This window comes from Roseburia sp. TF10-5, assembly GCF_003462365.1.
GTDB classification, from domain to species: Bacteria; Bacillota; Clostridia; order Lachnospirales; family Lachnospiraceae; genus Roseburia; species Roseburia faecis.
This window is the reverse complement of the sequence record NZ_QTYW01000006.1, coordinates 1-115,343: the sequence shown is the minus strand read 5'-3', so window position 1 is coordinate 115,343 and position 115,343 is coordinate 1. Positions and strand designations below refer to the sequence as shown.

Annotated in this window: 101 protein-coding genes, 3 tRNA genes, 3 pseudogenes and 1 riboswitch (1 of these 108 running past the window's edge); of the genes and pseudogenes, 12 read left to right on the top strand and 95 right to left on the bottom strand. The window is 45.0% G+C overall.

The window, feature by feature from the left end; genetic code table 11:
- A protein-coding gene (locus DXD06_RS08035) for a 6-phosphofructokinase (protein WP_022046494.1) crosses the window boundary here: on the top strand, positions 1-515 show its end. Its footprint begins 730 nt before the window's first position; only the last 515 of its 1,245 coding nucleotides appear in the window; the start codon falls outside the window, past its left edge; it ends in the stop codon at positions 513-515.
- Between the two features lie 13 nt (positions 516-528).
- A complete protein-coding gene (locus DXD06_RS08030) occupies positions 529-1,986 on the top strand; it encodes a L,D-transpeptidase family protein (RefSeq protein ID WP_117831286.1) in 1,458 nt (485 codons plus the stop codon).
- Here DXD06_RS08030 and DXD06_RS08025 read toward each other — a convergent pair.
- From DXD06_RS08025 to DXD06_RS08015, 3 genes are all read right to left on the bottom strand, one after another.
- The gene (locus DXD06_RS08025) at positions 1,983-3,749 is read right to left on the bottom strand and encodes an ABC transporter ATP-binding protein (RefSeq protein ID WP_055262880.1); all 1,767 of its coding nucleotides are present in this window, start codon (positions 3,747-3,749) and stop codon (positions 1,983-1,985) included. The two genes, DXD06_RS08030 and DXD06_RS08025, sit on opposite strands and share 4 nt — an antisense overlap.
- Positions 3,742-5,496, bottom strand: coding sequence for an ABC transporter ATP-binding protein (locus DXD06_RS08020; RefSeq protein ID WP_117831338.1), 1,755 nt, complete (start codon positions 5,494-5,496; stop codon positions 3,742-3,744). The genes DXD06_RS08025 and DXD06_RS08020 overlap by 8 nt, the downstream gene beginning before the upstream one ends.
- 153 nt (positions 5,497-5,649) lie before the next feature.
- Complete coding sequence (locus DXD06_RS08015) at positions 5,650-5,784, bottom strand: FeoB-associated Cys-rich membrane protein (protein ID WP_055068216.1); 135 nt, start codon at positions 5,782-5,784, stop codon at positions 5,650-5,652.
- Positions 5,785-5,966: 182 nt separating this feature from the next.
- Here DXD06_RS08015 and DXD06_RS08010 point away from each other — a divergent pair, with 182 nt between their 5' ends.
- Positions 5,967-6,344, top strand: a complete 378-nt coding sequence (locus DXD06_RS08010; protein ID WP_022046498.1) for a metal-dependent transcriptional regulator — start codon at positions 5,967-5,969, stop codon at positions 6,342-6,344.
- A gap of 81 nt (positions 6,345-6,425) precedes the next feature.
- Here the strand turns inward: DXD06_RS08010 and DXD06_RS08005 are convergent, their stop codons facing one another.
- Together DXD06_RS08005 and DXD06_RS08000 are read right to left on the bottom strand one after the other, a co-directional pair.
- On the bottom strand, positions 6,426-7,604 hold the full coding sequence (locus DXD06_RS08005) for an ATP-binding protein (protein ID WP_117831285.1): 1,179 nt from the start codon (positions 7,602-7,604) through the stop codon (positions 6,426-6,428).
- A gap of 92 nt (positions 7,605-7,696) precedes the next feature.
- Entirely contained in the window at positions 7,697-8,455 is a 759-nt protein-coding gene (locus DXD06_RS08000; protein ID WP_055068214.1) for a response regulator transcription factor, read from the bottom strand.
- Positions 8,456-8,689: 234 nt separating this feature from the next.
- Here DXD06_RS08000 and DXD06_RS07995 point away from each other — a divergent pair.
- A tRNA-Gly gene (locus DXD06_RS07995) sits at positions 8,690-8,760 on the top strand.
- Between the two features lie 53 nt (positions 8,761-8,813).
- Here the strand turns inward: DXD06_RS07995 and DXD06_RS07990 are convergent.
- The 10 genes and pseudogenes from DXD06_RS07990 to thiC form a co-directional block, all read right to left on the bottom strand.
- Positions 8,814-9,827 carry an Ig-like domain-containing protein gene (locus DXD06_RS07990; RefSeq protein WP_055068213.1) on the bottom strand — a complete coding sequence of 338 codons (1,014 nt, stop codon included), beginning with the start codon at positions 9,825-9,827 and terminating at the stop codon, positions 8,814-8,816.
- Between the two features lie 87 nt (positions 9,828-9,914).
- Positions 9,915-10,673, bottom strand: coding sequence for a tRNA threonylcarbamoyladenosine dehydratase (locus DXD06_RS07985; RefSeq protein ID WP_117831284.1), 759 nt, complete (start codon positions 10,671-10,673; stop codon positions 9,915-9,917).
- 177 nt (positions 10,674-10,850) lie between these two features.
- Positions 10,851-11,054 (bottom strand): annotated as a pseudogene (locus DXD06_RS07980) (transcriptional repressor); the annotation flags it as partial.
- Positions 11,055-11,075: 21 nt separating this feature from the next.
- Positions 11,076-13,271 (bottom strand): ferrous iron transport protein B, encoded by a 2,196-nt coding sequence (feoB, locus tag DXD06_RS07975; RefSeq protein WP_117831283.1) that lies wholly within the window; start codon positions 13,269-13,271, stop codon positions 11,076-11,078.
- Between the two features lie 125 nt (positions 13,272-13,396).
- Positions 13,397-13,618 carry a FeoA family protein gene (locus tag DXD06_RS07970; protein WP_022046949.1) on the bottom strand — a complete coding sequence of 74 codons (222 nt, stop codon included), beginning with the start codon at positions 13,616-13,618 and terminating at the stop codon, positions 13,397-13,399.
- A 13-nt stretch (positions 13,619-13,631) separates the two neighbouring features.
- On the bottom strand, positions 13,632-13,844 hold the full coding sequence (locus DXD06_RS07965; RefSeq protein ID WP_022046950.1) for a FeoA family protein: 213 nt from the start codon (positions 13,842-13,844) through the stop codon (positions 13,632-13,634).
- Between the two features lie 183 nt (positions 13,845-14,027).
- Positions 14,028-14,459 (bottom strand): flavodoxin, encoded by a 432-nt coding sequence (locus DXD06_RS07960; RefSeq protein WP_022046951.1) that lies wholly within the window; start codon positions 14,457-14,459, stop codon positions 14,028-14,030.
- Positions 14,460-14,487: 28 nt separating this feature from the next.
- Positions 14,488-15,126 (bottom strand): DUF3793 family protein, encoded by a 639-nt coding sequence (locus tag DXD06_RS07955; RefSeq protein ID WP_117831282.1) that lies wholly within the window; start codon positions 15,124-15,126, stop codon positions 14,488-14,490.
- A 100-nt stretch (positions 15,127-15,226) separates the two neighbouring features.
- Positions 15,227-16,135, bottom strand: coding sequence for a LysR family transcriptional regulator (locus tag DXD06_RS07950; RefSeq protein WP_117831281.1), 909 nt, complete (start codon positions 16,133-16,135; stop codon positions 15,227-15,229).
- Positions 16,136-16,146: 11 nt separating this feature from the next.
- Entirely contained in the window at positions 16,147-17,451 is a 1,305-nt protein-coding gene (gene thiC / locus DXD06_RS07945) for a phosphomethylpyrimidine synthase ThiC (RefSeq protein ID WP_117831280.1), read from the bottom strand.
- A gap of 57 nt (positions 17,452-17,508) precedes the next feature.
- Positions 17,509-17,617: riboswitch (TPP riboswitch) on the bottom strand.
- A 172-nt stretch (positions 17,618-17,789) separates the two neighbouring features.
- On the opposite strand from thiC, the gene DXD06_RS07940 reads away from it, so the two are divergent.
- A complete protein-coding gene (locus tag DXD06_RS07940) occupies positions 17,790-19,406 on the top strand; it encodes a sensor domain-containing diguanylate cyclase (protein ID WP_117831279.1) in 1,617 nt (538 codons plus the stop codon).
- 3 nt (positions 19,407-19,409) lie between these two features.
- On the opposite strand, the gene DXD06_RS07935 is transcribed toward DXD06_RS07940, so the two are convergent.
- The 5 genes from DXD06_RS07935 to nudC all read right to left on the bottom strand — a co-directional run bounded on the left by DXD06_RS07935 (position 19,410) and on the right by nudC (position 26,225).
- Positions 19,410-21,401 carry a diguanylate cyclase domain-containing protein gene (locus DXD06_RS07935; protein ID WP_117831278.1) on the bottom strand — a complete coding sequence of 664 codons (1,992 nt, stop codon included), beginning with the start codon at positions 21,399-21,401 and terminating at the stop codon, positions 19,410-19,412.
- 137 nt (positions 21,402-21,538) lie between these two features.
- Entirely contained in the window at positions 21,539-22,237 is a 699-nt protein-coding gene (locus tag DXD06_RS07930; protein ID WP_117831277.1) for a P-II family nitrogen regulator, read from the bottom strand.
- A gap of 25 nt (positions 22,238-22,262) precedes the next feature.
- The gene (locus DXD06_RS07925) at positions 22,263-23,792 is read right to left on the bottom strand and encodes a DUF1538 domain-containing protein (RefSeq protein ID WP_117831276.1); all 1,530 of its coding nucleotides are present in this window, start codon (positions 23,790-23,792) and stop codon (positions 22,263-22,265) included.
- A 91-nt stretch (positions 23,793-23,883) separates the two neighbouring features.
- Positions 23,884-25,227 (bottom strand): MATE family efflux transporter, encoded by a 1,344-nt coding sequence (locus DXD06_RS07920; protein ID WP_022046959.1) that lies wholly within the window; start codon positions 25,225-25,227, stop codon positions 23,884-23,886.
- 140 nt (positions 25,228-25,367) lie between these two features.
- The gene (gene nudC, locus DXD06_RS07915; RefSeq protein WP_022046960.1) at positions 25,368-26,225 is read right to left on the bottom strand and encodes an NAD(+) diphosphatase; all 858 of its coding nucleotides are present in this window, start codon (positions 26,223-26,225) and stop codon (positions 25,368-25,370) included.
- Between the two features lie 179 nt (positions 26,226-26,404).
- On the opposite strand from nudC, the gene DXD06_RS07910 reads away from it, so the two are divergent.
- Positions 26,405-27,736 carry an MATE family efflux transporter gene (locus tag DXD06_RS07910; protein ID WP_117831275.1) on the top strand — a complete coding sequence of 444 codons (1,332 nt, stop codon included), beginning with the start codon at positions 26,405-26,407 and terminating at the stop codon, positions 27,734-27,736.
- Here DXD06_RS07910 and DXD06_RS07905 read toward each other — a convergent pair.
- The 11 genes and pseudogenes from DXD06_RS07905 to DXD06_RS07855 all read right to left on the bottom strand — a co-directional run bounded on the left by DXD06_RS07905 (position 27,727) and on the right by DXD06_RS07855 (position 40,451).
- Positions 27,727-29,623: pseudogene (locus tag DXD06_RS07905) on the bottom strand (SulP family inorganic anion transporter). The gene DXD06_RS07910 and the pseudogene DXD06_RS07905 overlap by 10 nt on opposite strands.
- A complete protein-coding gene (locus tag DXD06_RS07900) occupies positions 29,620-30,201 on the bottom strand; it encodes a GNAT family N-acetyltransferase (RefSeq protein WP_117831336.1) in 582 nt (193 codons plus the stop codon). Before DXD06_RS07900 ends, DXD06_RS07905 begins: the two are co-directional and overlap by 4 nt.
- 7 nt (positions 30,202-30,208) lie before the next feature.
- Positions 30,209-30,919 carry an SDR family oxidoreductase gene (locus DXD06_RS07895; protein WP_117831274.1) on the bottom strand — a complete coding sequence of 237 codons (711 nt, stop codon included), beginning with the start codon at positions 30,917-30,919 and terminating at the stop codon, positions 30,209-30,211.
- Entirely contained in the window at positions 30,912-31,943 is a 1,032-nt protein-coding gene (locus tag DXD06_RS07890) for an SPL family radical SAM protein (RefSeq protein ID WP_243000939.1), read from the bottom strand. Before DXD06_RS07890 ends, DXD06_RS07895 begins: the two co-directional genes overlap by 8 nt.
- Entirely contained in the window at positions 31,915-32,838 is a 924-nt protein-coding gene (locus DXD06_RS07885; protein ID WP_117831272.1) for a hypothetical protein, read from the bottom strand. Before DXD06_RS07885 ends, DXD06_RS07890 begins: the two co-directional genes overlap by 29 nt.
- On the bottom strand, positions 32,835-34,214 hold the full coding sequence (locus DXD06_RS07880; RefSeq protein WP_117831271.1) for an NAD(P)/FAD-dependent oxidoreductase: 1,380 nt from the start codon (positions 34,212-34,214) through the stop codon (positions 32,835-32,837). The genes DXD06_RS07885 and DXD06_RS07880 overlap by 4 nt, the downstream gene beginning before the upstream one ends.
- A gap of 20 nt (positions 34,215-34,234) precedes the next feature.
- Positions 34,235-36,235 (bottom strand): 2-isopropylmalate synthase, encoded by a 2,001-nt coding sequence (locus tag DXD06_RS07875; RefSeq protein WP_117831270.1) that lies wholly within the window; start codon positions 36,233-36,235, stop codon positions 34,235-34,237.
- Between the two features lie 108 nt (positions 36,236-36,343).
- Positions 36,344-37,537: a DUF4422 domain-containing protein gene (locus DXD06_RS07870; protein WP_243000936.1), complete on the bottom strand. Its 1,194-nt coding sequence runs from the start codon at positions 37,535-37,537 to the stop codon at positions 36,344-36,346.
- Entirely contained in the window at positions 37,485-39,308 is a 1,824-nt protein-coding gene (locus DXD06_RS07865; protein WP_117831269.1) for a substrate-binding and GGDEF domain-containing protein, read from the bottom strand. Before DXD06_RS07865 ends, DXD06_RS07870 begins: the two co-directional genes overlap by 53 nt.
- A gap of 118 nt (positions 39,309-39,426) precedes the next feature.
- Positions 39,427-40,062, bottom strand: a complete 636-nt coding sequence (locus DXD06_RS07860) for a sce7726 family protein (protein ID WP_022046971.1) — start codon at positions 40,060-40,062, stop codon at positions 39,427-39,429.
- Entirely contained in the window at positions 40,062-40,451 is a 390-nt protein-coding gene (locus DXD06_RS07855; protein WP_022046972.1) for a thioesterase family protein, read from the bottom strand. The genes DXD06_RS07860 and DXD06_RS07855 overlap by 1 nt, the downstream gene beginning before the upstream one ends.
- A gap of 277 nt (positions 40,452-40,728) precedes the next feature.
- On the opposite strand from DXD06_RS07855, the gene htpG reads away from it, so the two are divergent.
- Entirely contained in the window at positions 40,729-42,810 is a 2,082-nt protein-coding gene (gene htpG / locus DXD06_RS07850; protein WP_022046973.1) for a molecular chaperone HtpG, read from the top strand.
- Positions 42,811-42,874: 64 nt separating this feature from the next.
- On the opposite strand, the gene DXD06_RS07845 is transcribed toward htpG, so the two are convergent.
- The 13 genes from DXD06_RS07845 to DXD06_RS07785 form a co-directional block, all read right to left on the bottom strand.
- The gene (locus tag DXD06_RS07845; RefSeq protein WP_055068194.1) at positions 42,875-43,399 is read right to left on the bottom strand and encodes a phosphatase PAP2 family protein; all 525 of its coding nucleotides are present in this window, start codon (positions 43,397-43,399) and stop codon (positions 42,875-42,877) included.
- Positions 43,396-44,412 carry a peptidylprolyl isomerase gene (locus DXD06_RS07840; RefSeq protein WP_117831268.1) on the bottom strand — a complete coding sequence of 339 codons (1,017 nt, stop codon included), beginning with the start codon at positions 44,410-44,412 and terminating at the stop codon, positions 43,396-43,398. The genes DXD06_RS07845 and DXD06_RS07840 overlap by 4 nt, the downstream gene beginning before the upstream one ends.
- A 6-nt stretch (positions 44,413-44,418) precedes the next feature.
- Positions 44,419-44,682, bottom strand: a complete 264-nt coding sequence (locus DXD06_RS07835) for a hypothetical protein (protein WP_022046976.1) — start codon at positions 44,680-44,682, stop codon at positions 44,419-44,421.
- Between the two features lie 65 nt (positions 44,683-44,747).
- Positions 44,748-45,371 carry a Maf family protein gene (locus tag DXD06_RS07830; RefSeq protein ID WP_117831267.1) on the bottom strand — a complete coding sequence of 208 codons (624 nt, stop codon included), beginning with the start codon at positions 45,369-45,371 and terminating at the stop codon, positions 44,748-44,750.
- Positions 45,368-48,985, bottom strand: a complete 3,618-nt coding sequence (gene addA, locus DXD06_RS07825; RefSeq protein WP_117831266.1) for a helicase-exonuclease AddAB subunit AddA — start codon at positions 48,983-48,985, stop codon at positions 45,368-45,370. Before addA ends, DXD06_RS07830 begins: the two co-directional genes overlap by 4 nt.
- The gene (locus DXD06_RS07820; protein ID WP_117831265.1) at positions 48,951-52,400 is read right to left on the bottom strand and encodes a PD-(D/E)XK nuclease family protein; all 3,450 of its coding nucleotides are present in this window, start codon (positions 52,398-52,400) and stop codon (positions 48,951-48,953) included. Before DXD06_RS07820 ends, addA begins: the two co-directional genes overlap by 35 nt.
- Positions 52,401-52,419: 19 nt before the next feature.
- Complete coding sequence (locus DXD06_RS07815) at positions 52,420-53,112, bottom strand: LrgB family protein (RefSeq protein WP_022046980.1); 693 nt, start codon at positions 53,110-53,112, stop codon at positions 52,420-52,422.
- Complete coding sequence (locus DXD06_RS07810; RefSeq protein WP_022046981.1) at positions 53,105-53,470, bottom strand: CidA/LrgA family protein; 366 nt, start codon at positions 53,468-53,470, stop codon at positions 53,105-53,107. The genes DXD06_RS07815 and DXD06_RS07810 overlap by 8 nt, the downstream gene beginning before the upstream one ends.
- Before the next feature lie 109 nt (positions 53,471-53,579).
- The gene (locus DXD06_RS07805) at positions 53,580-54,161 is read right to left on the bottom strand and encodes a cytidylate kinase-like family protein (RefSeq protein ID WP_055068190.1); all 582 of its coding nucleotides are present in this window, start codon (positions 54,159-54,161) and stop codon (positions 53,580-53,582) included.
- Between the two features lie 22 nt (positions 54,162-54,183).
- On the bottom strand, positions 54,184-55,401 hold the full coding sequence (gene hydF, locus DXD06_RS07800) for a [FeFe] hydrogenase H-cluster maturation GTPase HydF (RefSeq protein WP_117831264.1): 1,218 nt from the start codon (positions 55,399-55,401) through the stop codon (positions 54,184-54,186).
- A 31-nt stretch (positions 55,402-55,432) separates the two neighbouring features.
- Positions 55,433-56,470, bottom strand: a complete 1,038-nt coding sequence (gene hydE, locus DXD06_RS07795; RefSeq protein WP_330378216.1) for a [FeFe] hydrogenase H-cluster radical SAM maturase HydE — start codon at positions 56,468-56,470, stop codon at positions 55,433-55,435.
- A gap of 45 nt (positions 56,471-56,515) precedes the next feature.
- The gene (locus tag DXD06_RS07790) at positions 56,516-57,517 is read right to left on the bottom strand and encodes a LacI family DNA-binding transcriptional regulator (RefSeq protein WP_117831263.1); all 1,002 of its coding nucleotides are present in this window, start codon (positions 57,515-57,517) and stop codon (positions 56,516-56,518) included.
- A gap of 95 nt (positions 57,518-57,612) precedes the next feature.
- On the bottom strand, positions 57,613-59,232 hold the full coding sequence (locus DXD06_RS07785; RefSeq protein ID WP_243000933.1) for a L,D-transpeptidase family protein: 1,620 nt from the start codon (positions 59,230-59,232) through the stop codon (positions 57,613-57,615).
- Between the two features lie 178 nt (positions 59,233-59,410).
- Here DXD06_RS07785 and DXD06_RS07780 point away from each other — a divergent pair, with 178 nt between their 5' ends.
- Positions 59,411-60,121, top strand: a complete 711-nt coding sequence (locus DXD06_RS07780; RefSeq protein ID WP_117831262.1) for a phosphatase PAP2 family protein — start codon at positions 59,411-59,413, stop codon at positions 60,119-60,121.
- Positions 60,122-60,164: 43 nt separating this feature from the next.
- Here DXD06_RS07780 and DXD06_RS07775 read toward each other — a convergent pair whose 3' ends face one another.
- Genes DXD06_RS07775 through DXD06_RS07760 form a run of 4 tightly spaced genes read right to left on the bottom strand, consistent with a single transcriptional unit; the run spans position 60,165 to position 64,939 of the window.
- Complete coding sequence (locus DXD06_RS07775) at positions 60,165-61,115, bottom strand: hypothetical protein (RefSeq protein WP_117831261.1); 951 nt, start codon at positions 61,113-61,115, stop codon at positions 60,165-60,167.
- Positions 61,116-61,170: 55 nt separating this feature from the next.
- Entirely contained in the window at positions 61,171-62,931 is a 1,761-nt protein-coding gene (gene recJ / locus DXD06_RS07770; protein ID WP_117831260.1) for a single-stranded-DNA-specific exonuclease RecJ, read from the bottom strand.
- Positions 62,906-63,664 (bottom strand): tRNA pseudouridine(38-40) synthase TruA, encoded by a 759-nt coding sequence (gene truA, locus DXD06_RS07765; RefSeq protein WP_022046990.1) that lies wholly within the window; start codon positions 63,662-63,664, stop codon positions 62,906-62,908. Before truA ends, recJ begins: the two co-directional genes overlap by 26 nt.
- An 18-nt stretch (positions 63,665-63,682) precedes the next feature.
- A complete protein-coding gene (locus tag DXD06_RS07760) occupies positions 63,683-64,939 on the bottom strand; it encodes a peptidoglycan-binding protein (protein WP_117831259.1) in 1,257 nt (418 codons plus the stop codon).
- 206 nt (positions 64,940-65,145) lie between these two features.
- Here DXD06_RS07760 and DXD06_RS07755 point away from each other — a divergent pair, with 206 nt between their 5' ends.
- Positions 65,146-65,655 carry a flavin reductase family protein gene (locus DXD06_RS07755; protein ID WP_117831258.1) on the top strand — a complete coding sequence of 170 codons (510 nt, stop codon included), beginning with the start codon at positions 65,146-65,148 and terminating at the stop codon, positions 65,653-65,655.
- Positions 65,656-65,720: 65 nt separating this feature from the next.
- On the opposite strand, the gene ilvN is transcribed toward DXD06_RS07755, so the two are convergent.
- From ilvN to DXD06_RS07725, 6 genes are all read right to left on the bottom strand, one after another.
- Positions 65,721-66,218, bottom strand: a complete 498-nt coding sequence (gene ilvN, locus DXD06_RS07750; RefSeq protein ID WP_055068270.1) for an acetolactate synthase small subunit — start codon at positions 66,216-66,218, stop codon at positions 65,721-65,723.
- Positions 66,219-66,237: 19 nt separating this feature from the next.
- The gene (ilvB, locus tag DXD06_RS07745) at positions 66,238-67,959 is read right to left on the bottom strand and encodes a biosynthetic-type acetolactate synthase large subunit (RefSeq protein WP_117831257.1); all 1,722 of its coding nucleotides are present in this window, start codon (positions 67,957-67,959) and stop codon (positions 66,238-66,240) included.
- A 15-nt stretch (positions 67,960-67,974) separates the two neighbouring features.
- Entirely contained in the window at positions 67,975-68,925 is a 951-nt protein-coding gene (locus DXD06_RS07740) for an AEC family transporter (RefSeq protein WP_055263001.1), read from the bottom strand.
- The gene (locus tag DXD06_RS07735) at positions 68,925-69,419 is read right to left on the bottom strand and encodes a dihydrofolate reductase (RefSeq protein ID WP_022047103.1); all 495 of its coding nucleotides are present in this window, start codon (positions 69,417-69,419) and stop codon (positions 68,925-68,927) included. Before DXD06_RS07735 ends, DXD06_RS07740 begins: the two co-directional genes overlap by 1 nt.
- Before the next feature lie 20 nt (positions 69,420-69,439).
- Positions 69,440-70,288 (bottom strand): thymidylate synthase, encoded by an 849-nt coding sequence (thyA, locus tag DXD06_RS07730; RefSeq protein ID WP_117831256.1) that lies wholly within the window; start codon positions 70,286-70,288, stop codon positions 69,440-69,442.
- A 64-nt stretch (positions 70,289-70,352) separates the two neighbouring features.
- On the bottom strand, positions 70,353-71,267 hold the full coding sequence (locus DXD06_RS07725; protein ID WP_117831255.1) for a tRNA dihydrouridine synthase: 915 nt from the start codon (positions 71,265-71,267) through the stop codon (positions 70,353-70,355).
- 132 nt (positions 71,268-71,399) lie between these two features.
- Between DXD06_RS07725 and DXD06_RS07720 the strand changes: the two genes are divergently transcribed.
- A complete protein-coding gene (locus tag DXD06_RS07720; RefSeq protein WP_055263005.1) occupies positions 71,400-72,104 on the top strand; it encodes a TVP38/TMEM64 family protein in 705 nt (234 codons plus the stop codon).
- A gap of 2 nt (positions 72,105-72,106) precedes the next feature.
- Here the strand turns inward: DXD06_RS07720 and DXD06_RS07715 are convergent, their stop codons facing one another.
- The 3 genes from DXD06_RS07715 to DXD06_RS07705 all read right to left on the bottom strand — a co-directional run bounded on the left by DXD06_RS07715 (position 72,107) and on the right by DXD06_RS07705 (position 72,919).
- On the bottom strand, positions 72,107-72,586 hold the full coding sequence (locus DXD06_RS07715) for a hypothetical protein (RefSeq protein ID WP_117831254.1): 480 nt from the start codon (positions 72,584-72,586) through the stop codon (positions 72,107-72,109).
- A gap of 164 nt (positions 72,587-72,750) precedes the next feature.
- Positions 72,751-72,823: transfer RNA gene (locus tag DXD06_RS07710), tRNA-Gly, on the bottom strand.
- A 23-nt stretch (positions 72,824-72,846) separates the two neighbouring features.
- A tRNA-Gly gene (locus DXD06_RS07705) sits at positions 72,847-72,919 on the bottom strand.
- Between the two features lie 179 nt (positions 72,920-73,098).
- On the opposite strand from DXD06_RS07705, the gene DXD06_RS07700 reads away from it, so the two are divergent.
- Complete coding sequence (locus DXD06_RS07700; protein WP_055263009.1) at positions 73,099-73,542, top strand: FMN-binding protein; 444 nt, start codon at positions 73,099-73,101, stop codon at positions 73,540-73,542.
- Between the two features lie 32 nt (positions 73,543-73,574).
- Here the strand turns inward: DXD06_RS07700 and DXD06_RS07695 are convergent, their stop codons facing one another.
- The 23 genes from DXD06_RS07695 to DXD06_RS07590 form a co-directional block, all read right to left on the bottom strand.
- Positions 73,575-73,820, bottom strand: a complete 246-nt coding sequence (locus DXD06_RS07695) for a hypothetical protein (protein ID WP_117831253.1) — start codon at positions 73,818-73,820, stop codon at positions 73,575-73,577.
- A 72-nt stretch (positions 73,821-73,892) separates the two neighbouring features.
- Positions 73,893-74,693, bottom strand: a complete 801-nt coding sequence (gene proC, locus DXD06_RS07690) for a pyrroline-5-carboxylate reductase (protein WP_055263012.1) — start codon at positions 74,691-74,693, stop codon at positions 73,893-73,895.
- A gap of 7 nt (positions 74,694-74,700) precedes the next feature.
- On the bottom strand, positions 74,701-75,933 hold the full coding sequence (argJ, locus tag DXD06_RS07685; RefSeq protein ID WP_195275329.1) for a bifunctional glutamate N-acetyltransferase/amino-acid acetyltransferase ArgJ: 1,233 nt from the start codon (positions 75,931-75,933) through the stop codon (positions 74,701-74,703).
- 85 nt (positions 75,934-76,018) lie between these two features.
- Complete coding sequence (locus DXD06_RS07680; RefSeq protein WP_117831252.1) at positions 76,019-77,524, bottom strand: methyl-accepting chemotaxis protein; 1,506 nt, start codon at positions 77,522-77,524, stop codon at positions 76,019-76,021.
- Positions 77,525-77,624: 100 nt separating this feature from the next.
- Entirely contained in the window at positions 77,625-78,959 is a 1,335-nt protein-coding gene (locus DXD06_RS07675) for a citrate/2-methylcitrate synthase (RefSeq protein ID WP_055068176.1), read from the bottom strand.
- Between the two features lie 103 nt (positions 78,960-79,062).
- Positions 79,063-80,757 carry a S8 family peptidase gene (locus DXD06_RS07670; protein ID WP_117831251.1) on the bottom strand — a complete coding sequence of 565 codons (1,695 nt, stop codon included), beginning with the start codon at positions 80,755-80,757 and terminating at the stop codon, positions 79,063-79,065.
- Between the two features lie 57 nt (positions 80,758-80,814).
- The gene (locus DXD06_RS07665; protein ID WP_117831250.1) at positions 80,815-82,845 is read right to left on the bottom strand and encodes a beta-galactosidase; all 2,031 of its coding nucleotides are present in this window, start codon (positions 82,843-82,845) and stop codon (positions 80,815-80,817) included.
- A 13-nt stretch (positions 82,846-82,858) separates the two neighbouring features.
- On the bottom strand, positions 82,859-85,261 hold the full coding sequence (locus tag DXD06_RS07660) for an ATP-binding protein (RefSeq protein WP_117831249.1): 2,403 nt from the start codon (positions 85,259-85,261) through the stop codon (positions 82,859-82,861).
- Between the two features lies 1 nt (position 85,262).
- Entirely contained in the window at positions 85,263-86,351 is a 1,089-nt protein-coding gene (locus DXD06_RS07655) for a metallophosphoesterase family protein (protein ID WP_055263024.1), read from the bottom strand.
- 119 nt (positions 86,352-86,470) lie between these two features.
- Positions 86,471-87,898 carry an ATP-dependent Clp protease ATP-binding subunit ClpX gene (gene clpX / locus DXD06_RS07650; protein ID WP_117831248.1) on the bottom strand — a complete coding sequence of 476 codons (1,428 nt, stop codon included), beginning with the start codon at positions 87,896-87,898 and terminating at the stop codon, positions 86,471-86,473.
- Between the two features lie 119 nt (positions 87,899-88,017).
- The gene (gene gatB, locus DXD06_RS07645) at positions 88,018-89,451 is read right to left on the bottom strand and encodes an Asp-tRNA(Asn)/Glu-tRNA(Gln) amidotransferase subunit GatB (protein ID WP_117831247.1); all 1,434 of its coding nucleotides are present in this window, start codon (positions 89,449-89,451) and stop codon (positions 88,018-88,020) included.
- 14 nt (positions 89,452-89,465) lie between these two features.
- Complete coding sequence (gene gatA / locus DXD06_RS07640; protein ID WP_022047120.1) at positions 89,466-90,929, bottom strand: Asp-tRNA(Asn)/Glu-tRNA(Gln) amidotransferase subunit GatA; 1,464 nt, start codon at positions 90,927-90,929, stop codon at positions 89,466-89,468.
- Positions 90,930-90,941: 12 nt separating this feature from the next.
- Positions 90,942-91,235, bottom strand: coding sequence for an Asp-tRNA(Asn)/Glu-tRNA(Gln) amidotransferase subunit GatC (gene gatC / locus DXD06_RS07635; protein ID WP_055263034.1), 294 nt, complete (start codon positions 91,233-91,235; stop codon positions 90,942-90,944).
- Between the two features lie 17 nt (positions 91,236-91,252).
- A complete protein-coding gene (gene aspS, locus DXD06_RS07630) occupies positions 91,253-93,001 on the bottom strand; it encodes an aspartate--tRNA ligase (RefSeq protein WP_117831246.1) in 1,749 nt (582 codons plus the stop codon).
- A gap of 146 nt (positions 93,002-93,147) precedes the next feature.
- On the bottom strand, positions 93,148-93,345 hold the full coding sequence (locus DXD06_RS16950; RefSeq protein ID WP_147343615.1) for a hypothetical protein: 198 nt from the start codon (positions 93,343-93,345) through the stop codon (positions 93,148-93,150).
- A gap of 64 nt (positions 93,346-93,409) precedes the next feature.
- Positions 93,410-94,051, bottom strand: coding sequence for an HAD family hydrolase (locus DXD06_RS07625; RefSeq protein ID WP_022047123.1), 642 nt, complete (start codon positions 94,049-94,051; stop codon positions 93,410-93,412).
- Between the two features lie 60 nt (positions 94,052-94,111).
- Positions 94,112-94,567, bottom strand: a complete 456-nt coding sequence (locus DXD06_RS07620; protein ID WP_022047124.1) for a hypothetical protein — start codon at positions 94,565-94,567, stop codon at positions 94,112-94,114.
- 63 nt (positions 94,568-94,630) lie between these two features.
- Positions 94,631-95,584: a ketopantoate reductase family protein gene (locus DXD06_RS07615; protein WP_117831245.1), complete on the bottom strand. Its 954-nt coding sequence runs from the start codon at positions 95,582-95,584 to the stop codon at positions 94,631-94,633.
- Between the two features lie 17 nt (positions 95,585-95,601).
- Positions 95,602-96,117 (bottom strand): low molecular weight protein-tyrosine-phosphatase, encoded by a 516-nt coding sequence (locus DXD06_RS07610; RefSeq protein WP_117831333.1) that lies wholly within the window; start codon positions 96,115-96,117, stop codon positions 95,602-95,604.
- A gap of 179 nt (positions 96,118-96,296) precedes the next feature.
- Positions 96,297-97,496: a site-specific integrase gene (locus DXD06_RS07605; RefSeq protein WP_117603803.1), complete on the bottom strand. Its 1,200-nt coding sequence runs from the start codon at positions 97,494-97,496 to the stop codon at positions 96,297-96,299.
- A gap of 134 nt (positions 97,497-97,630) precedes the next feature.
- On the bottom strand, positions 97,631-97,840 hold the full coding sequence (locus DXD06_RS07600; protein WP_004844954.1) for a MerR family transcriptional regulator: 210 nt from the start codon (positions 97,838-97,840) through the stop codon (positions 97,631-97,633).
- The gene (locus DXD06_RS07595) at positions 97,837-98,652 is read right to left on the bottom strand and encodes an ATP-binding protein (protein WP_117831244.1); all 816 of its coding nucleotides are present in this window, start codon (positions 98,650-98,652) and stop codon (positions 97,837-97,839) included. The genes DXD06_RS07600 and DXD06_RS07595 overlap by 4 nt, the downstream gene beginning before the upstream one ends.
- The gene (locus tag DXD06_RS07590; protein WP_117603801.1) at positions 98,652-99,179 is read right to left on the bottom strand and encodes a replication initiator protein A; all 528 of its coding nucleotides are present in this window, start codon (positions 99,177-99,179) and stop codon (positions 98,652-98,654) included. Before DXD06_RS07590 ends, DXD06_RS07595 begins: the two co-directional genes overlap by 1 nt.
- Before the next feature lie 646 nt (positions 99,180-99,825).
- On the opposite strand from DXD06_RS07590, the gene DXD06_RS07580 reads away from it, so the two are divergent.
- Positions 99,826-100,077, top strand: a complete 252-nt coding sequence (locus DXD06_RS07580) for a hypothetical protein (RefSeq protein ID WP_055218790.1) — start codon at positions 99,826-99,828, stop codon at positions 100,075-100,077.
- Between the two features lie 80 nt (positions 100,078-100,157).
- On the opposite strand, the gene DXD06_RS07575 is transcribed toward DXD06_RS07580, so the two are convergent.
- From DXD06_RS07575 to DXD06_RS17710, 15 genes and pseudogenes are all read right to left on the bottom strand, one after another.
- A complete protein-coding gene (locus tag DXD06_RS07575; protein WP_117603800.1) occupies positions 100,158-101,183 on the bottom strand; it encodes a sensor histidine kinase in 1,026 nt (341 codons plus the stop codon).
- Entirely contained in the window at positions 101,180-101,857 is a 678-nt protein-coding gene (locus DXD06_RS07570) for a response regulator transcription factor (RefSeq protein WP_055218786.1), read from the bottom strand. Before DXD06_RS07570 ends, DXD06_RS07575 begins: the two co-directional genes overlap by 4 nt.
- A 19-nt stretch (positions 101,858-101,876) precedes the next feature.
- Positions 101,877-103,949, bottom strand: coding sequence for an ABC transporter permease (locus DXD06_RS07565; RefSeq protein WP_062304189.1), 2,073 nt, complete (start codon positions 103,947-103,949; stop codon positions 101,877-101,879).
- Positions 103,939-104,706 carry an ABC transporter ATP-binding protein gene (locus tag DXD06_RS07560; protein WP_117831243.1) on the bottom strand — a complete coding sequence of 256 codons (768 nt, stop codon included), beginning with the start codon at positions 104,704-104,706 and terminating at the stop codon, positions 103,939-103,941. The genes DXD06_RS07565 and DXD06_RS07560 overlap by 11 nt, the downstream gene beginning before the upstream one ends.
- A 784-nt stretch (positions 104,707-105,490) precedes the next feature.
- Positions 105,491-106,459, bottom strand: coding sequence for an Abi family protein (locus DXD06_RS07555; protein ID WP_022047127.1), 969 nt, complete (start codon positions 106,457-106,459; stop codon positions 105,491-105,493).
- 107 nt (positions 106,460-106,566) lie between these two features.
- A pseudogene (locus DXD06_RS17965) lies at positions 106,567-107,709 on the bottom strand (site-specific integrase); the annotation flags it as partial.
- A 34-nt stretch (positions 107,710-107,743) separates the two neighbouring features.
- Positions 107,744-108,271, bottom strand: coding sequence for an O-acetyl-ADP-ribose deacetylase (locus DXD06_RS07545; RefSeq protein WP_055067675.1), 528 nt, complete (start codon positions 108,269-108,271; stop codon positions 107,744-107,746).
- A complete protein-coding gene (locus DXD06_RS07540; RefSeq protein WP_117831242.1) occupies positions 108,272-108,613 on the bottom strand; it encodes an arsenate reductase family protein in 342 nt (113 codons plus the stop codon).
- A 1-nt stretch (position 108,614) separates the two neighbouring features.
- A complete protein-coding gene (locus DXD06_RS07535; protein WP_117831241.1) occupies positions 108,615-108,989 on the bottom strand; it encodes a DUF4186 domain-containing protein in 375 nt (124 codons plus the stop codon).
- A gap of 4 nt (positions 108,990-108,993) precedes the next feature.
- Positions 108,994-109,680 (bottom strand): PAS domain-containing protein, encoded by a 687-nt coding sequence (locus DXD06_RS07530; protein ID WP_117831240.1) that lies wholly within the window; start codon positions 109,678-109,680, stop codon positions 108,994-108,996.
- A 323-nt stretch (positions 109,681-110,003) separates the two neighbouring features.
- A complete protein-coding gene (locus tag DXD06_RS07525; RefSeq protein WP_117831239.1) occupies positions 110,004-110,816 on the bottom strand; it encodes an alpha/beta fold hydrolase in 813 nt (270 codons plus the stop codon).
- Positions 110,817-110,865: 49 nt separating this feature from the next.
- The gene (locus tag DXD06_RS07520) at positions 110,866-112,209 is read right to left on the bottom strand and encodes an MATE family efflux transporter (protein ID WP_117831238.1); all 1,344 of its coding nucleotides are present in this window, start codon (positions 112,207-112,209) and stop codon (positions 110,866-110,868) included.
- A gap of 245 nt (positions 112,210-112,454) precedes the next feature.
- Positions 112,455-113,372, bottom strand: a complete 918-nt coding sequence (locus DXD06_RS07515) for a serine hydrolase domain-containing protein (RefSeq protein WP_117831237.1) — start codon at positions 113,370-113,372, stop codon at positions 112,455-112,457.
- A gap of 106 nt (positions 113,373-113,478) precedes the next feature.
- Positions 113,479-114,507: a glycoside hydrolase family 172 protein gene (locus DXD06_RS07510; protein ID WP_243000930.1), complete on the bottom strand. Its 1,029-nt coding sequence runs from the start codon at positions 114,505-114,507 to the stop codon at positions 113,479-113,481.
- A gap of 113 nt (positions 114,508-114,620) precedes the next feature.
- Positions 114,621-114,749 (bottom strand): hypothetical protein, encoded by a 129-nt coding sequence (locus DXD06_RS17710; protein WP_278308201.1) that lies wholly within the window; start codon positions 114,747-114,749, stop codon positions 114,621-114,623.
- Positions 114,750-115,343 lie beyond the last annotated feature (594 nt).

The following is a 115,343-nucleotide window of genomic DNA, read 5'->3' as shown; positions in this document are numbered from 1 at the left end:
TATCCGAGGGAATCCGTGACAAAAACGGAGACTACATCACAGCTTCCAAAGCAGTGGCTGACCAGTTCGGACACCAGCAGCTCTCCGGAGCCGGAAAAGCACTTGAATTTCTGGTCAAGGAAAACATCGGCGTCAAAGTCCGTTCCATAGAAATCAATGTATTGCAGCGCTGTGCCTCCCATCTGGCATCTGCTACCGATCAGTCAGAGGCATTTGCACTCGGAGAACATGCTGTTTTGCTCGCTGAGGAAGGTGTAACCGCCTCCATGGTAACCCTGACGCGCACCTCGAATACCCCATATGCGGTAGCCTATGACCATGCCCCGATCCGCGGCATTGCCAATGAGGCAAAATCCATCCCGCGTGAATGGATCAATGCACACGGAAACGATATCCGTCAGGAGCTTTACAACTATCTTTACCCGTTAATCCAGGGAGAGGTTTCTCTCACCTATCAAAACGGTGTACCGGTGTATATGCCGGTTCCTCATTTAAAACCAGATCACGTCTCATAAAAAGGAGAGTTTTATGGCAAAACGAACAACCTCTTTGAGGGTACTCCGCGGCATTCTCTGCGGTACAGGTGCAGCTGTCATCGGCGTCTATGCAGGTTTTTGTGTTTATTACCACGGGCATTATTTCCCCCATACAACCATCGGTGGGATTTCCTGTGGCAACCAGACTGCGGATGATCTGGAAGCAAAAAACATTGCTTCCGCGCAAAATTACCAGCTGCACATAACGGATCGCAAAGGGAACAAATACACACTTTCCGGAAGTGACTTTTCCTATACTTACAAACGTTCCGGTGAAGAACAATCGCTTGTAAAACAGCAGAAAATCCTGTTGTGGCCGGTTGCCCTGTTTCAAAAACACCAAATAGATCTGAACCGTTCTTTTCACTACGATGAAACTGCATTAAACCAGCTGACCGATGCGCTGGCTATCTTTGATCCTTCCTATATCGAAGCACCGGAGAATGCACATCTGCGTATTACGGATGATGATTATACCATCGTAAATGAGACACCAGGAAATACCCCCATCCGCGATGAGATCATAAAAGAAATCCAAAAAGCCATAGACGATCAGGAAACTACACTCACGCTTTCCGATGCCTGCTACGAAAAACCGTCCGTAACAGCAGATGACCAGCAGATTGCAGATACGGTTTCACAGCTTGACCGGTATATGGCCGCAACCGTCACCTACGAAATCAAAGGAGCTGACGAAGGGCTGGATAAAGCCGGTATCCTGTCTTTACTTGACCTCAAAAAAGACGGCTCGGTTTCCATCAATGATACCCGGCTGACTTCCTATGTCCAGCATCTGGCAAGTACTTACAACACCTATGGGGATGTACGGAAATTCAAGACAAGCAAAGGGGACACCGTAAAAATCGGCGGTGGCGATTACGGCTGGGTAATTGACAAATCCAAAGAAAAAAAAGAGCTCTTAAAAGACTTAAAAGGTGGAAAACCTGTAAAACGGGAACCTGTCTATGAACAGCGCGCCATGCAGAGCGGACTGGATGATATCGGCAATACTTATGTGGAAATTGACTATACCAGCCAGCATCTCTGGTATTACAAGGACGGATCACTTGTCACAGACACCGGCATTGTTTCGGGAAACATCAGCCGCGGAAACGGCTCACCGGATGGCATCTTTAAGATTGCATACAAACAGAAAGATGCCACACTTGTCGGCGAAAATTATGCGTCCAATGTCAGATATTTCATGCCGTTTGCCTACAATGTCGGCATCCACGATGCAAGCTGGCGCAGCACATTTGGCAAAGAGATCTACAAAACTTCCGGTTCTCACGGCTGTATCAATGTGCCTCCGAAAAAGGCAAAAAAACTGTTTCAGACTCTACAGGTCGGCACTCCGGTAATTGCCTATTACCGGGAACCGGTTACGCTGACGGCAGAAAACACACGCATCTCCAATGCATACTCTTATAAAGCCGATACCGGGCTTTAACCCTGATCAAACTGACTGTTATACAGCGTTGCATAAAAGCCGTTCTGTGCCAGCAGGGTATCATGATTTCCCTGTTCGATAATCTTTCCGTCTTTCATGACCAGAATACTGTCTGCCTCCCGGATCGTGGAAAGACGATGCGCCACAATGAAACTTGTACGTCCCTTCATCATCGTCAGAAATGCCTTCTGTATACGGATTTCCGTTCTTGTATCAATAGAGGAAGTAGCCTCGTCAAGAATCAGCATCGGCGGAAGGCATAACATGACACGGGTAATACAAAGAAGCTGCTTTTGTCCCTGTGACAGATTGCCCCCATCTTCTGTAATCTCAGTATCATACCCTTTCGACAGTCTGCGGATAAAGCTGTGTGCATGGCTTGCTTTTGCCGCTGCAATCATTTCTTCCTCGGTTGCATCCGGTTTTCCCATACAGATATTCTCCCGGATGGTTCCCTTTTTCAGCCACGTTTCCTGTAATACCATTCCATAATTTTTCCGCAGGCTGTGTCTGGTCATGTGCATCACATCATGTCCGCTCACCTGGATATGCCCGGAATCAGCATCATAAAAACGCATCAAAAGATTAATCAGTGTCGTTTTTCCACATCCGGTTGGGCCGACAATGGCAATCCTCTGTCCCGGCTGTACATGCAGATTAAAATCCTCGATCAGCTTCTGCTCCGGCACATAGGAAAAATACACATGGTCAATGTCTACCGTTCCGTCTGCCTGTTCTAACTGATACGCATCTGCTGCATCCGGCTCTTCTTCTTTTGCCTCAATCAGTTCAAAGAAACGCGCCGCACATGCCAGAGCATTCTGCAGTTCTGTCACAACCCCCGAAATCTCATTAAACGGCTTGGTATACTGATTTGCATAAGACAAAAAACAGGAAAGATTTCCGACAGAAAATGCTCCGCCTGTCAGAATAACGGCAAGTGCTCCCGTAATTCCCACAGCTGCATATACCAGACTGTTAACAAAACGTGTACTCGGGTTCACCAGACTCGAAAAAAAGGTTGCCCGCAGCGAATATTTCTGCAGACGGTCATTTACATCCGCAAACTGTCCGAGTGCTTCCTTTTCATGGCAAAATGCCTGTACGACCTTCTGATTTCCGACCATCTCTTCAATCAGCGCTGTCTGTTCTCCTCTCGTCTGCGTCTGCAGCTGAAACATGGAATACGTCTTTTTTGCAATAAAGCCAGCCACAAACAAAGAAATCGGTGTCAGAAGCACAACCACTACCGTAATCTTAACATTGACAAAGAGCATAAACAGCAAAGTACCGATGATCGTTGCCAGACCGGTAAACAGCTGTGTGAATCCCATCAGCAGACCATCCGCAAACGTGTCCACATCCGCAATGATACGGCTGACCATGTCCCCATGGGAATGACTGTCAATATAAGACAACGGCAGATGCTCGATCCTCTCAAACGCATCCCTTCGGATATCACGGACAATATTGTATGTCATACGGTTATTGCACATATTCATAATCCACTGTGCCGCAGCCGTGATGCCAATTACAATTGCGCCTTCTTTTGCAATTGCAAGAATCCCCGGAAAATCCACATTTCCTTTGTCCAGAATCAGGTCAATCGCCCGTCCGGTCAGAATCGGGAAATACAGAGTCAGTGCCACTGTCACCGTTGCCAGCACAACAGACAGAATCAGTATGGGAATATAGTGTTTCAGATAATGCATCACTTTTTTCAGGGTTGCAATCTGTCCGGTCATGTTCTTCTGCTTAGACATTTCCTGCACCTCCGTTCTTTCTCAGATCTTCTTTCTTAAACTGAGATTCATAAATCTCACGATAAATTTCACAGTTTTCAAGCAACTCCTCATGCGTTCCCAGTCCCACTGCCTGTCCGTCATCCATCACCAGTATCTGGTCTGCAAACTGGATGGAGGAAGTTCTCTGGGAAACAATAAATATGGTTTTATTTCCCTGCAGATTACGCAGTGCGGCCCTCAGGCGCGCATCGGTGGCAAAATCCAGTGCCGATGCACTATCATCGAGAATCAGAATCTCCGGATCTTTTACAACGGCACGGGCAATCGTCAGACGCTGCTTTTGTCCGCCGGAGAGATTTCGTCCGCCCTGTTCAATCACATAATCCAGACCGCCTTCTTTTCCCTTTACCACATCCGCTGCCTGAGCCACTTCAATCGCATGCCACAACTGTTCCTCTGTCGCATCCGGATTTCCCCAGCGCAGATTCTGTGCAATCGTTCCTTGAAACAATACGGCTTTCTGCATGACAACACCAATGCGCTGCCGCAGATCCGCAAGCGGATACTCACGCACATCGGTTCCCGCAACTTTTATACTTCCCTGGGATACATCGTAAAAACGCGGGATCAGGTTGACCACCGAACTTTTACCGGAACCGGTTCCACCGATAATTCCGATTGTCTGTCCTTTTTTCACTTTCAGATTAATATCTGTAAGAGAATCCTGCGCATTTCCCGCATATTTCATGGAAACATGGGAAAATTCCACCTCCAGTTCACCGGATGCGCTTTTCTTTGTCTCTGTGACAGAATCCGTAATCGTCGGTACTACCTCAAGCACCTCCTGAATACGGTTTCCACAGGCAATCGCCTTATTGATGGTAATGATCAGATTTGCAAGTTTTACCAGCTCCACCAGTATCTGTGACATATAGTTTACCAGTGCAATCACCTCACCCTGACTGATCCGTCCGATGTCAACCTGCCGGCCTCCGACCCAGATCACCGCAATAATTGCGAAATTAATAATCACATAAGTCAGAGGGTTCATCAATGTGGAAATTCTTCCTACCAGCATCTGAATCTTTGTCAGATAAGCGTTGCTCTCATTAAAATCCTTCGTTTCCTCTTCCTGCTTGTTAAAGGCACGGATGACACGGGCACCGTCTAAATTTTCCCGCGTGTGTCCGAGAACTTCATCAAGCCCGCGCTGTACTTTCTTAAACAGCGGAATACTGACAAGCATCACGGAAAAAACAACAACCGACAAAAGTGGAATTGTAACGACGAAAATCAGCGCTGCCTTTACATCCACGGTAAATGCCATGATCATGGCACCAAATACAATAAACGGAGACCTTAAAAACAGCCGGAGTACCATATTGACGCCCGACTGCGTCTGGTTGATATCGCTGGTCATACGTGTGATCAGCGTAGAAGTCCCAATGGTATCCATTTCCGAAAAAGACAGTTTCTGAATATGGGAAAACAGTGCATAGCGGACTTTGGTAGAAAACCCTACCGCCGCTTTCGCCGCAAAGTACTGTGCCGTAATCGAACATGCCAGTCCAATCAGTGCAAGCAGCACCATAACGCCTCCCATCTTAAAAATATAAGACTTGTTTGATGCCGCAATTCCATGATCGATAATCGCTGCCACAACAAGCGGAACAATCAGCTCAAAAGATGCTTCTAACAGCTTAAACAGCGGCGCCAGAATACATTCTTTGCGGTATTCGTTCAGATAAATCAGTAATTTTCTCATAATCCCTTTTCCTTTATATTTATTTGCCTGAATCATTATAACACTCACACCCAGGGGATTCAACAGCTTTGCACGTCCTCTCCCGGAACCAGGCAACGACAAAAAGACCGGCACAAGCCAGTCTCTTTGCAATAAAGTATGTTGAACATTTAATTAATGGCACCCATGACAGTTCTTGCAGTCACCACCACAGGTTATGGATTTTCCATTTTTTTTGTCTTTGATGATGCTTCTAATCACAAGAGAAACCACTACTAACAAGATGATTAATACAATTGCGGTACCCATTACTACCACTCCTTCCATCAAACAAAGAGGACTATCCATACGTTTTTCTGATTCAATGTTAGTATATCCTAACTCCCATTAGTTGTCAACAACTTTTGTTAATTTTTTTGCTAGACCATTTACGCAGATTATGTTATAATCCTACTTAATGAAACAAAAGGTAACATTGGGAGGAATCAATCATGCATAGTACGGAATCATCCGAGAATTATTTAGAGACTATTTTAATATTAAGTAAAAAACTTCCGGTGGTGCGTTCCGTTGACATTGCCAATGAACTTGGCTTTAAAAAATCAAGTGTCAGTATCGCCATGAAAAATCTCCGTGAAAAAAATCAGATCACGGTCACAGACGCCGGATTTATATATCTGACAGACGAAGGACGTGCCATCGCAGAAATGATCTACGAGCGGCATGAGCTGCTTTCCAAAGGACTGGTCGCGCTGGGTGTCGATCCGAAAGTAGCTACAGAAGATGCATGCCGTATTGAGCATGTGATCAGTGCCGAAAGTTTTGCGGCTATCAAGAAACATCTTCATCTGCCAAAAGACGCAGAATAATCTTTCCTGCCGGAATATACGAATACATAAATAGAACCGGATACCGCTTTTTGTTTATCGCAAATTACGGTATCCGGTTTTTTATTCTTTGTTTGGGTTTGCAGCATCGTCATAGGTATCCAGAAAATGATGTCTTACCCCATCTTTTTTATATCCAATCACGGTATTTAAATTTACATTCTCCACACTGCGGAAAATATTTTTAGCTACATAAGGATTCTCCTGTTCAAGACTATGGATCAGACGCTTCACATCTGCTCTCTTTGACCCTTTTTCTGTTCCTCCACAGGATGCACACCCTTCGGTAAAACGACAGGCACACTGAATGAAATGCAGGTCATTGTACTGTGCCCAGTGAATGATATCCGCTTCCCTCACAAGATACAGCGGGCGGATCAGTTCCATTCCCTCAAAATTTGTACTGTGCAGCTTCGGCATCATCGTCTGAATCTGCGCACCGTACAACATTCCCATCACAATGGTCTCGATGACATCGTCAAAGTGGTGTCCAAGCGCGATCTTATTGCATCCTAATTCCCGTGCTTTACTGTACAGATACCCTCTGCGCATCCGTGCGCAAAGATAGCACGGGGAATCCGTAATATCCACAACCGTATCAAAAATTTCTGTCCGGAACACCGTAATCGGAATATTGAGCATTTTCGCATTATTTAATATTGTCTGGTAATTCACCTCATTATATCCCGGATTCATAACCAGAAAAACAACTTCAAAATTTTTCTTTCCGTGCCGTTCCAGCTCCTGAAATAACTTTGCCATGAGCATGGAATCCTTTCCTCCGGATATGCACACTGCAATCTTATCTCCATCCTGTATCATTTCATACGCATTGATCGCTTTTGTAAAAGGTCTCCATACGGTCTTTTTAAATTTTTTAATAATGCTTCGTTCCGCATCAGCAGCCTTGTCTGCTAATCGTTCTGCAGTCCCGTCATCTTCCTTCATAAAATCGGCCAGTTTCTTGCGCAGATAGGAACGGTATCCTCCCTCAATGCTGTAAATCTCATACCCTTGTTCTGACAAATCTTCCGCAATTTCATCGCTTCTTTGCCCGGTATAGCAAAACAGATACACTGGCAGCTCCTTCGGGATCTCCCCAATGTGCTCCATAAATTCTTCCCAGAAAATATGTTTTGCGCCGGGATAAGTTTCCTTTATATAATCCTGCTCACTTCTTATATCGATGACCAGCTTTTCTCTCTGGTCCTTTTGCAATTCCTCTACAGTTTTTCGGTACATGCCATTTCTCCAATTCTTGAATTGTTGCGTAAAATCCATTCCTCATTATAGCATTGTACTCTGCCCTGAACAAGTCTCAATTCCTATAACTTCTATCCGGCTTCATCATGCTCCCGGATCATTTTAAACAGTTGTACACGATTGCGTATTCCCAGTTTCCGGTATATGTTTAAAATATGTTTTTTGAGCGTATTGGTGCTGATGGTCAGTTCCTCGCAGATCACCGGATTTTCCTTTCCCTGCATCAGATTTCGAAGGATCGTATCCTCCCGCCGCGTCAGTCCATATTGTTCCACGGCCTGCGTTACCGTAAGCTTTTCTCCTTCCTCCCCTGCCCGTCTTTGATGCTTTTCCATCCGATAGGCCAGATGGTCTTTGAGCATATCGAGAACAAAAATGTCATCGTATTTAAAATTTTCCTTTCCAATGGTACGATAAAACGTAATTGTACCGAGGAAATGATGATCTTTTGCGATCACAACCTGCAGCGAATAATGCCAGTTATTGGGCTTATATACCTTCTTATAATATTCCATTTCCACACGCGACTCATCACTGATAATATCCGTCTCCCGATAAATCAGCGATTTCCCGCTGAGCATAATCCCTCTGCTGTAATCCAGTTCCTCATATTCTTCCGATAGATTACTGTCGCAATTATACATCACCGGCCGGTCCAGTTTCTTTTCATCCTCCACGGATGCCAGATAAAAATCAGCACTGTCAAAATCCACCAGCAGTTTTAACTGTTCTAACAGTTCTTTTCGCATTTCATCAAAATCTTCCATCGTATAGACTTTATAAATGATTGTGTTTAAAATAATCCAATCGTTGGTTTCTAATGTTTTCATTTGTGTTTCTCCTATAATTTTTTATTTCATAGGAATTTAACACCAAACGACATTTCCTATGAAATAAAAAACGACGCACCTCACTGAGGTACGCCGTCTTTGGCTTTTATGCTTTCAGTTTAACACTATTTAATTACAAAAGCAAACCAATTTTACCTATTTTTGATTTTTTTTGATTTTTTCCTTTTCCCCTGATGACTTTTTTCAAAAATGTGCTATAATAAAATACGAAACGCAGATGTAGTTCATCGGTAGAATACCAGCTTCCCAAGCTGGGGAGGCGGGTTCGATTCCCGTCATCTGCTTTTTCTATGAGAAAGGCGTCCTTTTTTTCCGGACGCCTTTTCTTTTTCAATGATTAACGATAGTAATACGCGCCGCCCTTTCTGGTGATCGTAGCATTACGCAAATCAAATTTCTTTTTCTTCAAAGAAGACTTTTTCAATGTGAACTTAACATCTTTTGTCGAATAAGAAGAAACGGTAACATTGTATCTGCTCGTTTTATACGTACCAATCGTTTTTCCACTAGCATCTTTCACAACAATGTTGACATCCTTCAATGCGGTAATATAGTCTGTCGTATTATTGACAATTCTAGCTGTCATAACAAGATTTCCAGACTTATCAAAAGAAGCTTTATAAACTTCCATCACACATTTATTGTAATCCACATCGCTACTGCTTAACTTTACGGATGAAAATTTATTTTCCTTTACGGTTACCTTACAGGTCAGATTCTCTCCATCTTCTGTCACAGCATAAACCGTTGTTTTTCCAGCTTTGACGCCGGTTACTTTACCATTCTTATCTACTTTGGCAATTTTGGAATCTTTAGACTTCCATGCTTTTACCTTTGCTCCGGTAACAGAAAGCTTCTTGGTGTATCCTTTGGTAACAACCGCATTGGCATTGCTGATCTTTGCACCACCATTGTACTGATACATGTATAAAAGATATTTTGTACTCTGTGAAAATGTAATTCCGTAATAGTAATCCCCGGCATCCACATTTGGAACAGGATCTACAAAATAATACACACCTTCTTCATACTCCCAGCTGGTAGAAGATGATGATATCTGATAAGGGTTATCTGCCCGCTGTACTTTATTTCCCACACTGTCGTATACCGTAATTGTCATATCGACAGGTGCTTCTGTCACGATCTGTGCAACAAATCCATAACTTTTGGTCAGAGAAAACGGTGTCTTTACTTCTGTTCCTGCTGTCGCCTGTTCTGTCTGTGTAGGTGCAATAATTGTAGTAAACTTCTCTGCTGCCTCAACTTCTGTTGTGCCAACACATACCGTTGTGAACACCAGCACCAGTGCCAGCATAAAAGTTACAATTCTTCTGGTTCCATTTGTTTTCATAATTTTTCCCTTTCTATCTGTATGTTGTTCTACCTTTATAGTATCACATATCAAAAAGGAAACCGCAAGTCGTTCTTTCTTCCTATTTTAACAGTCTTTGACGAGATCTTTAACCACTTCCCCGGCAATGATCAGTCCGACTACCGATGGCACAAAGGCCACACTTCCCGGAATCGCCCGACGCTCCGTACACTTGTGCTTTGCTCCCGGCGGACAGATACAGTTTGAGCGGCAGCTAATCGCCATATCCTCTACCGGTTTGATCGGTTCTTCCTTAGAATACACAACCTTTAATTTCTTTACGCCCCGTTTCTTTAACTCTCTGCGCATAACTTTTGCTAACGGACATACACTGGTCTTGTAAATATCTGCCACTTCAAATTTACTGGCATCTAACTTGTTTCCAGCCCCCATACTGCTGATGATGGGAATGTCCATCTCTTTTGCTTTCATTACAAGTGCAATTTTTGCAGTGACCGTATCTACCGCGTCCACAATATAATCATATTCTTCAAAAGGAAAGTCCTTTGCATTTTCCGGCAGAAAAAAACAGTCATGGATCTCCACCTTCACATCGGGATTGATTTCGAGCATGCGCTCTTTCATAACTTCTGTTTTATATTTCCCAACCGTCTTTCTTGTTGCGATAATCTGACGGTTCAGATTTGTCAGACATACTTTATCATCGTCAATCAGATCGAATGCGCCTACGCCTGTCCGGACCAATGCTTCGCAGACATATCCGCCCACACCGCCGATTCCAAACACTGCCACACGAGCATTTTTCAACCGCTCCATAGCCTCTTTACCTAACAGTAATTCTGTTCTGGAAAACTGTGTTAACATATATCAAGCTCCTTTTATCCTATTTTTCCTATCGCAATACATTATATTATAGGAAGCTTTAAACTGCAAGCCTGTATACTTTTTATTTCTTATGAACGAAAAAAAGCGGCCTATCTTTCGACAAACCGCCTTTTTCAACTATTCAGAACCCGCCAATTGAAATCCGCGCATACACTTAATGGCTCCGATATCCTCCATTGCGTTTACCATGCGGTAAACGGTTGCAACGCCGATTTTTGGATCTACCTTTGATGCCTTGAAATAGATTTCCTTACAGCAGGAACAATCTTCCTCAAGGATAATATCCAGCAGCATCAGCCGCTGCTTGGTAATCCTACAGCCTGATTCCTTCAGTTTTTGAATAATCATTTCTCTCTGCATCATTTGGCATCTCTTCTTTTTCTATTTTGCTGACACAGTTTTCTTTGCGTCAAAGTTTAATGTGTTACTCTCCTTATAAGGACGGAACAGCAGATAAATAAATCCGATGATCAGTAAGAATGCTACAACGGTACCAACACCGAATGTACCAACTGTGATCAGTGTACCGATCTGGTAGATACACAGGGAAACAATGTAAGCTAAGATACACTGATATCCGATCGCAAACCAGAACCACTTCACGTTGTTCATCTCACGCTTGATCGCACCCATAGCTGCGAAACATGGTGCACATAACAGGTTGAATACCAAGAAACCATAAGCGGCAACCGGAGTCATAACCAAAGACAGTGACTTCCAGATTTCGGAACCATCTTCTGCAACTTCTGCAAAACCGAATAACTGTCCGAACGTAGCTACAACGTTCTCTTTTGCGATCAGACCGGATACAGCAGCAACTGCCATCTTCCAGCCGTTACCAGCCTTGGTCCAGCCAAGTGGTGCGAAGATCCATGCGATTGCAGAACCAACTTTTGCAAGAACACATTCTGCCTGGGCAGCCTCAAGAGCAGCACCCTCTAATCCGTCGAAATCAAGCATTCCAAAGGTTCCGTTGCTCCATCCGAAGTTCATTAAGAACCATAAAACAATTGTTGATAACAGGATAATTGTACCTGCTTTCTTGATGAAAGACCATCCACGCTCCCACATGCTGCGGAGTACGTTTCCAACGGTTGGCCAGTGATATGCAGGAAGCTCCATAACGAATGGTGCAGGTTCTCCTGCGAACATCTTTGTTTTCTTTAAGATAATACCGGAACAGATAATTGCTGCAACACCTACAAAGTAAGCACTCCATGCAACCCATCCGGAATTATGGAAGAATGCACCTGCGATCAAAGCAATGATTGGAAGTTTTGCTCCACAAGGTACGAATGTTGTTGTCATGATTGTCATCTTGCGGTCACGGTCGTTCTCGATCGTACGGGAAGCCATAACACCAGGAACACCGCATCCACTACCAATCAGCATTGGGATGAATGATTTTCCGGATAATCCGAATTTACGGAAAATACGGTCCATGATAAATGCGATACGTGACATATATCCACAGGACTCAAGGAATGCCAGGAAAATGAACAGTACCAGCATCTGCGGTACGAATCCAAGTACAGCACCCACACCGGAGATGATACCATCTACGACAAGTCCTGTCAGCCAGCCGGCACAGTGAATGTTCTCAAGTAAGGTTCTTGCTCCCGGAACAATCCACTCGGCAAACAATGTATCATTTGTCCAATCGGTAAGGAATCCACCAACTGTTGTGATAGATACATAATATACGATAAACATAACCAATGCAAAAATCGGAAGTGCAAAAAAACGGTTCGTAACAATACGGTCAATCTTATCCGAAGTGGAAAGTTTCTCACCCTTCTTTGCTTTTGTAAGACACTCTCCAATGATGGAAGAAATGTATACATAACGCTCATTGGTAATGATTGACTCGGTATCATCATCAAAATGATCCTCAAGTTCCTTGATCTCTGCAGATACATCTGGCATCAGACTTAAGAGTTCAGAAATCTTATCGTCTTTTTCCAGAAGTTTGATTGCGAAAAACCGCTTCTGTTCCTGTGGAATATCCGAGCTGATCTTATCCTCTACCTTTGCAATGATATCCTCAACCTCTGATGAGAACGCATGTGCAGGTGTGACTTTCTTCTTCTGCTGTGCGAGAGCAACGGCCTTTTCTGCTGCCTTTGTAATTCCTGTTCCTTTCAGAGCGGAAATCTCAACAACTTCGCAGCCCAGTTTCTGGCTCAGCTTATCGATATGTATCACATCACCATTCTTGGCAACGATATCCATCATGTTTACTGCCATGATTACCGGAATACCAAGTTCCATGATCTGTGTAGAAAGATATAAGTTACGCTCAATATTTGTACCGTCCACAATATTGATGATTGCATCCGGTCTGTCTGCAACAAGATAATTTCTTGCCACCACTTCCTCCAGGGTGTATGGGGAAAGAGAATAAATTCCCGGAAGATCCATGATGGTAACATCTTTATGACCCTTCAGACGTCCTTCCTTTTTTTCTACTGTTACACCCGGCCAGTTACCAACAAACTGATTGGAACCGGTCAATGCATTGAACAATGTCGTTTTTCCGCAGTTTGGATTTCCTGCCAATGCAATTTTCACTGCCATAATTCTCCTCTTTTCTGTGCTGGCGCACCTTTGTTTTATCAACCTTGCTAAAATTTGAAATCGCTAGTTTCTGTAAGCACCTGCTAGTTTTTGTAAGCCGTTACTAACCTTATGGTAAAAAAAAATTACTCTACCTGGATCATTTCAGCATCTGCTTTACGCAGGGACAGTTCATAACCTCTGACCGTAACTTCCACCGGATCTCCGAGCGGGGCTACTTTACGGACATAAATCTCTACGCCCTTGGTAATTCCCATGTCCATGATACGACGTTTTACAGGTCCTTCGCCTGTCAGTTTTGTAGCTTTGACAGTCTCGCCAACTTTTGCATCTTTTAATGTCTTCATCGCTGCTCCCTTTCTAAATCATTATTTTATTTGCCATATCCTTACCGATAGCAACACGCGCTTCTTTCACATTCACGATCATGTTTCCATCCGTTTCAGATATCACAGCCACTTTTCCCCCGACAACAAAACCAAGATTCTCAAGATGGCGTCTTGTTTCTTCTTTTCCACCGATCTTTTTGATCTCATTCTCTTCTCCTGCTTTGCACATTGTTAAAGGCATCATAAAAACATCCTCCTGCTTTCCGCCGCGTGCAAGCGACTTTATTGAGAATCATTTCCATCTCTTACGTCAGTTAGTATATGCTAACGAGCATAAGTTGTCAATAACAAAATAATATTTTTTCAGCTTATCCGACATTTTTCTCCCTAAAATACTCAGGTGCCAGCACACAAAATTTTTCTGTTATTAAGCGTTTGCAAGCGCTTTTCCAAGTGCCTTGCACTGTTCAATCGCATCTGCATCCGGAGCTTCCTGACAGATGACACCTTCTCCTCCTACGATCGTTGCGCCGGCTCCGCTCATACGTGCTTCCCAGTCACGCATCCACTGGCCGTCACCCCATCCGTAAGAACCAAACAGTCCAATCTTCTTTCCGGAAGCAAATCCTTCCACGTCTGCAACAAACGGCTCCATCTCACTCTCTTCGAGTACTTCTGCTCCCATGGCAGGACATCCTAATGCAAATACACCCTCTCCCTTTAACTCATCAATGTTCATATCACTGACAAATACAGCTTCCGCCTCTTTGCCTGCCTCTTTGATTCCTTCCACGACGGCATTTGCCATGCTTTCTGTGTTTCCACCCTGTGTCCAAAATACAACTGAAATCTTACTCATTTTAAATTCTCCTTTTCTTTTTATAATGTTATGATGCATATTGACAGTCACAATCAACCAGCTGCCAGATTTCCGTATTGCTGCAAATCGCAATAATCTCTTCAATGCGCATTCCATATGACAAAAGCTGGATCAGTTTTTCTCTGGAATGTTCATATTTTTTAAACAGCCGGATTTTTTCATGTGGTCTGTCGTATACTTTCCAGTACCCCGAATACAAATAGTTTTTCCCCTGATTGCGGATGAATCCTTTTACATCCTCCGGCGGATATCCAAGCAACAGTCCCATCTCATGCGGAAAAACTTTCTTTTCCCTCAGATACTGCTGGTAATGTGCACGAAACACCGGTAATACCTGTTTTAAGTTTGTGTCAGTATAGCCAATCTCATGCAACAATGCCTGCACGCTTTCTTTGGAAAAAAATGCTTCCAGACGATCCGGATGATACAAAAACACTGTAATCTTCCCCGCATGAATTCCCAGCGGATAAATCGTCAGTTCACTTTCTTTAAAAATATCTTTCATCCGCTGGTAATCCTGTTTTTCGATATTCAACAGATTCGATTCTTTCAGTCCGGTGATCAGCGGTGCACACTGAAATGCTATCTGAAGTTCGATTTCATCGCCACGCAGTTTCCGTATGATCTCCCATGTTTCGCTGCTCAAGTCCGTCACCCCTCCCTAAAGTTAGTTATATCTAACTTAAGAAAAGAATACACGAAAAAACAGGCTCTCGTCAAGAGCCTGTTGTGATATTTTTTATCAATTATATTTTCTGTTGCGTATACCGTACCAATGCCTCCCGATAAATCGCCCCCAGACGGCTTGGCAGAACTTTTTTATGGGTCACCATGCCAATATGCATATCTCCCTGCGCCTGCAGCGGAACCGAGACAATATTCTCTCCGTTTAATTCCTCGTCAATCACCCCGCTGCAGACTGTATAACCATTCAGACCAATCAGCAGATTAAACAGGGTTGCCCGGTCTCTGACACGGATGTTTTTCGGCCGGTCCACGGTACTGAATATCTCCTCGGAGAAGTAAAAAGAATTGTGTTCTCCCTGTTCAAAAGAAAGATACGGATACGGCTCCAGTTCTTCGATTGTCACAGACTTTTTGCCCGCAAGCGGATTTTTCGTGCTCACAAAAATATGCGGTTTTGCCACAAAAAGCTCGGTAAACACAAGGTCATGTTCCTTGAGCAGTTTCTCAAGTACGGTACGGTTAAAATCGTTCAGATAAAGAATTCCGATCTCGCTTTTCATCTGCGCGACATCCTCTATGATTTCATACGTCTGGGTTTCCCGCAGACAGAAATCATACTTTTCGCTTCCATACCGCTCGATCAGTTCCACAAATGCATTGACTGCAAACGAATAATGCTGGGTGGAAACACTAAATTCCTGTTTCCGCCCAGCTTTTTTCTTGTATGTTTCCTCCAGCAGTGCCGCCTGTTCCAGAACCTGTCTGGCATACCCTAAAAAAGTCTCCCCCTCTTTGGATATGACAATTCCGCGGTTTGTCCGTTCAAAAATGGTAATCCCCATCTCTTTTTCCAGTTCCCTGACTGCCTTTGTCAGACTCGGCTGGGAAATAAATAATTTCTTTGCCGCATCACTGATCGTCCCGGTCTGTGCAACGGTCGTAACATATTTCAACTGCTGTAAGGTCATAAAGCATCCTCCTATAAGATGTCAATATACTCTCCGTTTAATGCTTTATTCATGCTGCGGACAGCGCAGAATTTACCGCACATGGAACAGGTATCCTCCTGTTCCGGTGCCCGGTCCGCACGAATGGCTTTGGCGGTCTCCGGGTCCATGGCACATGCCCACTGTGCTTCCCAGTCCAGTACTCTTCTGGCATCCGCCATCTTATTGTCCATCTCCATGGCTCCCGGTACATGCTTTGCGATATCTGCCGCGTGCGCTGCAATCTTTGATGCCATAATTCCCTGCTTTACATCGTCCACATTCGGAAGTGCCAGATGCTCAGCTGGTGTCACATAGCAGAGGAATGCCGCACCGTTGGCAGCAGCGATCGCACCACCGATGGCAGAAGTGATATGATCATATCCCGGCGCAATATCGGTCACCAGAGGCCCCAGTACATAAAACGGTGCACCCATGCAGATGGTCTGCTGGATCTTCATATTTGCAGCAATCTGATCCATCGGCATATGTCCCGGCCCTTCCACCATAACCTGGACATCCTTTTCCCAGGCACGTTTTGTCAGTTCTCCCAGACGGACAAGTTCCTCAATCTGACAGACATCCGAAGCATCTGCAAGACATCCCGGACGACAGGCATCTCCCAGTGAGATTGTCACATCATATTCCCGGCAGATGTCAAGAATTTCATCATAATATTCATAAAACGGATTTTCTTCCCCGGTCATTGTCATCCACGCAAATACTAAAGAACCGCCACGGGATACAATGTTCATCTTCCGCTTGTGGTTTTTGATCTGATCGATGGTTTTTCTGGTAATGCCGCAGTGCAGAGTAACAAAATCCACACCATCCTCTGCATGCAGACGTACAACATCAATAAAATCTTTTGCCGTGAGTGTTGCCAGGTCTCTCTGATAGTGTATCACAGAATCGTATACCGGTACAGTTCCAATCATCGCCGGACATTCCGAAGTCAGTTTTCTCCGGAATCCTGTAGTATCTCCATGGGAAGACAGATCCATGATTGCGTCCGCTCCCATATCCACCGCTGCCATAACTTTCTGCATTTCAATATCATAATCTTTCCAGTCCCTGGATACTCCGAGATTGACATTGATTTTGGTCCGGAGCATGGAGCCCACCCCCTGCGGGTCCAGACATTTATGGTTTTTATTTGCGCAGATGGCAACCTTTCCGGCTGCCACCAGAGGCATCAGTTCCTCTACACGCATATGTTCCTTCTGTGCAACTTTTTTTAATTCTTCTGTTACGATTCCTTTTCTTGCAGCTTCCATCTGCGTTTTGTATTCTCTCATTGGTTTCTCCCTTCCTTGTATAAAATAAAAAAACACACGTATAATGCTTATACGTGTGTGGTAACTTTCATTTTTCCCTACGTTGGCATTATCCAAATCAGGTTACAGGTCAAAGCAATACAGCTTACTCTCAGCCTTCTTTTTGAAAGCTCCCTTTTTCTTATTTTAAATATAGTTCATTATTATACAATCCATGGATGCTGTCAAGATTTTCCCTGTAAGTTCCGATAAAAATACATAAATTTGCCAGGAAGTAGATTGTCATTTTCTGTGTTTTACGCTATGATGAAACTATTAGGCAAATTTACAGGAACCTCTTATTACGGAGAATACATGTTATGAAAAAACCTGATTTAACCAAATACAAAACTACAAGCACGCTTTATCTGCTTATTCTTATCATTGCAGCTGTTGCACTGGTTTTCGGCTGGCAGTGTACCTCATACAGTCTCAGCAACCACAGCGCGGATCTGCACATCCAGATGCTCCCGTCCCGGCGTGTTAAGGTATCCAAAGCAACTACTGTTTACCGGATTTCCGATGTCCGATGGACCAAAAAGGCTTCTACCCTGATGTTTTACAGCCAGCATCAGACCGTGGTTGTGGAAGTAGACGGAAAGCTGCTTTATACGCGCAGCCTCAAAACGGACAGTATTCTGCATACAACCGGACGTAATTGTGAAATGGTCTCTGTCCCGGAAAATACACGTAGCATCCTCGTCACACTCACCAACTGCAACCTGGACAAACAGGTGTCTGATCCGGTTTTCTATCAGGGCGATGGTGTCCATATGTTTCGCCATGAACTTTTAAAAGCAGGGATCCCCATGCTCCTCGGCATTATGAACGTTGTACTTGGCATTCTGATGCTCATCTACTGGCTGTTTGTGCATCATTGGGCATATGTGAGCAAATCCATGCTGTATCTGGGAATTCTTACAACGGATCTTGGTGCATGGTTCTGCCTGGAAACAAGCTCTTCCATTCTTCTGTCACAGAACCCGGTGTTCCATTCCTATGTGACCCGCATGCTTCTTCTGCTGCTGCCCATTCCTTTTATGATGTTCGTCCGGCATTATTTAAAAGCAAGGGACCGGTATCTTTGCCGGATTTTTGTCTGGCTGGATGTGGCAGAGATTGCAGTTGTTTTATTCCTGCAGCTTATGGATATCCGTGACCTGACGCAGACACTCTGGATGACCCATGTCATGATCGGCCTTGCAGTTTTATATTTTATCTATACCATCTGCAACAAATTTTATCACCACACGACGACACATGCCCTGTGGATCTGTACCATAGGGATCATTATTCTGATCGGTGCTCTTTTTTCCGACATGTACAATTATTATCAGGGGTCGCAGGACATCGAAATTGTCGGCCGCATCGCCATGCTGCTTTTTATCGTAACCCTTGCCTGCGACACCGCATTCGTATCCCTAAAGGAAATCGATACCGGCCGTCGCGCGGCTCTCTACCGTGAACTTGCGGAAAAGGATCTCCTGACCGGCTGCTACAACCGGAATGCTTACCACGAAGATACCAGCCGGTGCAAAAAACTGACAAATCTTCTGTTGTTTGTATTTGACCTGAACAACCTGAAATACTACAATGATAAATTCGGACATGACTGTGGGGATCAGTATATTACGGATGCCGCACATATTCTCCGGAAAATTTTCTCCCGTCACGGAAAACTGTACCGCATCGGCGGGGATGAATTCTGTGTTTTGATTGACGACCATAATACCTGTGATATCAGCCATCTGATCTGCTGTCTGCGAAAAGAGGAGGCCGTTTACAACGCCTCCTCCCGAAACATCCATCTGCAGATTGCCTGTGGATATGCTGTCTTTGATCCACGGACAGATGCGGATCTGGATGCCCTTCAAAAGCGGGCAGATCAGAATATGTACGAAAACAAAAAACAGTTAAAAACATTTTCTTACCGCTGAGGCTTAAGCCTGCAGCGGTATTTTTGCGACATCCTTTTTTCGGAGCTTCTTTACCTCATACAACTGCTCGTCCGCAAGCGAAAGTGCATCCGCAAGACTGTGCTCATCGCCCGGCTCTAACGCACAGGCACCGATGGAAACCGTTACGTTATACGGTTTGTCACTCTGTTCATTCCGAACGGTGAATGCATCGTATAACTCCTGTAATAACAGTTCTTTTTTCTTTTCCGTCATCAGTGCACATGCATACTCATCCCCGCCGATTCTCGCAACAACCCCATCCCCTGTCTGCTCCTTTTGGACAATCTCTGCAAGAATTTCCGCGATGGTGTGCAGGGAATAATCCCCTTCCTCATGTCCGTACCGGTCATTGATGATTTTAAGATTGTTCATATCCGCATAAAGCACCAGAAATGTTTTTTCCGCTGCTCTTGCTTTTTTCAGCATAGGCTCCGCATATTCGAAAAATCCCCTCCGGTTACAGATCCCGGTCAGTGGATCTTTCTTTGAAAGTGTTTCCAGTTCCAGATTGTTTTCCTTTAAGACATACAGAGATTCCTCTAACTGTTTCTGAATATCCTCATTGTTTTTCAGAAGATTCAGCATCTTGACTGCTGCCGAAATCTGATTACTTAAAAATTCTCCATATTCCAGCACTTCATCGGTCAGATCACACACTAAAATTCCATACAGCATTTCATTGGCATACAGAGGAAGCGTTACCATCCATGCCCGGTCAGACATTCCCAGCCTGGAAAACCGGAAAATATTTTTTGCCTTTTTTTTCTGATGAATGGCGGGTATATTTTCTACATTTCCATGAAGTTCCCTGGCTTTCAGCAGCAGCTGCTCCGGCATCTGAAATAATTCATGATTCAGATGAATGACCGGCTCCTCATAGATGTACAAAAATGCATTATGTATCTTTAACCATTCCATTGTTGCAAGAATTTCCCCAAAACTCTGATCGGTTCCTTTTTCAAAACAAAGCAGTTTCAAAATAAAGTTTTTCATTTCGAAATTTACCCGTTTCTGCTTTCCGAACAGTTCATCGGCCCAGTGATTCATGGACTCGTACTTTTCCAGCACATCATTGCGCGCATCCACTTCTTCCTGATTTCCCCGGCAAAACGAATTCCGGATCACCAGATCGGTCGGAAGGCGCACAGAAGAGACTTTTTCTCCCTGCATCATCCGGCATAACAGTTCACATGCTTTGCTGCCAAGTTTTGACACATCCGCACGTACCGAAGAAAGTGTCGGATAAATCTGGGAACACCACTCCGTATCATCATACCCGAAAACCGAGATATCCCTTCCCGGCATAAGCCCCCGCGCCTTCAGTTCTTCATAAAATCCGGCTGCAGTTTCATCATTGACACAAAAAACGGCTTCCAGATCCGGATTGTCATCCAGAAGTCTGGCATAGGTGCTATGCGCATTTCCCGTCAGATCCCCTTCCACATACCGTTTTTCCTGCGGTAAGATACCGTTCTTCCAGAGTGCACTCTCAAACGTAGCTTTGCGCTCCATTGCATCGGAATTTTCCTTCGGTCCGCCTACCATTCCGATTTTTGTGTAATGCAGATCCTGCACGAGATAATCGATTCCCTGCCGGATTCCACGGTCATTGTCATAACTGACATTTACATATCCTTCCAGATCAGAGGAAACCAGAACGCATGGAATTCCATCATAGTGATGCATAAATTCAACCATACGTTCTTTCGTCGTGTAACAGCCAATACAGTTTGCCGCTACGATAATCCCGTCCAGACGGCCTTTTTGTACACTCGAAAACAGGGTATCATACTGATATTCATACATAATATCCGTGTTCTGCGCGTAATCACGGTCTAAAAATTTTCCCGGAAGCACTACCATGTTGACATCCTGCTCTTTTGCTGCCTCCCTCAGACCTTTACACAAAAAACGTGTAAAATCGTCTGTGATGCCTCCGACCATCACGCCTATGGTTTTCCTTGTTTTTGTCATATCTATCCGCCCCTTAGCTCATTTCAATTAAAGTTAGCTCATTTTCTATTCTTAATAAAATTATTTTAATATAATTTTATGTTTATATCAATTATATTTTTAGCTAATTTTAGTCGGATAAATTTGTGGAATGTGATCTAAATCTCTTCACATTCTCCGGAATCCTCGATAATCCGAAGTCCGGCTGTGCTGGTAACCGGAAGAGAAAACGCAATGGTTCCCGCTTTTGTCCCGATTCCGGCTTTTTCCATGATGGATTTCATAATCGCATTTTTCTGTTCCGTTTTCGTAACAATAAATACAATTTCTTTTTCGGAAACCAGCGATACGCCGAGAAACTGTTCTGCCCGTTTCATTCCGACACCTTTCCCGTGAAAAACCGTTCCCCCGGTGGCTCCGCCTTCTTCTGCCGCACGCATCACCTGCGTATTGTATCCGTAATTGGCAATTGCAATGATCAGCTCATGTTTTGTCTCCTTCAACGTTGTCTCCTCCCCTTTCTCGAATTCCTGTTCTCCCAGCATAAATTTCAGCTGCTGTTTTCCGCCAATACTGCTAAGCGGTATCAGAAAGACAATTCCCGTCCCGGGCACATCAATTTTCAGTTCCGTCTGCAATCCCTTTTTCACGGTTTTCCAGGTGGGACGTGTGACCAGACAAAAATGAATGCCTTTCTCATCCTCCTCGAGTCCGAAGTAATCCAGTACATCGCTGGCCGCTGTTCCCATGGCAAGAGAAATATTTCCAGTATCCACGTGATTTTGCTTATAAAACTTCACAAATTTCTGCATCTGTTTTCGATTGCAGATCGTAACCATCATATAGATCTCACTCATTTGTCCGCTCCTCTTTCCTGTTTTTCTATAATTCTATAATTGCATCATCCGCATACCCGGCAAACACATCCTCTGCCTGCAGGAATGGCTGTTCTGCCATTTCTTCCTTTTTATTACTCTTAATCTTATAGATCAGCCCGAGGACCTGCAGCGTAATCAGCGGAGTCATGGCAACCATCGCTACCACGCCGAAGGCATCCTTTACCACATCGCCGCCTACTGCCGTACAAGCGCCCTGTGCCAGTGGCAGCAGAAAAGTTGCCGTCATCGGACCGGATGCCACGCCTCCAGAGTCAAACGCAATCGCGGTAAAGATTTTCGGAACAAATAACGTCAGAAACAGTGCAATGGCATAGCCCGGAATTAAAAAATACATAATCGGAATTCCGGTAAGCACCCGCAGCATGGAAAGCCCGACCGAAGCAGCCACACCAACTGAAAGGCTGATCTGCATCGCTTTTCCGGAAATATCCCCATCGGTCAGTTCTTCTACCTGTTTCATCAGGACATAGACGGCCGGCTCTGCCTTGACAATGAAATATCCGATCACCATTCCGACCGGGACTAAAATCCACGGACACGGCAGTGATGCCATAACGGTTCCAAGATAGTTTCCTGCGGGAATAAATCCGACATTGGCACCGGTCAGGAAAAGTACCAGTCCGACATACGTGTAAAGCAGTCCCACACAGATTTTAATCAATGTCTTTTTATGTAGTTGAATGGAAACAAGCTGGAAAATTCCAAAAAAGAAAACGATTGGAAGCAGGGAACCTGCAATTTCTTTGAGATAATAGGGAATTTCGGATAAAAACAGCCGGCCAAGTTCCACAGAATTGAAAGTTTCCGGCACGCCCGCTGCCACATAACTTCCCTGGGCAGGATATACCAGTCCCAGGAGCAATACCGCAAGAACAGGACCGATCGAACACAGTGCAACCAGTCCGAAACTGTCGTTTTCCGCATGCTTATCATTTCGGATTGCAGAAATACCAACACCAAGTGCCATAATAAACGGAACCGTCATCGGTCCGGTCGTCACACCTCCGGAATCAAACGCCACCGCCAGAAAATTATCCGGAACAAACCTTGCGATCACAAATATCACACCATAGAACACAACTAATAACGGGGCTAACGCTATTCCAAATAAAATACGAAGCAGTGCTACAACAAGAAATGCGCCAACCCCGGCTGCCACCGAAAGAATCAGCACCATATTCGGCACCGACGGCACCTGAGCGGCAAGCACCTGCAGATCCGGTTCTGAAATGGTAATGATGACCCCGAGAAAAAAGCCCAGAAGGAGGATCACCCATAGTTTTTTGGTTTTAAGCATGCTGCCTCCTACACGTTCCCCCATAGGAGACATTGACATTTCGGCACCCATGGAAAAAAACAGCATGCCTATAATTACAAACACCGCACCGATCATAAATTCCAGCAGAATACTGGCGGACACCGGTGCCACTGTAAAACTCAGTAACAATACAATGAACAGAATCGGCAATACTGCCTGTATGGATTCTTTTGCTTTTTCTTTTCTCTTTTCCAAACAATCCCTCCTTCTTCCGGTATATTTTCATACAATTTATATATGTATGCCATATTATCATACACTAGAAGGAAAAACCAGCAAATTTTTCCTAAGATTTGGTTAAAATATTATTTTTTAAAACCGGCATGCGGAAAATCTGTATCAGCAGAGGAATGACCATAATAAACCATACGAGTGGTTCCGCCACGATTACACCTGTGTAGCCAAACCACGGAACGAGTGTTGCTGCAATCACGATTTTGCCGATCATTTCCAGTGAACTTGATACCAGCGGTGTAATATGGTCTCCCAGCCCCTGCATGGCATTACGGACGACACATATCACTGCCGTGACAAAATAAAACAGCGTATCAAACTTCAGATAATTGGTTGCATTCTTCAGTACTTCGGCATTTTTGCTTCCAGTTACCATGTAAACCAGCCAGTCTCCGATTGTATAACTTGCAACAATGGTAAAGCTGCACCAGATACAGGTATATAAAATTGCAAGCCCGATTCCCTTTTTTATCCGGTCAATCCGTCCTGCTCCAAGATTCTGTCCGCAGTATGTTGCCATCGTCTGTCCGAATACCGTAAACATAATCATAAACATTTCCGATATTTTGCGGGCTGCGGTATGTGCAACGATAATGTTCTGTCCCAGTTTATTGATTGCCGTCTGCAGCGTCAGGGAACCGATATTGATCAGGGAACTCATAAACCCCATGGACAGACCCGCGCTCAGCATGCTTTGGATCATCTGCGGCTGTGGCTCTTTGAAATCGTCCCCGGACAACCGGAGCAGTTCATACCGTTTTATCATATAGATCCAGCAGATCACAAACGCCAACGCCTGTGCCGAAACCGTGGCAACCGCGGCTCCCCTTACCCCCGTTTTTAAAACGACCACAAAAAAGAGATCCCCCGCAATGTTCAATATGACAGAGATTGCAAGAATCACCAAAGGCGTAATGGTATCTCCGAGTGCACGCAGTGCAGCAGCGCAGGCATCATAAAGAAATGTTGCAATCAATCCCGCAATAATAATTACAATATAAGACCCCGCCATTGTCCTTAAATTTTCCGGTACATTTAAAAAGCGTAAAATCGGCTGCAGAAAAAGCAGACCGAGAACCGTCAGTCCCGCAGCAACAGCAATTCCGAGTGTCAGTGACATGGCAAACGATTTTTTCACCCCGCGCAGATCCTTTGCTCCGAACCGCTGTGCAGTGATGATGGCAAACCCGTTGGAAAGCCCCATCAGAAAGCCGATGATCAGATTGCTCAGTGAACTTGTGGCACCGACAGCCGCAAGTGCATCTTCCCCCAGAAACGATCCGACAATCCGGGTATCCACCAGGCTGTATGTAAGCTGCAGCAGATTGGCCAGAAAAATCGGAAGCGCAAAAGCGAGTATTAATCGGGAAGGTTTTCCTTTTGTAAGATCTTTCATTTTATTACCTCGTAAAAAAATTTCTCTTTTTTCATAAAATAAACATATTTTTTGTCGAAAATAATAATATCACAATTTGTAAAGGATAGATACTATAAAAACAACGGGAATCGTTTCTGGAAAAAGCCCAGAAAATCCGGTCAGGGATTTAACCCCTGTTCGCGCTGCTTCCGGAAATAGGTCATCATCTCCCTAGTGAGACTTAATCCCTCCGGATCATCCGGCACATCCCGGTAATCTACCCATTCGGCAAGTGACAGTTCCTCCTCTTCGAGCCGGATCTCACCTTCTTCTGCCAGATCGCAGAAAAATCCCATCAGAAGGTTACTGTCAAAGCCCCATGGCTGGCTTTTATAATAACGGATATTTTTCACTTTCAGCCCGACTTCTTCCATCACCTCCCGGTGGACAGTTTCTTCCACGGTTTCCCCGATTTCCGTAAACCCGGCAATGAGCGCATACCGTTTGTATTCCCTACCTGCATACTTTGTCATCATGATCTGATCGTTATTTGTCAGTCCGATGATGACTGCCGGCGCAATCTTCGGAAAAACCATATTGTTACAGACCGGACACTGCAACATGCGCTCCGTGCGGCTGTGTACAAGCGGATGTGCGCATCTGCCGCAGAATTGATTATCCCGGTACCACACATACAGATGCCATGCCGTTGTTGCGGCAAATACACGCTCCTTCGGTTTCATGGACCGGACCGCAAACAGTTTATGATACATAAATCCCGGAATTTCCACATCTTCATAAAGCTCTGTCAGATAAAAAGATATGTCATCCACGGAAAACAGATATACCAGTCCGGGCACTTTTTTGTGATGTGTCTTACAGTATTCCACCCACACGTGATACTTAAGAAATGTGATCTCCCCCTCGTTTTTCAGATAAACCGTCCGATCACGAAATGCCAGTATCCTGCTGTCGGCATCCGGTTCTTTCATTTCAAATGCATTGTCTAATTTCATTGGATAAATATCCTGTATCATGATTGATTCTCTCTTTTCCTGATCTTGTCATTGTTTTGTCCGCGTCTGACTCCGGTAATGTCAGATCAACCGCATAAATTATCGCATAAAGCCTCCAAAATATCAAATTTTCTTGACGAAAATCCGGGATACGGCTATACTGTATATTTATCTATCTACACACAACAGGGGGATTTTATATGAAGATACAATTATCCGAACATTTCACTTACAAAAAATTGCTGCGCTTCGTCCTTCCTTCCATCGTCATGATGATCTTTACTTCCATCTACGGTGTAGTGGACGGGCTCTTTGTTTCCAATTACGTCGGAAAGACTGCATTTGCCGCCGTCAATCTGATCATGCCGTTTCTCATGGCAATCTCCGCTTTAGGCTTCATGATCGGTACCGGAGGAAGCGCGATCGTTGCAAAGACATTGGGCGAAGGCAAAAAAGAGCAGGCAAACGAATACTTTTCCATGCTGGTATACCTCACGCTGATCGGAGGCATTGTCCTCTCCGCGCTCGGCATCCTCTTTTCCCCGCTGATTGCCCGCGGGCTTGGTGCCGACGGTGCGCTGTTGACAAACTGTGTGCTTTATGCCCGCATTACGCTGCTCTCCATGCCGGCCTTTATGCTCCAGAACGTATTCCAGAGTTTCTTTGTCACCGCAGAAAAACCAAAACTTGGTCTTGGTGTCATCGTCATCGCGGGTGTCACCAATATGGTTCTGGACTTTTTACTGGTAGGAGTGTTCCAGATCGGTCTGGCCGGTGCGGCATTTGCAACGGTCACCAGCGAATGTATCGGTGGTCTGTTTCCGATCCTTTATTTTGCACGCAGAAATTCCAGCCTTCTTAAACTCGGGCGCACACACTTTAACGGGAAAATTTTTCTGTGCGCCTGCGGAAACGGTTCGTCCGAACTGATGACCAACCTTTCCAGTTCCATTGTAAACTCTCTGTACAATATTCAGCTTATGAATCTTGCCGGAGAAAACGGTGTGGCTGCGTTTGGAACGATCATGTATGTAAACTTTATTTTTATTGCAATTTTTCTGGGATATTCCATCGGAAGTGCGCCGCTTGTCAGCTATCACTACGGAGCGGGCAACCATGACGAATTAAAAAATCTGTTCCAAAAAAGTCTGCGGCTCATCGGAATCTGGGGACTCATGCTGTTTATTCTGGCGCAGCTGATCGCCAGACCTCTGGCCGCCATCTTTGTCGGATATGATGCGGATCTGTTTTCCATGACCCAAAACGGTTTCCGTATTTACTGCATTGCCTATCTGATCAATGGATTTAATATTTACGGTTCTTCGTTTTTTACGGCATTAAACAACGGACTGATATCTGCTGCAATCTCTTTTCTGCGGACACTGGTGTTCCAGCTGGCTGCCGTACTCCTTCTGCCACTGCTTCTCGACATCAACGGAATCTGGAGTGCCGTGGCAGTAGCAGAACTTCTCACGTTAGGGCTCACGGTAACCTTCTTTGTCAGAAACCGCAAAAAATATCATTATGCCTGATCCTTTTTTTCGCGAAGTCTGATTACCAGTTCGTATACCTCCGGCCTGCGCTCCCGCAGATGCTCATCCAGCAGATGTCTGCGTTCCCGGAAACGTTCTGCCAGTTCCGGATGTTCCTGTGCAATCCGGTCATGTACTTCCTGCCGGTGTTCTTCCAGCCTTTTTGCCAGTGTCTCCTCATCTTTCCCGGAAATATTGACAATTTCCTTTAAATGTTCTTCCAGATGCTCCAGCCATTCATCCTCATCCAGCGCCTCCATATGGGACCAGCGTCCGTGAATCAGCTCCTCCACATCCTTATCCGATGTCAGATGCGCAATCTGGCGGGCAATCTGTTTTTCCATTTCCTGTTCTGCCTCCGAACCAAATGCCCAGACAAATTCCTGCACCCGGTTATCTGCCCGCTTCCGGGAGGCGCTTTTTTCAACATTGTCCACACCGCCCTCCAGCGGATACGGACGACGTATCCCCATATCCTTAAGTGCAATATGGATGGTTCTGCGCACGCAGCCTTCCTCCACCATATACCCGAGTCCGAGTCTGCGCAGCTGTTCGTTCACCTCCGCAATATGTTCCGTCATATAAAACCGGATACCTTTTTCTTTCAGGGAGCCATAAAGCCGCTCCAGACAATCTGCCGCCGTAATATCAATACTCCCGATGCCTCCCGCATCTAAAATCACCGCACGGGTATCCTCGCGGATGGCATCCTCAATATCTTTCTGCAATACCGAAACATTGGCAAAACACAGATTACTGCTGAACCGGTAAATGACCACATGCTCCACGGCATGGATGGAACTGCTCTCTTTCAGGTCCCGAAAATGACTGTGTCCGGTCTGTATGCCAAGAAAACACCGCGCCGGTTTTGCCGTACGGATAATCATCTCGGTAAAGGAAAGCATGATGCCGATCAAAACACCATTGATGGTTCCAAGCAGCAGCACTCCAAAAAATGCACCAAAAAAGATCAGACATTCCGTGCGGCTGACTTTCCACAAACGGACTGCAAGTTCAAATTCCGTGGCTCCAAGCAATGCGGAGATCACAATCGCGGTAAGCACCGGAACCGGAAGAAATCCGATAAATCCTGTTCCACACAAAAGCAGAATCATCATGGAAATTCCCGCCACAATTCCTGTCAGCTGGGTTTTCCCCTGATACTGTTCTCCCATCGCGGTCCTTGATACGGACCCGTTGATCGGACAGCATCCGGTCAGAGCTGCTGCAAAATTTCCAAGGGAAAATGCCAGCAATTCCTGATTGTCGTTGATCCGGTAGCGGTTTTTCTGGGCAAAATTATTTTCTGCCAGAAGAGTCTCTGCCATAATCACTACTGCCACCGACAGACTGATCGTTATGGCATCTTTAAGCGGCACTGTAGACAGATCCACCGCCTTCCACCGCGGAAGTCCCGTCTGCACAGCACTTAATGTCTGTATGCCCCACTCCCTGACCGGAAGAAACTTTGTCATAAGTGCTCCAACCGCCCATCACCGGTGCAGATATGTAATTCACGAGTTTTCCCGCTTTCATCAGATAAAATGCCAGAAGCCACACGGCCACAAACAGAGTCAGGACCGGCACAACTTTAAGTGCTGCTTCTGAACCGCTTTCTATGTGCAGATCAATCAGCGCTCCTCCGATCAGTGCCGCCGGAGCTGCATCCACACCAAAAATGAACTGTGGTGAAGTCGAAAACAGTGCAAACAACAGGATCGGAAACACCGATCCATACAGACCGTATACCGCCGGAAGACCGGCAATCTGCGCATATCCCATGGAAATCGGGATGGAAACGGCCATAATGATAATTCCGGCACAAATATCTTTCGGCAGGTTTTTCTTCTCATAATGCTGCAGTGTCTGTGCGATTGTCACTTTCATCCTATCCGGTCTCCAATCTCCGGAAACGGAATCATCGCCGGCTGGTCATTTCTGTGCTCCCCGATCATCTTTTCCATCCAGACCATATCATACCAGCGGCCGAATTTATATCCACACTGATGAAAGGTTCCCACCATTTCATATCCCAGCTTTTCGTGAAACCAGACACTGTCTTTTGTCAGATATTCGTCCTCGATCTGCGGATAGGCAATACAGGCATTGACATTTAAAATCCCCTGCTGCCGTAAAATCTGTTCCAGTCTGTCATACAATCTGCGTCCAATGCCCTGCTGCTTTGCCTCTTTGCGTACATAGATGGACGTCTCCACCGACCAGTCATAAGCTGCCCGCTCTTTGAACGGACTGACATAGGCATATCCGACCATCTCATGGTCTTTTTCCGCCACCAGATACGGATACCGTTTTAATGTATTCGTGATCCTTTCCTCAAACTCTCCGACGGTCGGGATCTCATATTCAAATGTGATCGCCGTATGTTCTACATAAGGCCGGTAAATTTCCAGCAATCCTGCGGCATCTTCCGCAGATGCAGTTCGTATACTTAATTCTTTTCCCATTTTCATCCTACTTTCTTGCAATGCGGTGCAGCTGCGGCCGCAGCGTAATCTCCGGCACAACCATGCCCTCCCGCTGGTCAAGCACATAGGCAACCGCCTTTGCCACTTCATCCGGCAGCAGATAACTTTCCGGCTCCTCCCCACAGGTAAAATCCGCATCCCGGTACAGATTGGTATCTGTCATGTCCGGATGAATCGTTGTCACCTTGACACCGTACTTGCGTGCTTCCTCAAACAGACTCTTTCCGAAGCTGGACAGTCCCGCCTTGGTTGCCGCATAGGCACAGCCATGCGGACTGCTCTGCTTGGCCGTCACGGACGAGATATTGATGATATATCCATGATTTTTCTTCAGCACCCGAAGCAGCCGGTTCGTCAGAAGCAGGGGAATCTCCAGGTTTGTACGGACCAGGACCTGTATCTTTTTGGGAGTCAGTTCCTCATGCAGACCATAATGACCAACCCCGGCCGCATTGACAAGTACCTCAATGTCTGCCGTTTTTGTGATCTCTTTCACCGCATCGCATAATTTCTGTTCTTCTAATAAATCGCCTTCTACCGGATGAAATGCCGCGGTCTGCTCTACAAATTCCCTTGTCTGTTCTTTTGCAAAATCCCGTCCAAATCCGTAGACTTCATACCCTTTCTCACAGAGTACCCGGCTGATTGCCAGTCCGATTCCGGAACTGGCACCGGTTACAATCGCTGCCTTACTCATGATATATGTTCTCCTTGTTCATTCTCTGTGTTAATTCCGTGATCATAAAACTTTCCATTTCCTTTAATAATTCCGGTGGATACTGATATACCCCGTTGCAATTGACATAAGGATACTGTACCGCTGGTGCAAAAGGTTCTACCCGCCGGAGTTTTTTCATATATTCCTGTGAAATCCGGAACGTTCCCACACTTACATCAACCAGTTTCTCCCAGCCGTCATGCAACATACGGTCACCAAAAATACGGTCAATCTGACTTAGCAATTGCAGATAATCGGTCTTCCAGGACGGCAGATACAGCATCGGATCAAAGCACAGGCGCACCGGAAATCCTTTTTTAAGTCCCTCCGCGGCACAGACTATGCGTGCAAACGCCGAAGGTGTTTCTTTCTCAAACGCATCTATCATCTTCTGCGGAGACAGGGTAAACGCATAGATCACATTGGACAGACAGGGCAGATCCCACATCGCATGGCCGGCACATTTTGTCCGGATTTCCAGCTTTAAGTTTTCATGTTTTGCAGCATATGCACTCCAGAGTCTGACATATCCTGTCACAGCCTCCATGGCAAGCAGATCCGCATCATAAGAAATGCACACATACATATTCTGTGTCTTCAGAATATGGTCAAGTTCTTCCAGGTAATCTTCGATATTTACAAAAAGCACCATATGACCGGACGGATACATTCCCTTAAGATAACAGTAGCTGCAATCATAGATGCAGTTCATCATTGTGGAACAGTAATAAAAATTGGTATTGCCAAAATCCTGACAGACCGGTGCTCCTTCATAAAAAAAATGATCGGTTTTTTCTGCCAAAATGAGAGCCTGTGCCTGATGCTGCCGGACACCGTCCTGCCCATGCCGGTTAAATACATCCTTGTAATGTTCAATCTCCACAATCTGTGCCTGTGGAAACCGCAAAAGGATCTGTTCCGTACGCGGATGATTGCGGATGCGGCGTTCCACATAAATATGGGAAAACCGTGTATTATAACACACGTGCTCTAAGTTCTTCAAGAATCCTCTTTCCTTCCCGTTTGTCTTTTGCCGGCAGCCGGCCTGCCTGTTCATATTCCCGGTACCATCCGGACATGGTTTGCATTCCGGATGCTTCTTTTTCTTCGCAGAGTGAATGATACAAAATCATCTGCCGGATCTGCGCTTTCATGGTTTCAGAACCATGCAATGCCTCCTGCCACAGCTTTGCCTGTTCTTCTACCTGGCTTCTAAATGCTTCCTGCATACTCTCCTGCCTGCTGTTTTTTTCCTGCATTGTCAAAAGCTGCCGGATAAATGTTAAAACCTCTTCTGCTGCCCGGTCCATGATCTGTGAAAAATGTTCTCCACTCCCGGCACTCTGCGGCTCCTGTGTTGTTCCATGATCGGTTACTACCTTAAGAAACAGCATCTGGTGCGGCGCATAGTAATAGTTTCCTGCCTGATATATTGCAGCAGCCTCCATATCCACCAGGATTCCTTTTTCCCCGTTCCCCGCCCCGGCATCTTTATTCAGAAACTGTTGGAAAGATTTCTGATCCTGTACCGTTGGAAAACTGTATAGTTCTGCTTCCCCAAACGGATGCCGGTATAAAATATCGGGATAAAACGTACGTCCGTCTACCGTTTGCGTCAGTTTGTTACAAAGCGAAACAGTGCCGACAGGAATATTTTTCCTGCCGGCACAGCTCCCATAATTGATCAGAAAATCCCCGCTATCCGGTTCTCTTCTGGTCGAACACTCTGCCACCGCCGTGGCCGCCGCAATGGCGGATGCCCCGGTAATGACAATCTGTATTTGATTGTTTTCATCCGAAAATACCTGAAAATGATTCTGTGTCATATCTTTTTTCAAAGAAAGCGCCCGGATCAGTTCCTTTGCCTCCGGATAAAGAGCTGTAAATATTGTGATCAAATAGCTTTTCCTTCACTTTCTAAAATGTGTCTTGCCACATAAACACCACTGGCAGATGCATGAGACAGTGAATGGGTCACACCACTGCCATCTCCGATGATATAAAGTCCCGGATACCGGCTCTGCAGATTCTCATCCAGCTCTACTTCCATATTATAGAATTTTACTTCCACACCATACAGCAGGGTATCGTCGTTTGCGGTACCCGGTGCAATCTTATCGAGCGCATAGATCATCTCCATGATACCATCTAAGATTCGCTTCGGAAGAACCAGACTTAAATCTCCCGGTGTTGCGGAAAGTGTCGGTGTCACAAGCCCCTCCTCGATACGTTTCTGATTACTGCGTCGTCCGCGCACCAGATCACCAAAACGCTGTACGATCACACCACCGCCTAACATGTTCGATAACCGCGCAATGCTCTCTCCGTATCCATTGCTGTCTTTAAACGGCTCGGAAAAATGTTTGGCAACCAAAAGTGCAAAGTTTGTATTTTCTGTGCGAAGATCCGGGCTGTCATAGCTGTGTCCGTTTACCGTCACAATACCATTGGTATTTTCATTTACCACGATACCGTATGGATTCATGCAGAACGTACGGACATTATCCTCAAACTTTTCCGTACGGTAAACAATCTTGCTCTCATAAAGTTCATCGGTCAGATGGGAAAAGATCACTGCCGGAAGTTCTACCCGCACACCGATATCCACACGGTTGGATTTGGTAGGAATTTCCAGATCCTCACAGACATTCTCCATCCACTTGCTTCCGCTTCGTCCAACCGACACGATACATTTTCTGCACGCATATTCTGCATCTTTTGCCGAAACTGTGTAACCGTCCTCTTTGACCTGAATCTTCTCCACCGGGGTATCAAAGAAAAAGTCCATGTGTTCCTTCATCTCGTCATAGAGATTTTTCAGCACCACATAATTGACATCCGTGCCCAGATGACGAACCGATGCATCCAGAAGCTTCAGCTTATTCTGCAGACACACTTTTTTTAAATCTGTGCCCGCCGTGGAGTACATTTTGGTACCCTCCCCACCGTGGGACATATTGATGGTATCCACATATTTCATCAATTCAAGTGCTTTCTGTCTGCCGATATATTCATATAACGTACCGCCGAAATCATTGGTGATGTTGTATTTACCATCCGAAAAGGCTCCGGCTCCGCCAAATCCGTTCATGATTGCACAGGTCTTGCAGCTGATACAGCTCTTTACCTTTTCCCCATCAATCGGACAATGTCTCTGTTCCAAAGAATGTCCTGCATCAAACACTGCAATCTTTAAATTTTCATCCTGCTTCATGAGCTCATAGGCAGAAAAAATTCCACCCGGTCCTGCTCCAATAATAATTACATCATACATTCGACGCCACCTCCGGCTTTTTATTTTTTCTCGCGGCTCTCATTGCGGTACTGCAACGGAGTCCTGTCAAAGCATTTTTTAAAGGTACGGTTAAAATGCTCTACACTCGGATATCCAACAACATCCGCAATATTTTCAACCGTCATATTACCGTTTTTCAGCAGAGTCTTGGCACGTTTCATACGAATATGGGCTACGTGCTCTCCAAATGTCTTACCTGATTTATCCTTGATATATTTGGAGATATAAGGCTCTGACAGATGGAACCGCGCTGCCATGCTCTCAAGTGTTACATCCTGATAATTGTTCTGGATAAAATTAAGCATGGCGGTCAGGCGTTCATCCTGTGCCCCATCGTTTTGTGCAATCTGCGGTAATTTATTTACAGCAACCGTCAGCGCATGGATGGACGCTTTGATGATATCCTCATCCATACCGACACCCCAGTAATTCTTTCCTTCACAGGTAATGCCCACATAGGCGATTGCCTTAGAAGAAGATCCATGGGACAATGCATGTTCTTCATAGGTAGAAAGTTCGTAGCTGATACCGAAGAACTGCTTGATTGTGTTGCTCACGGCGTCCAGACGACCGTTTCCGTTTGCATCGACGATGGTCTTCTTTCCGCCAAAGTTAATTTCTGTCTCTGCCATAATACCATCATTCTGCTTGAAATGGCAAGCATCGATTGTAAAGTACGGCATTTTGTTCATATAGTTTTCTTCAAAGATCTCGTATACCCACTGTGGAGAAAGTTCCTTGTGTTCTTCATCCGATACCTGTTTCACTGCATATCCGACTTCTTCTTTCATTGCCTGCGGCAGAGAAATGGAGAAATTCTGCTTTAAGATATAACTGATTCCTCCCTTTCCGGACTGGCTGTTGATACGGATAACATCGGCATCGTAAGTTCTTCCCACATCCATCGGATCGATCGGCAGATACGGAACCGTCCATGTCTTTAATTTCTTTTCTTCTCTCCAGGCCATTCCCTTTGCAATCGCATCCTGATGGGAACCGGAGAACGCAGAAAAGACAAGATCTCCGGCATACGGAGAACGCTCATGGACATGCATTCTCGTCAGACGCTCATACGTCTCACGGATGCGTGGCATATCTGCAAAGTCCAGTTTCGGGTCAACGCCATAAGAAAACATGTTCATGGCAAGCGTAATGATATCGACATTTCCGGTACGCTCTCCGTTTCCAAACAGCGTGCCTTCGATACGGTCTGCTCCTGCCAGAAGTCCCAGTTCAGCATCACTGACACCGCAGCCTCTGTCGTTGTGCGGATGAAGACTGAGTACCACATTTTCTCTGTGGTGCAGATGCTTGCTTACATATTCGATCTGTGTAGCAAAAACATGCGGCATTGCAGTCTCAACAGTTGCCGGGATATTGATAATTGCCTTGTGTGCGGCATCCGGCTCCCATACATCCAGAACGGCATTGCAGACATCTACTGCGTAATCCACTTCGGTTCCGTGGAAACTTTCCGGACTGTACTCAAAAGAGAAATCTCCCTCTGTCTCACTGGCAAGTCTCTTTAACAGCTTTGCACCATCCACAGCCAGCTGCATGATATGCTCTTTGTCTTTTTTAAACACCTGCTCCCGCTGTGCCACAGAAGTGGAATTGTACAGATGAATAACTGCATGCGGAGCCCCTTTGACTGCCTCAAATGTTTTTTTAATGATATGCTCACGCGCCTGTGTCAGTACCTGAACGGTCACATCATCCGGAATCATATCCCGCTCAATCAGCGTACGCATAAAAATAAACTCTGTTTCTGATGCTGCCGGGAATCCAACTTCAATTTCCTTAAATCCGATATCCACGAGCATCTGGAAAAACTCCAGCTTCTCGTCAAGGCTCATCGGCTCGATCAGTGCCTGGTTACCGTCACGCAGGTCCACGGAACACCAGATTGGTGCTTTCTCTATGTAATCTTTTTTGGCCCAGTCGTATTCGCAGACTGGAGGAAGAAAATACTGTCTTTCATACTTGTCAAAATTTTTCATGATGTTTCCTCTTTTCCAACATTAAATATTATCAATTTCAATGAGTAATTTTAACACATAATCTCTCATTTGGAAATGATTAAATTTAAGCAATTTTATTGATGTTTTTTATTTTGTCAATTGATTTTGCAGCCGGTGTACCACAGATGCCTCCGCCTCAGACGCATGCATCACCTGTTCTGCGACCTGTCTGGCAACCGGAGTTACCTCATTTTCTTCTTCCCACTCCTGCAGACCGGCATCCGGGATCTCCTGTTTTTTCTGCAGTACATACCGGTTCAGGTTATTGCAGTACTGCATCAGATTCCGGAATCCACGCACACGGGTCAGAAGATTTTTACCGTATGCCTGCTGCTCTAAGCCTGCTATGGCAATCACTTCCATACACAGATGAAGTTCTCCGGTGATATCCGATGCTTCCATCAGAAGATCCGGCCGTTCTTTTTTTGCCTGCAAAAAATATGCCTTTGCTCCATCCACATCTGCCCGGTCAAAATATTCCGCCAGCCGGCACCGGACTTCTGCAATCTCTGCTTTTTCTCCCAGCATGCCTACCATACACGCATACACCCGCAGCCTGTTGTGCCTGATCCAGACATACTGTAAAAACTCCGAAATGAATCCGAAAATTCTCCGGTGATAAGAATCCTCTTCTTCCACTTTCACGCGCCGCTCCACTTCAAATAAAATAGAAAACAGCCATTCCATATAAGCATCATAAACTTCTTTTTTTGCAATCAGCATATTTCCGAAATAGGTGTGCTTTTGCTGCACCAGCTGCTGAAAATCCGCCGCATAATCCGGATAAATCTCCTGTATCACACGGGCTGTTTCGTCCAGATATAAAATCTTGTGGTGAGAAGCAAATCCCTCATAATAAGAAAAATTCAGCTGCAGTTCTTTCGTTGTGATCACATCATACTGCTGCAGCAGAGATAGAATCTGTGCCTCTGTAAACAATTTTCCCTGCTCATTTAAAAGATACCGGCGGTAATGGCAGGTACCAACTACCTTTGCATGGGAGTTTTTCCATACCCAGTACATTCCCGTCAGTTCACTGTAATAACAGTTTTTTTCGGAAATGTGATCTCCGGTATTATCTCCCACACAAAAAGACAGCGGGGACGATTTCTCATCCCTGCTGTATGACGAAGCCGCCGCTCGTCCCACATGAAGTGGAATATACAACGGGTCCGGTGGCGGCGTAAATGCCTTATGCGTCATCACATAGATGGCAGTCTGTTGATTTTTATCTTCTGCGCCGGTCTCCATATTTTTCATGATACATTTTCTTTTCTTCATACATTGCCTCATCTGCCTGATTCAGATATACATCCATATTATATTCACTGTCCCACGGGGCAAGAATCACACCGATACTGACCTCTAAAGATTCCCGGATCGGAGAGGTTTCCTCCCCACATACCACGGCAATGCTCTGCCGGATGGATTCCGCGGTGATCCCGGACTCTTCTCTCGTCAGCAGTAAAAATTCATCACCGCCAAACCGAAATGGCAGACTGTCTTCCGCGGTAAGCCTTCCAAGCGCTTCCCCCGTCTTTCGGATGACCCAGTCACCGGCTTTATGTCCATACGTATCGTTGATGTATTTTAAGCGGTTGATGTCGCAGAATATAAACTTTGTATTGACATGATACTCACAATTTTTCTCATAAAACTTCTGTCCCAGATCTTCCATTCCAAAACGGTTATAAATTCCCGTCAGCTGATCGATCCGGTACAACTTCTGCAGTTTCAGATTTACTTCCTGATACTGCTTCCGCTGGATATAATTTTCCAGTGCATAACAGATATTGCGGAAAAAGGTTTCCAGAATTCCTGTCCTAAACATCTCATCCACACCAGCCACCATACAGTATCCCATCCGGTGCAACTGATAATGCAGTGGCATAAACACCTGTACCCCGCCTTCTTCTGTCCGGTTCTTTTCATTGCACCAGTTAAGTACTTCTCTCTTACAGCTTCGATAACTTTTGGCTTCCTGGGAAAACAGATCATCCGTCAAAAAGATCTGCCCTCTTCCTGCCCCGACCAGATCTAAGAATCTCCCCGTCGCATCCATGATCTCTTCTAAAGAGATCCGGCTGGTTACCCATTCCTGCATGGAATCGAGTTTGGATTTTGCGTCATATTCCTGCAGATTTTTCCAGAAAATCCGGTTACGGAACGATTCCGTATCAAATGGGACATGCTTTGTGCAGCCACAGGTATTCCCGATAAAAAACCGGTAGGAAAGTTCCCTGTGTACCAGCTTTCCATCTGCCTTTTCATGCAGTTCGTGCAGAAGCCTGACAGCTTCATATGCCACCTGGTCTCTCGGCCGTTCAATGGTTGTCATCGTCGGGCTGAAACATTCCCCGTCAAAATACCGGTCAAACCCTGTGATTGGTATCTTTCCCTCGAGCGCCGTTCCTTTTATGGTCTGCAAAAAAGCTGCCGCCATCAGATCATTTGCGCTGATAACCGCCTGTGGGAGTTCCTCCCCTGCCTCATATGCTGCAATCATTTTTCTGGCATATGTTTCCCCGGAGCGGTACTCATAATTTCCATAATCCACCCATTCCGGCATAAGACAAAGCCCCAGTTCCCGAATTTTGGACTCTACCCCCTGTTGACGCATCTGCGCCTCATAGGTATCTTTCATCCCGTTAATAAAACCAAATGTCCGGATTCCATGAACCCCGGCAAGATGCCGCACGATCTGCCGCATGGCTTTGCTCTGATTGATTCCGACAAAAGAAAGCCCGGGAATCTCCTCTTCCAGAGATACACAGGGCTTTTTACTTTCTATGATCCGTTCGAGTAACCGCTGCTTGACATCCCCTTCTTTGATCGTGGTACTCGGATACAAAAATCCATCGTACTCCGACATATCTGCCAGTTCAAAAAAATCAAATTCTGATTTATTAAAACTGTCTCCTGATCCCAGTCTTCCAAAACTTGCATACAGATGTATGGAGTCATGGAATTCTTTCTGTGAATTTTCCAGACCGTGATACATATCACGCAGGTACTCACCGTTCCATCCTGTCGCAAATACTGCTATCTTCATAGTCGCACCCCTGTTCTTTTTCCTTCCCCATATCTGGTACTATTATACCACCAATTTCAGAGAGCGTCATCCGTTTTTCGACATTTGCCGACATATTCTTTTCCTGTTTCTGCCCGCTTTACGCCTGTTTTTTTGTTTTCCGTCTTCTTCGTCTCCGACGCAGTTTTTGTCCGTTTTCCTTTCGAAAGTTCTGGATCGTCTCCCAGATTTTTGTATAATCCCGCTCGAACAGTTCTTCCGAGAGCTGGACTGCCAGCGTTTCTTTCGGAACTGTCTCGACAATTTTATCGGCCACAAACCGCTTGCTTTTCTGCTTATATGCATGCATCGCGTTCAGTTCCTGGATATGCGCCAGTTCCGGCCGCCACAAAATCTCTATTTTACAGTTCCAGTCCATCTGTGGGTTACTCTGCGGCTCCCGCAGCATATAAAAATCAACCTGATCCCCTACCTGTTCCACCGTAATGATCCCCCACCATTCCGGGACATGTTCCTTAATATGTGCCGCATGCCGGGTTCCGACCACGACCAGATCATAGTCATAATATAAGTTGTAATCTTTCACCTGGCGATCCAGCCGTGCATAACTGTCCGCATCACTCTTGATCTCAATTCCGTAGAGGGCATCGTGTACCACCATGACCATATCCGCCCGTGACTGCCCCATCACCTGTTCCTCAAGGATTCTGTTTTTCCCGTAAATTTCTTCCAGATAAAATGCCAGAGGTTCACGGATATCTTTATCGTATAACATTATTTTTCCAGCTTTGCATCGGCTTTTGCCTGGAATTTTTCATTATATACAATAAAACGCTCATGCTCGCCCTCTCCGATCAGTCCTGCCTCATCAAAAGCTTTTACAGAAAACGTCAGTGCTCTGCCATCTACTTTCGTCAGTTCGGTTTCACAGGTAATTTTCATGCCCACCGGGGAAGCTGCCACATGTTTTACATTCATTAACGTTCCTACCGTTCCGCTTCCCTCCTCTAAATACGGCTGTACACTCTCCCATGCAGTCTTTTCCATCAATGCGATCATTGCAGGGGTTGCAAATACATCCAGGGCACCGCTTCCCATAACTTTTGCGGTGTTTTCCTCTGTTACCATAATTTCCTGTGTTCCTTTTACGCCTTCTTTTAACATATGTAATACTCCTTTTCTTATTTTGCATTAAATAAGCGATCGGGAAAAAGTTTCGCGATCACCTGTTCTGCATAAATAGTAACATGATTTAAAAGAAGTGTCTACAGTTTAGAAAGTTTTTAGAAATGCACCAACACGCTATTTTCCGGCATTTTCGCGTTCATTGTTAGCACTCATTCAAAAAGAGTGCTGATTTTCTATTGACTTTTTACAAAACTGGTTTTATCATTTTCATTAGCGAACATTTGTGAATGAAAACAAAGGAGATGTATAACATATGGCAAATAAACACGGATCATTATCCATCGACAGCGACAACCTGTTTCCGATTATCAAGAAATGGTTATATTCAGATCATGATATCTTCTATCGTGAGCTGATTTCCAACGGTTGCGATGCGATTACCAAATTAAAGAAACTGGACATGATGGGAGAATATTCCCTTCCTGCTGATTATAAAGCAAAGATTCAGGTCATCGTAAACCCGGAAGAAAAAACCTTAACATTTATCGATAACGGTCTTGGAATGACTGCCGATGAAGTAGAAGAATATATCAACCAGATTGCATTTTCCGGTGCAACGGATTTCATCGAGAAATACAAAGATAAATCCAATGACGATCAGATTATCGGTCATTTCGGACTTGGTTTTTACTCCGCATTTATGGTTGCAGATGAAGTAACGATTGATACCCTTTCTTATAAAGAAGGTGCAACCGCTGTTCACTGGTCCTGCGATGGCGGTACCGAATTTGATATGAAAGACGGCGACAAAACAACCGTTGGTACAGAAATCACACTTTTCTTAAATGAGGATTGTCTGGAATTTGCCAACGAATACCGTGCAAGAGAAGTCATTGAAAAATACTGTTCTTTCATGCCAACCGAGATCTATCTTTCCAAGGCCAATGCCCCGGAAGAATATGAAACCATCGACAAGGAAGATGTAAAAGATACCGATAAAGTAATTGAAGAAATCCACGAAGAGGCCAAGACTGAGGAAAAAGAAAACGACAAGGGCGAAAAAGAAATCGTAGAAGTTTCTCCGGCCAAGGACAAGGTAAAGATTGTAAAACGTCCGGTACCACTCAACGATACCAATCCTCTCTGGGCCAAAAATCCAAGTGAATGTACCGATGAGGATTACAAGGAATTTTACCGCAAGGTATTTATGGATTACAAAGAGCCTCTGTTCTGGATCCATCTGAATATGGATTATCCGTTCAATTTAAAAGGTATCCTCTATTTTCCGAAGATCAATACCGAGTATGATTCCATTGAAGGAACCATCAAACTTTACAACAATCAGGTATTTATCGCAGATAATATCAAAGAAGTCATTCCGGAATTCTTAATGCTCTTAAAAGGCGTTATCGACTGTCCGGATCTGCCTCTGAACGTATCACGTTCTGCGCTGCAGAATGACGGTTTTGTCAAGAAAATTTCCGAGTACATTACCAAGAAAGTGGCTGACAAGCTCATCGGCATGTGCAAGACAGAGAAAGAAAACTACGAAAAATACTGGGATGATATCAGCCCGTTTATCAAATACGGCTGCTTAAAAGATACCAAGTTCTGTGACAAGATGAATGATTATATCCTCTTTAAGGATATCAATGACAAGTATCAGACACTTCCGGAACTTCTCGTTCCTGTTGAGGACGAAAAGAAAGACGACGAAAAGACGACCGAAGATGCAAAGACGGAAGAATCCAAGTCAGACGATGCAAAAGAGGAAGAAAAAGAGCCGGAACGCAGCACGATCTACTATGTAACAGACAAGGCTCAGCAGGGACAATACATCAAGATGTTCAAGGAACAGGGCATGAATGCCGTAATCCTCGATCACAACATCGATACTTCCTTCATCACACAGTTAGAGCAGCGCAACGAGCACTATCAGTTCAAGCGTATTGATGCAGATGTCACAGATGCCTTAAAATCCGATGATGCAGCAGATCTGACCGAGGAAACCAATACCCTTTCCGATCTGTTCAAAAAGACACTGAACAACGATAAGCTTACGGTAAAAGTAGAAAGCTTAAAGGATGCGGATGTTGCCTCTATCCTCACACTCTCCGAACAGGGCAGACGTATGCAGGATATGATGAAGATGTACGCAGCCGGCGGTATGGGCGGTATGGACCCGAATATGTTTGCAGCAGACCAGACTCTGACTTTAAATGCAAACAACGCTCTGGTAAAATATCTGTTCGAACACAAAGATTCCGAACATTCCGGCATGTTTGCAGAACAGCTCTATGATCTGGCCATGCTTTCCAACCAGCCATTGTCCGCAGAGGCTATGACAAAGTTCGTAAAGCGAAGCAACGATATCATGTTACTGTTAACCAAATAAAAAATGGTACGAAAAACTCCGAAGCTGTATGCTTCGGAGTTTTTTGCTTCTATGATATTAAAAATTACGAAAAATGTCTGCGGCTCCCTCTCAGATAACCCGCATGCACCAGAATTGCCACGGTCGTACCGATTAAAATTCCCACCATTACATCGGTCGGAAAATGAACAAAGTGATACAGTCTGGAAAACGCAATCAGAGATGCTAAAATCACTGCCGGAATTCCAAGCTTTTTATCATTACATAAAAGTGCGATGGATGCAGCAAATCCGTTCATGGAATGCCCGGACGGAAAGGAATAATCCTTTGGGCTTTTTATGAGCAGGGCAATCTGTGTATCCAGCCAGCAGGGTCTTTCTCTTGCGATCAGATTTTTCAGGATCAGATTTCCAATGATAAACGTAATTGCCATGGATATCACCATCTGGATTCCAATTTTGCGGTATTTCTTCGGAATACAAAGCGCAAGGCCAAGTACAATCCAGAAAATACCGGCATTTCCTATCGTGGAGAGTCCTGTCATGATATGGTCAAGAACCGGCTGATGAATCTTCTGCAGTGCATATAAAATATCAAATTCCCATTTCATGTTGTCTCTGTATTTTCTCCTGTTGTAAAATATTTCTCATATGTGCTGAAAAAAGAATCCGTCCCGATGCCGGACACATCTTTTAACGTCACATCGTCCCACAGATTATCATTTAAACAAAACGTGGAATTCTTCACAAACGTCTGGTACTCGTTTTCAAATCGTTCTTTTTTTTTCTTTACACGGATTTTTTCCTTGTTTTCCTCCGTCAGATCTTTTTCGAATTTGTTCAGACAGCGGATGATATAATACCCGTCATCTGCCGCAATCACATCGGAACACGCTCCGTCATCGAGATTAAACACGATCTCCTCCATCGCATCCGGATAAGTTCCACGTGCAATGGTGCGCTCAAACTCTCTCGACTGATTGTATGCACTTGCAACCGAAGCAAAATCATCTCCCGCTGCAAGATTTTCCTGCACCGCACGCAGTGCTTCTTTTTCTTTTACATAGATCTGTTGTACCCGGACCACTCTCGCTTCATCATCACTGACCTCCTCATCGGTTCCCTGTGTCAGCGCATGATACAGCTTTTCTGCCAGTGCATACTCTTCATATGCTGTACGGATCTCTCTCTCATACAGACCGATGAACGTTTTTTCTTCCTCCGTAAGTGACTGGTAATATTCTTTTGCCGCACGTGCTGCCTGTTTCTTTTCCTGCTCACTCAGATGCATGTCCTGATTTTCTGCCAGAATATCCATACATGCAATATGTGTCAGTTCCTGAATCGTCACATCCTTGACATACTGTTCTAAATCCGCATCATAGGATTCCCACAGATCCGTTCCGTACGCTTTGCCATACAGGTTGCGGTAATTGCACAAATACAGTTTTGCATATCTAATATCATATTTATGATCATTGATCCGCACAATGGCATTATGGTTTCTCAGCTGCCCTGACGACAGGCGAATCTGTGTATTTCCAACCTTACAGCCTCCGAGTGACGGTACCGTAAGCGCTGCCATAAGAAAAATCCCCGCCAGTTTCCATCTCTTTTTTTTCATACCGTTTTATCCTTCTACGACAAGAAAACGACCATCAGGAATAGCAAAAACCTCACTTGCCTCTAACAGTTCTTCCTCACTCATTCCGGCGACATCCATCCCCGCGTCATCAAAATAATCCCGCACTTCTTTTATATTTTTACAGACAACCGCCATGCAGTCCTCCAGAAACTCTTCTGCTTCCTCCGGACTTTCCGCCACCGCCTCCGGGAAAAGTTGTGTCTGGTGTTCCAGAAAATAATGTAAAATCTCCTCATCGTATTCGTTCATACCTTTTTCCTCCCTGTGAATCACTTTCTATTATTATAACGAAGGAATTTCTCTGTGACAATCCCTTAATTCCACTCCATGACTCCCAGTTTTTTCAGTTCCTGATATAACCGCCCCACCGGAAGTCCCACCACATTGTTATAATCACCATGGATTTCCTTCACAAAAGCAGCTGCCTGTCCCTGAATTCCATAGCTTCCCGCCTTATCCATCGGCTCTCCGCCGGCAATATAGCGCCGGATTTCCGCGTCATCCAAAGGATACATGCAGACATCTGTTTTCTCATAAAATGAAGTTTCCCCGGTTCTGCCGTTTTTATCAATAAAAACAAGCGTTACTCCCGTGTATACGCTGTGGGTATGTCCGGACAGCATCGAAAGCATATGGGCTGCATCCGCTTCATCCCGCGGTTTCCCGAGAATATTTCCATCACAGGCAACCACCGTATCGGCCCCGATCACCAGAATGTCCTGCGGCGTAACCAGCTCCGGATGGATTTCATTGTAGGAAAGAATTCCTGCGGCCACTTCTTCCGCTTTCTGACGGGAAAGTTCTAACACTGCCCCATCCACAGAACCAGCAGTAATGACTTCTTCTCCCTTCGCCGGACAGATTTCAAATTCCAGTCCGACCTGTTCGAGCAGCTCTTTTCTCCGCGGTGACGCAGAGGCAAGTACAATTCGACTCATAATGTGACAACCTCCTTCAGGTGAAACGAATAGATGAGTTTTTCTTCCGCCACCATTTTTTTTGTATCCGTAGAAAATACACGGCTTAATGCATCTGCATACAGCTGAAGCTGTGTCTGATAGCGCATCAAAAGTTCCTGCGCCTGTTTTACCCGGTCCGTCTTGTAATCCAGCAAAATAATTTTATCATTTTCCATCCAGAAAACATCTATGATTCCCTGTACCAGCACCGTCCCGCCGGATGCCTCCATCTGATGCTGCATCACAAACGGTCGCTCCCGGTACAGATCCCCACGCACAGCTGCTGCTGCCATCCGGGGAGCAATCGGACTTTCCACAAACGCTTCGATCATTTCCGGAATAACAAGTGCATACCATTCCCCCGGCAGTTGTCCGTTTGCAAGCATCCGGTCCAGTTCCTGTTTCACAAATGCACAAACTGCTCCCGCATCAGAGGTATCTATATCTGCAATCGCAGCAAAATCCAGACATTCCATCACCCGGTGCACCGCGGTTCCCCGCATAGCACCCTGATTTACGTTTTCAGCTGCCGGATACTCTCTGTCCTCTTCTCTTGCAAAGTCCGGAACATACACATTTCGGTCTTCCTGAAGAAAATCAGGCTTCTCGGCTTCTCCCTCGGACCTGTCATACTGTAAGACAAGCGATGCATGCTTCAGTTCCGAAACCGAATATTTACTTTTTTTGCCGGCCTCACTCTGATATGGGTAACGGTAGGAAAACCACTGGTCATACTGCTGAAGCAGTTCGGGTTTCGCATGATCGATATGCTGCAGAAGTTCCTCATAATTTTCCCTGCTGTCTGCCGCCTGTTCCACCTCTTCCCATACAATTTTCTCCGGTGGAACCACATCGAGCGTATATTTCTGCGGATAAGAAAGCATGGCCGGAAGAATCCAGTCCAGATAACTGCCTGCCCGGACCCTCTGCCGGTAACTGACCGGCTTCCCCCAAAGTACATTTCCGGTATATCCGGAAAACGTTTTTTGGGCATCTTTGATCATTCCGGTCAAAACCAGTTTTTCTTTGGCTCTCGTCAGTGCCACATACAATACGCGCAGTTCCTCTCCAAGATTTTCCCTGCGGATCCGGTCCGCAATCTCTGACCTGAACACACTGTTTTTTTTCACTCTTGGCTGACCGGAAATCTCACAGATTCCAAGGCCTAAATCCGGATGTACCACCAGCCGGTCGCTGGCATCCATCTGATTCATTTTTCTTCCCAGACCGGACACAAAAACGACCGGAAACTCCAGTCCCTTACTCTTATGAATGGTCATCACGCGGACAACATTGGCATTTTCTCCTGTGGTATCTGCCTCCCCGAAATCCACTTCATATTTCTGAAGCTTATCGATATAACGCAGAAAATGAAACAATCCCCGGTAGCTTGTTTTCTCGTAATCAACCGCTTTTTCCACCAGCATTGCAAGATTTGCCGCACGGCGCTCCCCTGCTGGCAGTGCCGCCGCATAATTTCCATATCCGCTAAGTTGCAGAATCTTCTGAATCAGTTCATGGATCGGCAGATCCTGTTTTTCCCGCAGCTTACGATACATCCGGTAAAAGTCATAAAGTGCGCCCTCCGTGGCATCCTGCATGGCATGCATTGCAGCTTCCGCAAACGAACACTCCGGATTTTCCACACGAATCTGTGCCATCTCTTCCTCATCCAGTCCCACCAGGGGAGACCGAAGAACCGCCGCCATCGGAATATCCTGATAGGGATTATCCAGAATCCGCAGCATTGCCAGCACCGTCTGTACTTCCAATGCCGAAAAATATCCGGTCGAAGATTCCACATATGCCGGTATCCCCGCTCCCTGCAGAACCTGCACAAAATCTGTTCCGTAGTCTTTTAAACTTCGAAGCAGAATGACAATATCGGAATAACGCAGCGGCCGAAGTTGTCCACTCTCCTTATCCGTCACCTGCATGTGCTGCTTCATATCCGCAATACGCGTGGCAATCATATGCGCTTCCATCTGTCCTTTTGTCAGATTCTTTGTCTCTGAAAGCAATTCGTCTTTTTCATCCAAAAGCAAAAGCTCCGGTTTAAATCCTTTAGCATTCTCATCATAATTTTTTGCCCCGTAATACAATGCCGCATCCCGGTCATACGCAACCCGTCCCAGATCCGGACTCATAATTTTGTAGAAGATATCATTACAGAAATCAAGCACCTGTGCACGGCTTCGAAAATTCATATGCAGATCAATTCTCTGCTGCAGACTCTCTTCCGTCGAAAAAGATGCATATTTATCCATAAAAAGTTCGGGGCGTGCAAGCCGGAACCGATAGATGCTCTGCTTGACATCTCCCACCATAAACAGATTATGCCCGCCTTCCGGCTCCATGGAAATCGCACGCATGATCTCTTCCTGTACCTGGTTGCTGTCCTGATACTCATCAATCATGATTTCTGCAAAATGTCTGCGGAATTCTTCTGCGGTATGCCGTGGCTGCTTTGTTTTTTCGTCCACGAGAATCCGCAGAGCAAAATGCTCAATATCGGCAAAGTCAACAATTCTCTTCTTTCGTTTTGCCGTTTCCATTGCCTGTGTATATTCAAGTGCCAGCCTTACCAGCTCTTCGAGAAACGGACACAAGCGTTTCTGCTGCAAAAGCAGTGTCTCCAGATCCATCGCAAAATATTTTTTCTGCAGCGTTTCCACTTCTTTTTTCACATCCGACCGGATCTCCATGACCGTTTCCTTTTTTTGGACATCCCCGGAGAATTTGCGGATCGGTGACAATTTTCCAAAGACCAGACCATTTAAAAATGTCTGTACCTGCAGATATCCCTGCAGATTTTCTGCCTGCTGCAGCTGCGTCAGATCCGATTCCAGTGTCTTTGCATATGCCTGCGGTCCATCCGGCTCATTACACAACTGCAGTGCCTGTGTCATCTGTGTGCACATGTCACACAACAAAAGCCTGGAATGTTCCGCAATGTCCTCAAGCATCTCTGTCTGCACCAGTTCCTGTGCATGTTCCACCTGATACGGTTCGGTGAGTTTTTTCATCCACGCCTGCGGCCACGGACTGCTCAAAGACATCCGGTAAATCTTTGCCACCATCTCCCGCACCCCGTGGTCGTTTCTTTTTCCGGCATAGGCATCGATCAGTGAAAGAAACGTCTTTTCCTGCCGCGCATAGTTATCTTCAAACACCTGCTCCAGCACGTCCTGCTCCAGCAGCCGGATCTCTCCTTCATCTGCAATCCTGAAATTCGGGTCCAGACTGATCTCTTCAAAATGATTCCGTACCACAAAAAGGCAGAAACTGTCAATCGTTGTGATCATGGCATTGTGAATCAGTGCCGACTGTCTGCGCAAATGCGTGTTTTGGGGATCTTTTTCACATTCTGCCTCAATGGCAGCCCCGATACGCTCCCGCATCTCCGCCGCCGCTGCCTTCGTAAATGTCACAACCAAAAGCCGGTCGATATCAACCGGATTCTGCGGGTCGAGAATCCTTTGGATAATACGTGCCACAAGCACCGCTGTTTTTCCCGATCCCGCTGCCGCCGAGACGAGAATATCCCGGTTTCTGAAATCAATGACGTTCTGCTGTTCCTTCGTCCATTTCATCTGATCGCTCCTCCTTTCCCCTGTTTCTGGCAAGCTCTGTCTGCATCTGGTCAAGCACTTCTTCTTTTTTCATGGATGCAAACTGCCGGTATTCATATCCCGGAATTTTTGCATCCATCCCGCACACCGATGTATATGGACAATAGGTACAGCTGGTTTCTATATCACTCCGGTAAGGATTCACCGCAATATTTCCCGCATAGATGGCTTCCCCACACTGCCGGATCTCGTGTTCTACATAGCGGGTAATCACCGCAAACTCTTCCGTCGATGCCACTTTTGAACGCGCTGTGGAAATTTCACCGTTTTTCTTGATTTCCACGGGGATCATCTGCGATTTTCCCTCAAAATTCTGATCCATGGCACGATAGATTTCCTCTCCGGAATTCACCAGTCCATCCGGACGCAGTGCGAAAAGCAGCGCCTGCTCGGCCTCTTCGTCTGACAATGGAGTATCCGATTCGAGTACCGGATCATCAATGTGATAATAGAGAATTCCCCCGGGAAGGATTTCTTTTTTCGGATGCTGTCCCCGCAGCATTTCCATCGCCGCATCCATATAAACCACCAGCTGCAGCTGCAGTCCACGGTACACACGGATCAGATCGAACTTTGTATTTCCGGATTTATAGTCTATTACTTTAATCGAAATTTTATTTTCATCTTCAAAGGTATCCAGACGGTCAATCCTTCCTTCCAACCGCATGGTCACATCATGCGATAACCGGTACTCGAGACTTTCCTTTCCCTCCAGTTCGTCAAATGTCACCTCAAATTTTTCCGGTACAAACTGCCCCGCACGCACCTGTCTGGTCAATGCCCAGACCGTCTGGTCAAAAATAGCAAGCATCCGTTTTCTCTGATAGGCATTTTCTGCCGTATCGCAGACCGCCATACCCGGATACCCGGCAATTGCCTCCTGCATGGCATTCTCTGCCATCTGCCGGCGCACGGCATCCGGCACCACAAACCAGTCATATTCCGATTGTTCCAGCTTCCGGCTGTAGCGTTCTAAGGCCGTATGATAGATATTTCCCATATCCACACTCTCAAATGCACTGGTCTCACGCTCCGTAAGTTTTAACCCGTATTGCAGAAAATGTGCATATGCACAGGCGGCAAACCGTTCCAGCCGCGTAATACTTCCGTACGGATGTCTTCCGTACAGTGCAAGTGCAACCGCCCGGCTGATTGGCTCTCCCTCATACCGTGTATACGGCGCATGCAGAAGTTTACGGATCTTCTCCTGCTTTTGCATATCATTCTCCTGCAGGAACCAACGGGCAAGCGCATACCAGGCTTCTTCGTGCGGTCCGAAGACGAGATAATCTTCGGCAGCCTCTTTGGTATAAAAATCTGTATGCGCCTCCATATGCTCCGGTTCCTGCAATTTCAGTGTCGGAAACAGTTTCCTCAAAACTCCGGTCAGATAAGAAGGACGGATGGCTTTTCCCTCACTGTCAACCTTTGCATAACTGACATATAATTTTTCTGAAGGTTTGGTAAGATTGCGGTACAAATAAAAGCGCTGAATAAATGCCTGCTCCCTTGCCCCCGGTGCTAACTCCACTTTTTCTGCCAGAAGTTCTCTTTCGTATTCGGAAATAATTCCTCCGGCATTTGCCGCTTTCGGAATAATACCGTCGTTCACACCGATAAAAAATAAAATCCTGATATGATTTAATCGTGTACGTTCGATATCTCCTATCGTAACACTGTCATAGCCCGGCGGAATCACAGCCACGTCTGCAGCGGAAAGTCCTGCCTCCAGCACTTCGGTAAAATCCCGGATCTGCAATGGCTCCTCCCCCAGTAATAGATTATATTTTTCCAGAAGTTGCATCACGATTGTATAAATCTGTGCATATTCCCGGGATCTGGTTTCCTCTCCCTGCGCCAGAAGCTGCTGTTCCCTGTTCCATAACTGATGCTGGGTGTCCAGCTGTGTCAGCAGCTCATACAATGCCCGGATGCCATCCGAAACACGGGCATCTTTTCGGGCAAATACTGCTGCAAACGGCTCAAGATACCCATATATTTTTTCCCGGAGTTTTTCGAGCTGTTCCAGATCGTAAAGCGTTTTCTGCCGTGGCATATGCCCCCATCGTCTGCTCCACGCCGCTTTGCCGCGGATACCGGTTGCAACCAGATAACTGTCCAGCCGGTCCAGATCGTCCTCCGCAATATCACAGAATCCACACCGCAAAAAGCGCATGACTGCCTCATAACTAAAATTCGTATCCACAATTTCAAGCGCGGCACGAATACATTCAATGAACGGATGAAATAACACTTCTTTGGTCGTATCCATAAAATATGGAATCTCATATTTCGTAAAAACCGGATCCATATAACTCTGATAAGCTTCCACTGCGCCCGTCACCACAGCAATTTCCCGATAGCGGTATCCCTGTCTGATCAGCGCATTGATCTGCCTGGCCACAAGAATCAGTTCTTCCTGTGGATTTTTTACTGCGGCAAGATGGATTTCTTCTACCGGCTTGGTATATTTTGCCGGACGGGGACGAAACAGATTCTGTTCCATAAATGCCAGTGCCGGAGCCAGCTTAAAGCGCTTGTGTGCACTGTCTGTCATTACCACCGGTTCCATCACCTGCACATGAAGTTCTTCTGCCATCTTCATCAAAGACAGAATCGTTTTTTTGGACAGTGCAAATAATTCTTCATTTCCACTGCAATGATAAAAATCTTCTGCAGCATCGATTGTAAGCGTAATGTAAATATGCTCTGTCACCTGCAGCAATTCCCGCATGAGATCATTCTGTATCGGTGTAAAACCGGTAAACTCATCAAATACCAGCACCGCATCCCGCAAAGTTTCCGACTGCGGCACAAGATTTTTCAGAACATTTAATATCTCTTCCGCCGTCACAAAACTATCTTTCATAAAATCACAAAAAGCGCGATACATGGTTGCCACGTCGCGCAGTTTTGCAGAAAGTACCGGTGAGATTGTTTTGTCCTCCGTCAGATCCACCAGCTGTTCCGGTGAAATCCGGTACTGCACCAGCTCTGAGATCATTGATTTTACTTCCCCGATATATCCCATCCGGTTCATATTTGCCCGAAGAACGGTAAGCGTCTCCTCCTGTTCCTGTGCAAGCCTGCGCAGCACCAGGTTTTTTCCGGTTTCTTCCAGAACCTGTATGTCCTGCATCCCCAGATCATCAAACACACGGTATGCCAGACGCTTAAAACTTAACACATCAATGTTCATAATTGCATGATTTGGTGCAAGTTCCACCAGTTTCTGCTGGGTCTGCATCGTAAACTGCTCCGGTACAATCACCAGATAATTTTTCTTCGGATGTTCCCCTGCCTGCCGCACCAGACGCTCATAGATGTATTCTGTTTTCCCGCTCCCCGAACTTCCCAGTACAAATTGTAAAGCCATAACCCCCTCTTTTTCTCCCTTAATAAATATGTGAAAAGATCAGCGATACCACAACCGTCATCAGACCTGAGACTGCAATTGACAGACTGCTCATTGCTCCTTCAATCTCTCCCATCTCCATTGCCTTTGATGTTCCCATGGCATGCGAAGCAGATCCGATTCCAACGCCTTTTGCCACCGGATCGCTAATGTGAAACAGTTTACAGATATTCTCGGCAAACATATTTCCAATCACCCCTGTGACAATGATAACTGCAACCGTAATGGTTACAATTCCACCCAGTTCTTCGGACAATCCCATACCGATTGCCGTTGTGATGGACTTTGGAAGCAGTGTGACATACTGTTTGTGTGATAATTTAAAAATCAGTGACAATACCAGCACACACAGCGCAGAGGTCATGGCACCTGCAAAAATTCCTGCAAGAATCGCCTTCCAGTTTTTCTTAAGAGGCTCAATCTGCTCGTACAAAGGCACCGCCAGCGCAACCGTCGCCGGTGTCAGGAAATACGAAAGGTATTTCGCCCCACTTTCGTATGTGTCATAATCCACATGAAAAATCAGCAGAAAAATAATGATCAGTGCCATGGAAATCAACAGTGGATTAAAAATAGCGATCTTTAATTTTTTCTTGATCAATACCCCGATCTCATAGGTAATAATACTGATAAATACTCCGAAAAATACAGAGTTCTGTAAAAAGTTATTCATTCTTGTCCTCTTTCTTTCCATGATGCATCATCTGCTGTGTAACCTGTCCTGACACGCCCATAACCAGTACAGTAGAAACGAGCAGCAGAACAATGACCGGAAGCAGAATCGGCCGCAGTTCTCCCCAGCTGTCAATCAGCCCGACACCCGCCGGAATAAACATCAGCGGCATAATCTCTATCAGAAACCGCGCGGCTTCATGCACCTGCGGCAATTTGACCAGTCCCGTCATCAGTGCAATAAATAAAAGCACCAGACCATAAATGCTTGCCGGCATCTGAATCGGAATCACCGCGTGCAGGACTTCCCCGATAAACGAGAAAATAAGAATCATCAATAGTTGTCTTAAATACTTCATTTTTTAACTCCTTCTTTCACTTTTCCCATTTTAGCACCTTTCAGGATTTTTGGGGCAAAAATAAGGATTGTATTAATAAAATACAATCCCCATTCTTAAATCCTTCTTCCTATTTTTCCTGTGCGGTGCAATCTTTTACATACTGCATAATGATATCTGCCGTACCTTCAATTCCAAAACGCGTATCATTAATGCAAAGATCATAATTTGCAGCGTACCCCCAGTCCTCCCCTGTATAATACATATGATACTGCTTACGCCGGCCTTCCGTCTTCTCAATGATGGCCTCCGCCTCATGCCTTTTCACCTTATGCTTCTCCATCAGATGATGAATCCGGGATTCCCTGTCACCACTTAAAAACACACGTACCACATCGTTTTCCTTCCGGTACGCATAATTTCCAGCTCTGCCAATCAGAATACACGATGTCTCCCCAATCAGCTCATCCAGAACTTTCCTCGGTGTCCTGTGCACAACACTGTCTTCCCCATCGTCTTCCGCAATGACTGCCAGAAGCGTTCCCGCCGGATTCTCACCGAAATAATCCGGATAATGCTCCAGAATTCCCTTTTTCTTTGCGAGTTCTGTCAATGTCTTTTTATTGTAAAGCGGAACATTCAGTCTGTCTGCCAGAACCTGTCCGACTTCATCTCCATAACAGCCGCACTCTCTTGCAATTGTAATCTTCATGCCGTAATCCCCTTCTTTCCTGCTACCACAATGTTAACACAATTTTATCCAGAATTCCAGTCAAATGTGCAATCGTAATCCCATAATTTGTCATCGGAATGTTCTGTGCCTTTGCGCGGTCGATTCTTGATACTACATATCTGCGGTTAAACATACACGCGCCACACTGAATGATCAGGTCATACCCTTCCAGATCCTGTGGAAAATCCGTGCCGCTCACATGATCAATCCTTAGCCGTTCTCCAAATCGTTTCCGCAGCATACGCGGAATTTTTACCCTGCCAATATCCTCGCTCAAAGGGGCATGCGTACAGCATTCCGCTATCAGCACATGAGAGTTTTCGTTCATTGCATCGATCTGTCTGGCACCTTCCATATAGTACGGCAGATCCCCTTTGTATGCAGCAAACAGCACAGAAAAAGATGTCAGCATACTTTCCGCCGGTTTATTCTGGTATACATAATCAAACACCTGGGAATCGGTAATAATCAGCTTTGGTGCCTGTTGCAGCATGTTGAGTGCCGGAAGCAGTTTGTCCGTGGTCACACTCATAACCATACACTTTTTATCCAGTAATTCCCGCAGCGTCTGCACCTGCGGCAGAATCAGACGTCCTTTCGGTGCCTGAATATCCTGTGGCATAACAAGAAGCACAAGATCTTCCTCCGTGACCAGATCTCCCGTAATCATATAGTTTCCAAAATTCTCCGGCACTCTGCGGCTCATTGCCTCCCGGACATTTTCCATACCGGCTCCGGTCAATGCACTGACTACCAGTGCATCTTCCTTTGTTTTTTCTTTCAGATAGTTTTTCAGAGGTGCTGCATCCGCCACGTCCGCCTTGTTAATGATCAGAAGAACCGGAATTTTACGCGCCTTAAACCAGGTGTACCATTTCAGTTCTTCCTCATAGGATTCGCCGCAAACCGGACATGCAGAAAAAACAATAATTGCCAGATCAGCTTTTTGGGCTGCAAGCCGCGTCCGTTCCACGCGCTGTTCTCCCAGCGTACTTTCATCATCGAATCCCGCCGTGTCCATAATCGTGCACGGTCCCATCGGATAAATTTCCATTGCCTTGTATACCGGATCGGTTGTCGTTCCCGCCACATCTGCGACGATGGAAACCTCCTGCCCGGTAAAAGCATTGATAAATGAAGATTTTCCGCTGTTTGTTTTTCCAAATACACCGATATGCAGACGATTTGCAGACGGTGTTTCATTCCATGTTGCACCCATATGCGTTCTCCTTCTTGTGCGTTTTGCTGAATCAGTGATAATCTCCACGGTTTACGACCACTTTGTATCCGACACTTTCCATGCGGCGCGCCATACAGTGCCGGCACTCTGCCGCCTCATCTCCCGTACAGATTTTATTATCATATAATTTATATTTTTCCCGCACTGCTACCGGGGAAAGATTCGGCATCACAACATTTGCCCCTGCCTGAATTCCTTTTTCCCTGCCCAGCGGATGAATGGTTCCCAGTGCAGTTGTTGATGGCAGCAGCACATGCGGCTGCAACAGCCGGATAATGGATAAAAGCCGAAGCGTATCTTCCATTGTTCCTGCCTTTTTTTCGCCAAACGGGGTATCCTTCTGGGGAATAAACGGACCGATGCCTACCATATGCGGCTGCAATTTCCGGATAAACTGCAGATCTTCATACAGCGTATCCACCGTCTGCTCCGGCGAACCAACCATAAATCCACATCCCACCTGATAACCGATTTCTTTTAAATCCCACAGACAGTCCATGCGATGTTTCCAGAACATTTCTGCCGGATGCAGTTTTCCATAATGCGCCTCGTCCGCGGTCTCATGACGCAGCAGATACCGGTCCGCACCGGCATCAAAAAATGCCTGATAGCTGTCGTGCTCTTTCTCCCCGATGGAAAGCGTCACCGCACAATCGGGATACTGTGCCTTGATCTGCCGTATCAGGGCACAGATTTTATCGTCTGTAAAATACGGATCTTCCCCTCCCTGCAGCACAAAGGTCCGAAATCCCAGTTCATACCCATTTGCACAACAGGAAAGAATTTCTTCCTCCGTCAGGCGATAGCGTTCTGCCTTGCGATTACTCTTTCGAATGCCACAGTAAATACAGTCATTCTTACAGTAATTGGTGAATTCAATCAATCCACGGATAAACACCTGCTTTCCGTAAATGGCATCTGCTGTCTTACGTGCCCGCTCGTGAAGAAATGCAATGTCCCCGGTATCCGTTGTCTCCAGCAGCAGAGCCAGCTGATCACGGGTTATATTCTGTCTGTTTTCAATTTCCGTTATGATCTGCTTTAACATTTGCATACACCGTTCTGGCACTTGTGCCATCCAATCTTTGAATTTTTATTTTGTGGATTCTTTAAGTACTACTTCATACGACAACAGTGTCCGATCCGGTACCGTCTCCCCTTCAATCTGCGCCAGCAGATTCTTACAGGCTTCCATTCCGAGTTCTCTCGCATTGAAAGACAACGAAGTGATCGATGGTATATTGTTCTCGAGCACGGAACTGTTGTAAAACGATGCCACACGGATATCCTGCGGCACTTTTATGTGTTCCTGCCGCAGCTTGCGAAGTACCTGTATGCAGATGGCATCATCCATGCAGACAATACAATCCGCCCCTTTTTCCAGCACTTCTTCCACTGCACGATCCATAAAGGCACAGCTCTCCAAATTCCGGTAAACAAGCGTTTCTTCCACTTCTCTTCCCGCTTCCTGATATGCCTGCTGGTATCCTTTATACCGGTTCTGGTTGACTACGAAAGATTCACTTCCTCCGAGCAGAGCGATATGCTTCATCTGGCGCATCAGTAAAATAGATGTCAGTTCGCGGCAGGCGCTCTGCTGGTCATTGTCCACCTGTTTGACTTTGCGGTAGGTAGTACTACCGGTTGTAACAAACGGAATCTTTTTTTCTAAAAGCAGTTCAATCTGCGGGTCTTTTAAAAAGGTCCGCAGCAGCACAATCCCGTCCACCTTGCGGTTTCTCACGACGCGTTCAAGACCTGTAATATCATTTTCCTGACAGATACACAACAGAATGTCGTACTCATTCATTCCTGCAATTTCCTGAATTCCTGTAATGACTTCCTGAAAAAACGGAAGATCTACCAGTGCATAATCCTCCGGCATAACCACGCAGAGATTGAATGTTTTTGACTGTGCAAGTCCTCTTGCAATTACATTCGGTTTATAATCATGCTCCTCTATATAAGCCAAGACTTTTTGCCTTGTTGCCTCACCGATTCTTCCCTTTCCGGATATTGCCCGGCTGACTGTCGTTTTGGAAACGCCAAGTGCTTCCGCAACATCCGAAATGGTGATTACATTTCCCTTTTTCATATTCTTCTCCTAACTGCACACCTATGCATCCATTGCATGTTAAACGGTTGCGCAGTTACATTTTGCAGTTTTTTATCAATTTTGTCAAGTATCCCCTATTCCTTTGAATTTTTCTGCAATTTTTGTAATTTTTCTTCTGCTTTCTTTAATTTATCATAATTTGTGACATACACCTTATCATTGGCAGTCAGTTTATCATACGCATTTCTTGCCTTTTGCACCGCTTCTTTGGAATCCTTTGTAATGGTTCCGAGTGCGTCAATCAGTTTTACGACCTTTTTTGCTTCTCCCTTATCTGTTGCATCGGTACTTTCCGTTCCAGGAAGTTCATACACCAGCACCGGATAATTCTTCTTAACATTTTCAAATACTACCTTTGCGACTTCCGGCGGAAGATTGATGCAGCCATGTGATCCTGCATATTTATAAATACTTCCTCCGAACTTGCTGCGCCAATAGGCATCATGCATACCGACATTTCCCGCAAAAGGCATCCAGTATGTAACCGGCGTCTCATAGTTTTCTCCGCGCAAAGTTGCATTTTTCTCGGTATATGTCACGCCATATGCACCGGTCGGTGTCGCATTATTTTTCGATACATTTCCTGATACAAAATCCGAATCAATCACCAGTTTTCCATCTTTATATAAGAACATATGCTGTGCCGTCAGATTGATCTCAACGTAAGAATCGCCATAATCATTTTTTCCATGGGAATTGGCTGTCATGGAATAATTCAGTTCTCTTTCCACTGCTTTCCCGGCTTTGATCTCACTCGTAATCTGGGCGATTTCCTTTTCCGTATCAATCTTCCATCCATAATGGCTCTCCGGAATCGTAACCGTCTTTCCGTAAGAAGTCTTTAACGTTTTGGCACTGTAACAGGTATTATATTTTTTTGCAAGATCACTGACGTATGCTTTTACACACTCCTGGTCCAGTACCGGTTTTAACTTTTTATTTAACCGGAACCAGTCACCAAATACGGAAGCATCGAGTACCTCTTTGGAATCTCCCACGGTAAATGTAATCTTTGTCTTTGCATACCCGTTCATTTTCTTTACGGCTTTTACCAGATTCTCATCATCATCTAAAACCGTCGGATCTTCATAAACGCCGGCTTTTTCCAGAGAGAGGTTCTCTTTTAATCCTTCCACCGCCTCCTGCACTGCCTGATACATTTTCTCTGCATCAATGGTCGTTCCCATGACGCACCCAACCACGGTAAATCCTTCCGTCTTATCATAAGAAGAAACCGAAGCATTCTCCGGTGCCGTCTGATTGTCTGCATCCATACAGTCCAATGCATCGATCTGTGTCTGCAGCTTATCTTTGTCATAGTCGACAAGTGTTGTATTTTTCAATGTCTGTTTCTGGAAAATTTTTACCGGCCATGCAAACATATTCTGTGCGTGTACCAGCTCTGTTATTTCGTCTCCCCACTGTGGTTCCAGCGAAATATCCTGTCCGGGAATTTTTTCTGTATGCTTGTCTCTTGTTGCTATCTTTAACTGGTAGGAATGGATTTCTTCCGTAATCTCATCCATCACTTTCTGCGCGGTATACCCTCCCGCTTTTCTTCCATTTAATGTCGTTTTCGGGAAAAAGTGATTGTGGAAATAAACGGCCAGTCCCAGATACAAAAGAACGGCCAGTCCTGCCACCATCCATATCAGTTTTCTTCTCTGTTTTCTTTTCATTCGTGCTTTTTTCAAAATTCTTATCCTCCGTCACTATTGTATTATACAAAAGCACAAGAGGTTGTCAATGTGCCAAATTTTTAAAGTTTTATGAACATTGCGGGTTTTATATTGTCGTGCTTTTTTCCCCGTGCTATAATCAGTTTCAGAACAAAAGAAAAAAGATCTGCACACAAATATAAAAGGAGTATTTATGTTGCCGGAAACCCAAAGTAAGCGGACGTTTGTGTTCCGAAAATATTATGAAAAATATAAACATTTATGGATTTTGTTATATTTTTTCGTGTACATGGCATGGTTTAACTATGTAGAAAAAACCGTCACGACACATTTTCATGTCATCCATGTACCGATTGATGATTATATTCCGTTTTGTGAATACTTTGTCATCCCTTATCTGCTCTGGTTTCCTTTTGTCGGATGGGGCATCGCCTATATGGCATTACATAATAAAACAGATTACTATAAATTGTGTGCGTTTTTGTTTACCGGAATGACAATCTTTTTAATCATCTCCACGGTATACCCGAACGGGCAGTATCTGCGTCCGACCTATTTCACACACCACAATCTGTGCACCATGCTCTGTGAACGCCTATATGCCGGTGATACTCCGACGAATCTGTTTCCGAGTATCCATGTATATAATTCGCTCGGCATTTATCTTGCGGTGACACACAATAAAAAGCTGCGCAAAAACAAGCTGGTCTGTCTCCTGACACTGATTCTGACGGTCAGCATCATTCTGGCAACGATGTTTATCAAACAGCATTCTTTCTTTGATGTATGTTGTGCATTTGTTCTTGCCGCAGTCATGTACCATGTGGTTTACCGCCACAACTGGGCGCGTGCTAAAGCTGCCACCACCTCATCCAAAACCGATAACAATTTTTCTGTGGAATAATAAAAGAGCTGGCCTCTCTGGTCAGCTCCTTTTCTTTTTCCTTTTATTTTTTGCGTTCTGCCGCATGCCGGTACACGGTTTCCATGGATTGAAGAAGTTCATCAAAATTTTTCTTCTGACTCTCCATTTCTTCTGTAAAATCCTCCATCTGCATCCGGTTGCGTTCCTCGGATTTGGCAATTTCCTCATCTGCATTGCGAAGCACAACAATCTGGTTTTCCATCTCTTTGAAATTTGGACATGGTTTTAAACGATTCCATTCCTGTGCCTGACGCGAAGCTTCCTGACAGGATTTCATCAGTTTGGTCATTGCCACATTGTTTTCTTTCAGCAATGTAACCATCCGGTGTACCTGCTCTTCCAGCTCTGCAATTCTCTCATCCGAATCTGCCAGCCTCTTATGTGCCTGATCAATCAGCTCATCATACGTTCCCGCAGATACACGGATCGTTTCTGCAGCCGTAACAAACTGTTTTCCTCCCTCTCCCATACGCCCGGCTTCAATCGCCGCATTGAGGGCAAGCACTCCCATCTGCTTTCCGCAATCCTGCATCTTTTCCAGTTCCTCTCGGGTCTTTTCATTTTCCGCCTTGAGTGCAACCGGAAATTCGTTCAGGAATTTGGATGGCGTGGTGAAATGTTTGTTTTCCTCCACCAGCTGTGCCATCTCCTGTTCGATCTGTGCAAAATTCTGCAGCATCTGCTCTCTTTTTTCCGATGACTGTACTTCCTGCTCCTGATATGACGCCAGCTGTCCGGTCAGCTCCTGCTCCTTTTCTCCGTTGTCTGCTGCCATTTGTGATGCTTCTTTTATATTTCCCTGTATCTGGGTGATTCCGGCTCCCAGCTGCTGATATGTATTTCTGATTTCCCTTGCGGTTGCATCAAACATATCTTTTCCGTCCTTCATATGGGCAAAAAAGCCTTCATCCAGCTGTGCCAGGTTTCTCATCCGTACCAGTGTTTCCTGTTTTTGTTTCTTTTTTCCGAACATTACTTGCCCTCCATTGCATTTATTTTACAATTTCTTTCCCGTTTTTTCAATGGAATCAGCGATAATATTTCATCTCCAGCTGCAGATTTTCATTTCCCTGATAAAAATCAATCTTTGCTGTATACACCATAGAAAATAAAATCCGGTTTTTTCTTCCATGCAGCGCATTCTCCACCTCTTCCTGACCAAACTTTTCGGTAAAATATGCAAACAACGTCTCCACATCCCCAAAGAAAATAACCGGAACCGGCTGTCCGTATTCCGAAAGAACACTCATCCGAAGAACATTCCGGTTCTTTCCTATCAACCACATGCGGCTGATGGACAGATTCCGGTCTGCAAACAGTGGAGATGGATTGTCTTTTCCAAACGGCTCCAAAAGTGCAAACTGATGGACCAGTTCCGTACTCGCATATCCCACCGGCATGGCCATGTCAATGTGAATATCCGGGCAGACTTCCTCCACCGTAAGCGGACAGTTTTCATTGATTTTTCTACGGAATTTTTCCACATTTTCTTCTGGAAGGGATAACCCTGCCGCCATCGGATGTCCGCCAAATTTTGTAAACAGTTCCGCACATCCACACATATTTTCATACATGGAATAATTTTCAGTCGATCTTCCGCTGCCTTTGACTCCCTCTTCTCCCCGCGTCAGCACAAATACCGGCCGGTTATACATTTCCCGGATTCTTCCGGCAATCAGTCCTGCAATGCTTTCGTGGACATCCGGCAGAAACAGAACAAGTACCGGATCATTCTCATATCCACCTTCCTCACAGAGTTTCTTTGCCATTTCCACGCCCTGCAGTGTCAACTCCTTGCGTTCCTGATTCAGATCAACCAGATCCCGGGCAATCTCTTCTGCCTCCGTTTCCTGCCCGGTCTCAAACAGCCGAAGGGCATGCCTTGCCGTGTCAAGTCTGCCGGTTGCATTGACACATGGTCCTAAGACATAACCAAAATGGTATGCACTGATATTCTCCGGCTGTACATTGCATGCCTGCATAAGTGCCTGCAATCCGATGTTTTTCGTATGACGGATTCTCTTTAATCCCTCTTTTACCAGAATACGGTTTTCCCCGGTGAGCGACATGACATCACAGACAGTTGCCATAGCAACAAAATCCAGCAGATCTTCCGCTTCTCTTTTGTCCATATCATAATTTTCATACAATACACGGATGACATTCCATGCCACACCGGCGCCGCACAGCTCTTTATACGGATACCCGCAGTCCTGCTGATGCGGATTTACCACGGCATCTGCCAGACTCTTTTTCTCTGTTCTTCTTCCCTCATGTTCTTCAAACGGGACTGCATGGTGGTCGGTCACAAGTACTGTCATTTTCTGCGCTTTTGCCCACGCAATCTCATCGATAGCGGCAATACCGTTATCACAGGTCAGAATTGTATCCACACCATCTTCTTTCGCCTGTTGTAATAAATGCAGGCTTAGCCCATATCCGTCCTGTATCCGGTGTGGAATAACCACGTCCACTTTTGCTCCCACACGCCGCAAAGCCGTCAGAAACAGATGGGAGGAAGTCACACCATCCACATCATAATCGCCGATAATCCGGATATGCACCTGTTTCCGGATCTTTTGTGCAAGAATCTCCACCAGCCGGTCCATATCTTTCATCTGATGAGGATCTGACAGGTCCGAAAGGTTCCCACCCAGATAAATCCGGATATTTTTTTCTCCGATTACCTCGCGGTTTCTGATAATCCTTGCCACAACCGGATCCACATGAAATTTCTCTGCAATCGCATAAAAATCCGCTTTTTTAGCAGCGACCATCCATTGTCTCATATGTCACTTTCTCCAATCGTAATCCCTGCGGCGGTGCCGTATAGCCCGCCTGCTTCCGTTCCTTTGCCTTAAGAAGTGCCGGCATACTTTCCGGAGCCCGTTCGCCTCTTCCCACTTCAATCAATGTTCCCGTGAGAATCCTTACCATGTTCTGTAAAAATCCATTGCCACAATACAGGATCTCAATCTCACCGTCTCTTTCCACCAGATCAATGGAAAAAATGGTACGGACCGTTGATTTTTTCATATGACGGTTTCCGCAAAAAGAAGCAAAATCATGCGTTCCCACAAGTGCCTGTGCCGCTTTTTTCATTTTATCCACATCAAGCGTTTGTCCATACTGATACAAAAATTTTCGTTCAAATACATTCGGCACCGGACTTGTCCGTATCCGGTAACGGTAGGTCTTTTCCACAGCCTGATATCTGCTGTGAAACCGGTCATCGACCTCCTTTATTTTTGTCACTGCGATATCTTCCGGAAGGTGCCGGTTCAGATCTTCAAAAATTTCCTCTGCCGAAAAATGTTCGTCCAGATGGAAATTAGCCACCTGCCCGATTGCATGAACTCCGGCATCGGTTCTTCCGGAACCGATCACTTCCACCGGATGCCCGGCAAGCGCCGAAAGCACCATCTGCAGCTTTCCCTGTATGGTTGCATCGGTGCTTTTTAATACCTGCCATCCTTTATATCTTGTGCCATCATATGACACGGTAATTTTATAATTTTTCATCCGTATTTTTCCTCTCTTTTATACAAGTTCTGCGATACGGGAAACCGCAACATAAATATCTGAAATTTTATACCAGGTCGGATAGTCCACTATACCGGTTACCGGAAGTCCGAAAACCGACTGAAACTTTTCCACCGCTTCCCTCGTCCTTGATCCGTAAACTCCGTCCGCCGTAATCGTCGGTATCGCCGGATAAGCACGCGAAATTCTTGCCAGCTGTTCCTGCAGCTGACGTACCTTTGGTCCGCTTGCTCCCACGCCCAGATCATATCCCGGCCAGGATGCCGGAATTCCGGAAATTCCGTCCGCGGAATTAATATACATATCATTTCCGTAATAACTGCGCAGAATATCAATGGCAGAATATCCCTGATCACCCAGATATTTGCTTCCCCACTGCGACATCCAATCCGGACAGGTCACTCTCTGTCCGTCACAGTACTGTGTCAGAATTGGCTGACGGACATTTGGACGGGACAGATAATTTTCAAACATTTCATCCACCACCCGTGAAATACTCTGGAAGAAATTCCTTCCATAAATAAATTTGTGATCGTATGCCGTGGAAGATGTGATGGTAAACACATACCCTTTGCCCCGGTACCATTCCGTATAAACCCGGTTTAAAGTAAATGACATAATAGCCAGCACATTGGCGCGGATCGCAGCATCCGGCCAGGTCGCATAGATTTCACTGGAAGCTACATTTTTAATATAATCCCGATAGCGCACATAATAATTCGCAGCTGTGGAATCTCCCGGTGCTCCGTCATGTACCACAACATATTCCGGAATTACTACACGGCTTAAGACAATTTCTCCGGTTTCTTCCACCGTCTTAATCTCACTCTCCGGAATTTTCGGTGGATATTCTCCATACAGGGTATGTGCATCAATCACGATCGTATCAATCGGATTGCCCGGTGCATCCTGCGCCTCCATCACCACTTCCTGCGTTGCATCTTCCCCGGACAGGATATTGATCGCCGAAACCGTAATGTCCCGATAGCCTGTGGCATGCACCTTAATCGTATATTCCGCATACGGCTGGTTTTCCCCCGGCTCCATGGAGTACTCCAGTGGAGGAGCATCAAGCGTAATCTTCTCAGTGTTTCCAGAATCGTCGGTATCCACCTCCTCTAGCACCTGCTGCGGACCTCCCGTATAAGATATACTGATCTTTGCCCCTTTCACCGGAATTCCTGTTGAAGCATTTGTCAGGTGAATCTGAAGCGTTCCCTCATCCACCTGATTTTCCACTCTATTCTGATCCATACATGATCTCCCTCTCTTCCTGCCAGAAAACCTGCCACGTTTCTTTGCAGTGGCATCAAACAGTTCCAGACAGCTGCATTTGATTCATAGTATGCATCTTGTAAAAAAAAGGTTACACTGTTATACTGTTGATACATAAAATAAATCAGGCGCAGAAGAGCGTTTCGCAATCGCCTAAATACAAAACAATAAAAAGGAGGTTTGTTATGCACACATTTCAACCATATCCAATCGATAAGATGGAATTCAATCCATTTACCAAAATAGGAAAAGAATGGGCTTTAGTTTCCGCCGGAGACAAAACCAGATGCAACACTATGACCGTCAGCTGGGGAGGTGTAGGCGTCCTCTGGGGAAAAAACGTTGTATTTATTTTTATCCGTGATTCCCGCTATACCAAAGAATTTTTAGACAACGGAGATCTGTTCTCTTTGTCTTTCCTGAATGAAGACTACCGCGATGCGTTAAATTACTGCGGCAGTCACAGTGGCCGCGGAGAAGAAGACAAATTCGCCGCTGCCGGACTGACAAAGGCATTCCGGCATGACATTCCTTATCCGGATGAAGCCAATCTGGTATTTTTATGCAAAAAGATGGCTGCCGTACCGGTCAGCGAAGACAGTTTTACCGATTCCACACTGATGGATAAATGGTACAGCGATCACGATATGCATATGATGTATGTCGGAGAGATTGTCGAAGTAACTGCCCGTTAATCTTATCGGTCCTATCATTTAAAAACGCTGTCCGCAGTGGCCAAAGACCACCACGGGCAGCATTTTTATCTGCACTCTGTGCTGATTGATTCGATAGCAACCGAACCTCCGCGCACAACGGAAATATGCTTAAACTTTTTCTTTAAGATGGCAATCAGATCGTCATGTTTCTGCTCTGTTCTTCTGCACTCAAGCATAACACTGCCAATTCCGATATCCACCACATCCACACGCATGGCCTGTGCAATCTGAAACACTTCCGTCATCTGTGTCTCATTCAGTTCCATAATCTTGACAAACATCAGCTCTTTTAACCGAAGCGGAACATTTGTCAGGTCGATCACCTTGATTACCTCAACCATACGATTTAACTGCTTTTTGATCTGCTCAAACGTGATATCATCACTCTCCACACTGATCGTCATACGGGAAACCGTCTCATCTTCCGTCGTACCAACCGTCAGTGACTGTAAATTGTAGGATTTTCCGGAAAACAGTCCGGAAACCTTCGCAAGTACACCTACATCATTTTCTACATACAATGCAATCCAGCGCTTTTTCATTTCAGACATTGCTTTCCTCCTATTTTAAAATCATTTCACTCATCGGATTTCCGCTCTTTACCATCGGAAGTACCAGTTCATCGGTGGCAATCATAAATTCAATGATCGTCGGTGCATCCGTATGCTTCTTTGCCTCCGCAAACGCTGCATCAATGTCTTCTTCCTTCTCTACACGGATTCCGTATGCTCCATAGCTTTCTGCCAGTTTCACGAAATCCGGAACATATTCCGGACACTGGTCATTTGGTCCCTTGCATCCACCCGGACAGGATGGGCGCCGGCGCAGACAGGTCGCACTGTAACGCTTTCCATAAAACAGTTCCTGCATCTGGCGGACCATACCAAGATAATTATTGTTCAGCAGACAGATCGTAATTCCGGTACCCTGTGTTACCGCCGTTGCCATTTCCTGAATATTCATCTGAAATCCGCCATCTCCCGTGATACACACGACCGGTTTCTTTGGATTTGCAATTTTTGCTCCAATTGCGGCCGGAAATCCGAATCCCATCGTTCCCAGTCCGCCGGATGTGATGAGCTGACTCTGTTCGTCCAGTTCCAGATACTGGGTTGCCCACATCTGATGCTGCCCGACATCCGTCACATAAATACTGTGTGGAAACTGTGCATTAATGTGCTCCATGATCATCTGTGGACTGATCCCACGATCCCTGCGCATGGCAAGCGGATTCTCTTTCTCCCACCTGTGAATCTGTTCCTGCCACTTTGCCGTATCCTTTTTCTCTGCCCACTCTAACAGCTTTTCAAGTGCCACACCTGCATCTGCAACCACCGGCACATCCACAACCACATTACGCGAGATGGAAGCAGTATCCACATCAATATGAACAATCTGTGCATGCGGTGCAAATTCATTTAAATCTCCGGTAATCCGGTCATTGAAACGGGTACCGATGGAAAAGAGCAGATCACATTCCATAACTGCCATATTGGCTGCGTACTTTCCATGCATTCCGCAATTGCCGATATACAGCGGATGTGTGGTCGGCACTGCGCCTTTGCCCATGATTGTTGTGACAACCGGAACATTTTCTTTTTCCATAAATTTCTTCAGCTTCTCTCCCGCATGGCTGATGTTGACACCTCCGCCGGCAAGAATCAGAGGTTTCTTCGCAGACTTAAGCATTTTATAAGCTTTCTTCAGCTGTCCGATATGTACCCCGTGAATCGGCTTATATCCACGGATATCCACATGGGAAGGGTACTCTGCCGATCCGGATGCCGTCTGGATATCCTTTGGAATATCAATCAGTACCGGTCCCGGTTTCCCGGTCTGGGCGATATAAAATGCCATCTTAATAATCTTTCCGAGGTCTTCCCGTCTTCGCACCGTCACACCATACTTGGTAATGCTTCTCGTCATACCAACAATGTCCACTTCCTGAAATGCATCGTTCCCGATCAGTCCAAGTGGCACCTGTCCGGTAAAACAAACCAGCGGAATGCTGTCATAATGGGCATCTGCCAGTCCGGTAATGATATTGGTTGCTCCCGGTCCGCTCGTTACCAGACATACGCCCACCCGTCCGGTAGACTTGGCATATCCTTCCGCCTCATGAATCAGTCCCTGCTCATGCCGCGGCAGGATCAGGTTGATACTGTCGGTCTTATATAATTCATCAAATAAATCCGTAACGGTTCCGCCTGGATACCCAAAGATGGTGTCTACCCCTTCTTCCTCCAGAGCCTTTACGAATAATTTTCTTCCTGTAATATCCATAAAAATGATATCCTCCTATATCAGTCCAAATGTGCGAAGTAAAAAGATCCAGAACGTCAGCGTAAATGCCGCAAACAACGTCGTTGCAACAATAACACTCGCCGTCAGAACCCCATCATTTTTCATACTCTTTGCCATGATGTAACAGCTTGGCGTTGTCGGGGATGCCAGCATAATTAAAATTGCAATAATCTTTTCCCCGGAAAATCCCATATAAGCTGCTACCGGTAAAAAGATCAGTGGCTGGATTACCAGTTTGATGGCAGCTGCCCAGCACGTCGGTTTGATCTTTGCGATAGCTTTGCGCCCCTCAAATCCCGCACCGATCACAATCAGTGCCAGCGGTGTTGCAAGCTGTGCGACAGAGTTAATCGTCTTATTGACAATGGTCGGAAAATGAATCCCCAGAAGGGAAACGATAAGTCCCAGAAAAATCGAATCAATAATCGGATTTTTCACGATATTGACCAATGCCTGCTTAATTTTTCCCTTATCCCGTTTTCCTTGCTCGTCCTGCGCCTCAAATGTCAGTACAATAACGGAATACACATTGTACAGCGGAACCGCTCCCACGATCATCAGCGGACCCATGGCAGAAGATCCGTAAATATTGTTGATAAATGCCATTCCCATAACGGCTGCACTGCTTCGGAACGAAGACTGTACAAACGCACCACGGATACTGTCATCTTTGACCGCAAATTTACTGATCCCCCAGATGCCCCAGAAACAGATACTGCTGACAATTGCACAGTACAATACAAATTTCAGATCAAATACTTTTGATATTTCTACGGAAGCAATATCCCGAAACAGCATAAACGGCAGTGTCACCTTAAAATTGAAACGGTTTGCCACGGTGACAAAATGCTCATCGAGCATACCGATCTGATGCAGTACCCAGCCTATAACCATCACCAGAAAAATAGGAAATGTGACATTGACGCTAAAGATAAAATCACTCATTACTTCTGCACTCTTTCATATTTATAGAAATAAAATTCCAGATCAAAATATGTCTGTTCTTCACTGTCTGCTGTAATTTTCCACTCCGGTTTTTCATCCAGATTCGGGAAATACGCATCCGCGTCATATGCATAGTCGATTTTTGTAATATGTGCGACATCACACTCATCCAAAAGCTGCTCATATATTTTCTGTCCGCCAATCACATAGACGTCATTGGTATCATACTTTTCCAGTTCCCTGTGCAGCTCTTCCATGGAATGCACGACAATCGCATCTTTAACCTGATACGCCGGATTATGTGTCAACACAATATTGGTGCGGTTTTTCAGCGGAAGACCATTTGGAAAACTCTCCAGCGTCTTTCGTCCCATCACGACAACTTTCCCGGTTGTTGTCTCCCGGAAAAATTTCTGATCCATCGGAATCCGTACCAGAAGCTCATTATTTTTCCCAATTGCCCAATTTTTATCTACTGCTGCAATGATATTCATGATTTTCTCCCTCCTGACTGCTATATTGCCACCGGAATGTTTTTGATCTGCGGACCGGTCACATAATCGGTCACTTTGATATCATCCGGTGTAAACTGATAAAAATCTTTAATCTCCGGATTCAGCCAGAATTTTGGTGCCGGATGCTGCTTACGCGTAATCAGCTCTTTTACCAGTTCCACATGCCGGTCATAAATATGTGCGTCCGCAATGACATGTACCAGTTCTCCCACTTTCATGTCACACACCTGTGCCAGCATATGCATCAGCACCGCATACTGGCATACATTCCAGTTATTTGCAGTAAGCACATCCTGCGAACGCTGATTCAAAATTGCATTTAAAGTCAGTTTGTCATCGCCCGGATGCTGCGTCACATTAAAGGTCATGCTGTATGCACACGGATACAGATTCATCTCATGCAGATCCTGATGTACATAAATATTGGTCAGAATCCGGCGGCTGAACGGATTATTTTTCAGATCATAAATCACCCGGTCCACCTGATCCATCATTCCCTCACGATACTGATGTTTCTGTGCCAGCTGATAGCCGTACGCTTTTCCGATGGAACCGTTTTCATCTGCCCATTCATCCCAGACGGTACTGTTTAAATCATGGATATTGTTGGATTTCCGCTGCCAGATCCACAGCATTTCTTCCGTACAGGTCTTGATTGCCGTCTTGCGCAGTGTGATTGCCGGAAACTCTTTCGACAGATCATAACGGTTCACCACACCGAATTTCTTAATCGTATAGGCACTTGTACCATCCTCCCAGTGCGGCCGTACCTTTTCGCCCTCGGTACTTGTCCCGTTCTCCAGAATATCCTGACACATAGTTACAAATATTTTATCTGCTAAACTCATTGTTAATCCCCTATCTCTTGTCCTGGACTTTTACTTTTCATTATACCTTATTCTATCAAAATGTCTATGAGAAAATCTGCTGTACTATCAGTTTATACTCCGGCAGAGACTGGCATTTCCGGATCAGCTTTAAATATTTCTCTCTGTCCGGAAATGCCTTTGTCAGATAAAACCAGATTTCTTTCAAATGAAAAACGACATCTTTTTCCGCACGGAAAGTATCCAGACATCCCTCTAAAATTTCATCATGGAACGCCCGCAGCCTGGCTTTATCTGCCGGTGGATTTCCTTTGATTTCTCCAACCAGTCCGGGATTTTCCAGTAATCCCCTGCCGATCATGATGCGATCAATAGCTGGGAAAGCAGCTGTCACTTTCTTATAATCTTCCACACTGCATATATCTCCATTGTAACAGAGCGGCACATGGATCTGCTCCAGAGCACGGGCAAATGTTTCCATCCGCGGTGTTCCGCTGTAATAATCTTTCTGCAGGCGCGGATGAATAATCAGTTCTTCCAGCGGAAACTTTGCATAGACACCGCAGAGAGCTTCCCACTCATCCGGGTCTTTGATTCCGACTCTGGTCTTTACCGATACCGCAAGCGGACTGTTCTCCAGCACTTCTTCCAGCAACATTTCCAGTTCTTCCGGCTCTTCCAGAAATCCGGCTCCTTTTCTTTTCGAGACAACGGTTCCGGACGGACAGCCAAAATTAAGATTGACACTGGTAAATCCCAGATCTTCCAGCTGCCGAATCATCATCAGAAATTCATCGGCACGGTTTCCGATCAGCTGCGGCACCAGCCGGATCTGTCCATTATTTTCCGCTGCCAGATCCCGCTTTATTTTTTTGCTCATTTTTTTTGCTGCCGGGATAAACGGTGTAAAATATTTATCTATATATGGAAAATAATGTGCATAAGCATTGCGCACAATATATCCCGTAATTCCCTCCATCGGAGCAAGATAAAATAACATAATTTTCCCTCCATTTTTCTATTATAAGAATTTTACCGGTAAAAGCAAATGATTTCCCGATAAGAATTGACAAGTTTTCACCAAAAGCCTATAGTTACGGTTAGAACGAACTTAAAATAGGAGGTATTCGACTTGGATAATCACAACGAGAAAAAGACAAAACAAATCAAACGGATACTGGCTATCATTACCATTGTTTTTGTAATCCTGATCGGATATTTTATCGGGCGTCCCCTGGTTCATTTTGTATCGGATCCCAAACAATTCCGTGTCTGGGTCAATGACAAAGGAATATGGGGAGTCCTTGGTTTTATTGGAATGAACATCCTGCAGGTACTCCTTGCGGTAATTCCCGGTGGTCCTTTTGAAATTGGTGCCGGATACGCTTTCGGAGTAATCCGTGGTACACTGATCTGTGATTTTGCCATGACAACTGCAAGCGTCATCATCTTTCTGTTTGTGCGCCGTTTCGGCATGAAGTTTGTGGAATTGTTTGTAAGCCGTGAAAAAATAGAATCTGTAAAAATATTAAAAAGTTCCAGGCGTTCGGAGAGCATCATTTTTCTGCTCTTCCTCATACCCGGAACTCCCAAAGACCTGTTATCTTATCTCGTCGGACTGACCGATATAAAGCTCTCCCACTGGATCATTATCTGTGCAGTTGGCCGTATGCCGGCAATCTTTCTTTCCGTCTTAAGCGGCAACGCATTAAACAAAGCGGATTACACATTTGTCATTCTGATGTTTGCTGTCATGATTGCCCTGTCCATCTGCGGATTTCTCTTTTACCGCTCCCGCAATAAAACAGGCAGCGGCTCCGAGAACGACAAGGAATAAATTCAGTACGGAGCACGGCAGACTCTCTGCTGTTCTCCACAACTGCTGCATTCGTCCAGAACTTTATTAATGCAGATGTGACACACATCTCCATCTTTGTCTTTCACACGGATCACATGTGTGGATACCCACTGATAGTAATCTCCCCGTCCCTTCTGATACAGCTTGACGCAGACTTCTTTCCGTCCCTGCCCCAGCATCTGTAACAGACGTTCCCTGGAGAAATTGTCCAGAAACGCACGCTGGTAATTCGGGTGTATGTTTTCCAACCCGACATCAATCAGATCATCGTATTTTCCACTGCTCGGCATGTCATTTGCCAGAAATCCGTCGTCCTTGATCATGGTATATGTATTTTTTGTAAGATTTGCTGCCACAATCATCGGAAATGCTTCTGACACTGCCTCAAACACTGTCAGTACCTCCTCCATGCTGATTCCATTCAGTGCTTCGAACTCTTTAAACGATCTTGCACTCTTCATCTGATGCACCTCCCAAACTTCGTTTTCATTTGTTTTTGCCCCTCTTTTACCCCTGCCTTTATTATAAATAAAACGCGTCCTTTTTACAATAGACAAAACCTGCGGAATGATAAAAGAAAAACAGCCGAACCCATATCCTCTATGTTTCCAGCTGCTTTTTCAAGAGCGATAGACGGGGCTCGAACCCGCGGTCTCGACCTTGGCAAGGTCGCGCGTTACCAACTACGCCACTATCGCATATGCAAATATTTACTTTTGAGAGCGATAGACGGGGCTCGAACCCGCGGTCTCGACCTTGGCAAGGTCGCGCGTTACCAACTACGCCACTATCGCATATGTAAGCTCTCTCGTGAGCACAGATAAGATAATAACAGATACATGCTCTTCTGTCAACCACTTTTTGAATTTTTTATACATTTTGAAAAATTTATACCAATGGGAAGTTTAAAATTAAACGCATGAATGTGTATTCCCTGCATAGAATATACCAAAGCTGGAAATGGAGGTAACAAATGAGTGCAAAAACCAGAATTGTCGTTCTTCATATGAAAAAACTTGTGTTTGCAGGTATTGTCACAGGACTTGGTATCCTGCTTGTGATCTTCCTTGGAATCCTGCTTGGCAGTTCCCACAAACAGTCCGCAGACAACGAAGCGGTAGAAACCATGTACGTTCCGGGTGTCTATACCTCTTCTGTCATGATTGATGGAAATCCGTTCGATGTACAGGTATCTGTAGACGAAGACCATATCAACGAAATCACCATGGTTCATCTGGATGAAACTGTAGAAACCATGTACCCATTGGTCCGTCCTACGCTCGATGAACTGGCAAAACAGATTATTTCCAGCCAGTCCCTTACGGATCTTACATATTCCAAAAACAACCAGTATACCTGTCGTCTGCTCATCGGTGCAGTATCCGAGGCATTGGAAAAGGCATCACCCGATCGGTGATGCCCCACATGCAAATATCTGATAAGCAGATCTTATTGTGCCTCTGTGTTTAATCCACTCACGTAGCTGGACAATGCAGAAGTATCGGTATAATACGTCTGTGCCGGCTTATTATCCTCATAATAACTGTATCCGGTATAACCGGCCCATCCAACGATGGCAACTAAAATTGCACATCCACAGATGATACCAATGATTTTTTCCGTTTTCTGCTTTGCCATCTCTTTTTTACGATTGGCTTTTTCTTTCTTATATTTATCTACCTTTGCCTGACTCATATTTCCTTCTCTCCTAAATCTGTTGATGGTTCTATTCTACACATTTTCAACAGAAAAAGCAAGTAAACGGTTTTACATATTGCGGGAGATATCCAGGCACTTCATCATTGCCTCGATCACGCTGCTGCGCATGCCTTTTTCCTCCAGCACACGCACTGCCTGAATGGTGGTTCCTGCCGGAGAGCATACCATATCCTTAAGTTCTCCCGGATGTTTTCCCGTCTCAAGAACCATCTTTGCACTTCCAAGTACCGCCTGTGCTGCAAATTTGTACGCCTGCTGTCTCGGCATTCCACCAGCCACTGCTGCATCTGCCATGGCTTCAATAAACATAAATACATAGGCCGGAGAGCTTCCGCTGACGGCAGTAACCACATCCATCAGATGCTCCGGGATGACTTCCGTCTGTGAAAATCCACTGCAGAGATCCCGCACCAGAGCCATATCCGCATCCGTCACACGTGCTCCCGCACACATACCCATCATGCCTTCTTTGACCATAGATGGGGTATTCGGCATCGTACGAATCACTTTTAAATTTCGTCCGAGCACTTCATCAAACCATACCAGTGTCTTTCCCGGCGCGATGGATACCAGAATCTGCTCTTCTGTAAGAAGATCCTTGATTTCCTCTAACACTTCGGCATAAAACTGTGGCTTTACTGCCACAAACAAAATGTCTGCAAATGCTGCCACATCCCGGTTGTCCGTACTGATCTGCACTCCGAACTGTGCTTTCTTTTCTTCCAGCGTTTTCTTCGTACGACAGGAAATCATCATCTCCTGCGGAGGGCATTTTCCGGATTCCAAAATTCCCTGTATCATGGCTGTTCCCATATTTCCACAGCCGATAAAACCGATTTTCTTTTCCATGTTCTATCTAGCTCCTATAATCTCCATTAATTTTTACATAATCATACGTCAGATCACATCCCCAGGCTTTGGCAGATGCCTCTCCCTGATGCAGATCAATATTAATATAAATTTCATCTTCCTCTAAGATTTCTTTTGCTTTCTCCTCAGAGAAATCTACACCGGCAGCATTTCTGCATACGGCAATGGTTCCCTTGGACGATGCCAGATCCACATCCACTTTGTTGATATCAAACTCCGCATCCGCATAACCGATTGCACATAAAATACGTCCCCAGTTGGCATCTTCCCCAAACATTGCACACTTAAACAGTGGAGAACGGATCACACTCTTTGCAATAATGATTGCGGTATCCTGATCCGGCGCACCGCTACAGGTACACTCCAGCATCTTCGATGCTCCCTCACCGTCCTTGGCAAGCATCTTGGTCAGCGTCATGAGTACCTGATACAGCGCCTGACGGAACGTATCATAATCCTCTCCCTCTGCTGTGACTGGCGTATTTTCTGCCATGCCGTTTGCCAGAATACTGACCATATCATTGGTAGAAGTATCTCCATCAATGCTCAGACAATTGTACGTCACCTTTACAATCTCAGAAAGTGCTTTCTGGATCATTTCTGAGGAAATCGCAACATCGGTTGTAACAAAATTTAACGTGGTAGCCATATTCGGATGGATCATGCCACTTCCCTTTGCCATACCGCCAACCGTACAGGTCTTCCCGTCAAGCGTAAAAGAAACCGCGGTCTCCTTGGCATAGGTATCGGTTGTCATGATGGCATTTGCTGCTTTTCCATGATTCTGTGGAGAAAGTCCGCGTGCCAGCTCCTGCACATGATCACGGATCGGTTCAATCGGAAGCTTCTGTCCAATGACACCGGTTGATGCCACGATCACCTCGTCTGCCTTTATTCCCAGCTCTGCTGCAGCCAGATCACACATCATCTGTGCCTTTTCTTCTCCGTCTGCATTACAGGTATTGGCATTCTTACTGTTGACAATAACAGCCCTCGCCTTATTTCCGGTTGCTGCCAGATGTTTCTTTGTCACAAGGATTGGTGCACCCTTTACTTTATTCGTTGTATAGACAGCCGCTGCCGTACACTCTTTCTCTGACCATATCAGTGCCAGATCATTTTTGTTCCGATCCGGATTTAACCCACAGTTTAATCCGTTTGCGGAAAATCCTGCAGCCGCACATACACCGCCCTCGACCTGTTTCATTGTTATATTCATAATTTTTATCTCCTTCTAAGTTATAGTAGTAAAAATCCTCAGCAGAATTTCTCCTGCTGAGGCACCTTTATCTCATTCCATCTGTTTACTTTATGTACTTATCCAGTTCATGAGATACCGCAAGCACATTGTCAAGTTTCTGTTTTGCCTGCTCGGCATTGTTTAAATTCTCAACTGACAGATCCGCTACCTGTACGGAAGAGGCCGTCACTTCTTCCGTTGTTGCAGAAAGATTACTGATATTGTCTACAATCTGATTGTTTGCATCCGACAGACGGTTTAACATGCCGTCAATGCCTTCGATCTCCTGAACCAGTGTATTGACATTCTCATTCATTCCCGAAAAACTCTCAGATGCTTTCGCAATCATGGAATCCTGCGCATTGGTAGCCTCAATCGAACGGCTCACCGCCGTTGCTGCATCCTCTGCATTTTTAAACAATTCATCCAGAATCTGTGCGATGCTTTCTGTCTCACTTCTGGTTTTCTCTGCCAGCTGACGGATTTCATCAGCCACTACAGCAAACCCTTTTCCGGCTTCCCCTGCACGGGCACTCTCAATAGAAGCATTGAGCGCCAGCAGATTGGTCTGACTGGAAATGGAAAAGATGGTATCTGCAATACTCTTTACTGCCTCGGTACGCTCCTGTAACGCTTTCATGGAATCTGCCACTCCGGAGTTTGTCTCTGCGATTACTGCGGACTGTTTCTTCAGATGTTCCATGATCTCCATACTCTCCTGATTCAGTTCCCCGGACTGCTTTGCCACTTTTACCATATTCTCGGAACTTTCCAGTGTCTGCTCAATTGAATGCTGGATATCCTGTGTCATGGTTGTCTGTGTCTGGATATTTTCCGCCGTGCTTTGCGTGCTGGAAGAAATATCTTTCATCGCACCATTGACCACCTCTGTCGATCCATTCAGATCATTGACAATCTTCATCACGGATTCCGTACCCTTACGCACTTCTTCCGCCACACCGATCACATCGTCTAAAATTGCCTGCTGCTTCCGCTGCTCCTGCTGTTCACTGTGCCGGGTATCATGGTTGAATTTCTGTGCCACATTTGTTGTAAAGATCACAGCAAATACCAGTACCCCCAGTGCCAGCAGATCCAGTACAAGATTGGTTGTCCCGGCTACGCCTTCCGGCTGCTGACGGATCTGACCAAAGACAGTCAGCGCATTCAATACAAGATAACCGATGCCGCCGATTCTGGAATATTTCGGATCAAAAAACAAAATACAGCCGATAAAAGGAGCCAGTCCCAGAAAACGGATAAAGCTCTCCGTATAAGCAAAAGTCATGAAAAATGATACGAGATATAACCCGATCAGTGCCAGATATCTCAGCCGCTCCGATTCCGGACGCCGCTTCCATCCGATGAGCAATGCACCTCCGGAGACTACTGCAATCACACTGACAAATGCCGTAAAGCCCAAAGAACGTACTCCTTTTGCTCTTGATGCCCAGAGCATAAACAGAATAAACGCATAAAAAATCAGATATTCTGTTACAAGAAAACGGTTTACTCTCTGTATCTGCTGCCCTTTTTCCGCAAAGCGATAATATTTTTCTTTTATTTTCATAATCAGTCCTCTCCCCTGTTATAGTTATAACACATGAAAGTTTCTGTTTCCATACTAGCACAGAGCAAAATAAAATGCAATTCTGTCCGCTGTAATAATCTTATTCCAGTTCTTCCATGACACTCTTATATGCCGGACGAATAATTTTGTTGCATCCCACCAGCTCCTCCAGCCGGTGTGCACTCCATCCTGCAATTCTTGCAATGGCAAACAATGGTGTATATAATTCCGATGGAATGCCGAGCATTTCATATACAAATCCACTGTAGAAATCCACATTCGGACTGACACCCTTGAAAATATGACGCTTTTCTGCGATCAGTTCCGGAGCCACTTCTTCTATCATATTGTAAAGGTTCATGTCTTTCTGGCGTCCTTTTGCCTCCGCGAGATGCTCCACATAGCTGCGGAACACACGCTCTCTCGGATCAGACAGGGAATACACTGCATGTCCCATACCATAGATCAGTCCCTTCTTATCAAAGACCTGTCCATCCAGCATCTTTCCAAGATAGGACTTCACCTCGTCACGATCGCTCCAGTCATGCACATTTTCCCGGATATCATTCATCATCTGCATAACTTTGATGTTGGCTCCGCCATGCTTTGGTCCTTTCAGGGAAGACATTGCCGCAGCGATGGCAGAATATGTATCCGTACCGGCAGAAGTAACCACACGGGTGGTAAACGTACTGTTATTACCGCCGCCATGCTCCATATGAAGCATCAGTGCCACATCAAGCACCTGTGCCTCCAGCTGTGTATACTGCTTATTCGGCCGCAGCATACGAAGGAAATTCTCTGCCGTGGAAAGCTTCGGGTCCGGTCGGTGAATATACATACTCGAATCATTTTCATAATGATTATATGCGTGATATCCATATACCGCGATCATCGGGAAATTGGCAATCAACTGCATACACTGACGGATATTGTTCTCAATGGAAGAATCTGTCGTATACGGATCATAGGCCGCAAGTGTCAGAATACTTCGTGTCATGGAATTCATGATATCCTTAGAAGGCGCCTTCATAATAACGTCTCTGGTAAAATTGGTCGGAAGTGTCCGGCTGTTGCCGAGCACCTCACAGAATTCATCCAGCTGCGCCTGATCCGGAAGTTCTCCAAACAGCAACAGATATGCTGCTTTCTCGAAGCCAAATTCGTTCGGTCCAATGGATTTGATCAGTGTTTTTACATTATATCCGCGATACCATAACTCACCGTCACATGGCACCTGTTTTCCATTTTCATCTTTGAAGGACACAATCTTTGAAATACGGGTCAGACCTGTCAATACACCCTTTCCGTTGACATCGCGAAGTCCTCTGTTTACCCCATACTCCTGAAACAATCCGTCCGAGATCGTATCATTCGTAATACACATATTCTGTTTTGATGCTGCGTAATTTGCTAATAAATCTTTTTTCTCCATACTTCACTCTCCAATCTGTATAGTCTTAATTATATCGTACTTGGTTCTCAAAAAAAAGCACTTCATAAATTTTTTATATCTTTTTACGTTTGGTATATAAATTTTATACCCCATAAAATTTCATCAGTGCATCGTAAACATTCATTTTTCCATAGCCCCAGGCGGTATTCGGATAGGATACATCCGGGTTCCTTTCGCACCCGCGAATCAAAATATTTCCGATCTGCACCGAATTTAAAAGCAGTCTTCTCCCACGGCTGTTTCCCCACTCCATGATCTGTGCACATGCTCCTGCCGCAATTGCAGAAGCTGCACTCGTTCCCGTCAGTGTCACATAATTTCCAAGCCTTCCTATCGCCTGCACGCCCACAGCCGGAGCCACAAAATCCGGTTTTACAACCGATGCAATGGTATTCCCCCTCCCGGAATCCAGATATAAAATACCACTCTTTTGATCCATTCCACCCACCCCAATCGGAATTTTTGCCGAAGACGGCACGGTAAGTGTCACATCCGGATCCGGACGCAAAAACACCACGTCTTTTTCTAACATTCCACTCATTGGCAGCCAGATATGAAATTGTCCTGTGATCGTGGTACTCGGATTAACATACAGCGTCCAGATCCCTGCCGCCGGGTTTTCAAACCGGATAAACACCAGCTGATCCCCCCGCGTGCGTCCCACCTGTGCATAATCAATTTCCACTCTTGTCCCTTCAAATATAAATTCCTGTTCCTGATGCGAATTTCCGGGCACATTCTGCGCCGGCATAAGAGTGCCTCCCGGCGAACGCACCGCCACCACAAACAATTCCGGTGCACTGGCCCACAACTCGAGATAAAATCCCCGCATCCGCTGTTCCACATTCACCTCTACCGCAACCATCGAATTTCCATCACTTTTCCCGTAAAAATGATGTCTGGCATTCGCCTCATTTCCGGTTGCCACAACCGCACACCGGCGCCATCTGCCCGCAATATCATCAAGAAGTTCCGAAAGATTGCTGCCACCGGAATGGCTTCCGTTGTTTGTCCCGAGACCAAGGCACAGAATAAGGGGCCGCCCCAGTTTTCTGGCAGTCTCTTCGAGATATTCAATTGCCGCCATAACGTCATTTTCCTGATAGGCAGGCATCTCCTGCGGAATATAAAAAAAGTCTTTCAGATATGGTTTTGCCGGTTTTAACTTTACAACCAGAAGTTCCGCATAAGGAGCCGCCCCAGTAAAACCAGCCTGCAGATCTTCACTTCCGCAGGCAATACTTGCCAGCATGGTTCCGTGCCCATCTTCATCCGTCACTGGAACCAGTTCCCGCGGATGTTCCTGTTCCAGTGCCTCATTGATCTCTTTTTGTGTATATTCCGTTCCGTACAAAAATCCCTGAGGGGTATTTTTCTCCCCCGCCGGAATACTCTGATCCCAGATTGAGCGGATTCTTGTACTTCCATCGGCATTTCGGAAACAGGGCAGTTCATAGGAAATTCCCGTATCAACAAATCCAATAAAAATACCCTGTCCCCGAAGGGACAGGGCTGGCTGATTCTGCAGCTGCAGGATACCGGTTGTCTCCAGTGCAAGCGTATCCAGCAGTCCGAAACATTTTGGGATAATCGAATATCCGTATGTCCTAATGCTCAGCTGCGGCACCTCGTCCCGGTCAAAATATTCTGCCACAAATTTTTCACCGATATTTTGTATACATTCTGCCCGGTCGTCAGAAATCTCCAAAGACTCTCTGGCAATCAGGATATCGTAGGTATTGTTGGAGCGGATAAATGCATCACAATTTCTATCCATAAGAAGCTCCCACACTTCTTTTCCGTAACTATATGCACAAAACTTTCAGAATAGAACTTATTCTTTTACACATGCCACGCCATACGGTTCCAGTGTAAGAATTCCCTTGATCACCTCTCCCGTCAGAAGATCAATTCCCTCTACTCCGGAAACAATCTGCGGTCCGGTCGTATCATTCAGATAAAATACATACCGCATACCATCCGCTTCGCGTGTGTGACGTTCCACGCCATATGGAAGTTTATACATCGAAACTCCCGCTTTTTTCAGTGTACGCGCATACAGGTGCTGCATGGAAGCATCATCCAGCCGGGCCGCGATATACATGGCACTGCCGTTTTGACATGTGCGCTCCGTCACTGCTGCCATTCCTTTGTAATAATCCTGTTCATAGGTACCAAGCACGTTTGTGCCATCTGCCACACGCAGAACTTCCGCATAATCCCGTACTTCCCCTTCCGGCATTTCGGCAAAATGTACGCGGTTGCGGTCGGACGGATACAGTGTATCAATTTCCTCACTGATCACGCCAAAGAGATCCTTTAATCCGTCTCCCGGAAATCCGCCCAGATAATTGAGCTGGTTTTCATCCACATATCCGGTCACATAGGTTGCAATCAGATGACCTCCCTGCTCCACAAACTGTTTCATGCGCTCCCCGACATGCGGATGCAGCAGATACAGCATTGGTGCCACAATCACGGAATAACCGCTATAATCCTCTTCACTGGAAATCACATCCACATCCACTCCGAGTGCCGACAGATTGCGGTATGCTTTCCTGCAGGTCTTAATATAGTTACGGGTGGACTCTGCCAGCCCCTTCATTCCATCCGTTGCCCAGAGGCTGTCCCAGTCGTATAACACGGCTACCGGTGCTTTTACGACTGTCCCTGCCAGATCTTTGAGTTTCTTTAATTCTTCCCCAAGATCTGCCACTTCGCGAAAAACTCTGGTATCATCGGTTCCGAGATGATCCACAACCGCCCCATGATACTGTTCGAACGATCCTCTGCCTTTCCGCCACTGAAAATACTGTACGGTATCGGAACCGAGTGCCACTGCCTGCAGCGAAGCCAGCCGGTGCACGCCCGGACGCTTCATTTTATTAAACGGATGCCAGTTAACCAGTCCTGGTGCACTCTCCATCAGCATAAACGGCTGATCCTTTTTCAGACCACGGATCATGGCGTGATCAAACGCGTTCTCCGTCATTGTATCCGCAAATGTTTCCTCATCATTGTGGAAACGCGGATAAGAATCCCAGGAAACCACATCCAGAGGCTGCTGCATTTTGTGATAATCCAGTCCGTCGTATTCCTTCATGAAGTTCGTCGTCACCGGGATCTGCGGTGTGCGCTCTTTTAAAATGGCAATCTCTGCCTTCATGTAATCCGTCATATTCCAGGTGGTAAACCGTTTCCACTCCAGATTCAATCCCATAATGCTGAATTCTCCGTTGCGGTACGGCGGTTCAATCTGGGAAAAATCATTGTAAGTATGACTCCAGAACGTTGTCCACCATGCCTTGTTCAGTTTTTCAATATCATGGTCAAACTTTTCCGCCAGATAATCCTGGAACCGCTTTACACAGTGCGGACAGTAACATTCCCCACCAAATTCATTGGAAATATGCCACATCAGAAGTCCCGGATGATTTCCGAATTCATCTGCCAGTTTATTAACGATCACAGAAACCTTCTTCCGATAAACCGGTGCACTCATACAGTGGTTGTGCCGCACCCCGTGATGTTCACGCACCCCGTAAGAATCCACGCGTCTGCACTCCGGATATGTTTCATCCAGCCATGCCGGTCGCGCTCCGGACGGCGTCGCCAATATCGTGTAAATGCCATTGGCATATAACTTATCCATGATGTCATGCAGCCATGCGAAATGAAATTCCCCCTCCCGCGGCTCATAGGTTGACCAGGAAAATACCCCAAGTGTTGCACAATTCATCCCGGCTTTCTTCATCATGCGGATATCTTCTTCCAGAATGTCCGGCCGGTCCAGCCACTGTTCCGGATTATAATCCCCTCCGTGCATAATTCCGCCGATCTGCGGAAATAAAATCTTTTTCTCCATGTTTCCTCTCCCTTTATTTTGTATTTTCTATATTCCGGCTTGCATGACAGGTAAAATATAAAATCTGATACTCCCCGGAAATTTTTCCAAACAGTTCATTGCCATGTGCCATCTTTTCTTCATCCAGATTGACAAACGGATCGTCCAGCACCAGAAACGGTTTTTCCTTCGGATACATCGCATCCACCAGTGCCAGACGCATACAGATTCCCAGCAGATCCTGATATCCGGCAGACAGCCACTTGGTTTCCCGCATCTCGCCCTGCTCTTTCATCTGCACCTCGATGTTGGCATCCACCATCCAGTCTTTTTCTTTATCCCCTGTTAGAAGCGTGTAATACTTTCCAAACCCGTTCTCGATCGGCCCCAAATATCTCGCAGAAAACTGCTCCTTTGCATTCTGTAGGAACTCTCCCGTCAAACGCAGGGTTTCATATAAATGCTGTTCTTCTTCCTGTTCCTGTCTGCAGATGGAAAGCTGCTGTTCTTTTTCATCCCGGATATCCAGCTGATCCTGCAGATCTTCGAGCTGATGATGGTACTGCTCGATGGCTTCCCGGATATCCTCGCTCCGCTCATCCACATCACGGATCATGGAATTGAGTTCATCAAGGGAATATGGACATTTTTCCACCGCTGCCAGTTCTTTCATATTGTGTTCCTGTTCAAAAAGTTCTCTCTTTTTTCTTGCCTCTGCGTATGCTTTCTGTGCGATCCGGTACTCGGTTGCCTTCATCTGTAACTGGCTGATTCCTGCTGCAAGATCTTCTCCGAAATCCATTCCCGCTTCTTTTCCAAATGCAAGCAAAGAGTTCTGTTTCCGCTCAAATTCCTGTCTTGCCGCATCGCTTTTTCCGGCACGGCTGCGCAGACGCTCATATTCCTGCAGCTGGCTGCGGAGTTCATACAGGCAGGTTCTGGCATCCTTTTCTCCCGGAACCATCTGATACTGCTCCAGAAAATGCTTGGTCTCCTGTTCGATGCGCGAAGCTTCTTTCGAAGCCTCTTCCATGGTTTTTTGAATTTCCTCCACCGGTCCGCGGAGCTTACGCTCCTCTTCCAGATGCTGTACCCGGAGTGCACGCACCTTTTCTTCTTCCTTTGATACCTGCACCTTGCGCACCACAAGAAGCACAATACCTGCCACTGCCGCAACCACCGATACCGCCAGAAGCGGAAGGAAAAACTTATGTACCTGTGGCAACAGAAACGACAACACACCACCGGCAGCACCGATCACCAGCAGGATAATGCCGCAGACCATCATCGGAAGACGATTTTTTACCGTGTAATCCGGTTCTTCCCGCTTCATTGCCATCGCTTCAAAATAGGACATTTTCGTTTCCAGCTGCGTTTTTTCTTCTTTGAGTTTTGCAAAACGCTCCTGCTCTTTTTCCATTTCCGTTATTTTTTCTTCAGAAGGAATCTGGTTTTCAAACTTATCACCAAGTTCCTGCAGGCGGTTTTCTTCTTCCTCGGTCAGCCCCAGATTAAACAAAGTGGTTTTTAACACCCCAAGCATCTGTACATCCTGGTTCTGCTTTGCAAACTCCTCATCCTGCGGCACCTGTCCCGGAAATACATCCGCAAAAGCATCCAGTGCCGCTTTCTTTTCCTGTTCCTCCTGTTTGGTGGCCGCATAGGCCTGCTTGATTCCTTCCCTGCGGCTCTCTTCACTCGCCACCTGCAATGCTTTTGCATACTGATCCCGAATCCCGGCCAGTTCTTTTCTCTGCTCCTGTTTTTCGGTAAGTTTTTCAGTAATCTTTTTGTATGATGTCTCTGCCGCATCATAGCCGCGCAGTTCTTCCGTTAAAAGCGTGATCATGTTCGTCCGCTTTTTCATGGAACCTGTTGCACGGTCCGGCGAAAGTTTATTCATCCGGTCATGAATCTTTTTCTGAGCGGTCTCAAAATTATTGATATCATTTGTATTCTCTACAAGATTTCCCAGCTTGGCATTGATCGCATCAGTCGAGCAGCATTCGCAGTCATTTTGTGCAATAAATGCGCTCCTTTTAAACGATGCACTGTCGAGTCCGAAAATTTCACTTCCGATCTCGGAAGAGAAATCATGACATTCCAGATTGGTGGAAAGATCATATAAATGAAAAACATCTGTTTTTTCTGTTTTTCCAAATGTACGGCTGATCCGGTACTCTTTTCCCTGATAGGAAAAATCCAGTTCGCCTCCATACGTTCCCCCCTGCCACGGGCGGAATACCACACGTTCTTTATCAAACAGTCCGGATTCTCTCTTAGAGTCAAACCCGTAAAACATCACCCGCAAAAAAGCGGCCAGTGTACTTTTCCCCCATGCATTCGGTTCGTGAAACAGATTAACCCCGTCCTGAAATTCCAGATGCAGATCCGATAGTTTTCCAAAATTGTCGATATGACAGGAACGTAATTTCATCCTATATCTCCTCCCCGGACAATGCCAAAATTCCACAGCGGATCACTTCTGCCTTCTGCTCCTGTGACAGTTCAGATCCAAGTACCATACGGATAAACTCCCCCTTTAACGAGGCATCTTTTTCATAATCACTGTAGTCGACCCGAAGGGTTGTCCGGTCTTTCACCTTTTCAAAATAAAAATAATCCGAGAACAGATTCTGCAGATACTCGCAATTGATCTCCGCATCCACTTCCACCTCACCGGTCAGTACAAATTTGACAAGGCTTCCCGACGGATACTGCGCCTGTTTTACAGCTTCTTCCATCCGCTCCGCCGCTTCCCTTGTCGTCATGACATTGCTCACATCCACTTCAAGCGTGTACAGTGTGCGGGCTGCCATCTGAACAAACTGCATCTGGGCACGGCAGGTCTGCTCGTCCACATCCAGTAAAACGAATCCTTTCGGTCCACACTCGTCAAATCCGCGTCCTTCCAGACATCCACAGTAACACCAGGTACCGCGGTTATCCAGCTTGTCCTGCATGAAGGTATGTACATGTCCCAGCGCCAGATAATCAATATTCTTATTTTTCAGCTGGTTCAGGCTGATATTCTCTGCCTGTGAGCGACATGCATAATCTCCCGCCTGTCCGTGCATCATGACAATATTGAAATCTTCATGCCCCAGCACAAGGGAATTGTAAACGGTCGCCCGGTTGTTCTCCGAGAGCTCGATTCCGCTGATCACAATATTTCCATACCGGTATGCAGTCCATGTATCGGAAAACAAAAGCAGATTGTCCGGTACTTCCTCCAGCTTGGAAAGGAAATTGTCACTGTCATGGTTTCCTCTCAGATATAAGAAATCAATCTGGGGATGTGTACAGATCATGTCCCTTACGGTGTTGCGCGCCAATGCTGATACATTTCGTGTATCAAACAGATCTCCCGATATCATGATCAGACGCACCCCTGTCTTTTCTGCATATTCGACCATCCGTGTAAACGTACGGATGATTTCTCTTTTGCGCTCTCTTGCCTGCTCTTTTGTCAGGTTTGCTGTCATCTGGGAATCCAGATGCAGATCTGCACAATGAATGATTTTCATACATCCTCCTTATGAATTACGAACAAAACAATACTGTTTCTATCATATCATACAATAGGGAAAAGAAAAAGACCTGATGCCCTTCGACATCAGATCTTTTATTTCGGTTTTTCTACATTTTATGCGTTTGCTTCCTGTTCCGGAAGTGCCGCAACTCCACGCATTTCAATGAGCGGTCCGCCCTTTTTCTCCACATAATCCTCTGTGATCGTCACTTTTCCGATATTGTCATCCTTTGGAATCTCATACATGATATCCAGCATGAACTCTTCAATAATGGCTCGCAGTGCACGGGCACCGACTTTCTTTTCTTTCGCCTGCTTTGCAATTGCATGCAAAGCGTCCTCCGTAAACTCCAGATCCACTTCATCCATCGCCAGAAGCTTTTTGTACTGACGTACAATCGCATTCTTCGGCTCTGTCAGAATACGCACAAGCATATCTTCCGTCAGTGCTTCCAGTGAAAACAGAATCGGCAGACGTCCCAGAAACTCCGGAATCATTCCGAATTTACGGACATCCTCCACTGTCACTTTACAGAGAAGATTTTCTTCCTTGTCGTATTTATCTTTCAGATCTGCCTTAAAGCCGATGGACGCCTCCTTGTTTAATCGCTCCTTGATAACCTCTTCCAGTTCCGGAAAGGCACCGCCACAGATAAACAGAATATTCTTCGTATCTACCGTGGTCATCGGAACCATCGCATTTTTGCTGCTTGCTCCAACCGGAACTTCAATCTCTGCGCCTTCGAGAAGCTTTAACATTCCCTGCTGCACCGACTCTCCGCTTACATCCCGCTGATTGGCATTGCGCTTCTTTGCAATCTTGTCGATCTCATCAATGAAAATAATACCGTGCTCTGCACGCTCCACATCATTGTCAGCTGCAGCCAGAAGTTTGCTGACTACGCTTTCGATATCATCACCGATATATCCGGCTTCGGTCAGAGAGGTTGCATCTGTGATTGCCAGCGGCACATCCAAAAGCCGTGCCAGTGTCTTTACCAGATACGTCTTTCCCGATCCGGTCGGTCCGATCATGAGCATATTGGACTTTTCGATTTCCACGCCGTCATTGGTGTCTTCCATCACGCGTTTATAGTGATTGTAAACGGCAACGGACATCACTTTTTTGGCATGTTCCTGTCCGACAACATACTCATCCAGACGCGCCTTGATTTTGTGCGGTGCCGGAATGGAATGAATATCCAGTTCCGGTTTCGGCTGCTCATCCTTTGGTTTCTTTTTCTTTAACTTCTGTTTGTTCGGAACCGCATTCTGTAGATCCGCCAGATTGATCATACTGATATTCGGCATTTTTCCCATGTTCATATTCATGAAATCGCCCATGTTAAAGGTGCCGTTGTTCATGGTATCAAATGTTTTCTGCATACAGTCCTGACAAATGCAGATATCATTCTGGATATGTATCATCTTTCCCGCAACACTCTCCGGTCTGCGGCAGATGTAACAGACATCTTCATATTCACTTGTATTGCTTGTATCGGATGTCGTGGTATTTTCTTTATTATTCTGGTCTTCCGCCATCGTATAAACTCCTTTTTTACATATAACATTGCCGCCGCAGTAAGCGACGGCAAAATTATTATACGATATTCAGCCTGTAAAGACAAGTTTTCCCCTGTTTTTTCATTTTTCTTTAAGATTTAAAGCAGTTCCTTTAAGATTTTATTTACGATTCCCGGATTTGCCTTGCCTTTGGTTGCTTTCATCGTCTGTCCGACCAAAAATCCGATTGCTTTCTCTTTTCCGTTGTGGTAATCCTCCACCGACTGCGGATTGTCTTTGACAATCTGCTCTATCGTTGCGCGAAGTGCATCCTCATCGTTATCACTCTTTAAGCCATGCTCTTCCACATAACGCTCCGGATCTACGTCCTCATCAAATACTTTTTCAAATACTTCCTTGGCAACGGAATTATTGATCGTTCCTGCCTCTGTCAATTCGATAATTTTTGCCAGATGCTCTGGTGAAAAACGGAGATCTTCGGCATCCATTTCCCGGTCCTTTAACAGACGCATCGTTTCTCCCATGAGCCAGTTGGATACTTTCTTTGGTTTATTGCAAATCGCAGAAGTCGCCTCAAAGAGATCTGCCAGCTTTTTCTCCGATGTAAGAATCTGTGCATCATACTCCGGCAGACCAAACTCTGCAATATAACGGGCCAGTTTTTCATCATGAAGTTCCGGCTGATTGTCCCGGATCTGCTGCAGCCATTCGTCACTGACAACGATCGGTACCAGATCCGGCTCCGGGAAATAACGATAATCCTGTGCATCCTCTTTGGAACGCATCGCATAGGAATATCCCTGATCATCGTTCCAGCGGCGGGTCTCCTGTACAACCTTTTCCCCGGATTCAATCAGATCAATCTGGCGGGCTGTCTCGGCTTCAATGGCATGTGCGATTGCCTTAAACGAACCGATATTTTTCATCTCGGTACGGGTACCAAACTCTTTGGCGCCCTTTTCACGAACTGATAAATTGACATCCGCACGCATGGAACCCTCCTGCATCTTGCAGTCACTGGCACCCAGGTACTGGATCGTCATACGCAGTTTCTCCAGATATGCAATGACTTCCTCTGCGGAGCGCATATCCGGCTCGGACACGATCTCGATCAGCGGTACACCGGAACGGTTGTAATCCACCAGAGATACCCCTTCCCAGTCATCATGTACTAACTTTCCGGCATCCTCTTCCATATGGATTTCATGGATACCGATGGTCTTTTTCCCGCCGGATTCCGTCTCGATCTCTACCCCTCCGTCATGGCAGATTGGCAGATAAAGCTGGGAAATCTGATAGTTCTGCGGGTTATCCGGATAGAAATAATTTTTCCGGTCAAATTTGCTGTACTGATTGATCTGACAGTTTGTTGCCAGACCAACTGCCATGGCATACTCTACCACCTTTTTGTTTAAGACCGGAAGCGATCCCGGCATACCGGTACATACCGGACAGGTGTGGGTATTTGGTGCACTTCCGAATGCAGTGGAGCAGGCACAGAAGATTTTTGTCTTGGTTGCTAATTCTACATGGACTTCCAGTCCAATGACGGTTTCATATTCTTTTGACATCTCTTCTCTCCTTTCTACGCTTCTGCTGCCGGACTGTGCTGATACGTTCTTGTCTGTTCAAAACTGTAGGCCGCACGGATGATGTTTTTCTCCTTGAAACAATCCCCGATCAGCTGCAGACCGATCGGAAGTCCTTTGCTGTCCACACCGCACGGCACGGAAATTCCCGGCAGACCTGCCAGATTGACCGAAACGGTATATACATCTCCAAGATACATCTTCAGCGGATCACTCAAAGATTCTCCCAGTTTCGGAGCGGTGGTCGGTGCCGCCGGTCCGAGAATCACATCATACTTTGCAAATGCCTTGTCAAATGCCTGCTTGATCAGGGCTTTGGTGCGCAGTGCTTTCAGATAATAAGCATCATAATATCCGGAACTTAACACGAAAGATCCAAGCATAATACGGCGCTTTACTTCCGGTCCGAATCCTTCGGAGCGGGACTTCTTGTACATATTGTGCAGTCCCTCGTACTCTTTTGTGCGGTATCCGTATTTTACTCCATCAAAACGTGCCAGATTGGAGCTTGCCTCTGCTGCCGCAATGACATAATAAGCCGGAATCGCATACTCTACGAGACTTAAATCAAATTCCTCTACGATTGCGCCTTTTTCTTCTAACGTCTTTGCCGCTGCAAGAATGGCTTCCTTTACTTCCGGGTCCAGTCCCTCGCCCAGATAGTCACGCGGAATACCAATCTTCATTCCCTTTACATCATCCACCAGTGCCGATGTAAAATCGGTTTCTTCTCGTTTTACCGATGTGGAATCCTTCTTATCATAAGAAGTAATTGTCTCCAGAATTGTGGCACAGTCGGTCACATCCTTTGCAATCGGTCCGATCTGATCCAGAGAGGAACCGTATGCGATCAGTCCGTAACGGGAAACGGTACCATAAGTTGGTTTGATTCCGGTCACACCACAAAATGAACTTGGCTGACGGATAGATCCTCCGGTATCCGATCCGAGTGCATAGTAACATTCCTCTGCTGCCACTGCCGCACAGCTTCCACCGGAAGAACCGCCCGGTACATGTGCGGTATTCCATGGATTCTTTGTCTCCCCATAGGCAGAAGTCTCTGTGGTACTTCCCATGGCAAATTCATCCATGTTCGTCTTTCCGAGAATGACTGCGCCCGCTTTTTCCAGATTGATCACTGCTTCCGCTGTATAAGTTGGAATAAAATTATATAAAATCTTAGAACTGCAGGTCGTTAACATTCCCTTTGTACACATATTATCTTTGATGGCAACTGGAACACCTGCCAGAGGCCCGGTCAGTGTCCCGTCATCAATCATTTTCTGTACTTCTTTTGCGCGGATCATCGCAGACTCTTCATCTACGGTGACAAAGCTGTTGATATCCTTTTCTTTTGCACGAATCGCGTCAAGAGCAGCTCTTGTTGCTTCCTCAACGGTCACTTCATGCGCTTTTATTTTCTTTCCCAGCTCTACCGCTGTGAGCGATAATAAATTCATAGCTGCCCCTCCTTACTCTACCGTCTTTGGAACTACAAATGCGCGGTCGCGGCGCTCCGGTGCGTTCGCAAGTGTGTCCTCTCCACCATCGCCGTTTTCCACAACATCTTCCCGGAACACATTCTGTACCGGAAATACATGGGACATCGGTTCCACATTGGAGGTATCCAGTTCGTTTAATTTATCAATATAATCCAGCATGCTCTCCATGTCTTTTTTCGCAGCTTCTTTTTCCGCGTCAGACAATTCCAGCTTTGCAAGGATTCCAACATATTCCATTGTCTCGTCTGAGATTACGTTTGCCATATTTTGTTCCCTTCTCCTTAATCTCTAACCTTAATATGCACTTCACGCAGCTGCTGCTCGGTGACTTCGTTTGGTGCACCGCACATCAGATCCTGTGCGTTTCCGTTCATCGGGAATGCGATGACTTCACGGATATTTTCTTCGTTGCGTAAAAGCATGATCATACGGTCAACTCCAGGAGCCATACCTGCGTGTGGCGGTGCTCCGTACTGGAATGCGGTGTATAATGCGCCGAACTTGTTCTTTAACACTTCTTTGTCGTAACCTACAATCTCAAATGCTTTTTCCATGATCTGCATATCGTGGTTACGCACAGCTCCGGAAGATAATTCCACACCGTTGCAGACGATATCGTACTGGTAAGCCAGGATATCCAGCGGGTCCATGGTATTAAGTGCTTCTAAGCCGCCCTGTGGCATGGAGAATGGATTATGGGTAAATCCGATCTTCTTTGTCTCCGGATCTTTCTCAAACATCGGGAAATCGTTGACATAACAGAAACGGTATGCATTCTTCTCGATCAGATCCAGCTTCTCACCGAGTTCGTTTCTGATCATTCCGGCGTAATATGCAGCGCGTTCTTCCTTATCTGCCATAAAGAAAATTGTATCGCCAACTTCAAGTCCTGCCAGTGTACGGAATTCTTCCTTACAGTCATCCGGAATAAACTTGTCGATTGGTCCCTTGTAAGAGCCGTCTTCCAATACTTCCAGATATCCTAAACCACCCATGCCAAGTCCGGTTGCAAATTTAAGGAGTTTCTCGTGGAAACCTTTGGACATATCGGCGTGTACGCGGATTGCCCGAACCGTTTTTCCGATGAACGGCTTGAACGTACATTTCTGGAAAAAGTCGGTCACATCGATAATACGAAGCGGGTTACGCAGATCCGGCTTATCGGAACCAAACTCCAGCATTGCCTGCTTATAACTGATAATCGGATATGGAGCCTTGGTCACAACGCTTCCTTCCGGTGCGAACTTTTCAAATACAGACGAAAGAACTTCTTCACCAACTGCAAATACATCTTCCTGTGTGGCAAAACTCATCTCAAAATCCAGCTGATAGAACTCTCCCGGTGAACGGTCGGCTCTGGCATCCTCATCACGGAAACAAGGTGCAATCTGGAAATATTTATCAAATCCGGATACCATCAGAAGCTGCTTGTACTGCTGTGGTGCCTGTGGCAGTGCATAAAATTTTCCCTTGAATTTTCTGGACGGTACGATATAATCTCTTGCACCCTCTGGAGAAGATGCGCACAGGATCGGTGTCTGTAACTCCAGAAATCCCATACTTGTCATTTTCTCACGCAGATAAGAAATCACTTTGGAACGGAAAATGATATTATCTTTTACTTTCTGGTTTCTCAGATCCAGATACCGATATTTCAGACGTACATCTTCGTGTACCACACTCTTGCTGGTCATTACTTCAAACGGAAGCTGGGAATATACTTCTCCGAGTACCGTCACTTCCTTTGCATCCAGCTCGATGGTTCCGGTCGGGATCTTTGGATTGTAGGTTTCCTCATCTCTCTTTTCGATCAGACCTTCCACGGTAATAGCCTGCTCTTTACGGATTCCTTCTAACAGCTTTCCATCGCGGATAACGATCTGCATCACTGCATACATATCTCTTAAATCAATAAAAGATACTCCGCCATGGTCACGGATATTTTCTACCCAGCCAGCGACACGGATCGTCTTTCCAATGTCCTGCTCGCTTACCTGATTCAGTGTGACATCTCTGTAAATGTTACTCATCTTTTCTACTCCTTTTTCTGGTCCGGGGCTCCTCTTATGAAAAAAGAAAAGCCCCGGAATACTATAATTGTATTCCGGGGCGAATAATTCAGATTATCCGCGGTACCACCCGCATTGAAAAATGAGACATTCTCATCTTCCCTCTCTTACGCGTAACGTGCGCTCACGTACGAACCTACTTCCACATTCCGGTTTTTCAAAACCATCCTGCCCGTGTTCAATCCGTCTGCTCCGGCAGTGTTCCCATAATCATCTCTTTCAAACAGCGCTCTCAGTCGGTGACGCTGTATTCCTGTCGATGTCTGATGATCAGAGTCTCCATCTATGCATTTTCTGTCGTACATCCCTGATGTACGTTCCTTTTGTAATCTGTTTTATCACACAATTCCAGTGATTGCAAGAAAAAATTTAAAAATACTCCTTTAGTGCTACAAGTGATTCCACTTTTTTGTATATAAATTTCTCCAGTTCGGCATCCGGCTGTGTCAGATCCGGCACCATAAACACCTTACATCCTGCACTGTATGCACTGTGAATTCCATTTGGAGAATCTTCCACCGCATAGCACTCCTGTGGCTGCACATGAAGCTGGCTGCAGGCGTACAGATAAACATCCGGCGCCGGTTTGCCATGGGCGACCTGCCGGGCAGAAACAATGTGGTCGAGATAGTCATACAATCCCACTCTCTTCAGCAGACTGCTGCTGCGCTCCACACCTCCTGCGGTGGCAATCGCTGTACGCACACCTTTTTTGCGCAAATATTTTAACAGTTCCTCTGCTCCCGGTTTTGCCTCAATCGGTCCCTCATCAAGCACCTGATCCGTCAGTTTTCTGCGATATGTATGCACTTTGTCATAGTCAAAATCTTCTCCATACAGCTTTTTAAAATGTTCCGGTGCATAAGGCATCCCAAGGGAACGCACACTGTATGCCTCCTCATCGGTCATATGATATCCGAAATGCGCCATAGCCTCTTTCCATTTCGCGAAATAGTATTTTTCTGTATCCAAAAGGGTCCCGTCCAGATCAAAAATAACGGTCTGTATCATGTCTTTTTCCTCCTGTGTTTCTGTTCAAAGGCTACCCGGCGAACAAAAGCTTTCCCGACTCTATACCTCAAGAAACCGGTTCCACTCCTGCGTATCGCCGCTTCCGGTTACTTTCAGCGCGTAGGTACGGTCGTTGGTTCCGTCAATGATAAACGTATAAACACCGCTCTGTAACGTCAGTTCATATATGGTTCCCTCCAAAAGAACCTGTGCCACCTCATCATACTTTGCTTTTTCCACTTCCTCGTCCGGATACGTGTGCTTTAAATTTCCATCAGCATCGTATTCGTTGTATCCTTCCTCAACAAGCGAAATGATTTCTGCATCTGAAATCTTAAATAAAAGTTCATTGGTACGCATCATCCGGATGTCGCGGTTGCAGGAATTTTCCGGACAGATTTTTACATTGTCCAGTACCAGATGAAACATGCGCTCTGTCAGCTGGATGTCCCCAACCACAGCCTCGCCAAATTCAAAATGATTTACCTCGTTAATTGTGCTGTATTTGTATTCCATGTTGTTCTCCTGTGTTTTTATGATTCATTATCTACAATGAATCCTGTTATTTTTCTTCCCTTTTTATCTCCACATTTCCTTCTGTGTGAGAATTTTTTCGCACATAATTTCTCCTTGCAGTTTCTGTGCCACTTTTTCATATGCGGGCACCGGAACCTGATATCTGTGCGCCATGCGCACCACTTCGTATACCAGACCATCCACTTCCGACGGTCTGTGTGCCATCACATCCCTTTGCATTGACGTGGTTGCCTCCGGCGGAAGATTGGATAAAATCTGCAGATTTACGGAAACCATATCCTTTTCAAACGGAAATCCCATGGCCATCGCCAGTGCAACGATTTCCCTTATCATCGTGCAAAACAGTTCTCTTGCTTTCCCCTCTTTCTGGAAATCTCCTGCCGTGGCATTTAAGTAAAGGCCCGCCGCTCCGATCGGTGACACATAGGAAAATTTCTCCAGCGCATCCCGCTGGTTCTGTTCTGATAATATCCCATCGATTGCACTGTCACGGAAATCTTTCTGAATCTGCTCTAACAGCTGGCATTTTTCTTCTTTTTGGCGCACGCCGAAGAAAATGCGCAGAATCTTTCCGTGCTGCAAAATAACTCCCGGCTCCTTAATATTGGCTGACACGTAAATACATCCGTCCGTCACAAGCATTCCCGGCAGTTTTTCCTGCATTTTAGCTCCGGTTCCATAAATATTTAAAATTGGAATCACAATCGTCTGCGGTTTTGCAATTCTACGGATAAATTCGTAAATTCCATCCAGCGAATATCCTTTTACGCAGACTAAGATCACATCCGGCCGGTCTTTGTAATGCTGCATGTCAGATGCCTTTACCGGTATGGTCTTTGTGTTCTCATCCCACATGGTCTGAAGCGTCAGTCCCTTTTGCTGTATACTCTCCAAATGCGCATCTCTGGCGATCAACGTCACATCTTTTCCTGCCTGCGCCATGTGAAAACCGACAACTCCGCCTGTGCCACCAGCTCCAATGATCAGATATTTCACCCAATGTCACTCCTTACTTACCGGGGAATTTCTATTTCTTTTGAAATGTCCCCTTTCTGCTGTAAATAATACAGGAATCCTTTGCATCCTGCAACCACATCTTCATAGGTTTCATCAAAATTGCCGGTGTACCATGGATCTGCCACATCCCGCGCCCCGGTAAATTTCTGCGTGTCTTCATAGCCAGCAAATGAAAGCATCTTGTATATTTTATCCTGGCTGTCCGTGCCTCCCGCGATTCTTGTCATGTTCCGGATATTTGCGGAATCCATGCCGATCAGATAATCAAAATACAGATAGTCATCCCTTGTCATCTGGCGCGCCCGGTGCGGAACAAGCGGAATATTTTCTTCGTATAATTTATTTTTTGTGCCGTAGTGCGGCGGGTTGCCGATCTCCTCACGGCTGGTCGCAGCGGAGTCGATCTCGAACTGGTTGTCGAGGTGCAGCTGGTGGACCAGGTGGGTGAGGACGCTTTCGGCCATGGTGCTGCGGCAGATGTTGCCGTGGCAAATGAATAGTATTTTTATCATTGTTGCATAACCTCGCATTTCTTAGTTTTTCTTGGTTTTTCGGGCTTTGTAAGCCTTTGTGAATTTTTCTTTTCTGGCATAACCTGGTTTATTTTCTCATAATATCGTCCGCAAAAGGTGTAAAATAAGGTGTATGTTTTTCCATTTTACACCTTGCTATTTTCAATTAAAAATCGTAATTACACAACCTGAATCCGGGCAACTTCTTCCCTGGCATCCTCAAGATTTACGTGCGTATATGTATTCAGCGTTACGCTGATGTCTGAGTGGCCCATCAAATATTGCAATGCTTTTGGATTCATTCCGGATTTTGCCATATTTGAGCAATAGGTATGCCGACATACATGAGGGGTGATGACAGGCATCTGTACTTTGTAAGTATTATTATACTTCTGAATGATGTGTTGAAAATAATGCTCCCAGTGCAGGGAATAACAGATACTTTCATTTTTATCAAAGTATAAGAATCCACTTTTTCCATCTACCATAGGTTCTGCTTTGGGCGGGTTTCGTTTTTCTATAATTTTCCGAAAACATTCCTCTACATCTGCAGTCATAGGTATCTTTCTTGTTCCGCTGGTTGTTTTAGTCTCTTGAATATAATATCCGATTTTTGATTTTTTCTGCAATTGATGATCGATGTTGATCGTATGCTCCTTGAAATCAATATCAGAAATCGTCAAACCACAAAATTCCGAGATGCGAAGGCCTGTTTTAAATAATATGTAAATTCCTTCATAATACCTGCAAAAATGAGGGTCTTCCTTCACAAACCGTAGGAACTTTCGTTCCTCAGCCCTGCTGATTGCCTCTCTTGTCACACTGTCATTCACAACCACTTCCATTAGCTGAAACTGAAATGGATTTTTCCTGATCAGGTCATCATCCACTGCCAACTGAAATGCCGGACGAAGAACTCCTCGGATTGAATGGATGGAACTATAGCTTTTCTTTTCTACCTGCTGAAGATGTATCAGCCAACATTTTGCATCCGAAATCCGAACCGTATCAATCCTTCTTTTTCCAAATGGATCTTTCTTCAATAAATTGATAACTGTTCCGTATCCTGCAACTGTAGTAGGTCTGACACCGGTTTTTGTTGATGTATATTTTTCAACCAGTTCCAGTACCGTCATATTTCCGCCATTTGTTGCAATCTGTTCAAAATGATCTGCCTGGATTTTCTTCTCCATCTCCCGAAGCGATAAAGCCCGGTGCTTTCCTTTCGGAGTTGCATCGTTATGGTCTAAGCGCCAGCTATATACGCAGCGCTCCTTTCCCATCTCATCGACATACTTAAATCTATATCTGCCATCAGATAACTGTATTTCTCCATTGTGTAATATACGTCCTCTATGATCTCTCCTTTTTTCACTCATAATATTTCGTCTCCTTCATTAAATGCTCATTTAACTTGGAAGACCGTCTCGGTTTATTCATTATACCACAAGACCTTCTCTTCGCTAAGATAAAATGAACATTATTTTCATTACTATTTCTTCTATTCTGTCACTTAAACTGTACTGGCTGTGTCCAGATAATCTTCAAATAATTTTCTTTTGAACCGGATATGCGAACCAACTTCCAAAATAAAATCTGCTCCTTCATTTTCACCTGCGATTTGTCTCAATCTCTTTTCTCCAATTCCGTAATATTCTGCTGCTTCGGAAACATTTAAAGAATATTTCTTCCAAACAGGTATTGTTTTTTCTGTATGATTCATTCGCATTCCTCCTTCCCTCTGTTTGTGTTCAACAGCGTTTTCGCTTTCTCCATTTTCATACTTGCAATCGCTTCTCGTTTGCTTGTGCCTCCAACATACACGGGTGTACACATTTCTAAAATACGGTCATAGATACGCCTTTTATCCAACATGGTCTCGCTTTTTATTTCTTTCAGCGGAAGATTCGTTGTGATGATCAAAGGTCGTCCCGAACGGATCCTGCGGTCTATGACACTAAAAATAATTCCTAACGCATATTCTGAATTTCGTTCCACTCCAAGATCATCAATAATCAAAAGCTGGTAAGAAGCCAATGCATTGATATATTCCGTTTTGTCTGCCAGTGGAAATATATTATCAATAATGGTATTGAAATTTGTCATCTTTACCGTTACTTCCCGCTTAAGAAGTTCATTGGCAATACACCCGGCAATATAACTTTTCCCGGTACCAACCGGTTCCCAGAACAAACAGCCTATATGATTTCTTTTCATTTCCTCCCAGTTATCAACATAGCTTTTTGCCTTATGCATTACTGCATCTGACATATCTGCATTCTCAAATGTCCACTCTTCCATCCTGCTCTCGTCAAAACAGATGCTCGTATTTCTACTGACTAATTCCCGGTGTTCTTTCTCTTTAAAATATTTTTGTTCTTCTTCATACGCTTTTCTGTCACAGGCACATTGCCTGGAATGTTTCTTCATCCCCATAAAGCCACCCTCTGGGAAAAATGCTTCTTTCGCTTCCCCACAGACTTTGCAGTATCGCAAACCATCACTACCTACACATACGGTATCTTCTTCTCTCATCACAAACTCTCTCCTTTCCCATAGCAATAATTTACTTCATAATATTTATTACTTTTATATTTCTCAGTTACTTTACTAGGTGCCACATTTCCGACTCCTGTACAGCCATTTTTACGACCAGATGATGGTTGCTTTTCCGACTCCATCAAAGCCATCTTTTCAACCGCCTTATTCTCAACCGGCTGTAGCCCAATCTCATCAGATGGTATTTTTACATATAAATGATTGGGTTTTGAAAATCCACCGGATCTGCGAACCAATAATCCCTCATCATCTAATTCCTTCAATGCTGTTTTTATAGAAGATTTGCATTTGCCGATTTGAACAGACAATTCATCTATTGGAAATATCAGATAAACATTTCCATACTTGTCTATCCAGCTATTCTTTCTTGATATCCGCGCCCGGTCGTACAAAATCATATAAAGATATTTTGCAGTTTGAGAAATTCGCAGTTTTAGCAAAAACTTCGGAAACTGGAAGTATTGAAGCATCTGCTCTGACTCCTTCATGTATTCATATTTCATTCTTTTCTCACCTCGTTTCTGTTTCTAATTGTTGTAAAAATCATTTTTATGCCGGCTCAAAAAATGTCCTTACACATATTCAAAAGATGAAGGGCATAAATACAGGCTCTTGATGAAAATTTTTTATTTTTCCTGCAAAAAATACCCTTTCATTAATACGAAACGCTGAGAGGCATTTTTACAGCCCCCTGAAGAAAACTTTTTTATTTTTTCTGTTAATTAAATATTTGAAAATAAAAAAACACTCACCTATCCAGGTGAATGCCTTATCAAAATTTTCTTATTTTGTTGTCTATGATGCTTACTCAGAAACGCTTGCGTATCTGCTAAAATGTAATTGCCTGCAATTATATTTTCACGTGGGTATGGGGACGTAATCCCCATCAAGTCTGCCACTCGTAAGTAATACAATATTGTCAAAATGACAATACTGTAATACACGGGTGGATCTTGCTCTGGTTGTAACGTATGAATTCATACAATAATAGGCCCAAATGGGCACTTTCACCATTTGAGCCTATATATTATATATGTCTTTCAAATGATAGCTTAAAAAATAGCTGTCTAGACGGTATGTTTTTAACGTAGAATTGATTTTATGGAAGACAAGGCATGGAATGCTTTGTACCTTTAATGGAAAAATTTAATGATATTTACCATGTACAAAAAAGAAACGGCAGATAAAAAACATCACACGAATCCTTATCGTGCTGTAAACTATATAAGAGATGAGAACGGAAATCCTATATGCCCTAATGGACGTAAATTTCTTTTCAAACGAAAACAACATGTAAGATATAAAAAATATGGACGTACAGAAGAAATCTATCCAAGCTTATTAAGTGTACCCTTTTTACATAAAACAGTGACGATTTTCAAAAAACATATATTAATGTAAAGAAACGCCAGAACCAGCATTTGTCGGAACTAGCGTTTCTTTAGCAGAGACTTATTTTACAGCCCCGTTTTTTGCTTATATTATTTTCCTCCGTTGGATTTCAATTTTGGAAAGAAGATGACTATCTTAAAGCCCTTTTCCCACGGGGAAGCAGCTTCCAGACGAAGGTTTAGATCGTCAGCCATCTTCTTAACCAGGTAAAGCCCTATACCGGTAGCTTTCTTTCTGCTGTCAGTAGAATCCCCGGTAAAGCCCTTTTGAAAAATATACGGCAGATCATATTTTTTTACACCGATGCCATTATCCTCAACTGAAAGGACATCTGCGATCTCCGAATGTATCATAGAGATTGTTAGCATGGGACTATCGCTGCTATATTTTATGGCATTGCTCACGATCTGTCCCAACATAAACTGAAGCCCTCTACGGTCTGTATAGACTGTTTCAGATTGCAGTTTATTGATAATTACAAACTGCTTTTCTTCCAGAAGTGGGGCATAGTCCTCCAGAACTTCCCCCAAGCAGTCATTCAAATTGATATCCTTAAACTGATAATCCTTTGTACTGCTCTTTAACCGGGCATAGTATAACATCTGAGTGACATCCTCCTGAAGCTGACTGCGGACATAATCCAGTTTTGCTTGCAGGGGAGGAGACATTTCGTTGCTCCGATTATCCAGGAGCATGGTCAACAACGATAAGGGCGTTTTCGCTTCATGTGCCCAGCCCTCCACATATTCTTCATAGTCCTGTAGGGCATCTGCCATACTGTTACTCTCAGTTTTGTGTTCCTGTAAAACTGATGCCAGAAGCCGGATAGATTCTCCTTCTTCCCGGCTGATGGCACTGAGCAGCCGTTCCTCGTTGCAGATGGCAGGATCACTGAGGAAATCCCGGAACAGCTCTCGGCGGGTGGTCTCCCGCTTGTTTAGTACAAACAGAATTGCTGAAAACAAAAGGAGGCTTGTCAGAACTACTAACCCACTCAAGGTTTGAAATGCCTGAATGTCAGAAATCCAAAGAATGATAGCACAAAAGCAATCCACGCCCAACAGCAACAGCAGCCAGGGGTAGTACCGTTCTATCATGTGCCAAAGCCGCTTCATGGAGCCACCCCCGTTTCCAGACGATAGCCCATCCCACGAACCGCAACGATTCGCTGCTTCATCTCAAGACCGGACATCGTCTTTTTCAGCCTGGTCAGATTAACCTGCAAGGCATTTTCGTCTATGTATTCCGTGGTTCCCCATAGTGCTATGCAAAGTTGCTCCGTCGTGACCAGAGCATCGCCGCCGGACAAAAGAGCAACCAACAGTTTTCCCTGATTTTTTGGAAGCACGACAGAGGTATTATGAATATAAAGCGTGTAGGTCTGCTGGTCTAACAGGAAATCTGGTCCCTCTATGAGATTGGTACGGCCTTCATACCTTTTGAGAATATTGGATACCCTGGCAAGAAGTCGATCTTTTCTGCACGGCTTCGTCAAATATTCATCAGCACCCAAGTGGAACGCTTGCAGTTCATCCTTTACCTGATCTCTGGAAGTCAGTATCAGGACGGGGATAGCGGTTTTATTCTTTAGTTCCTGGCAGATTTGAAAGCCACTGATCTCCGGCAAATTCAGGTCTAAGATCACAAGGTCAGGACGGAGGGCTGCCAGGAGCCGAGCGGCATCTTCCAACTCGGTGATTGCCTCCGCAAGATACCCGTCCTTTTGAAGCATATTGCAGAGTTCTTCCCGCATATAGACTTCATCTTCCACAACAGCAATTCTTTTCACGGCAGCACCTCCTTCCAAATTATTCTTCTCTCTGTGGCTGCATCAGTGTCAGCAAATACCGATCACTGGAGCGCTTGACCACTCTCATATAAATATATTCTATCACGCAAAGCAGCAAAATCATAGCAGCAGATACAAACATCATTTCAGCCACTGTCCCACGGGTTCGGGACGAGAGTATCCCTGTAAATAACGCCCTGACTCCAAACAAACTGCTGACAGCCGCAACCAATACAGGAAGTCCCATAAACCAGGTAATTTGCTTTCCAGCAGACTGGCAAAGGGTTTCGTAAGTAGCTCCCAGGCGGATCAGAGTCTGGTATCTGCGCCCGGTTTTCTGCTGACTCATCAGGAACTGAACACCCACGATGGTGTTGGCAACTACCAGGAAAACAATCGCAAGATAGAGGGTAATATAACTGGATGCTATGGTGTAGAAAAGCTGACGACCCATATTCTGAAGATAGCTTTCATATTCAATGTCAGTTTCGTCCAGCTTCTCGTTCAAATCCAAATATGCAGTCATAAGGCTATTTCCATTCAGAGCTTGCTCACTGAGCACCGCATTGACATAGGTATCATACATTCCCTGACTATAATATAGAAATGCTTCATCCGGAAGAATCAATGCAAAGGACAAGGTTATAGAACGGTCCGTGACCAAATTCACAGACTGAACCTCTCCTGTAAGATGAATCGGACTACCATCCAGTTCCACCTTGGGATGCCCGGCCAATACTTGGTTCAGCATTGCGGTACGGCTTACCGTAGTAAACTCTGTATCAATATAGACAGCGGCCTCCTTTTCGCCTAATTGGAGAGCCGGATTGCCGGACAATTCCAACAAACGATTATAGTCCGATAAACAAATCAAATATGGGTATGTGGCATAACCAAGATTGTTCAGAAGGACATCCCGGTCTTCCGACTGGGGCAGGCTCCGAAGAGAGTCCATAACAGCGTCCATGCTGTAGGCATTATCATAATCTTCTGTGGTGCGAATACGCCCAACCCTCATTTCAAAAAGCTCTGAAAATTGATTTTCCAAACTGTTTTCTTTCAGGACTGCCTTTATATTCGGAAGAACCTGCGATGAATCTTCTGCAGTATGATCTTCAAAAGTATAGTCGATTACATGGCCAGAAGACAGGTTATTCGTTCCTGCAATTCCTACGCCCGCACCAAAACAACACAGCGCCGCCAGAATCAGCAGGGAGCTGATGGCCATGGAGTTTGACTGATGAATGACATTCTCCTGAATCTGCCGGAAGGTAAATACATGAAGCTGCTTATTTCCTTTTCCTTTCTTAACAATCAAAGCAATCAGTGCACGCATCCCATAGAAAAGCAGCATCGTACCAACTATGCCCAACAGCAAAGTCAGTCCCATCATACTTACCTTTGTCCATGCAATTCCCTGAATCGCCATGTAGTAAGCCACTGCCAACATCACACTTCCGCATATAGCAGCCAGTCCATAGATAACAGATGGCATTTGCTTTTTGGGGCGGTTCGTTGGCTGGGATAGCAAAGTACCGATCTCCTGGCGGCTGATTCGTCCACTCAAAATCAGAAGTGCCGTCAGCTTAATTGCCAGAAATCCTGCCAGCGTCCATTCAATCGCAAACCAGGATAAAGAAAACTGATGACCGATGATCCCCATGCCTACCAGCTTGGCGGTGACAAGACTGACAATTTCTGAAAGCACCACAGCCACAGGTAATCCTATGAGCATGGCAAGAATACTGGTCAGGAAATCTTCCGCCAGAAGCATACCAAACAGTTTACTTCTACGCATCCCCAACATTAGATAAACACCAAACTCATGCCGTCTGCGCTCGAACTGATACTTGCAGGCAAAATAGATCAAAAAGAACAGAATACCGAGGGTCATCCCATAAAACGCAGGAATCAGAAGCAGGAGTTTGTCAACTGCGTCACTCTCCATTTTCTGCAAAAAGAGCATCACATCTTGAGTGGAGATGGAAAGAATCATGTAAAATGCAACAATAGAAATCACCAGGGAGCTGAAAAACAGACCGTTTTCCTTTCGGCTGCGGCGACTGTTCCGAAGAATGAGATTAGAGAACATTTGCGCTGCCCCCTCCCAGTTGCGCCATCACCTTCAGGATGTGCCCGTAGAACTCCTGCTGGCTTTCGTCTCCACGCCGAAGCTCATGAAAGATCACGCCATCCTGGATGAACAGGATGCGCTTACAGAAGCTGGCGGCATTGGAATCATGGGTTACCATCAGGATCGTAGCTTGTTCGTCACGATTCAGGCCGGACAGCTTCTCCATAAGACTTCTTGCGTTCTTAGAATCCAGCGCACCCGTCGGTTCATCGGCAAGGATCATTTGGGGATGTAAGATCAGAGCCCTTGCTGCCGCAACACGCTGACGCTGGCCACCGGACATCTTGGACGGAAACTTATCCAGAACATCAGAAATTTCCAGATAGTCAGCCAACTGCTTCAGCCGCTGGCTGCTTTCTGTTTCGGCTACCCCATGCAAGGAAGTCGGGAGCAGGATATTTTCCCTGCCAGTCAGGTTGTCCAGCAATTCAAAGTTCTGGAATAGATAACCAACTTCTTTGCCACGGTACTCGGCAAGAGCCTTTTCCTTGAGGGATTGCAGAGTATCTCCCTCCACCTGAATGCTTCCACCTGTAGGCTGAATCACAGTTGCAATACAGTTGAGAAGCGTGGATTTGCCGGAACCACTGCTTCCCATAATACCGAGAAACTCTCCCGGCATGACCTGAAAAGTGATTCCGTTCAGTGCTCTCGTCTGGTTTGGCAACGTCCCATAGACTTTGGTAAGATTTTCAATATTCAAAATTGGTTTCATGTGAATGCCTCCTATCCATTTCTGGGTAAATGATAGCACAGAAGCACAATAAATAACACTTACAGTCGCTGTAAGGATTCTGTTCCTGTTTTCAGAACAAGAATGACGCATCAAGCGGAATAAGTATATGTTTTGTAAAAACGTCGGGTGACAATGAAAAAATATGCTGGACTACCGGATTGGCTAACTTGCATTTCTTTGTCAATTCTGGTAACCGCTTCAAACATGGAAGTTTCTGTTCTTACTTTTATTATACTCAATCAATAAAATCAACACGGTTCAGCAAATTTTAATTATTTCCAATATGACAAAATTGCTTCCTGTTATATTTATCTATTTCTTTATTTCTCTATTATTCCGATCCGGTCTTCCAAAGGTATAAATAAGGTGTAAATTATTCGTCAATCATCAAAAAATCCTTTAAAGCCTAGGCTTTCACAGCATCCATTAAACACTGCCATGGCAAACAAATAGTACTTTTATCATTGTTTTGTTTCTCCTTGTTTTGCCCCGGAATGCCATATTTTGCAAGGGGTTCTGGGATTCATGTAGTTTGCTCTGAAATTACAGATTGTGGCAAATCAGAGCAAGATTGAGCATGTTGTTACTACCTGTTAGTAGTAAAAATGGTAGTAACACCTCAAAGTCTTACTACTTAGAATGCTACACTAAATTTTACAAAAAAAAGAACCCGACGCATCAGGTTCTCCCAGGTGTAATCCGAAGACATCCACCGCAATTCTTATATATAATATACTACTTCTGCATAAAATATGCAAGAATTTTATGATTTGCTAATGAATTTTTGTAAGGCATTCATATTAGGTCTATGCTGTGTACCAACCACCTGATTATAAATGTTAATTGGCAATTCATTTCTCAAATACTCTGTCTGCTGTTGATACGAAGCAACAAACTGCTTACAAGCAGTTTTAGTTTCGCCCATCTTTCTAAGGAAATATGTAATCATGATAATATACGCATCCATATATTTAAAATCAATATTAGAAATTCCTACTTCAGTTTCAAGCAGAGTAACAAGACGCTGATCAATCTTACCAGTTTTAAATCTAGTATCGAAAATCACATTGTTATGAGCAATTGCATTTCGCAAATCTTTAACTGTAAATATAAAGAACTTTGTGTTCATGCCATCTGAATCTAAATTAGTTGGGAGCTTCATTATATTTGAAACATAAAGCTTAACATTTGTACAGGCACAATCATATAAAGTTCCAAACTCACCAAGCGCTAAAGTTTCAAATATTGCCCAAACAGGTATTGTAATATCATTATTAAAGAAATGTGCTACCACACTTCTCTTATTATAGTCACGAACAAGAGCAGCATTTATTTTTCCTTTTAGATTCATTCTCTTCGTGTACTCTGTTTTATATGCACGGCTCCCCGGAGTATAATTTCTATATGCTGTTAATGATTTATTGTAAATAACATCAAAATTCTCAGATTTGCTATCTGCCAATAAAGCCTCAATAACATAACTCTTCAATGCATTTTCTATAAACATTACCTTAGGATAAAGAACTGTTTTAAGTCGCATATCATATTTATTCAGTGCTATAATTTCATCCAAAGAGCTAAAATTAACACGGTTAGTATCCTCTCGAATAAATCTATATCCCTTAAATCCATGATAATAGCCCATATTTCTAAGTGCTTGTGTCTGTGAGCTTTTAACATTGATATGGTGTGTATTACGTAAATATTTCATCAACTGGTAAATTGATAACATGTATAACCTTCTTTCATCATTTATAAGGTTTATTATAGCACCAAACACTTACTTTTTCCACAGAAAAAACGCCCCAGCCTAAGCCGGAGCGTCATCTCTTTTCCATATTAAACTACCTTAAACATCTTCTGCGACATCGTTTTCTCTTTCTTCTGCTCAACCTCCGCCTGTGCCTTCCTAAACTCTTCCATCCGTTTCAATTCTTCCTCAGCATCATCGAATCCGATATGTGTGTACACATTCATTGTAACCGATATATCTGAATGCCCCATGAGGTACTGCAGCGTCTTTGGATTCATTCCCGATTTTGCCATATTTGAACAATGCGTGTGTCGGCATACATGAGGTGTGATGTTTGGCATCTGCACCCGGTAGATGTCATTGTATCTACCAACCATATGATTGAAACGGTGCTGCCAGTGCATTGCCACAAGTGGCATTCCATTATCATCGTAAAATAGGAATCCGCTATATCCATCTATGGATTTCTCCACTTTCGGTGCATTTCTATCCTCAATGATTGCCTGAAACATCTGTGCCACATCCTCTTTAATCGGCAATACTCTTGTTCCTGCATCCGTCTTTGTGGTTTCTATGATATACCGCATATCTGATGTTCTCTGCAACTGATGGTCGATGTTCACAGTTCTATTCTCAAGATCAATGTCCTTCAGCGTCAAGCCACAAAATTCTGATATTCTCATTCCCGTATGAAAGAGTATGTACACCACTTCATAGTATTTACAGCACACCACATCGTCATGCACAAACTTCAGGAACTTTCTCATCTGGTCTTTTGTAATTGCCTCTCTTGTGACTGCGTCATTTACTAATACTCCGGCAAGCTAAAATCCAAATGGCTTCTTTACCAGAATGTCATCATCCACCGCCATCTGAAAAGCTGGTCGCAACACTCCCCGGATGGTATGAATGGAACTGTAGCTTTTCCCATCTTCCTGTTGCAATTTGATAAGAAACAGCTTTGCACCGGATGTTTTCACGCTTCGGATTGTCTTTTTGCCAAATGCTTCCTTCGCAAGCAATCTCTGCACTGTAACATATCCCTGTTTCGTGCTTTGCCTTACTCCGGTCTTTGTTTTCAAATATCGGTCTACAAGTTCACAGACTGTCATCTGTCCGTCCACGATATTTACAAATAAATCCAAATCTGTGTTTACCTGTTTTTCCAACTCACGAAGGGAAAGGCATGGCTTTTTGCCCTTTGGAAGTTTGTTCGTATCCTCCATCTGCATTCAATGCATCCTGACTTACTCAGCTTTCTGATTATATCATTTTATACAGTTGATCAACTTCTGCTTCGTATACTGATTCAGTGTGAGTATCAAACAGCACCCATTCCACCAAATCAAAGCTGTCTGGAGTACCCTGCAAGAATCTATTTACTGTATGTACTGCAATCTTTGCTGCCAACTCAACCGGAAAACTATATACTCCCGTTGATATAGAAGGAAATGCAATAGACCTGATTCCATTATCCATTGCCAGCTTCATGGAATTAAAATAGCAGTTAGCAAGAAGTTCCTCTTCTCTATTCCTTCCACCATTCCATATAGGTCCTACAGTATGTATCACATAATCACATGGCAGATTATAGGCTTTTGTTATCTTTGCTTCTCCAGTCTCACATCCGTGAAGTGTCCTGCACTCCGCCAGAAGCTCCGGTCCTGCTGCTCTATGAATCGCACCATCTACACCGCCTCCGCCAAGAAGAGAGTTGTTTGCTGCATTTACGATTGCCTGCACATCTGTTACTTTTGTTATATCTCCCATTAAAGTCTTAATTAAGTACATTTAGTTCCATCCTTTCCAGATATCCGGCTGATAACCAAGTGTTGATTGCTTTCCGTTTCTTACTACTGGTGTTTTAATTACTTGTGGATTCTCAAGTACCTTTTCGAGCTTATCTTCATCTGCGATATACTTAATAAGAGCAAGTAAATCCTTGTCCTCACCGTCCCAGTTAACCATATTTTCTAGTCCACCATTTGCCTGAGCTACCGAATTAAATTCTCCTTTGCTCATACCTTTTTCTTTCATATCAATGAACTGATACTTTATGCCCCGCTCCTTGAAAAAACGCTCCGCCTTCTTAGTATCATTGCATTTCTTTGTTCCAAATATCTGTATATTCATATCAGTATTCCTTTTCTATCTCACCATCTATTCCATACATTTTCTTGAATGCATCAAGGTCTGCCTGCTGCACCTGACTTAGTCCCTTGCCGGGCTGCATTTTATGCCACTTTCGGATGCACTCCCTGCAGCATGTTGCTGTTGCGTGCTGGGCAATAAATACTGGATGTCCACGCATTGGTGTCTGTTTGCCATCATTTACTATATATGACGGAGCTTCTCTCTTTGCAATAAAATCCTTTACATGTTGTCTTATTGTATCAAGACCTTTTTCATTTATGTAATCAATATCTTTCTGCTTCAGATGGAAACTGCTTCGAAACTTGGAATTATCCAGTCGATCAAACAACTGCCTATACCATTCATCCTTCGTCATATCATCACCACAAATCGTATGGTTTCATGGTTTCTGAATTTCGATATTCATGTTTCTCATAATATCCTATCAGCTTACCCTTATCTCTGAGTGCCACCATGTAAACATCTTTATTCTGTTTCTCATTATGAAAAGTATAAACGATATTATGGCTTTCATCTGCTGCAAACCAGTCCACTACCTGCTGTATTCTATCTCTTGATTTCGAATTATGGCAGTCTAACAGGCTTCTTCCGATAAGTTTGTCGCCGCCTCGCTTCGCATAGCTGGTAACAGCTGCCGGATTCATGTAGATAATCTCATGTTTGAGATTGCATATAACAACGGATGCCCTGTCCTGATCAACAATGCTCTTATAAAATCTGACATATGATTTAAACTCAATCAACTTTTCATTATCAAGCCTCTTCTGAAGTTGTGGTTTCTTTCTCCGATAATAATCGTATATCTCTCCACCTGGTATCCAGATTTGTGCCTCATTTATCTTATCAAGTACAGCTCTAACAATCTGTTCATCAGCTAATGAATCAGGTGCTTTTTCATGTTCTGTTACATATTTTTTGTATTCTTCATACACCCAGCCTGTAATCTTATCCTTCTGTTTCATCTTGAGATTACTAAACTTCTTGTTCATCTGTAAAAGCTGACCATCTATCTTTTTATGAATTTTTGTCTTCTTACTTTTCGCCATTTTATGTCATCCTTAAAACTTCACTACTTTCTCAATTTTTCAAACAAGAAGTTGTTACTCAATCAAATTCCGTAATGAATAACCCATTTATTTTTGTCCAATGCCTTTTTAAACAGTTTCTTTAATTCGCACAATTCAGGAATATCAGCAATGCTATCAATAAACGCCTTTAATGAACAAGGCGGAACAAGTGTAACACCACAATATGCAAGCCCTTTTCTGCCGAGGAGTATTCATCATAATTCCAAACTCATGTTTTGCCATATACCATCACCTCCGCAACTCCCGATTTTGCGATTACATAATCTGGGAGTTGTCTGTTATTAAATACCTGCGGCAAATTCTTCTATTAAACTGTTTATCAATTCCGGTTTATCTGTATTAGAATTATGTCCAGCTCCTTCAATCCACTTCAAAGGAATTTTGCTCTTTTGGTGCCATGTTTTGTTATACCTTATACATGAACCGGCATGGTCTTGAGTTCCACATATTAACAGAGATGGGCACTTCAGTTCATATGGCAGATTCTTTTCCATGGCCGCTGCCAAAATACGATAGCCATGTCCAGCAATTTGTGCATAGCGTTTCTGGTTTCCGTCATAATTTAGCATCATTTCACGCATGAGGCTTCTACCATAGTCAGTCGTGGCAACGCCTTCCGCCCCCGATTTCAGGAGCCATTTCCACGGATAATGAGCATATACCGGCTCCATCCGTTTCAAAAGCCAGATCTCAACTGCCGTCACATAGCTTCGTTGCAGCGGTGCAGAGTCAATGGAGACAAAGCCTGTCATTTTGTCTGGGTAAAGCTGCGCATAAGCCTGTCCCACATATCCACCCATAGACTGCCCGACAATAACAGGCTTTGTAAGTCCTTCTTGGTTTAAGATATCATCCAGCCATTTTGCCTTGTCGAACAAATCAAAATCAAACCGAAACGGCCATGAGGAAGCGTGTGCCGGTGCATCCCAGACGATAACATTATACCTGTTCTCGAAATACTGAATCTGCTTATCAAACAATCTATGGTCTGCCGTCAATCCCGGTAGAAAAACAAGGGTAATTTCATCCGAGTGTGAAACGTTTGTCCAATAGTGGATTGTTCCGCAAGGAGTCTGATATGTTTTTTCTTCCATTGATTTTCTCTCCAAAACTTCCGATTTTCTCAATTCTCCAAACTTGAAATTAACTAATGGATGCCATTTTATCAGTCGGCCATGATCTCCTGAGAGCCACATAGGAGATTAAAAAGTTTGCAAGCCAACCAGCTGGTACCGCAAGCCAGACAAAGGCAATGCCGAAACGTGGTGCACAGATTAGGGCAACGGACAGACGAATCGCAAGGTTCACCATGTTTGCAACGAGGAACGGACGCATAATTCCGAGACCGCGAAGGACTCCATCGGTTGCCATCTTGATACCCATGAAGATGAAAAAGTAACCAAGCCACCTCATATAATCACCAGACACCTGATAGGCAAACGCCGTTCCGTCTTTTCCTAAGAACAGCGAGGAGATCTGCGTGTGTAGCGTTTCAATGACGAGAAAGGCAAGAACGGCAAAGCACACGTCCAGCACCAGCGCCGCATGGTAGCCTTTTTTGATGCGTTGGGGTTTGCCTGCGCCAAGGTTTTGGGAAACATACGGCGAAACCGCATTGCCGATGGATACAAAGATCAATGAAAAAACATTTTCCACCCTCATCGTTGCTGTATACCCGGCGAGTGCCTGTGTACCGAAAGGATTTACCACTGCCTGCACAATCATCATACCGATGGACACTGTGGACTGCTGTAAAACCGACGGCACCGCAATGCGAAGCATGGAATACAGCTCCTGCCGTTCAAACCTGTTAAAGGGGCTTTTATATTGCTGCATCCGTGCAAAGAAAATCAAAAACGAAAACACTGCGGAAATTCCCTGTGCAATCAGGGTTGCAATAGCCGCACCGAACACACCGAGACCTAGCCCGGCTACCATCCAAAGATCCATTAAAATATTCAGGATGGACGAAAAAATCAGCAGTCCTAGCGGAATTTTGGATTCGCCGATTGAGGTGAACATGGTAGAAAGAATGTTATACATAAACAGAAACGGAAAGCCCACAAAATAGACCCGCAGATACAGTACTGCATCATCCAGTATGTCGGCAGGGGTTTGCAGTCCCCTCATCATCGAGTTGACGAAGAAAAAGCCAAAAACACCAAGGACTATACTTAGAAGCAAAAAGCTAATTAAGGAGGTTGACACGATTGTTTTCATTTTGCCATACTCCCTGGCTCCGAAATAACGGCTCACAAGCACACCGGCTCCGACACCGGCTCCCAGTGCCACACAAATGAACACATTGGTCAATGCTGCACATGCACCGACAGCTGCAAGTGCGGAAGAACCAACAAACTGGCCAACAATAATAGAGTCGGCCATATTGTATATTTGCTGAAAAAAACTTCCAAGAATCATTGGCATTGCAAAAACCGTCAACGCTTTGAGGGGCGTATCGGTTATCAAATACTCGTCTTTCGACATTATCATATTCCTCCATGGTATCTTGTATCGTGGTATCCCATTCACTTACCTTCTCGAATTCCGATTTGTAAAACACATTCTTTTTTATCGAGGGAAGTCCGGTTGATGATCCTACTGTTTTACAAAATAGGAGTACAATGGGGGGACAAATCCCATCCACATTCCCTAAAAGCCTTGATTTTAAGCCTTTTCAGCCAAAAGTACGGTTTCTGGGCAAATTATAGCATATTGTTGCAAGTCTATTCTTACAATTCCATCAGAAAATGTTCATGCAGCGCACGTTTCACCTGATCGAAATTACCTCGCTCCGGACATTGGATGGAAACAACCAATCCCTTCTCTGGGAGAATCGTTGTAATCTGTCCGAATGCGCCATCAGCACGATAGGATCCTGGATATGGACTGATCCAGAACTGATAGCCATATCCTACATGCCAGAGATCTGCAGATGGCTCGAAGGTAAATTTCGGGGTGGACACCTCCTGCACCCAGTCCCTGCTGACAATCTGCTCGCCCTTCCAGTTACCCTCAGCCAGATAGAGCTGTCCCAGTTTCATCATCTCGGTACAAGTCAGATACATACCTCCGCCGCCATTCGGATGTCCCTGTGGATCATGCTCCCAGAGCGGCCATCCCATATCAAGGGGCTGGAATAGCTTCTCATACAGATACTCTCCCATCCGCTTGCCAACGACCCGTTCTACCATATGAGCAGCCAGAATACTGTCGGCAGAGGAATAGCAGAATGCACTGCCTGGCTCCACAGGAACCGGCTGTGCCATCATATATTTCTCATAATCCGGTGCGCCGACGCCCGGACGTCTGTCCGCATTCATCAGAAGTGCCTTACCAAAGCCACTGGACATGCAGAGCAGATGTTTCAACTGAATCTTCTCCAGATTTGGATCCGGATTTGAAGGAAGTTTATCTTTAAACACTTCCGCCACATGATCTTCCAGGCTTAGTTTTCCCTCTTCCATTGCGAGTCCAACTGCTGTTACCGTAAAACTCTTGGTATGTGAATAAATATTTCTCGGTGCATTTGCTGCGTAGTGCATCTCACAGAGTACCTTGTTCTCATCTCCAACACTGATAGCTTCCAGCGGCAGATTGTGGCTGCTGGCATAACGATGAAATTCCAAAAACTTCTCTTCCAGTAACATAATACCTCTATCCTTTCCGGTAAATCTCTGATGTCAGTCCGATATAACCGATGCGACGTGTCGCAAGGTTAAAAACAATCTATCTGACATCTCCAATCTGGTTCTATTATCTCATACACATCTCTGCATCTGTCGGCAGTGGCATCAGCGGTGCGGACGGCAGGGTCTGATACCAATAAGCGACACTGGTGTAATCATCGTAACGCGGTCCGGTCCAGCCCATGTTGTCGAGTGTCATACGAAACTTATTCTCAAAACGGATCGGGTCTGCAATATGGAAATGATACAGCAGGAATCTCTGCTGTCCGTTATAGAATTCCCGGTTGTCTCCATAGATTGCATACATGCCGGTATATAAGCCGCTGAAGGTCTGATAGCTCTTGATGATGATGTCATTTCCAAATCCATAGGAACCGCCGAAGTAGTCTTCAGTTCCGGTATAGTGGATAGACGGATACGGATCATCGTCCAGATACATGCGGGCTTCGCCTTCTACCCAACAGGTATTGTTGCCATTCATACCAGTTGCCAGAGTCACACCAACAAATTGTCCCCTGCCTTCGATTCCGTCAACGATTGTGTAGGTACGACCCTTCTGAACCGGGTGCTCTTGGCGATAGGTGGCATGGAAATAACCAGCCTCCGCCGGAATCTCCTGATAAGCTCCGGTGATAATATAATAGAGATTTTCATCCTTGTCACCACGGTTTTCCATCGTGATCCGAGCTCTCTTATGGAACGGCATCTCAAAATAGCTGTTATAGCCGCGACCAGGAGCTACCAGCATCATGGCAGAATTCAACACCGGATATTTGCCATCCCGGTCCACGAAATTTTCATCATAGGCACATCCGAAGAATGCAGAGAGCGGAGCTTCCACAGACGGATATTCCTGATCATCCCAATACACACGGATGATAAAATGGTGCCCGACATATCCGGTAAACCACATATGCTGGATCACACCCGGTCCTGCAGCATCTACCAGAGTTACGGTTTCCCCTGCAGGAATCGTCACGGTCGGACGAAGCTTGGTGCAGTCACCGCCCTGGGAACCACCTGCGCGTACACCGGTTGGATTCTCTGCGGAAAATGCAAACGTTTTGGAGTTCTGGATCATACAATAGTTGTTCATATTCTTCTCCTCTCTGATCAAACCTGGATCATCTGAAATTATTGCTTACTACGCTATCGCGTTTCTCTATTCACTATAACATTTATCTCCTATGAAGTGACGGAATTACAGAATCATTCCGTCTGCGCCTTCTCATTTTCTTCCCGGATAATCTCCTTTCTGGCGTTCTGTACACGCGCATTGCCAGTAACCACAGCCTTGTCCTCAACCTTCACATTCTTACGAAATAAATTCTTTGACATATTAGTTATATAGTGTTAGTATAATTATAGAAAGAGTGCTACTGATAGACGGTTAGCCCAAGTAAATTAGTTTGACAAAAATGCCGCTTAGTTTACCAGACGTGGGCGGCTATTTTTGTGTCTTGTTATTATCCTTACCAAAGGAATATCCGATTCCAAAGCAGGTTAAGCCGAAGCTTACTACTGCAATAAAGTCAACAATACTCATATGGCTTAGCCCTCCTTTCCTTGGATTCCCTTACGGGTTTCTATGTAATCAGAGGGTCACAGTCCCTCTGCCGAAGGACTAACCGCCTACCGTTATGGTAGCACCCATGAGCAATTGCATCAGACAGAATTCAATTTATCAATCCCTAAAATATTTTTACCACCCTTTAATCTATCTGTTCGTTACTGTTCAGACGCAAGCTTGACACCACGCTGTCAAGCTATGCGCCATAGTATTAATTATTGAACGATTACAGCCCATTTAAAATGCCTCGTAGAGGCATTTTAAATGGGCTGTAATCGTTGCTGGTAACACCGTTAGGTGTGAACAGTGACTTATCTAGTTCTTATCAGCCGCCAGTATCTGATCGATCGTCTTCATCAGCT

What these genes read in the sequence shown, in the direction of transcription:
- DXD06_RS08030 (WP_117831286.1), top strand. Translation starts at nt 529, where the DNA reads ATGGCAAAACGAACAACCTCTTTGAGGGTACTCCGCGGCATTCTCTGC.
- DXD06_RS08025 (WP_055262880.1), bottom strand. Translation starts at nt 3,749, where the DNA reads ATGTCTAAGCAGAAGAACATGACCGGACAGATTGCAACCCTGAAAAAA.
- DXD06_RS08020 (WP_117831338.1), bottom strand. Translation starts at nt 5,496, where the DNA reads ATGAGAAAATTACTGATTTATCTGAACGAATACCGCAAAGAATGTATT.
- DXD06_RS08015 (WP_055068216.1), bottom strand. Translation starts at nt 5,784, where the DNA reads ATGGGTACCGCAATTGTATTAATCATCTTGTTAGTAGTGGTTTCTCTT.
- DXD06_RS08010 (WP_022046498.1), top strand. Translation starts at nt 5,967, where the DNA reads ATGCATAGTACGGAATCATCCGAGAATTATTTAGAGACTATTTTAATA.
- DXD06_RS08005 (WP_117831285.1), bottom strand. Translation starts at nt 7,604, where the DNA reads ATGTACCGAAAAACTGTAGAGGAATTGCAAAAGGACCAGAGAGAAAAG.
- DXD06_RS08000 (WP_055068214.1), bottom strand. Translation starts at nt 8,455, where the DNA reads ATGAAAACATTAGAAACCAACGATTGGATTATTTTAAACACAATCATT.
- DXD06_RS07990 (WP_055068213.1), bottom strand. Translation starts at nt 9,827, where the DNA reads ATGAAAACAAATGGAACCAGAAGAATTGTAACTTTTATGCTGGCACTG.
- DXD06_RS07985 (WP_117831284.1), bottom strand. Translation starts at nt 10,673, where the DNA reads ATGTTAACACAGTTTTCCAGAACAGAATTACTGTTAGGTAAAGAGGCT.
- feoB (WP_117831283.1), bottom strand. Translation starts at nt 13,271, where the DNA reads ATGGCAGTGAAAATTGCATTGGCAGGAAATCCAAACTGCGGAAAAACG.
- DXD06_RS07970 (WP_022046949.1), bottom strand. Translation starts at nt 13,618, where the DNA reads ATGAAGACATTAAAAGATGCAAAAGTTGGCGAGACTGTCAAAGCTACA.
- DXD06_RS07965 (WP_022046950.1), bottom strand. Translation starts at nt 13,844, where the DNA reads ATGATGCCTTTAACAATGTGCAAAGCAGGAGAAGAGAATGAGATCAAA.
- DXD06_RS07960 (WP_022046951.1), bottom strand. Translation starts at nt 14,459, where the DNA reads ATGAGTAAGATTTCAGTTGTATTTTGGACACAGGGTGGAAACACAGAA.
- DXD06_RS07950 (WP_117831281.1), bottom strand. Translation starts at nt 16,135, where the DNA reads ATGACCTTACAGCAGTTGAAATATGTTACGACCGTTGCACAGACCGGG.
- thiC (WP_117831280.1), bottom strand. Translation starts at nt 17,451, where the DNA reads ATGAGAGAATACAAAACGCAGATGGAAGCTGCAAGAAAAGGAATCGTA.
- DXD06_RS07940 (WP_117831279.1), top strand. Translation starts at nt 17,790, where the DNA reads ATGAAAAAACCTGATTTAACCAAATACAAAACTACAAGCACGCTTTAT.
- DXD06_RS07935 (WP_117831278.1), bottom strand. Translation starts at nt 21,401, where the DNA reads ATGACAAAAACAAGGAAAACCATAGGCGTGATGGTCGGAGGCATCACA.
- DXD06_RS07930 (WP_117831277.1), bottom strand. Translation starts at nt 22,237, where the DNA reads ATGAGTGAGATCTATATGATGGTTACGATCTGCAATCGAAAACAGATG.
- DXD06_RS07920 (WP_022046959.1), bottom strand. Translation starts at nt 25,227, where the DNA reads ATGAAAGATCTTACAAAAGGAAAACCTTCCCGATTAATACTCGCTTTT.
- nudC (WP_022046960.1), bottom strand. Translation starts at nt 26,225, where the DNA reads ATGATACAGGATATTTATCCAATGAAATTAGACAATGCATTTGAAATG.
- DXD06_RS07910 (WP_117831275.1), top strand. Translation starts at nt 26,405, where the DNA reads ATGAAGATACAATTATCCGAACATTTCACTTACAAAAAATTGCTGCGC.
- DXD06_RS07900 (WP_117831336.1), bottom strand. Translation starts at nt 30,201, where the DNA reads ATGGGAAAAGAATTAAGTATACGAACTGCATCTGCGGAAGATGCCGCA.
- DXD06_RS07895 (WP_117831274.1), bottom strand. Translation starts at nt 30,919, where the DNA reads ATGAGTAAGGCAGCGATTGTAACCGGTGCCAGTTCCGGAATCGGACTG.
- DXD06_RS07880 (WP_117831271.1), bottom strand. Translation starts at nt 34,214, where the DNA reads ATGTATGATGTAATTATTATTGGAGCAGGACCGGGTGGAATTTTTTCT.
- DXD06_RS07875 (WP_117831270.1), bottom strand. Translation starts at nt 36,235, where the DNA reads ATGAAAAATTTTGACAAGTATGAAAGACAGTATTTTCTTCCTCCAGTC.
- DXD06_RS07870 (WP_243000936.1), bottom strand. Translation starts at nt 37,537, where the DNA reads ATGAAGAAAAGAAAATGTATCATGAAAAATATGGAGACCGGCGCAGAA.
- DXD06_RS07865 (WP_117831269.1), bottom strand. Translation starts at nt 39,308, where the DNA reads ATGAAGATAGCAGTATTTGCGACAGGATGGAACGGTGAGTACCTGCGT.
- DXD06_RS07860 (WP_022046971.1), bottom strand. Translation starts at nt 40,062, where the DNA reads ATGTTATACGATAAAGATATCCGTGAACCTCTGGCATTTTATCTGGAA.
- DXD06_RS07855 (WP_022046972.1), bottom strand. Translation starts at nt 40,451, where the DNA reads ATGTTAAAAGAAGGCGTAAAAGGAACACAGGAAATTATGGTAACAGAG.
- htpG (WP_022046973.1), top strand. Translation starts at nt 40,729, where the DNA reads ATGGCAAATAAACACGGATCATTATCCATCGACAGCGACAACCTGTTT.
- DXD06_RS07845 (WP_055068194.1), bottom strand. Translation starts at nt 43,399, where the DNA reads ATGAAATGGGAATTTGATATTTTATATGCACTGCAGAAGATTCATCAG.
- DXD06_RS07840 (WP_117831268.1), bottom strand. Translation starts at nt 44,412, where the DNA reads ATGAAAAAAAAGAGATGGAAACTGGCGGGGATTTTTCTTATGGCAGCG.
- DXD06_RS07835 (WP_022046976.1), bottom strand. Translation starts at nt 44,682, where the DNA reads ATGAACGAATACGATGAGGAGATTTTACATTATTTTCTGGAACACCAG.
- DXD06_RS07830 (WP_117831267.1), bottom strand. Translation starts at nt 45,371, where the DNA reads ATGAGTCGAATTGTACTTGCCTCTGCGTCACCGCGGAGAAAAGAGCTG.
- addA (WP_117831266.1), bottom strand. Translation starts at nt 48,985, where the DNA reads ATGAAATGGACGAAGGAACAGCAGAACGTCATTGATTTCAGAAACCGG.
- DXD06_RS07820 (WP_117831265.1), bottom strand. Translation starts at nt 52,400, where the DNA reads ATGGCTTTACAATTTGTACTGGGAAGTTCGGGGAGCGGGAAAACAGAA.
- DXD06_RS07815 (WP_022046980.1), bottom strand. Translation starts at nt 53,112, where the DNA reads ATGAATAACTTTTTACAGAACTCTGTATTTTTCGGAGTATTTATCAGT.
- DXD06_RS07810 (WP_022046981.1), bottom strand. Translation starts at nt 53,470, where the DNA reads ATGAAGTATTTAAGACAACTATTGATGATTCTTATTTTCTCGTTTATC.
- DXD06_RS07805 (WP_055068190.1), bottom strand. Translation starts at nt 54,161, where the DNA reads ATGAAGATTACAATTGCAAGAGAGTGCGGCTGTTATGGAGATGAAGTC.
- hydF (WP_117831264.1), bottom strand. Translation starts at nt 55,401, where the DNA reads ATGGGTGCAACATGGAATGAAACACCGTCTGCAAATCGTCTGCATATC.
- hydE (WP_330378216.1), bottom strand. Translation starts at nt 56,470, where the DNA reads ATGTTAAAGCAGATCATAACGGAAATTGAAAACAGACAGAATATAACC.
- DXD06_RS07790 (WP_117831263.1), bottom strand. Translation starts at nt 57,517, where the DNA reads ATGAAAAAGGGAAATGTAATCACCATTTCGGATGTTGCGGAAGCACTT.
- DXD06_RS07780 (WP_117831262.1), top strand. Translation starts at nt 59,411, where the DNA reads ATGTTGCCGGAAACCCAAAGTAAGCGGACGTTTGTGTTCCGAAAATAT.
- DXD06_RS07775 (WP_117831261.1), bottom strand. Translation starts at nt 61,115, where the DNA reads ATGTTCGGAAAAAAGAAACAAAAACAGGAAACACTGGTACGGATGAGA.
- recJ (WP_117831260.1), bottom strand. Translation starts at nt 62,931, where the DNA reads ATGAGACAATGGATGGTCGCTGCTAAAAAAGCGGATTTTTATGCGATT.
- truA (WP_022046990.1), bottom strand. Translation starts at nt 63,664, where the DNA reads ATGAAAAATTATAAAATTACCGTGTCATATGATGGCACAAGATATAAA.
- DXD06_RS07760 (WP_117831259.1), bottom strand. Translation starts at nt 64,939, where the DNA reads ATGGATCAGAATAGAGTGGAAAATCAGGTGGATGAGGGAACGCTTCAG.
- DXD06_RS07755 (WP_117831258.1), top strand. Translation starts at nt 65,146, where the DNA reads ATGCACACATTTCAACCATATCCAATCGATAAGATGGAATTCAATCCA.
- ilvN (WP_055068270.1), bottom strand. Translation starts at nt 66,218, where the DNA reads ATGAAAAAGCGCTGGATTGCATTGTATGTAGAAAATGATGTAGGTGTA.
- ilvB (WP_117831257.1), bottom strand. Translation starts at nt 67,959, where the DNA reads ATGGATATTACAGGAAGAAAATTATTCGTAAAGGCTCTGGAGGAAGAA.
- DXD06_RS07740 (WP_055263001.1), bottom strand. Translation starts at nt 68,925, where the DNA reads ATGAGTGATTTTATCTTTAGCGTCAATGTCACATTTCCTATTTTTCTG.
- DXD06_RS07735 (WP_022047103.1), bottom strand. Translation starts at nt 69,419, where the DNA reads ATGAATATCATTGCAGCAGTAGATAAAAATTGGGCAATTGGGAAAAAT.
- thyA (WP_117831256.1), bottom strand. Translation starts at nt 70,288, where the DNA reads ATGAGTTTAGCAGATAAAATATTTGTAACTATGTGTCAGGATATTCTG.
- DXD06_RS07725 (WP_117831255.1), bottom strand. Translation starts at nt 71,267, where the DNA reads ATGTTATTTTATCTTGCTCCGATGGAGGGAATTACGGGATATATTGTG.
- DXD06_RS07715 (WP_117831254.1), bottom strand. Translation starts at nt 72,586, where the DNA reads ATGAAGAGTGCAAGATCGTTTAAAGAGTTCGAAGCACTGAATGGAATC.
- DXD06_RS07700 (WP_055263009.1), top strand. Translation starts at nt 73,099, where the DNA reads ATGAGTGCAAAAACCAGAATTGTCGTTCTTCATATGAAAAAACTTGTG.
- DXD06_RS07695 (WP_117831253.1), bottom strand. Translation starts at nt 73,820, where the DNA reads ATGAGTCAGGCAAAGGTAGATAAATATAAGAAAGAAAAAGCCAATCGT.
- proC (WP_055263012.1), bottom strand. Translation starts at nt 74,693, where the DNA reads ATGGAAAAGAAAATCGGTTTTATCGGCTGTGGAAATATGGGAACAGCC.
- argJ (WP_195275329.1), bottom strand. Translation starts at nt 75,933, where the DNA reads ATGAATATAACAATGAAACAGGTCGAGGGCGGTGTATGTGCGGCTGCA.
- DXD06_RS07680 (WP_117831252.1), bottom strand. Translation starts at nt 77,524, where the DNA reads ATGAAAATAAAAGAAAAATATTATCGCTTTGCGGAAAAAGGGCAGCAG.
- DXD06_RS07675 (WP_055068176.1), bottom strand. Translation starts at nt 78,959, where the DNA reads ATGGAGAAAAAAGATTTATTAGCAAATTACGCAGCATCAAAACAGAAT.
- DXD06_RS07670 (WP_117831251.1), bottom strand. Translation starts at nt 80,757, where the DNA reads ATGGATAGAAATTGTGATGCATTTATCCGCTCCAACAATACCTACGAT.
- DXD06_RS07665 (WP_117831250.1), bottom strand. Translation starts at nt 82,845, where the DNA reads ATGGAGAAAAAGATTTTATTTCCGCAGATCGGCGGAATTATGCACGGA.
- DXD06_RS07660 (WP_117831249.1), bottom strand. Translation starts at nt 85,261, where the DNA reads ATGAAATTACGTTCCTGTCATATCGACAATTTTGGAAAACTATCGGAT.
- DXD06_RS07655 (WP_055263024.1), bottom strand. Translation starts at nt 86,351, where the DNA reads ATGAAAATCATTCATTGTGCAGATCTGCATCTGGATTCCCAGATGACA.
- clpX (WP_117831248.1), bottom strand. Translation starts at nt 87,898, where the DNA reads ATGGCGGAAGACCAGAATAATAAAGAAAATACCACGACATCCGATACA.
- gatB (WP_117831247.1), bottom strand. Translation starts at nt 89,451, where the DNA reads ATGTCAAAAGAATATGAAACCGTCATTGGACTGGAAGTCCATGTAGAA.
- gatA (WP_022047120.1), bottom strand. Translation starts at nt 90,929, where the DNA reads ATGAATTTATTATCGCTCACAGCGGTAGAGCTGGGAAAGAAAATAAAA.
- gatC (WP_055263034.1), bottom strand. Translation starts at nt 91,235, where the DNA reads ATGGCAAACGTAATCTCAGACGAGACAATGGAATATGTTGGAATCCTT.
- aspS (WP_117831246.1), bottom strand. Translation starts at nt 93,001, where the DNA reads ATGAGTAACATTTACAGAGATGTCACACTGAATCAGGTAAGCGAGCAG.
- DXD06_RS16950 (WP_147343615.1), bottom strand. Translation starts at nt 93,345, where the DNA reads ATGTACGACAGAAAATGCATAGATGGAGACTCTGATCATCAGACATCG.
- DXD06_RS07625 (WP_022047123.1), bottom strand. Translation starts at nt 94,051, where the DNA reads ATGATACAGACCGTTATTTTTGATCTGGACGGGACCCTTTTGGATACA.
- DXD06_RS07620 (WP_022047124.1), bottom strand. Translation starts at nt 94,567, where the DNA reads ATGGAATACAAATACAGCACAATTAACGAGGTAAATCATTTTGAATTT.
- DXD06_RS07610 (WP_117831333.1), bottom strand. Translation starts at nt 96,117, where the DNA reads ATGATAAAAATACTATTCATTTGCCACGGCAACATCTGCCGCAGCACC.
- DXD06_RS07605 (WP_117603803.1), bottom strand. Translation starts at nt 97,496, where the DNA reads ATGAGTGAAAAAAGGAGAGATCATAGAGGACGTATATTACACAATGGA.
- DXD06_RS07600 (WP_004844954.1), bottom strand. Translation starts at nt 97,840, where the DNA reads ATGAATCATACAGAAAAAACAATACCTGTTTGGAAGAAATATTCTTTA.
- DXD06_RS07595 (WP_117831244.1), bottom strand. Translation starts at nt 98,652, where the DNA reads ATGAGAGAAGAAGATACCGTATGTGTAGGTAGTGATGGTTTGCGATAC.
- DXD06_RS07590 (WP_117603801.1), bottom strand. Translation starts at nt 99,179, where the DNA reads ATGAAATATGAATACATGAAGGAGTCAGAGCAGATGCTTCAATACTTC.
- DXD06_RS07580 (WP_055218790.1), top strand. Translation starts at nt 99,826, where the DNA reads ATGATATTTACCATGTACAAAAAAGAAACGGCAGATAAAAAACATCAC.
- DXD06_RS07575 (WP_117603800.1), bottom strand. Translation starts at nt 101,183, where the DNA reads ATGAAGCGGCTTTGGCACATGATAGAACGGTACTACCCCTGGCTGCTG.
- DXD06_RS07565 (WP_062304189.1), bottom strand. Translation starts at nt 103,949, where the DNA reads ATGTTCTCTAATCTCATTCTTCGGAACAGTCGCCGCAGCCGAAAGGAA.
- DXD06_RS07560 (WP_117831243.1), bottom strand. Translation starts at nt 104,706, where the DNA reads ATGAAACCAATTTTGAATATTGAAAATCTTACCAAAGTCTATGGGACG.
- DXD06_RS07555 (WP_022047127.1), bottom strand. Translation starts at nt 106,459, where the DNA reads ATGTTATCAATTTACCAGTTGATGAAATATTTACGTAATACACACCAT.
- DXD06_RS07545 (WP_055067675.1), bottom strand. Translation starts at nt 108,271, where the DNA reads ATGTACTTAATTAAGACTTTAATGGGAGATATAACAAAAGTAACAGAT.
- DXD06_RS07540 (WP_117831242.1), bottom strand. Translation starts at nt 108,613, where the DNA reads ATGAATATACAGATATTTGGAACAAAGAAATGCAATGATACTAAGAAG.
- DXD06_RS07535 (WP_117831241.1), bottom strand. Translation starts at nt 108,989, where the DNA reads ATGACGAAGGATGAATGGTATAGGCAGTTGTTTGATCGACTGGATAAT.
- DXD06_RS07530 (WP_117831240.1), bottom strand. Translation starts at nt 109,680, where the DNA reads ATGGCGAAAAGTAAGAAGACAAAAATTCATAAAAAGATAGATGGTCAG.
- DXD06_RS07525 (WP_117831239.1), bottom strand. Translation starts at nt 110,816, where the DNA reads ATGGAAGAAAAAACATATCAGACTCCTTGCGGAACAATCCACTATTGG.
- DXD06_RS07520 (WP_117831238.1), bottom strand. Translation starts at nt 112,209, where the DNA reads ATGTCGAAAGACGAGTATTTGATAACCGATACGCCCCTCAAAGCGTTG.
- DXD06_RS07515 (WP_117831237.1), bottom strand. Translation starts at nt 113,372, where the DNA reads ATGTTACTGGAAGAGAAGTTTTTGGAATTTCATCGTTATGCCAGCAGC.
- DXD06_RS07510 (WP_243000930.1), bottom strand. Translation starts at nt 114,507, where the DNA reads ATGAACAACTATTGTATGATCCAGAACTCCAAAACGTTTGCATTTTCC.
- DXD06_RS17710 (WP_278308201.1), bottom strand. Translation starts at nt 114,749, where the DNA reads ATGTCAAAGAATTTATTTCGTAAGAATGTGAAGGTTGAGGACAAGGCT.